Here is a 113647-nt window from a genome sequence, read left to right on the forward strand (position 1 = left end):
TGCCCGGCGGGACGGGCGCGGCCGCGCCGCGGGCCGCGCGCCAGTGGCGGTGCTCGGCCCCGCCCTGCAACAGGCCATAGGCGAGCGACTCGGCAACGAGCGCGTCGGTCGGCGGCAGTGCGGCCACGATCCGCAGCAGCTGGACCAGCACTGCCGCCGCCTGCGGGTTGCGCGTGCAGTTGCGCACGATCAGCGCCGCCTCGGCGTGGTCCGGCACCACGGCGTCGAGCCGGGGCGCCAGCGGATGGTCCGGCGTGCCGAGACCGATCACCGGAAAGGGCGGCAACGCGCACGCGCCGCCATCGCTCCCGGCCGCCTCGCGGGCAAGGTCGATCACAGCCACGGGGAGCGGCGCCTCCGCCCATGGCAGGGCCAGCAGCGCCGCGGCGGGCAGCAGGGGCAGGTCGGGGGCCATCGCGGCCCAGCCTAGCCTCTTGCCGCGCCCGCGCAAACCGCCGGGGCATCGTCGCCGCGTTGTCTCGGCGGGTGCACTTGTCAGGGCGGGACCGCGCCATAAGCTTGCCCGATGTCGACCCCCCTGCCCGCTCTGGTCCGCGCCGCGCTGAATCGTGCGGACGCGCGGCCGGCGCTGTGCTTCGCCGATCGCTGGTATGCCTGGGGCGAACTGCGCGCGCTGGCCGCGGGGGTGGACGCGGCGCTGACCGCGGCGGGGGCCCCAGCGGCGGCGCCGGTCGGGTTCGTGCCGCGCAACCGGCCCGAGGCGGTGGCCGCGCTGCTGGCGCTGCTCGCAGCGGGACGCTCGGTGCGGATGATCTATGCCTTTCAGTCGGCCGACCAGATCGCCGCCAGCCTGCGGCGGCCGGGAATCGCCGCCGTGGTCCTGCACGCTCAGGATGTCGCCCCCGAGATCCTGGCGTCGGCGCGGGCCGAGGGGCTTGGCCTGGTGGTCCTGGCGGAGGATGGCAGCGCTTCGGCTGAGCTGGCCGCCGGCCCGGCCGGTCAGGCCGTCGCGGCGGAGGCAGCGCCCCGGATCGAGATCCTGACCAGCGGCACCACCGGGCCACCCAAGCACTTTCCGGTGCCCTACAGCCTGATCGAGCAGCACTTCCTCTCCACCCCGCTGACCCAGGCGCAGGGCGATGCCCCCGAGGCGGCGGCACCGTTCCTGCTCTACTTCCCGCTCGGCAACATCACCGGGCTCTATTCGACCCTGCCAACCTTGTTACACGGCCAGCGCGCGATCCTGCTCGAGCGCTTCTCGGTGGAAGCGTGGCATGCCTATGTCCGCGCCTGGCGTCCGGTCCATGCCGGGGTCCCGCCCAGCGCGGTTCGCCAGATCCTCGAGGCGGATCTGCCGGTGGCCGACCTGGCCTCGATCGCGCGGATGGGGGTTGGCGCGGCGCCGCTCGACCCCGCGGTCCAGGCGGCCTTCGAGGCGCGCTACGGGATCCCGGTGCTGCTCTCCTATGGCGCGACCGAGTTCGCCGGACCGGTGGCGATGATGACCGCCGAGCTTCACGCGCAATGGGGCGCGTCCAAGCGCGGGTCGGTTGGGCGGGCGCTGCCAGGCGTCCAGCTGCGGGTGGTTGACGATACGACCGGGCGGCGCTGTCCGCCCGGCGAGACCGGCCTACTGCAGGTGATCGCCCCGCGGATCGGACCGGAGTGGATCGCCACCGCCGATCTGGCCTGCCTCGATGCCGATGGCTTCCTGTTCCTCAAGGGCCGCGCCGATGGCGCGATCATGCGCGGCGGGTTCAAGATCCTACCCGAGACGATCGAGGCGGCGCTGCTGCTGCATCCCGCCGTGGCCGAGGCGGCGGTGACCGGAGTCGCCGATTCCCGGGTCGGCGAGGTGCCGGCGGCCGCTGTGCGCCTCGTTCCCGGAGCCGAGGTGCCCGCGACCGACGCGCTCGCCGCGCACGTGCGCCGGCACTGCCTCGCCACCCACGTGCCAGTCCACTGGTGGGTCGGTCCGGAACTGCCCCGCACCCCCTCGCTCAAGGTCGACCGCCAGGCGCTCAAACGATTGTTTTCGGACGCCCTGCCCCAAGGGGAAGGCTAAAAAACCGATAACCTATCATTTTTGTTTGACAGCCCTCCCGATTCCAGTGAACACTCCTGTTCATAAGAGCACGGGAGAGACCAATGAGTGCCACTGAGTCGAACAAGGCGAAAATCGCCCGTCGAGTCGTCGAAGTTCTTGAATTCTTTGACGAAGATCATCCGCACGCGACTGTCATGGATATCGTCCGCCGCTACAACCGGCCGCAGTCCAGCACCTCGGAGCTGCTGTCGAGTCTGGTCGGCCTCGGACTGCTCTACAAGGATCCGGTGACCCGGTCGTTCACCCCCACGCCGCGCGCCGCGCTGCTCGGTTCGTCGGTCCAGTCCGGAGTGGTCCGCGATGGCCGTCTTGCCGGGCTGATTGACCGCCTGTCGGCGCAGACCGGGCTCGGCATCGCCGTTTTCGGGATGGTTGGGACCACCGCCCAGATCTTCAACTGGCGCCCTGGCAAGTGGCAGCTGCGCACCTCGCAGACCGACGGACTGGCTGGTGGCCAGCACGAAGTTCTGACCGAGACCGCTGCAGGCCACCTGCTCCTGTCCACCCTGCCGCAAGCGCGCCGCGATGGCCTGCTGCGCCGGATCAATGCCGAGGCACCCGCCGAGCGCAAGTTCGTGTTCGGCGAGATGGTCGCCCGGATCCAGGCTTGCGCCGACAGCGGCTATGCTGCCGGCGTGGCCGGCTTTGGTTCGATCGCCGACGTCGCGGCGATGCTCCTGCCCGACCAGCCGGCCGGGCGTCCGCTCGCCATCGGCCTGGTCTACGAGCCGTCGGAGCAGATCAACGCCGACATGCTGCGCACCACCTTGGCCGAGGCGATCGCGCGCTGCACCAGCGAGGCCCCGTCGCCGGCGGCCGAGGTTGAGCGCATCGCGGGCGTCGCCTGAACCATAGACACTGCGGCAATCCAGGAGGACACACGTGGCTGAATCCGATCCCGTCGAACTCGCCCAGGCGGCGCGCAAGTACTGGTCAGCCGAAGGATACACCGCCGGCGGTGTGATCCGCGAGGTCGACTATGCCACGCAGTCTGGGGGGCTCGATCCGAGCCTGGCCGGCATCAAGATCGTCGATACCGATACGCACATCACCGAAGCGCCCGACCTGTTCACGTCTCGGGCCCCGGCGGCGCTTAAGGCGAAGATGCCCTACGTCCGCCTTGATGCCGATGGCGTCGAACGCTGGTACATCGGCGATCGCAACTGTGGCACGCTGGGCGGCAACGTCATCCGCGCCGACAACAACAAGCTGCTCGGCCGTCTCGCCTTCCCGACACTCGAGGAGGCTCACCCCGGTGGCCATCTCGTCCCGGAGCGCCTGCGCGCCATGGACGACATGGGGATCTATGCGCAGATCTGCTTCCAGAACTCAGGGATCACCCAGGCAGGGACACTCATGAGCCTTGGCGACCCGGAAGTCGCCCTGACCATCATCAAGGTCTACAACGATGCCTCGGCCGAAATTCAGGCGCAATCGGGGCAGCGCATGTTCAACATGGCTCATCTGCCGTTCTGGAACCAGCGCGAGATGGAGCTGGAAGCCCGGCGCTGCATCGACATGGGCCTCAAGGGCTTTGTGCTGCCCGATACGCCCGAGCGGGTCGGCGTTCCCAGTTTCAACTACGATTATTGGACCGGCTTTCTCGAACTGTGCGATGCGACCGGGACACCCCTCAACTTCCACCTCAATTCGGCGGTGGACCCGAACACCCTGACCTGGGAAGGATTCGGGTTCGAACAGACGCTGTCGGTGGTCGCCACCATGTTCTCGATCGGCAATGCCGCAACCCTGGGCAACTGGATGGTCTCGGGTCGACTCGACCGGCACCCGAACCTCAAGATCGGTCTGATCGAGAGTGGCATGGGCTGGGTCCCATTTGCGGTCGAAGCGCTGGAACACCAGTTCCAGGAGATGCTTCCCAGCAAGCGCGACGTTCTGAAGAAGCAGCCGTGGGACTACTTCCGCGATCACTTCATGTGCACCTTCTGGTTCGAGAAGGTTGCTCCGAAGCTGCTGCTCGAGACGATCGGTGTCGACAACGTCATGTTCGAGACCGACTTCCCGCACCCGACCTCACTTTACCCCGGGGTTCAGGCGCATCTCGTCGACGTGCTCGGTGGCTACGACTACGCCATCAAGAAGAAGGTGCTGCAGGACAACGCCTCGCGGTTCTACAACCTGGGGCTCTGATCGGCCCAACACCCAGCAGACCAGGCCCCGCCGGATTACCCGGCGGGGCCTCGTGCTATCCGGCGCGGACGTGGCGGGGGGCGATCCGTCCCCGGGCTCAGGTTCAGTCTTCGCGGCGAAGGAACCCGTCGGCGGTGAGATGGTCCAGCGGCTGCCGCTCGCCCCGGGTGAAATCGAGCACCTGCCCGATCCGCTGGGCCACGTGCTTGCGTTCCTCCTGGAAGGTGTAGCAATTGGGCGGCATCCGGCTGGCATCGTTCTGGCCCTCGGCTGGCAGGCTGCGCCCATGGCCGAGGATCGTGCCCCACTGCAGCAGCCGTGCCGGCTCCTGCAGCCCGTCCGGCAGCGACTGGATCCACGGACGCAGCTTGAACAGCGAGGCGCCGGCGGCCGCCTCCGGTGCCACCAGCACGTCGTCGCGGTGCGCCAGTGTGAGCAGGGTTGCGCCGTCGCGCGCGATCTCTGCGTGGCACAGCCCGTCGACCGGATCGCTGACCCGGATGTCATAGGTCAGCGCAGCGCGGTCGGCGGCATGGGCCGCGGCGAGGAGCGCCAGGTCGTGGAGATGGGTGCAGTTGGCCTGCTTTGCGCCGCGCTGCACCGCCTCTGCCAGCAGCGTGCCGGTGAAGGTCGCGGCGAGAACCACGGGCGCGCCCGGACAGGTTGACCAAGGCGCCCGCTCCATCGCGCTCTCCACCGCGAGGATCCGCGCACCATCATGGCGCAGCGTCACCGCCATGCAGTGGTAGTCGTCCTCCACCGCTGCGCGGACCCTGCCCGGGCCAGGCTCGACGCGGAACCGCCGGCGAAATCCGGGCGCGCGGTCAATCACGGGTGAGGAGCAGCGCGGCGGCCATCGGCCCGCCGCCCGAGGTGGCCACCGCCACCCGCGGATCGCCCCGGACCTGGCGCGCCCCGCCCTGCCCGCGTAGCTGGACCACGCCTTCGTAAGCGAAGCCGAAGCCGTGCAGGCGGCCCCAGCCGAGCTGGCCGCCGCCCGTGTTCATCGGCAGCTCGCCGTCAAGCGCGATGCGCGTGCCGCCCTCGATGAAGCGATGACCCTCGCCGACCTCGCAGAATCCCAGCCCCTCGAGCCAGGTGATCGGCTGGAAGGCGAAACCGTCATAGAACTGCACCAGATCGACGTCGCCGGCCGTGTAGTCGGTGTTGCGCCACAGGTCCCGGCCAGTCGGATAGGCGCTGGCCCATTCGGCCTGGTCCCACGAATAGCGCTCGACCGAGCCGGCGGTCGCCGCGATCCGCACCGGGATCGAGCCGACCTCGTCGAGCACGTCCGAGGCCGAGACGATCACTACGGTCGAGGCATCGGTGAAGCGGTCGCAGTCGTAGAGGCAGAACGGCGACGAGATCATCCGCGCGGCCATGTAGGTGTCCAGTGACAAGGGCTGCTTGACCAGCGCGCGCGGATTGAGCGCGGCGTTGCGGTGATCGTTGAGCGCGATCTGCGCCAGCTGCTCGCGGGTCATGCCGTAGCGCTTCATGTGCCGCACGGCGAACTGGGCGGTCCAGCAGGCGGCGGAGAAGGCCCCGAACGGCGAGACCCACTGCGAATTGCCGGTCACGTCCTTGCGCCGCTCGAGCGGGGGGAACTCCTCCGGGCGGGCCATCGCCGCGGCCTCGTAGACCGTGCGGAAGCAGATCACGTGGCGCGCCAGCCCGGCCTTCACCGCCGCCGCCGCATCGGCGATGGCGCCGAGCTGGGCAGTGGCCTCGGCCGCGCCGGTGTGCCAGCGCGTGCGCAGCCCGCAGGCCTCGATCACCTCGTCCACGCCGATCGGGGAAAACCCGAGGAAGGTCTGCATCTTGCCCGGATAGGTCGCGACCCCGTCGATCTGCGCCAGGGTCAAACCGGCATCGGCCACGGCCTCGCGGATCGCGTCCATGGTCAGACCCAGCGGCGACCTGGTCAGGCGCACGCCGACCTCCGACATGCCGATTCCGGTGATGTAGGCTTCGCGCGCCATCTCAGCCCACCTTCTCGAACAGGGGATACCAGATGCCGTCCTGTTCCTCGAACACCACCCGGACCGGATCGTCGACATCGACCGCCTCGACCGGGCAGCCGACGATGTTGGTGGTGAGATAGACCCCTGGCGCATCGTCGAGCCGGACGCGCGCGATCACGAAGGGCACCTCCATGTCGGGCGCCCACTTCTGGTAGTTGATGGTGTAGGTATCGACCTGGCCGGTCCCGGCGACGGCGTGCGGCGCCACGTTCTCCGACTGGCAGTGGCGGCACACCTCGCGCGGGGGGTGGTTGAAGCCGCCGCAGTCGCCGCAGCGGTGGATGTAAAGGCGGCCCTCGGCGCCCCCGGTCCAGAATGCGCGGTTGTCCTTGTCGAGCCGGATGCGGGATCTTTGCCAGGTCATGATGCCGACCTTACCCCGGCGCGGGGCAAAGCCAATCGGCCTGTCCCGGCTATCGCCAAGGCGATTAGCGCCGGCCTGTCCCCAATCCGCTATCCCGCTGCGGGCGCGGCTGTGGCAGTCCCGCCGGCACGCACGAATTTGGGGAGCATGGAATGAGCAAGGCTCTGGGTTACAACGGCAAGCGCGTGATCGTGAGCGGCTGCTTTTCCGGCATGGGCGAGGCCACGGCGCGCGCGCTGATCGAACTGGGGGCCGAGGTTCACGGCTTCGACTTCAAGGACAGCAGCCTGCCGCTGGCCTCGTTCAACCGCCTCGACCTGCGCGATCCCGCCTCGATCGAGGCCGCGGTCGCCGCGGTCGGCGGCAAGGTCGATGCCCTGTTCAACTGTGCTGGCCTGCCCGGCGGCGGCGCCTTTCCGGCGCTCGACACCTTCAAGGTCAACTTCGCTGGCACCCGGCACCTGACCGAAAATGTCCTGCCGCTGATGGGTCCGGGCGGGGCGGTGGTGAGCATCGCCTCGACCGGCGGGCTGGGCTGGAGCCGCCGGATCCCGGTCCATATGGAGCTGATGCAGACCAGCGGCTTTGCCGGGGCGACTGCCTGGGCCGAGGCTCACCCCGAGCACGTTGCCGAGGGCTATGCCTTCTCGAAGGAGGCGGTGATCGTCTGGACGCAGTTCCTCTGCGCCCGCCTGATCAAGCAGGGCATCCGCATCAACTGCACCCTGCCCTCGCCCACCCAGACGCCGATGATGGACACCTTCCAGGCCACCTCGGGCAAGGAGGTGGTCGATGCCGCGGCCGAACCGCTCGGCCGCTATTCCACCGCCGAGGAGCAGGCCAACGGACTGCTGCTGATCAACAGCGACCTTGCCGGGATCGTCACCGGTGTGGTCCTGCCGGTGGATGGCGGCTTCATGGGCTCGCTGGCGACCGGCCAGATCGACATCTCGAAGATGATGAAGCGCGGCTGAAGCCGCCGCGCGCGACAGGACACCCCACGCATGAATTTCGAGCTGACCAGCGAACAGGACATGGTGCGCGAGACCTTCGCGCGTTTCCTCGAGGAAACTTGCACGCCCCAGCGGCTGCGTGCGGCCGAGGCCAGCGGCTTCGATGCCGAGCTGTGGCAGGGGCTGGCCGACCTGGGCGCCTTCGGCCTGCGCGTGCCGGAGGCGGCCGGCGGGCTCGGGCTGGGTACGTTCGACGCGCTGGTGGTGATGGACGAGGTCGGGCGCCGGCTCGCTGGCGGCCCGATCGCCGAGGCCATGCTGGCGGCGCGGCTGATCGGCCAGCTGGGCGGCGATCCCGCGGAGATCGTCGGCGGCGCCAAGGTCGCCAGCCTCGCGCTGCACGACATGGCCCTGCGGCCCCGCCAGTTCGTCGCGGGCGGGAGCGTGGCCGAGCTGGTGGTCGCGCGGCGCGGCGCCGACGTGGTGCTGCTCACCGTGCCGCCGAGCGCGCGTCCGGCCGAGCCCAATCTCGCCTCCGATGGGCTGGCCGAGGTCGATCTGGCCGCGGCCGCAGCGACCGTTCTGGCGAGCGGACCGGCGGCGACCGCGCAGTTCGCCGCCGCGCTCGAGGAGTGGAAGCTGCTGCAGGCCGCCGCACTCGCGGGGCTCGGCGCGCAGGCGCTGAAGATGGCTGCGGCCTATGCCGGCGAGCGCAAGCAGTTCGGTCAGTTGATCGGCCAGTTCCAGGCGATCAGCCACCCGCTGGCCGATTGCCTGTGCGACGTCGAGGGCGCGCGGCTGCTGGCATGGAAGGCGGTGCGCGAAATCGCCGATGGCAGCGCCGATGCAGCGGTCAACGTCAGCCTCGCGATCTGGGCTGCGGCCGATGCCGCGGCGAAGGCGGCAAGCCAGGCCATGCAGACCTTCGGCGGCTATGGCCTGACTACCGAATATGATATTTACTTCTACGTCCTGCGCGCCAGGTCCTGGCCGCTGGTCTGGGGCGAGCCGGCGCGCTGGCTCGAGGAGGCCGGCGCGCGTCGCTACGGCGAAGGCGTGGTGGCCCTGCCGGACGTGGGCGATTGCCCGATCGAGTTCGACATCGGCGAGGAAGCCCGCGCGATGATTGCCGAGATCGATGCCTTCATGACCGCCAACGTCACCCCGGAAATGCGCGCGCAGTTCCACTATTCGTGGGAAGGCCACGTGCCCGAGTTGCACAAGAAGATGGCCGAGGCCGGGCTGCTGTTCCTCTCCAGCCCCGAGCTGGGCGGGCGCGGCGTGGGTCCCTATGCCCGCAGCGCGGCGCGCGGCGCGCTCGAACGGCACGGCTACAGCAATCCCGCCGCGGGCGTGGCCGAGATGGTCGGCTTGATGATTGCGCGGACCGGCTCGGACGAGCTCAAGCGGGACGTGCTCAGCCGGATCATCTCGGGCGATGCCCTGGCCAGCCTGGGCTATTCGGAACCGGGCGCCGGGTCGGACGTCTTCGCCGCCCAGACCCGGGCGACGCCCGAGGGCAACGGCTGGCGCATCGATGGGACCAAGATGTTTACGTCGGGCGCTAACCTGGCAGACTATGTGCTGATGCTGACCCGCACCAACCCCGACGTGCCCAAGCACAAGGGACTGACCATGTTCCTGGTGCCGCTGAAGGCGGAGGGGGTGACGGTGCAGCCGGTCCATACCTTCCAGGACGAGCGCACCAACATCACCTTCTACGACAATGTCCATGTGCCCGATTCCTGGCGGCTTGGCGAAGTCGATGGCGGGGTGCGCACGATGTCGGCCGCGCTCGAACTCGAGCATGGAGGAAGCTTTTCCAAGCCGATGTCGCATGCGCTGCACGCCGCCGAGGCGTTGTGCCGCGAACTGACCGACCCGGCCGGCCGGGGCAGGCTGATCGATGACCCGCGCATCCGCGCCCGGCTCGCGCGGGCGCTCGCCAACATCTGGGTGGGCGAACTGTTCGAGAATCGCGCCGCCTGGGCCGCCACCGAGAAGAAGCACAACCCCGGCTACGGGCCGATGGCCAAGATGCACTCGTCCGAAAAGTTCCTCGAGGACGCGCGCGACCTGCTCGACATGACCGCGCCGCTCTCGCTGACCAAGCGCGAGGGGCCGGCGGCCATGCTCAACCAGTGCTACCGCCACGCCCATGGCACGCGGATCTACGGCGGCACGAGCCAGGTGCACCGCTCGATGATCGCCGAGCGCGTGCTTGGCCTGCCCCGCACGCGCGGGTAAGGCGGAGCCGATGACCGACCAGCTCGCCCTGCTCACCGAGGAGACCGCCGAGGGCATCCTCGTCGCCACGCTGAACCGCCCGGACCAGCTCAACGCGCTCGACATGGCGACGATGGACCTGCTGACCGCGGCGGTGCTGCATTTCCGCGACACGCCGGCGCTCAAGGTCATGCTGATCCGCGCCAATGGCCGCTATTTTTGCGCCGGGGCCGATCTCAAGGGCGGGCAACGCAAGGTCTCGCCCACCGGCCAGACCGCCAGCGGCATCCGTGAGAACCACCGCCTCAACCTCAACGGCATGCAGCAGCTGTGGGACGAGATGGAGCACATCGAGAAGCCCTTCGTGGTGGCGCATCACGCGCCGTGCGTCGGCGGCGGGCTCGAGCTTTCACTGTCTTGCGACTTCCGGCTCGCCGCGAAAAGCGCCAGTTATGCCTTTCCCGAAGGCCTGTTCGGCGTGCTCCCGGCGTCGAGCGGGGTGTCGCGGCTGACCCGGCTGTGCGGACCGCACTGGGCGCGCTGGCTGATCATGGCCAACAAGCCCGCCGATGCCGACCTTGCCCTCACCATGGGCCTGGTCCACCAGGTCTATCCGGACGAGACCTTCGCCGAAGAGGTCCTGGCCTTCTGCCGGCACTTGGCAAAGCAGAACACCGAGCAGATGGCCGCCGCCAAGGTGGCGATCGAACTCTGCGCCGAACTGGGCCGCGACAGCGCCCGCCATGTCGAGCGCATGGCCAACAGTGCGCTGATGCTCAACCCGGCCTATCTGGAAACCATGCGCGCCTATGTCGCCAAGCTGGGCGGCAAGGGCAAGTAGCCCCCTGCCCGCGGCCGTCCCGGCTCAGGCCGAGCGGTTGACCTGACGCTGGTCGCGGATCGCCAATTCGAAGATGCGGGCCTCGACCTGGAGGAGGTCGGACACCTGGTTCATCGGCTCGTTGAGCAAACGCGTCATCTTGTCGTCGGTCATCACGGTGGCGACGCGCTCGAGCCCGGTCATCAGCGCCGAGGCCATGCTCGAGGAGACCGTGCCACGCTCCATCGGGCGGCTGTCCATCTGCATCAGCATCAGGCGCATCACCGGGATGGCCGAGCGGACGCGGTGCATCAGCATGCGCTCGTCGCCCCGGTCGGCCATGCTGTTACGCAGGTGGAGCAGCGGCGAATGCCGGGTCCAGAACCCGAAATAGGCGCCGACGAACTCGCGCGCGCGGTCGTGCAGGTCCTCGTCGGGCCAGTACTCGCGCACCAAATGGACATACTCATCCTCGACCGTGGCCATCACTGGCTCGAGCACGGCCAGGACCAGTTCGGTGAGATCGGCGAAGTAGAGATAGAGCGTGCCGATGCGGATCGAGGCGCGCCGCGCCACCTCGGACAGGGTGATCATGCCGTCGTTGTGCAGTTCGGCGATGATGTCCTGCGCGGCGGCGATGATCCGGTCGCGCGTGTCGCGGCCCTTGCGCCCGAGCCGCTGGCCGTTGAGGTTGTGATCGACCGGCGCGTGCCGCGGCGAGGCCGTGAGCGCGCGACGGCTGGCCCCGGCGGCCGCCGTGATCGGGATTACATCAGCAAGTTTGCCGTCTCTTGCCACCAAAGGCCCTACTGCTGCCGCCACGCGAGAAGCTTGGTCTCGAGGAACTCCTCGATTCCCTCAAGCCCCCATTCACGGCCGATGCCGCTAGCCTTGTAGCCCCCGAATGGCAAGTCGCCGGCAATGCACATCCCGCCGTTGATGCTGATCGAACCGCTGCGGATGCGCCGCGCTACGCGCATCGCACGCTCGAGATCGCCCGAGGCCACCCCGCCCGACAGGCCGTACTGGCTGTCATTGGCGATGCGCACGGCATCGTCGTCGTCCTCGAAGGGGATCACCACCAGCACCGGGCCGAAGATCTCCTCCTGGGCGATCCGCATGGCGTTGGTCACGTCAACGAAGCAGGTCGGCTCGATGAAGTAGCCAGCGCCCTTGTCCGGGCGGGTCCGCCCGCCGGCAAGCAGCGTGGCGCCCTCCTTCTGGCCCAGCTCGACATAGGACATGACCCGCTCCATCTGGCGCTGCGACACCACCGGCCCCATGATGTGCGCGGGGTTGTCGAACTCGCCCCAGTTGTCGCCGAAGCCGGCATAGGCCTTGGCCAGCACGGCCTTGGCCTCTTCGTAACGGCTGCGCGGGACCAGCAGGCGCGAATGCACCGCGCAGCCCTGACCGGCGTGGAACACCAGGATCGACTGGGCGCACTCCATCGCGAAGTTGGGCGCATCGTCGAGCACGATCTTGGCCGACTTGCCGCCCAGTTCGAGGAACACGCGCTTGAGCGTGGCGGCACCCTGCTCCATGATCCGCTTGCCCACCCCGGTCGAGCCGGTGAAGCTGACCAGATCGACTCGCGGATCCTGCACCAGCATCTCGCCCGCGAGCGCCGGGTCCGACCCGAACACCACGTTGATTACCCCGGCCGGGAACCCGGCCGCAGCGGCCAGTTCGCCGAAGATCGCACCCATTCCCGGGGTGTTCGGCGCGGGCTTGAGCACCACGGTGCAGCCGGCCAGCAGCGCGGCCACGACCTTGCCAACGTTGACATAAAGCGGCACGTTCCACGGCGTGATCGCTGCGACCACCCCGACCGGCTCGTAGACCGCCTTGCGCACCGTCTCGAAGCCGTAGCCGGTGCGGCTGCCGTAGTCCTTTTCCCACTTCAGCTGCGGGAACACGGTCAGGTAATCGAGCCAGCCGTCCATCGCCATGTCGACATGGGCCCGCCCTACCGCCCCCAAGGCCGCGCCGGCCTCGTGGCGGGCGAGGTCGGACAGGCGGGCGCGGTTGGCGTCGAACAGGTCGTAGAGCTTGCGGACCAGCTCCACCCGCAGCGCCACGTTGGTCGACCAGTCGGTCTGGTCGAAGGCGCGCCGCGCCGCGGCGATTGCGGCATCCACATCGGCGGCCGAAGCGTCGGCGGCCTTGCCGACCGGGGCCGCGGTCCACGGGCTGATGATGTCGAAGGTGCGGCCGCCCTCGGCGTCGCGGCACTGGCCGTCGATGAAGAGCTTGGCGTCGGGGAGCACGGGCATGGCGATTCCTTGCGATAGGTCTATGGGTCGGGCGGCGGCGCGCCCGGGCCGGGCGCCCGCGCCGCCCGTCAGGGCTTGCGGCCGTTGATCGACACGAGGTTGAGATGCATGTCGGCGGGCATGTCGAGGATCGCGCGGAAGGCGTCGGTCACCGAATTGTAGTGCGAGGTGCCCTTTTCGCGCAGGTTGATGCCGACCTGCGCCGCCGCCGCGCCAAACCGCATCGAGACCTCGATCGGCCAGGGTGCACCGGTCTTGGTCTCGTCGAACATCTGCCCGGCGCGCACCACGGTCACCCGCACCCCTTCTGCCTCGAGCTCGCGCGCCCACATGTCTGACATCAGCTCGACCGCGTGCTTGGTCGCGGCATAGAGCCACAGCATGGGGGTCTTGAGCACCGAGCTCTCGCTGGTGACGTTGATCACCAGGCCGCCGCCGCGCAGCAGCGGCAGCGCCTCGCGCGCACAGAAGATCGGGCCCGACAGGTTGATGCCGACGATGTCCTGCACCAGCTGGTCGGTCGCCTCGGGCAAGGTGAAGGGCCAGTAGACGCCGGCGTTGTTGATCAGCACGTCGATCCGCGGATACCGCCGCGCCACCTCGGCAAAGGCGGTCCGCACCGAATCCGGGTTGGCCACGTCGCAGGCGATCGCGACGGCCGGCGCGCCCAGTTCGGCGGCGACGGCCTCGACTTTGGCAAGGGTGCGACCGAGCAGCACGACCGTGTCCCCGTCGCGGGCGAAACGCCGGGCGAGCGCGCGCCCCAGTCCGTCTCCGGCACCGGTGATGACGATGGTCTTGCCCATGGTTCGCCTGTCCTCTCCTGATGGGTCGCCTGGCGATGCGACCGGGCTACCTTACCGTGCCGCCGGGCCACTGGACAGGCGCGGCCGGCGGCAAATCGCGGGCGCGATGAGCCTTTGCGCCGCCGCCGCGGTCACGCTCCAGTGATGCGGAAATCGGGCGGGTAGACCGACAGGTCGCCGGCATAGGCGATGCCGTCGCTCCAGACCTCGGTCCCGCTGATCTTGCGGAAGAAATGGACCGTCCGTGCGAAGGATCCGGCCTTCGAGCGCGGCTCCATCGCATCCCCGCTCGGGCTGACCCCGCGCGCCCGGGCGCTGAAGTCCTTGACCGAGAACAGCAGGTCGTCGGTCTGGTGGGCGCACATCACCAGCTCGCTGCCGGGGCAGTAGCGGCGCGGCTCGATCTGGACTTCGCTGAGCCGCCCGCGCCGCATCGCGACGAAACCCGGCACCCGGCACACCTCGGGAATATGCACCTCGTCGTACCAGCGGTGGTACTCGGCCTCCATCCCGGCCACGAAATTGGCGAGGATCAGGAAAATGCTGGAGATGGGTCGATCCGGCCGGTGGTTCGGGCCCGATCGCCAGTCGGAATACATCCGGTAGCTGTAGATCCGCTCGGTCTCGGTGGCATCGTCGATCATGCCGGCATCGCGGGCGGCAGCCAGCAGCGGGCCGAGCGCGGGCAGGTCGATCGCCGGGTCGGGCAGGTCGAAGTCGTAGACGCTGACATAGCGCCAGGGCTGGGGAATGTCGGGCATCACCTGCTCGGGCGTCACCTCGAACCGGTCGGCGCTGCGAAAGCCGCGCAGACGGGCCAGATCGTCGCGGTGCGCGCCGTCGAACCAGGCGGCATAGTCCGCCTCGCGCCCGGTGGGCACGTTGTGCAGGTGGATGGTGGTGTGAAGGCTCATGCTCGGGTCCTCTCTCCGCCAGGGCCGCGCGGGGTCAGATGCGGAAACCGCGCATCTGGTTGCCGCCGTCGCACAGCAGGATCTGGTTGTTCACGAAGCTGCCCTCGGGCGAGGCGAGGAACACTGCCATGTTGGCGATATCCTCGGCCGTGCCCTGGCGCCGCACCAGCTGCATGCCCTTCAGCCGCTGCCAGTTGTCCTCGGCCACGCCGTCCTTGGCCGCGGGCGTTTCCATCAGCCCCGGGGCGATGCCGACGCAGCGGATCTCGTCGGCGGCGAACTGCATGGCCATGGCGTGGGTGAAGACGTTCAGGCAGGCCTTGGTGATGCCATAGGCGGTGGCGGGCTGGTAACTCGCCATCGAGCTCTTGTTGATGATCAGCCCCTTGGCTGCGGCCAGCGCGGGCCGCAGCGCCTCGGCCAGCAGCACCGGCCCGAGCGTGTTGACTGCCAGGTAGTGCTGCCACTTGGCCTGGCCCAGCCCGAAGAAGCCGCGGGCGATCTCGCCCATGTGCAGCCCGGCATTGTTGATCAGCACGTCAAGCCGGGGGTGCGCCGCAAGCACCGTTTCGGCGAGCGCCGCGATCTCCGCTTCGCTCGCCATGTCGCAGCAATGGGCGCTGGCGCTGCCGCCGGCCGCTTCGACCAGCGCCTTGGTCTCAGCCATGCCCGCTTCGGCGATGTCGGCCAGGATCACGTGGGCGCCGCGCGCGCCGAAGGCCAGGGCATGGGCCCGGCCCAGCCCGGCCGCGCCCCCGGTTACCAGGACCGTGCGGCCGCAGAAGGTGTCGGTCATCGGCTCTGGTCCTATTCGTATCGGGTGAAGCCGACATGGGCGATGCGCCAGCCGTCCGGGGTCCGGACGAAGCGGTCGCTGTAGCGCCCCACAACCTGCATCTGCTCGCCATCGCGGCGCTTCGAGTGCACCGTGATCGTCCAGTCGCCGGTCGCCGTGTCGCCGGCCACCTCGATCCGCGGCGATCCCAGCGCATGGATCATCCATTCCGAGCCGCCGCCGATGGCCGTGGCCATGAAGCCGGCCAGCTTGTCCGGGCTGTCGAACTGGACGAAGCCATAGTCGGCCGTCGCCTCGGGCACGAAGTAGCCGATCAGCTCGGCCACGGCCCCCGTAGGGTCGTGCGCCGACCGGTCGCTGGCCGCGCAGTAGCGGGCCTTGAGGTTGGCAATCTCGACGGCGTCGGTCATGGCGTGCTCTCCCGTTGTTCCTGTTCGAGCCGCTCGGTCGCCAGCTTGCGCAGGTCGGCGGTCTTGATCTTGGCGCTGCCGGTCAGCGCGATGTCGGCGTCGGAGAAGAACAGCACGCGGCGCGGCACCTTGAAGCTGGCCAGCGTCTCGCGGGCCGTGCGCTGGATGGTGGCTTCGTCGAGCGTGGCGCCGGCATGGGGCACCACGCAGGCCACGACCAGTTCGCCCAACGTGTCATGCGGGACGCCGACGGTCTGCACGGCCTTGATCCCGGGGATGGTCTTGAGCACGGCGTCGATCTCGACCGGCGAAACATTGGCGCCGCCGGTCTTGATGATATCGTTGAGCCGGCCGTGCCAGTAGAGCCGCCCGGTGGCGTCGAGATGCCCCGCATCGCCGGTCCGGAAATAGCCCTCGGCATCGAGCGTGTCGGCCAGCGGCACGCCGATATAGCCGAGCATCAGCGTGGGGCCTTTGACCGCGATTTCGCCGCGTTCGCCCAGTGGCACCACCACCCCGCTCAGCGGGTCGACGATCTTGAGGGTGTTGCCGGGACAGGGCAGGCCATGGCTGCCGGCGATGACCTCGTCAGGGGTGTTCGCCGGATAGGCGGTCATCAGTGTGAAGGTCTCGGTGTTGCCGAAGGCCGCTGAAGGCTCGCGCCAGGTGCTCCGCACCGTCGGGTGCTGCGCGATCGGCGAGCGGCAATCGATGTAGGTCAGCGAGGACAGGTCGGCCGACGCCCAGTTGGGGGCGGCGACCAGCTGCTGCCATTGGTGCGGCCAGGCCAGGATCATGGTCGCCCGTTCGTGCTCGACCAGGGCCAGCGCCTCCTCGGCGTTGAAGGTGGACTGCAGCACCAGGCAGCCGCCCGAGGTCAGCCCCCCGCCCAGCGCCATGGCGAAATTGCCCGACCAGAAGAAGCCGTTGGCCGACCACACCCGCACGTCGCCCGGCCCCGCCTGGTACCAGCGCGCCCAGCGCCAGAGCTGCAACGTCACGCCGCGGTGGGCCGACAGGATGCCCTTGGGCCGAGCAGTCGTGCCCGAGGAGAAGAACAGCACGCCAGGATCGGCGGGCAGGACCCCGGCGGCGCGGGCCTCGACCCGGGCCGGCGCGATTCCCTCGCCGCGGGCGAGAAACTGCTCCCAGCCTTCGATCGCACCGTCCGCTTCCGTCGGGCCGACCGCGGCGACATGGGTCAGGAACGGAAACCGGGTGGAGGCGATTGCCCCCGGCGTGCCGTCGGCCAGGGCCGGGTCCAGCTCGCGCAGGGTCCCGGCGAAGTCGCGCTTGAGGATCCGCGCCTCGACCAGCAGCACCGAGACCGCCGAGGCCGCGATCAGGTGATCCAGCTCGGTCGGCGTGGAGAAGGTGCTGAAGGTGGTGACCACTCCGCCAGCCAGCGCGATGCCGAAGGCGGCGGCGAGGAATTCGGGGCGGTTCGTCATCAGGATGCCGACCCGCGTGCCCTTGCCCACCCCGCAGGCGAGCAGCGCGCGGGCCACCCCGTTGGCCTCGGCCCAGAGCCGGTCATAGCTCCACGCGATGCGCGCGCCGGTGCCTAGTCCGCCCGCGTGGTAGACGAGCGCCTCGGCCGCGCCTCCTGCCGTGCAGACGGAGCGGAACCAGCCGGTCAGGGTCAGCTCGCCAAGCCCCTCCTCCTGGTCGAGCGGGAGCCCGGAGACGATCGAGAGCGCCTGGTCCGCCATGGCAATGCCCGCCCCCGGAGGATCAGCGGTTGACGTCGACGATGACCCGGCCGCGGACCTTGCCCGCAAGCAGGTCGGCCGCCACTGCCGGAGCCTCGGCCAGCGCGATCTCCTCGGTAATGACCTCGATCAGCGCGGGGTCGAGATCGCGGGCGAGGCGCTCCCACGCGGCGAGGCGCAGCGGCTTGGGCGCCATCACGCTGTCGACCCCGAGCAGGCGCACCCCGCGCAGGATGAACGGCATGACCGTGGCGGGGAAATCCGCGCCCTGGGCCAGCCCGCAGGCAGCGACCGCGCCGCCGTAGCGGGTCTGGGCGCAGGCATTGGCGAGGGTGTGGCTGCCGACCGCGTCGACCACCCCGGCCCAGCGCTCCTTGGCGAGCGGCCGGCCCGGTGCCGACAGCTCGGCGCGGTCGAGCACCGCATCGGCGCCGAGCCGGGTGAGATAGTCGGCCTCGGCCGCCTTGCCGGTCGAGCCGACCACGGTGAAGCCGGCGGCCTTGAGCAGGGCCACGGCGACGCTGCCGACCCCGCCGGTCGCACCGGTTACCAGCACTTCGCCCTGGTCGGGGGTGACACCGGCCTTGACCAGCGCATCGACGCAGAGCGCGGCGGTGTAGCCCGCCGTGCCGATGCCCATCGCCTGACGCTCAGTGAAGGCCGCAGGCAGCGGCACCAGCCAGTCGCCCTTGAGCCGCGCGACCTGGGCCAGCCCGCCCCAGTGGACCTCGCCCACACCCCAGCCATTGAGCACCACGCGGTCGCCGGCCTTCCAGTCCGGATGCTCCGAGCTGCGCACGGTGCCGGCGAGGTCGATTCCGGGAACCATCGGGAACTTGCGCACGACCGGCGAGCTGCCGGTGATGGCGAGGCCGTCCTTGAAGTTGAGGGTCGAGAAGGCGACGTCGATCGTGACATCGCCCTCGGGCAGCTGGTTCTCGTCAACCTCGGTCAGGCCGACGGTCTGGCCGGCGTCGGTCTTGTCGATCAGGATGGCTTTGAACATGGTCGAACCTTTCAGGCAGTAGGGCGGGAATCCCCGTCGGCGGGGAGTGCGGCGGCGCGCAGCACCGCCGGGGATACCTTGTCGGTGCGGATCGTGCCGCGGAGCGAGAGCCGCAGCATCTCGCGGGCGAAGCGCTCGGCCTGGGCCTCCTGCTCGGTGCCGCAGTCGGAATGGGCGTGGGCCCAGACCGGCCAGAGGAAATGCGCCGCCAGTGTGATGATCGAGAAGACCTCGACGTCGATTCCCGGCTCGGCCAGCTCGGTGGCGGCGAAGCGGGCGATCGAGCCGGCATATTCGCGCCAGAAGATGTCGCTCGAGGGATCGCTCGAGGCGAGGATCTGCAGCAGCCAGACCCGGCAGAGCTCGGGGTTGCGCATCGCGAAGAGCGCGAGGTCGCGGGTCACCGCGAACATGTCGACCTGCTCGACCACCCGGTCGGTGGCGGCCTCGGGATCGCCCAGCACGGCGCGATAGAGCTTGTCGGAGACGTAGGCCACGGTCTCATCGATCAGCCGCTCGCGGGTCTCGAAGTGCTGGTAGGCGGTGCCGCGATTGACCCCGGCCAACAGCGCCACTTCTGACAGGCTGATCCCGTAGGGCCCGTCCTTGGCGAGCAGCTTGCAGGCCGCCTCGAGGATGACGACGCGCGTCGCCTCGGGATCGCGCGGGCGCCGGGCTCTGGCCTGTTTCATCTCACTCCCCCGGTTCTGCGCACTGCACCTGCGATGAAGGTGATAAGAGGCCCCGCCCCCCCGCTGTCAACGTCGCGGCCGATGCAGGTTGGTTTCATCGCCCACGCGTCATCCGCGCCGGGCGCGATCATGGCACGGCGCCGGGAGCTGCGCAGAGGCTCCATCGTCGGAGCGAAGACTGGTCGCGCCTCGGACAGGGCCGGCGATAAACATGTGCGCCGCCGTCGCGGTTGATCTAGCGAGCGGACACTGCCAGCCAGGAACCAGGAAGGACCCGACCGATGCCCCAGCTGCAAGCCAAGTACCCGCTTTACCTGAACGGCAAGCCGATGGTCTCGGGGGCCGAGCTGGCAGTGACCGACAAGTTCACCGGCGAGGTGGCGTTCCGCGTGGCTCTGGCGACCCCCGAGGTGATCGACGCGGCCATCGCCGGGGCCGAGCGCGCGGCCCCGGCGATGGCGGCAATGGCCAGCTACGAGCGGCAGGCGGTGCTCGATCATTGCGTCCGCCGCTTCCGCGAGCGCTTCGACGAACTGGCCTGGGCGCTGTGCATCGAGGCGGGCAAGCCGCTGGCCGATGCCGAGGGCGAAGTGACCCGGCTGATCGACACCTTTCGCATCGCCGCCGAGGAGGCGACCCGCAACTACGGCGAGGTCCAGCCGCTTGACATCTCGCCCCGCGCCAAGGGTTACATGGGGATGTGGAAGCGGGTGCCGATCGGGCCGTGCAGCTTCATCTCGCCGTTCAACTTCCCGCTCAACCTCGCCGCGCACAAGATCGCCCCGGCCATCGCCGCGGGCTGTCCGTTCGTGATGAAGCCGGCCAGCCTGACCCCGCTGGGTGCGATCATCATCGGCGAGGTGCTGGCCGAGACGAACCTGCCCGAGGGCGCCTTCTCGATCCTCCCGGCCAGCCGCGACGGCGCCGACCTGTTCACCACCGACGAACGGCTCAAGCTGCTCTCTTTCACCGGCTCGCCCGAGGTGGGCTGGGCGCTGAAGGCGAAGGCGGGGAAGAAGAAGGTCGTGCTCGAACTGGGGGGCAATGCCGCGGTGGTGATCGACCGCGACGCCGATCTGGATCATGCGCTCGCGCGGGTGGTGTTCGGGGGTTATTACCAGTCGGGCCAGTCGTGCATCCACGTGCAGCGGGTGATCGTCCACGAGGACATCTACGAGACCTTCCGCGACCGGTTGGTCGCCAAGGTCAAGGCGCTGAAGTCGGGCGATCCCAAGAGCCGCGAGACCTTCATCGGCCCGATGATCTCGGTCAAGGAGGCGCAGCGCCTGAAGGGCTGGATTGATCAGGCTGTGGCCGGCGGCGCCACCCTGCTGGCGGGCGGGGGCTGTGAGGGGGCCATGCTCGAGGCGACGCTGGTCGAGAACTGCGGCCGCGACACGGACCTCTACCGCGAGGAGGCGTTCGGGCCGGCGGTCATCCTCTCGCGCTTCAGCACCTGGGACCAGGCCATCGCCGAGGTCAACGACAGCAAGTTCGGGCTGCAGGCCGGCCTGTTCACGCGCGACATTCACAAGGTGCTCGACGCCTGGGACCGGCTCGAGGTGGGCGGGATCGTGGTCAACGACGTCTCGTCCTACCGGGTCGACAACATGCCCTACGGCGGGGTCAAGGACTCTGGCCTCGGCCGCGAGGGCGTGCGCTTCGCGATCGAGGACATGACCGAGATCCGCAACCTGGTGATCCGGCGCGACAGCTGACCGCCACCGCGCCGCCGGCCTACGTCAGCAGATCGCGAGTCTGCGGTTCGAGCGAGCGGGTCATGATCTCGACCGCCTTGCGCCGCGGCATGGCGCGCATCGCCTGAAAGCTGGGCAGATGCTCGGGCGGGACAAGCACTGGCCCCTCACCGAGATTGGCGAGCGCGAAGTCCACGACCGTCTCCGGTTCGGCTGCGGGAACTCCGGTGTTCTCATGCAGTTCGGTCCGTTCCAGCGCCGGTGTGCGGGTGCGGCCGATCATCAGCGCCGCCACGTCGATGCCGTGCGGGCTCAGTTCGGCCCAGAGCCCCTCGGCGAAGGTCTGGGTATAGCTTTTCGCTGCCCCATAAACGGTCAGGTTCTTGCAGCCGGCGATCGCCCCGAGCGAGCCGACCAGCACGATCGCGCCGCGGCCGCGCGCGATCATGCCGCGGGCGTAGTGCTGCGCCAGCAGGGTCTGGACGAAAACGTTGAGGCGGATGTTGGCCAGTGCCGCGGCGGGGTCCTGATCGACCAGCGCCACCGGTCCGCCGGCCGAGCCGGCGTTGCAGACCAGCATGCCGACCGCCAGGCCGGCGGTGGCCGCGATGACGGCGTCCGATGCCTCCGCCGCGGACAGGTCAAGCGCGAGCGTGCGCACCTCGACCCCGTGTGCGGCGCGCAGCGCAGCCGCCGCCGTCTCGAGCCGCGCTGCGGTGCGGGCGACGAGAACCAGGTTGACCCTGGCCCCCGCGAGCCGGTCCGCGAAAACCGCGCCGACCCCTTCAGACCCGCCCGCGATGACCGCCCATGGGCCGCAACGTTCCGCCAGGGTCATGCCGGCAGCCCCCCGATCTGGCGCCAGCGCTCGTCGGTCATCCAGACATATTCGAGATAGTGGCCGAACGCAGGCCGGGCATCGATGTAGAGGAATTTCAGCGCATCCCCCTCGATCGCCCGCTCGATCACGACCGGCAGATCCTGCCGCGCCAGCGCGCTGCGGAACGTGTCCCAGTCATCCACCCGCATGGCGACGTGGTGATGGCGCATCGGTTCGTCTCCGGCCGCGCCATAGAGTCCGGTCTCGTCAAGGATCGGCTGGATCAACTCGAACTGCATGTTGCCCTGCCAGACGAAGGCGAGCTTCGTGACCTGGCGTTTCGGCCCGGTCGGCGTGTCGGGCGACTGGTCGGCTTCGAACGGCCCGACCACGCGGACATCGCCGCGCTTGCGGAACTCGGCCACCGCGGCATCGACGTCGCGGCAGATGTAGCCGTTCTGGAATAGTGTTCCGGTAATCATGTCCGTTCTCCCGGGGCCGAGGCTAACAGCCCTGGCGCGGCCCTGTCTGCCCGGGCGCAGCCAATCATCGCCGACACGATCCACAACGGGCTGGCGCCCCCGCCCTCCGATGGGCCACCATTGGGGCAATCACGAAGGAGGATGACAATGGCGCGGGGACTGTTCGACTGTTCGGGCAAGGTGACGCTGGTGACCGGCGGCAACGGCGGCATCGGGCTGGGCTTCGCGCGCGGCGTGGCCAAGATGGGCGGCGATATCGCGATCTGGGCGCGCAACGCCGAAAAGAACGCCGAAGCCGCGGCCGAGCTCAAGGCGGCCGGGGCAGGCCGGGTGATCGCCTACCAGGTCGATGCCTCCTCCGAGGAGGCGATCGTTGCCGGCTACGAGCAGCTGCTCGCCGATTTCGGCCGGGTTGACTGCGTCTTCGCCAACTCGGGCCGCGCGTCGCGCTCGCGCTCGGTGCTGACCCTTGACGCTGCCGAGTGGCACGACCTGCTGGCGGTCAACCTGCATGGCGCCTTCTTCACCCTGCGCGAAGGGGCCAAGGCGATGGTCGCCCGAGCCGAAGCGGGCGAGCCGGGCGGCAGCCTGGTCTATTGCGGCAGCCTTTCGATGGTCCACGGGATCGCCGGGATCAACAACTACGCCGCCTCCAAGGGCGGCATGGGCGCGGTGATCCGCGGTATGGCGGCCGAGCTCGGCAAGTACCAGATCCGCGCCAACACGATCGCGCCGGGCTACATCAAGACCGGGATCGGTGCCGACCAGGGCATGAGCGAGGAGATGAAGGCGCGAATGGCCCAAGTCGACGCGCATTTCTCGGCCAAGACCCCGATTCACCGCGCCGGCACGATCGCGGATTTCGAGGGCATCGGCGCCTACCTCTGCTCCGATGCCTCGTCGTTCCATTCGGGCGACACGATCTTCATCGACGGGGCCAGCCACATCCACGCGCCCTACGCGTTCAACTGAGGACCGGCCACCATGGGACACCTGCTGACCATCCACGACGTCAACGACGTCCGGCTCGATCCCTATACCCGTCCCCCGGCGGGTCCGGCGGATGTGGTGGTGAAGATGAAGGCCTGCGGGATCTGCGGCAGCGACCTGTCCTACATCAAGCATGGCGGCATTCCCCAACCGGGCACGCTGACCGCATTGGGTCATGAGGGTGCCGGCGAGATCCTTCATGTCGGCGAACAGGTCAGCGGGCTGGCGGTGGGCCAGGCGGTTATCGTCAATCCGATGAACACCCCGAGTTACATCGGCAGCGGTGGCCCGGAAGGAGCCTTCACCGAGGAACTGCTGGTGCGCGAGGCCCGGCTCGGGGATTCGATCCTGCCGATTCCGGAGGGGGTCAGCTATGATGTCGCGGCCATGTGCGAGCCGCTCGCCGTGGCGCTGCACGGGGTCAACCGCGCGGGCGTCGAGGCCGGGGACAAGCTGGTCGTGTTCGGTTGTGGGCCGATCGGGCTGGGCATGGTGCTGTGGGCGATCGATCGTGGCTGTGATGTCCTTGCGCTTGACCTGGCCGAGGACCGGCTCGATCGGGCCCGCGCACTGGGCGCGCGCACCATCAATCCTGGGCGCGAGGATGTCGCTGAGCGGGTCAAGGCCCTGCACGGCACCACCACGTGTTTCGGCCGCGAGAAGGCAGCGACCGACGCCTACATCGATGCTGCCGGCGCCCCGCCGATCCTCGCTCAGGTGGTGGGGTTGGCCAAGCGCCACGCCCGCCACGTCATCACTGCGGCCTATTTGAAGCCGATCGAGTTACCTGCGGGCCCGATGCTGACCACCGAAATGACCATAACCACCGCGGTCGGCTATCCCGATGAGTTCCCCGCAGTCGTCGCCGCGATGTCGCGACTGCAGGACAAGATCGCTACGCTGATCAGCCACCGCCTGCCGTTCGACCGCGTGCTCGAGGGCCTGGCGATTGCGGCCACGCCCGAATCGGCCAAGGTCATGATCACTTTCGAGGAGCAATGACCATGCCAGCCGACACCGCAGGATCCGCGCCGGCCCCCGCTCTTGCCGGTCTGGTCCGTTCCGGCGATGCCCAGGCGGCCGCGATCGCGGTGACCGACTTCGTGTACCAGGTTAACGACATCTCGAACCTTTACCTGGTTACCACCGACGACGGCGACGTGCTGGTCAACACCGGTTTCATGGACAATGCCGAGCGCAACGTCGCGCTGCTGGCGCCGCACCGCACCGGGCCGCTGCGGACGATCGTGCTGACCCAGAGCCATGCCGACCATTTCGGGGGCCTCGACGCCTTTCGCGAAAGCGGCACCGAGGTGATCGGCGGTCCCGGATTTGACGAGGCCTGGGCCGACATGAAGCGGCTCCAGCCCTTTTTCGGCCCGCGCAGCGCCAAGCTGTGGGCCAGCACATTGCGGCGGGGCGGCACCCCCAAGCCGCCGCCCGAGGTCAAGCCCGACCGGCTGGTTGACCGGGTGCACGCCTTCACCATTGGCGGGCGTGCCTTCGAGCTGATCCACGCGCCGGAAGGCGAGACAGTCGACAACCTGATCGTGTGGCTGCCGCATGATCGCATTGCCTTCACCGGCAACCTGGTCGGCCCGGTCTGGCTATCGATGCCGTTCTTTTGCACCCTGCGCGGGGACAAGCCGCGCGCGGTGTGGAATACGCTCAAGTCGCTGCGCAAGCTGCGCGACCTTGCACCCGAGATCGTCATCACCGGCCACGGCGAGCCGATCCGCGGCGCGGACCGGATCGCGGCCGACATCGACCGGATGATCGGGGCGATCGAATGGGTGCGCGACTTCACGCTCGACGGGATGAACGCGGGCAAGACCGTGCACCAGCTGATGGCCGAGGTGGCCCTGCCCGCGCACCTGACCATCGGCGAGTTCCACGGCAAGGTCAGCTGGGCGGTCAAGACGATCTGGGATGAGTATGCCGGCTGGTTCCATTACGAGGACGGCACCACCGCGCTTTACCACGTGCCGCGCTCGGCGGTGCATGGCGATCTGGTCGCTCTGGCCGGGGCCGATGCCCTTGCCGCCCGCGCGCGCGACCATCTCGCCGCGGGCCGTCCGCTCGAGGGCATCCATCTCAGCGATATCGTGCTGGGGGTCGAGCCTGCGCACCGCGGTGCGCTCGAAGCGAAGCGCGATGCCCATCAGGCGCTGCTGGCAGCCGCCACCGCCGGCAACCTGTCGGAGACGATGTGGCTGCGCTCCGAGATCGCCGACGCCGAACGCCGGCTCGAGGCGCTCGGCTGAGCCGCCCGCGGCTTAGCCGGCAATCGCGCGGCGGGTGAACTCCCAGACTTCGGCGGCCAGCCGTTCCCGGTGCGCGCCGCTGGCCGGCGCATCGCCGCGGCCGAGCAGTTCGGCATGCACCGTGGTTGAAACGAGGTTGTAGACCAGTACGGCCAGCTGGCGGGCATCGCCCGCTCGCACCTCGCCCGCGGCCATGCCGCTCGCCAGCTCGCACTCGATCAGACGGACCAGCGGTTCGATCGCGCGCTGCAGTTCCTGCGGACGGGTCTCAGCCAGCCGCAGGTGCTCGCGCGAGAGCGCGGCGGCCCGGCGCCCGGTTCCTGTCTGGCCGGCCTCTCCCACCTGCGGCCGGTCCCGCACGGCATCACCGATCACGATCCCGCACACGATCAGCCGCAGCCGTGCGAGCGGGCTGGCCAGGCCGGCGCCCTGGGCCTTGAACTGGGCGGCGGCCTCGCGCAGCGTCCTTTCGAACACGGCGAGCACGAGATCGTCCTTGCCATGGAAGCGGTCATAGAAGGCCCGCCGTGCCAGCCCGGTGCGGGCGAGCACGGCGCGGATCGTCAGTCCTTCGAGGCCAACCTCCTCGAGCAGCTGCTCGGCCGTCTCCACGATCGCGTCGCCGCGATCGTCGTGCCCTTCCGCCGCTGCTGCCGTGTCTGCCATGCCGCCGTCCCTACCCCTCTTTCCGCTTCCCTTAGGGCGATAACGCGCTATACCGGTCAAGTCGAGAACACTGTTCTCGCAGCATCGGATCGGAGAGAATGCCATGGGCAAGGTGACCTATGTTGGCGTTGACGGGAGCCGCACCACCGTGGAGGTGGCCGAAGGTGAAAACGTCATGCGCGGCGCGTTATACAACGCGATCGACGGGATCATCGGCGAATGCGGCGGCGGGCTCGCCTGTGCGACCTGCCATTGCTACGTCGACGACAGTTGGGCCGACCGGGTCGGCACCCCTGCCAGCCGCGAGGAGGACGAACTGCTCGCGGCGGCCTCGGCCCCGCGCCGGGCGACCAGCCGCCTGTCCTGCCAGATCGTGATGGACCCCGCGATCGACGGCCTGATCGTCCACCTCCCCGAAACCCAGTACTGAGCGGAGCCCAGCACCATGGCGATTGACGTCCTCAACCCCACTCCGCCCGACTTCAAGCGCGTTGCCGGACGCGACCAGGTCCCGCCCCATGTGCCGGAGGAGCTGATCCATTCGGCCGGGATCACGTTCGGGCCCGAGTTTCTCGCCGCCCCCCACGCCTATATGGCGGCGATGCACCAGAAGTTCCCGCCGCTCTACTACGACGTCAGCCCTTTCGGGAACGCCTGGCTCGCGATCAAGCACGAGGATGCGCTGAAGGTCCTGCGCAATCCCGAGGTCTTCTCAAACGAAGGCGCGACGCCCTTCCCGCGCGACCCGGATGATTACTTCTATTTCATCCCGCAGGAAATCGACCCGCCACAGCATCGCAAGTACCGCAACATCGTCGATCCGATGTTCTCGCCGCAGGGCGTGCTCAAGCTCGAGGCGACCATGCGCGAGCTGGCCAACGAGTTGATCGACGAGATCATCGCGAATGGCCAGTGCGAGTTCACCACGGCCTTTGGCCGCCCCTTCCCCGTCACCATCTTCCTGCGCCTGATGGGCCTGCCGGTGGAGATGACCGACACCTTCGTCGATTGGGCGGTCTCGCTGTTGCACAGCAACGACCGCGCGATCATGGCCGAGACGATGACCAAGATCTCGGCCTATCTTAAGGCGGCGATCGAGGAGAAGAAGCGCCAGCCCGACGATGGCGTGGTCAGCCGGATCGTCCATGCCCAGATCGACGGCCGGCCGATGCACGACAAGGAGATCTTCGGCTTCGTCATCTTCCTGTTCATCGGCGGGCTCGACACGGTCTTCGCCACCCTCAACAACATCTGGCTGTGGCTGGCCAACAACCCCGACCGGCGCCGCGAGATGATTGCCGATCCGGGCAACATCAACGCCCAGGTGGAGGAGTTGCTGCGGGTCCATTCGGTCACGTTCTCGGGCCGGACGATCGTCAAGGACCACGAGATGCGCGGCGTGCAGCTGAAGGCCGGCGACAAGATCACCTGCATCCTGCCGGCCTGCAACTTCGATCCCGAGGTGTTCCCGAACCCGACCGTGGTGGATTTCCATCGCCCGCGGCAGATCGTGCTGGCCTTCACCGTGGGCGTGCACAGCTGCATGGGCGCGCATCTGGCGCGGCTCGAGACCAAGGTGGCCATCCAGGAATGGCTCAAGCGCATTCCCGATTTCGCGGTCAAGCCGGGGACGCAGATCGTCTACCGCCCGGGCGGCGTGGTCGGTCCGCACCACCTGCCGCTGGTGTGGTGACGCCACGGCGATGAGTGGCCGGCGCCGATTGCACGGCGCCGGGCCATGCCATAGCCATCCACGTCATGATCGACCCAGAAGCCCTGCTCGCCGCTGCCCGTGAACAGACCGGATTGTCCGATTTCGGCGATCCGTCGTTTCGTGAGGGGCTCGATGTCCTGGTCCGCGCGCTCAATACCGAGGCCGGCCTGAGCGAGGCAGGTGCCGGCCGCGTGGCCGGCTCGATCACCGCTACGCTGGCGCAGCGACTGCGGGTCGAGGACTATCTCAAGACCCATCCGGAGCTGCTCGAAGCGCCGATCGAGCAGCCGACCTTCGTGTTCGGCCTGCCCCGCACGGGCACGACCCTGGCGATCAACCTGCTTGCGGCCGACCCGACCCGGCGCGTGTTCATGCGCTGGGAGGCCTTCAACACCGTGCCGCCCGCGGCGCCGGGCGAGCTGCGCACCGATCCGCGCTGCCTGGCCGAACAGGCGCGGCTCGATGGCAGCAAGCAATACCTCCCGCACATTGCCGCGATGCACTGGGAAAACGCCGACAGCTCGACCGAATGCCAGTTCGCCATGACCCCGAGCTTCTGCTCGCAGGTCTACGAATCGCAGTACCACGTGCCGAGCTACAGCGACTGGTTCCACCGGGCCGACTATGTCCCCGCGTTCCGTTACCACAAGCGGCTGATGCAACTGCTGCAGGGCACCAATGGTGGGCAGTGGACCTTCAAGAACCCTTGGCATCCGCTCTATCTCGACGCGCTGACCACGGTCTATCCCGATGCCCAGTTGATCATGACGCACCGCGACCCGGCTGATGTGGTCGCCTCGGCCTGCAGCCTGATCTTTGCGGTCCGCAAGATGTTCAGTGATAGTGTCGATCCGGTGGCCTGCGGGCGGGCCCAGCTGCGCACCTTCGATCTGATGATCGCGCGGGTGCGCGCGTTCGAGGACAAGCACGGGCGCGACGCGATCCACCACATCGCCTACCAGGGGCTGGTGTCCGACCCGATCGGCGAGATGCGCAAGGCCTATGCCCGCTTCGACAAGCCCTTCACCGAGGAGACCCGGGCGGTGATGCAGGCCGTGCTGGACGAGAACCCGCAGGGCAAGCACGGCAAGCACGAGTACCGGCTCGAGGACTACGGCCTGTCGCGCGCCGAGGTCTACGACCACTTCGCCGACTACATCGCCCGCTACGCGATTCCGACCCGGGCCTGAACGGGCCCCGGACTTGAGCGGGCACGATCAGCGCCGCGCCGGGGCGCCGAGGTTGCGCTTGAAGTGGGCGACGATCGCCGCATAGGCATCACGCGATTCCGGCAGGTCGGGCTGGTACATGTAGCAGTGCCCCATCGCCTCCCCGACGATCAGGGTTGATGCCACCCCGGCGCGGAGCAGGGCCGAATTGGTCACGATCGCCGGGCTCAGGTCCATCGCCCGCGTACCGGTGATCACCAAGGTTGGCGGGAACCGGCCGATGGTCTGCGGATCGAGCGCCGGCGAGATCAGGGGATCGGCATAGTCGGCGCCGTCGAAGTAGCCGCGGGTGAGATCGGCGGCCGGCCCGCCATGGGCCGGCGGGGGCGGGAAGGTGCCGTCGGCATAGCCAGCGATATAGGCTGAATCCCCGGTCTGGAAGCGGATCGCGCCGGCCCCGAAGATCCCGATCGCCCCTGCCTGCGGCAGCCCCTTGGCTGGCAGATAGGCCGCCGCCTGGGCGGCCAGGTTGCCACCCGCCGAACAGCCGAAGAATCCTATGTTGCGCGCCCGGTACTGCCCCAGCAGCGCGCGGTAGACCGCGGCAACATCCTCGATCCCGGCCGGGTGGCGGTGCTCGGGAGCCATGCGGTAATCGACCGCAATCACCTTGTAACCGCCCAGCGCGGCGATCGGGATCGATTCCACCAGTGCGCAGGCGTCCCAGCACAGGCTGAAGGCGCTGCCGTGGAGGTTGATCAGCACCCGTTTCGGATCGTGCGGGCGGCCCTTGGGGGTGATCACCTTGGCGCGCACTCCGCCCAGCACGCTATCCGCGATCTCTACCGGATAGAGCGCCTGCATGCGCGCGATGCGCGGGGCCATCGCCGCATTGAGCTGGGCCCGGCGCACCGCGATGTCGGGTTCGACCGGAGTGGCCAGCGCGACCGGCATGCGCGCCCGCTGGGCCTGCTGGGCCCGGGCCTCGCGGCTCGACAGCTCGGACGGCGGCAGAGCGAAGGCGGGGACGCGCACGGTGCCGTCGGGGGCGAAGCTCGGACCCCGTGGCGCCGTAACCGTAGAGGTATCGGCAGATGGCGTCCCGGCCGGGGCCTGAACCTGGGTTTGCGCCTGAGCCAGAGCTGCAGGCGCGGCAGCGGCGAGTATCGCCGCGATCAGTTCCGCGCACCGGGCGCGCGCCGCGTCACCTGCATCCATGTCCCCGTCTCCCGGCCTGTTTGCCCGCGAGGCTAGCCGCGGGAGGCACGGAGACAAGTGGTTGGCCCATCGCCGGGGCGGTAACCGAGGCGTCGCTCAGGGTGTGGCGACCACCGGCTCGCTGCGCGGGGCGGCAGCGCGGTCCTTGATCGCCACCAGCTCCTCTTCGTACTTCGGGCGCATCGTCCCGCACAGCCGGTCCCAGATCGTGGTGTAGCCGCCGTAGTTCACCCGGAAGTACTTGTGGTGCTGGTCGTGGAAGGTGGCGGTGATGAACCACTTGGTGGCCCAGCTCTTGTTCCACCAGCGCGGCATGAATTCGTAGCCCGAGTGGACGTAGAGCCCCATGATGATGTTGGTGGGGGTGATCAGCGCCATCGCATGCTCGTGCACGGGCGAAACCAGCGCCATGCCGGTGAGAAACAGCGGGACGAAGCCGCCATTGATCAACGATTCGATCGGATTGACCGACAGCGTGGTCAGCAGGTTGGGCGAGGTCGAGAAGTGGTGCAGCTTGTGGACGTAGGTGTAGACCGGCTCTTTGTGCATCCAGCGATGCAGCCAGTAGAACCAGGTGTCGAACAGAAAGAAATACAGCGCGTACTCTATCGCGATCCGCCACGGACTGACCGGACCCTTGTCGACCGTGATCCAGCCATGGGCGAGCAGCCAGCTCATCGGGGCCCCGATCAGGAAGCCCGAAGCGACGAGGTTGATGACCGCGAAGATGCCCTCGTTGCGGAAGGTCTTCCACTTGAAGCCCCGTGGCTGGATCTTGCGCGCCTTGAAGAAGCCCGTCCACAGCCCGGCTACCAGGCCGGCGCCGAGGAACAGGGCGAACCACGTGCGCACCGACTGCTCGGCGCTGAACAGAAACAGGACCTGATCCCACGGATTCATCGCAACTGGTCTCCTGAGGGCCCCGGTTCCGGCAGGGGCCCCTGAAGGATTGGTTCAACCCTTGCTGGGCAGTTCGGCGATCGCCGTTCCGAAGGCCGAGGTCTCGCCGCGGTGGGTCGTGGCAAGCTGCTGGATCTCGACATACTTCTTGCCGTTCTCCTCGAACTTGCGGGTGACGCTGCCGTCAATGAAGATCACGTCGCCGTCCGGGTTGTGGCGGCGGATCTGGCACTTCGACTTGTGCAGGAAGCCATCATCGCCGATCCAGTTGGTGACGTGATGGGTCAGCCACGAATTGCGCTCGGGACCGTAGTCGTAGGCTCCCGGGGCGCCGACCTCGAGCGCGAAGGCTTCGTCCCAGTGCACCCGCTCGGGGCAGTCGGGGACGTTGAAGCGGTTCTTGATGCCAAGACCCGGATGGGCCTGCTGCATCTTCCAAGCCAGCTTGTTGGCGCGGATGTAGAGCCCGCCCCAGCCTTGCGCATAGCAGATGAAGCCGGTCACGGTCATCGGACCCTTCATCATGCGCGGCAGCTCGTCGCCGACATTCACGTCCTCCCAGTAGCGCGGCGTCGCGCCCCGGATTTCCTCGTTGGCGTAGAGCTTGCCCCATTCGGCGAGCTGCTCGTCGGTGAACGGCTCGACCCGACCGCGCGCCTCGGTGTACTTGGTACCGCGCTCGCGGGCCTCGTCACGGTCGGTGCGGAACACCCAGCTGTCGGCCTCGCAGACCAGATCGCCGTGCTGGTTGAAGAAGTCGACGTGGTAGATCTGCTGGAACGACCGCCCGGCGAACTTGGTCTGATGCTCGACCAGGTCCTTCAGGTAAGCCTCGGTGCGGATCGTGTCGTTGCGCAGCACCGGCTTGTGCCAGGTCCAGTCGGCCCCGGCCCACATCGCGTGTACCCCGGACAGGCCGCCGCAGTAGCCCGAGATGATCCGGCTGGTGGTGAAGAGGAAGCTCGGCAGCGCGACGATCGAGCCGTACTTGGTCTTGGCGGCATAGTCCGGGTCGGTCCACAGCGGATTGTCGTCGCCGATGCCGTGGGCGTAGTGACGGATCGCGTCACGGGTGGCCTCATAGTTCCACGGTTCGACCGTGTTCTCGATCTTGATGCCGATGCGGCTGCGCAGGTCGGCGAGACCCTCTTCGGTGATCTTGGGGAATTTGGCGCTCATGGTCTTATGCTCTCCTGAATTCAAGCGGCGGCAGCGGCTGCGGCGGCCTCGCGGTCGCGCAAGATCTTGCGATTGACCTTGCCGGCCGGGTTCTTCGGCAGCTCGTCGACGAATTCGACGATCCGCGGAAATTCGTGCTGCGCGAGCTTTTCGCGGGTGAAGTCCTGCAGCGCGCGGACCAGCGCATCGCTGCCCGGTTCACGCGCGATGACGAAGGCCTTGACCACCTGGCCGCGCTGCTCGTCGGGGACCCCGATAACCGCGCATTCAAGCACGGCGGGATGCTTGAGCATGGTGTTCTCGATCTCGACCGCGGACAGGGTCCAGCCGGCCGAGATGATCACGTCGTCGGCCCGGCCGCAGTGATAGAAATAGCCGTCCTCGTCGATCCGGGCGCGGTCCTTGGTGGTCATCCACGCGCCGCCGCGCCACAGCATCAGCTCACCCACCTCGCCCGGCGCGCAGGCCGTGCCGTCAGGGCGCTGGACCTGAAGCCGCTGGCCCGGAATCGCCTTGCCGAGCGACCCCGGCTTGACCGTGAAATCGTCCGCGCCGGGATAGTTCACCAGCACCACGCCGATCTCGGTGGTGCCGTACATCGAGCAGGCCGGCACCTTGAAATGGGCGTCGATCCATTCGAGCGTGGAAGGGTCGATCGGCTCGCCGGTGTAGGACAGCTTGTCAAACCGGAAAGTGAAATCACCCCCGCGTCCCGAGTTCTTCATCATCCGGTAGTGCGTGGCGGCGGCCGACATGTTGGTGATGCCGAAACTGTCGAGCGCCTGCAGCAGCCGCACCGGATCGAAGCGGCCGGCAAAGGTGCCCGTGGTCACCCCCAGCGCCAGGGGGGCGAGCGTGCCGTGCCACAGCCCGTGGCCCCAGGCCGGGGATGATGGGCAGAAGAACTCGTCTCCGGGACGGATCCCGGTGCCGTAGAGCGCGGCGAACATCAGCGTGACGATCGCGCGGTGGGTGTGGCGCACCGCCTCCGGCAGCTCGCGGGTCGTGCCGCTGGTATACTGGAACACCGCGATGTCGTTGGCCCGTGAGCGTGCGGTGATGCGGTCGGGGAAGCCTGCCAGCGAAGCGAGGAACGCATCGTCGGCGACGACCACGCGCGGCCCGTCGAGCGAACGGGCCAGTTCGGCCTTGTCGGCGTTGGTTACCAGGATCGACGGCCGGCAATCGTCCACCCGGAGGCGCAGTGCGTCGGGCCCGAACAGAGTGAACAGCGGCACCGAGATCGCACCGGTCTGCATGGCGCCGAACAGGCAGACGTAGAAGGGCAGCGACGGCTCAAGCATGAAGGCAATGCGTTCGCCCGGCTGGATGCCCTCGGCGATCAGCCAGTGGGCGAACCGGGCGGCCCCCGCGGCGATCTCGTCGAAGCTCAGGATCTCGTCACGCCCATCGGCATGGGCGATGCGCACGGCCGGGCGGCCGGAGCCATCGGCATGCCGGTTGATGCATTCGTGGGCGATGTTGAGATGCTCACGATCGCCGTCGAAGAGATCCCACAGCGCCGCCCCCGAAGCATGGGCCTGGGCATCGGCATAGCGGGTGAACTGGGTGAGTCTGGGCATGTCCGGCACATGCCACAGGCGCCTTGACGTTGTACATATAGAATATTATTCTGTATATTGAATGAAAAGGCATCACCGGGGCGAATTATGACCAGCGACAGTGCCGCACCGTCGAAGGCCCCGGCCATCGCCCGTGCCGCGGCGATCCTCCGCCTGCTCGGGCGGAGCGAGGCGCCGCTCGGGGTCAATGCCATCGCCCGTGAGCTGGATCTGGTCCCCTCGACCTGCCTCTACCTGCTGCGCGCGCTGGCCGAGGAAGAACTGGTCGGCTTTGATCCGGCGACCAAGCGCTACACGCTTGCGGCCGGGGTGCTCACGCTCGCGCGTGGATGGCTCAAGCGCGATCGGTTCGCCGACCTCGCCCAGCCGCTGCTCGATCGCGTCGCGACCGAGCACGGCCTTACCATGCTGGGGGTGCAGGTGGTCGGACTCCAGCACATGATCGTGGTCGCCAAGGCGCTGGGCACCGGCAACTTCCAGCTCAATGCCGAGGTCGGCAGCCGCTTTCCCGCGCTGATCAGCGCCACGGGCCGCTGCGTGGCGGCCTTCGGCGGGCATGACCCCGAGGTGCTGCGCCGCCGCTTCTCCGGCCTGCGCTGGGAGGCCCCGCCGACCTTCGACCACTGGCGCGACGAAGTCGCCCGGACGCGCCAGACCGGATATGCGGTCGATGAAGGAAACTACATCGCCGGGGTCACCGTCGTGGCCGCCCCGGTGTTCCGCAGCCCGGGACAGCTCAGTCATGCGCTGGCGGCGGTGGGCCTCGGCAGCGCGGTGCGCCGCGGCGGGCTCGAGCAACTGGCCGGCGCCGTCGCAGGCGCCGCACGTTCCCTTAGCGAACGGCTTTCGGGCGCCTAGGCCGACAGGAAATGGGTCCGCCGCGGGCCATCGGGGCGCACCGGTCAGGACAGCCAGCGGACGCAGCAAGTCGAACTTCGCATGCCGCTCGAGCCGACGAGATTATTCAACAGCGGATAAAGTATACTACTTTAGTATCCGCCGATTCCCCAAGAATCCGGGCGCTTTCTCTATTTATTGTGCATGTGCGAATAAATGCGCTCTATCGCGCCAGCGATTATCCCGTTGCGCTCCTCCTTCACGATTGCCGCAGTTCCGGAAGCGGATAGGTATTGCGACAGCACGTTTGAAGCGCCCGGCCGAGCAGCCGCGTCAGCCGATGTTGCACCTGGGGAGGATAACAATGAAGTCGTTCCAAAGCCTGCTACTTGCCACCAGCTGCATCATGCCGATCATGGCTGCGAGTGCCGCCTCGGCGCAGACCGTCCCCACCCCTGCCGACGCGGCGGAGACCCCGACCGAGGAGATCGTGGTCACCGGCACGCTGATCCGCGGCACCCAGGTGACCGGTTCGCAAACCATCAGCGTCGGTCGCGAGGACATCCAGGTCAAGGGTGCCACCACCACCAACGAACTGCTGGGCGTGATCCCGCAGATCGCCAACACCTTCAACGGCCGGTTCGAAGGCGATCCGCGCGGCTTTTCGTCGGGCATCTCGATCACCAAGCCGAACCTGCGCAACGTCCCCTCGTCCAACCAGACCTCTGGCGCCCTGACCCTCGTGCTGATCGACGGCATGCGCGCGACCCCGGTCGGTGTGGGCCAGGCCGCGATCGACGTCGATCTCATTCCCGCCGTGATCATGGCCGGGATCGACGTGGTCACCGATGGCGGTTCGTCGCTCTACGGCGCCGACGCCGTGGCGGGCGTGCTCAACTTCCGCACCCTGCCGAAGTTCGACGGGATCAAGGTCGACGCCAATGCGTCGTTCGGCACCACGATCAAGCGCTACCAGACCTGGAACGGCTCGATCCTGGCCGGCAAGAGCTGGAACAGCGGCAACGCCTACATCGCTTTCAACCGCGACGAGCGCACCGAGGTGGTCAACCGCGACGTGCCCTGGAATGACCCGCGGGTTTACAACGCCGCGGGCGTGGGCAGCTTCACCTTCACCCAGTGCGCCACTCCGGTCGGCACCGAGGCCCGCTGGTTCCGCTTCGGTCCGGGCGCTGCCCAGTTCACCAACAACCCCGCTGCCCCCGGCGCCGGACCCTCGTTCCCGGTGGGTTCGCCCTGCGACGGCGTCTCGGCCTCGACCTACCTGCCCAAGCAGACCCGCACCAACGTCTACGGCAAGCTCACCCAGACGCTGTCCGACAGCCTCGAGCTGCGCGTGACTGCCTACTGGAGCAAGCGCGATACCGAGTTCAGCATCCTGCCGCGCGGTTTCACCGCCGCAGGCAGCCCGCTGACCACCGGCGCGCTGGTCGGCGCGGCCTTCCCGAATGCGGCGGTCGGCAGCATTACTGCGGTCCCTGGCGGCACCAGCTTCTCGTTCGCGCCCAACGCGGCCTACGTCAACGCGCCGAACCGCGTCGGCTTCGAGACCTGGGGCGTCTCGCCCGAGCTGACCTGGGCAGTGACCAGCGACTGGCAGGTGCGCGCCAATGCCCACTTCGGCAAGTCGGTCAACTACCAGGCCTTCCCGAACGTCGATACGGTCAAGGCCCAGTGCTACATTACCGGCTGCACCGGCGTTGCCGCGGGCCAGCTCAACCCGTTCAACGTCGGCGCGGCCAGCGCGGCGGTGATCACCGACATCCTGAACTACGAGAACGCGCAGGACATGACGCAGAAGATGCTGCTCATGCGCGCCGTGGCGGATGGTCCGCTGTTCCCGCTGCCGGGCGGCGATGCCAAGCTCGCGGTCGGCCTCGAATACCAGAAGAACTGGGCCGCCACGCGCCTCACGGCCGGTCCGGTCGGCTCGATCGACGCCCTGCCCTTCCGTGAGACCAACCGGAACGCCAAGTCGTTCTACGGCGAACTCTCGCTGCCAGTGACCAGCTTCGCCACGGTCAACGGCTCGATCCGCCATGATGACTACAGCGATTTCGGGGGGACGACCAATCCGAACATCGGCCTGACGCTCACGCCGGTCGAAGGGCTGAAGATCTTCGCGCACTGGAACAAGTCGTTCAACGCGCCGACCGCGATCGACAACCTGGCGATCGCCACCGGCCGGTTCGCCTGCGGCATCTATGTGCCGGGCGGCACCGCCGCCCAGCGGCCGAACGATCCGCTCGGCCGCGATACCAGCAGGCAGGGCTCCTGCGCCCTCGTGCTGCAGGGTTCGGCTCCCGGCCTGAAGCCGCAGACCGCCAACAGCTGGGCCGTGGGCTTCGAGGCCACCCCGCTCGACGGGCTGCGGTTCGGGGCGAACTTCTACTCGATCGACCTCAAGAACGCGCTGGGCAACCTGAACCCGGCCAACCAGGCGACCTACACCACCAACCCCGATCTCTACACCTACAACCTCACGGCGGCGCAGTACTCGGCGATCCTCGCCGGCCTGACCAACGGCGGGCAGCTGGGCGCGCAGCAGGTCGCCTCGAACATTGCCATCGTGGTCGATACCCGCACTGGCAACCTCAATGCCGCCAAGCTCGAAGGCGTCGATTTCACCGCCGCGATCGACCAGGATACCCGGCTCGGCCGGTTCGGTCTGGGCCTCAACGGGACCCTGGCCACCCGGGCCCGGGTGCTCGCCAATGGCGTGGCGGTGAACCAGCTGAACGTCGGGCAATCGCGCTTTACCGCGACCACTTACCTCGCCTGGAGCAAGGGGCCGCTGTCGAGCCGCATCACCGTCAACTACTCGGGCAAGGCGCGGGACGAAGCCGGCGACAATCTCGGCAACGTCGATCGCAAGCCTTTCACCCTGACCAACGTCAACTTCGGCTATGACTTCAGCAAGACCAGCCCGCTGAGCGGACTGTCGCTGCGGCTGATCGTCGACAACGTGTTCGACGTTGAGCCCGAGCGGGTGCGGCGCCTCAACACCAACAATCCGCCCTACTTCCGCTGGACGCTGGGCCGGGTGATCAAGCTGGGCGCTACCTTCCAGATGTAGGCCGCACGGCTCAGGCCGCAGTCCTTGCGGGGGGGGGATCGGCCCGGGAGCTTGGCTCCCGGGCCGATTGCCTTAAGGGCCCGAGCCGAGCGCTCCATCGCCGGAGGGATAGGCGGTCCCCGCGCATTGTCCACTGCATCCGGTCATGCAACTCTGACGGGGATGGAACACAGGACCGCGATCGTCACGGGGGCCAGCGCCGGGATCGGCCGGGCCGCAGCCGCCCAGTTGCTCGACGCCGGCTGGCGCGTCATCGGCATCGGCCGCGATCCGCTGCGCACCGCCGACACAGCCGCCGCGCTCGCTTCGCCACGGTTCACGATGCTCCGCGCCGACCTGTCCTCGCTGGTTGCTATCGCCGGTCTGGCGGCCGAGCTGCTGCGCCTCGCCCCCCGGATCGATGCCCTGCTCAACGTGGCGGGCGGGGTTCAGGCCGAACGCCGCACCACGGCTGAAGGGTTCGAGGTCACCTTCGCCGCCAATCATCTGGCCCCCTTCATGCTCACCACCCGGCTGCTGCCGGCGCTGCTGCCGGGCGGGCGGGTGATCGCCGTCTCCTCGAGCGGGCACGAGTACTGCCGGGGTCTCAACTGGGACGACCTTGATTTCACCACCGGCTGGCTCAGCGGCGCGGCCTATTGCCAGGCCAAGCTGGCCAACATCCTGTTCACCCGCGAACTGGCGCGCCGCTATGGCCCGGAAGGACTGGTGGCCCACGCCATGCACCCCGGCGTGGTCGACAGCAATTTCGCCAGCCATTGTGACGCCCCGATGAAGGCGCATATGGAGGCGATCCGGCCCGAGGCGGTTGCGCCCGAGGTCCCGGCCCGCACGCTGTGCTGGCTGGCAGGCGATCCGGCCCCGGCCCTGGTGAACGGACGGTACTTTCACGCCATGGCCGAAGCCGCATGCAGCGTAGAGGCGCAGGACGATGCCGCGGCGGCGCGGCTGTGGCAGGTCAGCGCAGAACTCACGGCGGCCTACTGACGCGCGCTGGTCAGGCTGCCCGCCGAGTCAGCCGAGGCCCTCAACCAGCACAACCCGCCAGTCCGCCGCGCCGACCCGGAGCGCCAGCGCCTCGCGGTAGGCGGGGCTGTCGTACCAGGCGCGCGCCTGCTCAAGCGAAGGGAAACGCAAAATGACGACCCCGTCGGGCGCTGTCCCCTCAAGCGCCTCGACCTGGCCATAGACCGCCAGCGGGGCGATGCCGTAGCGCTCCTGCCAGTCAACCGCATTGGCGCGATTGAGCCGCGAGTACTCCGCCATGCCCGCCGCGTCACGGACCGGGGTTTCCCGATAGACCAGGATGTAGGCGGTCATAGCGGGCAGGTCACGACAGCTCGGCCAGCGCCTGGGAGGTGAACGGCAGCAACTCGTCGACCCGGCCTTCGCGCACCTGGCGCACCCAGTGCGGGTTGGTGATCAGGGCGCGTCCGACCGCGATCATGTCGAACTCGTCGCGCTCCATCCGCTGGATCAGATCCCCGATCCCGGCCGTGCTGGCGTGCTGGTCGCTGAAGGTGCGCAGGAAATCGCCGTTCAAACCGACCGAGCCGACGCTGATCGTCCGCGCGCCGGTCAGCTTGCGGGCCCAGCCCGCAAAGTTCAGGCCGTGCTCGCCATCCAGCTCGGGGAACTCGGGCTCCCAGAAGCGGCGCTGCGAGCAGTGCAGCACGTCCACCCCGGCTTCGACCAGTGGCAGGAGCCAGTCGGTCATCTCGGCGGGGGTCGGCGCGAGCTTGGCGCCAAGTGCCTGCTGCTTCCACTGGCTGACCCGCAGGATCAAGGGAAAACCGGGGCCTACCGCCGCCCTGATCTGGCCGACGATCTCGGCCGCGAAGCGCGACCGTTCGCGCAGCGTCGGACCGCCGTAGCGATCGCTACGCAGGTTGGTTGCCGCCCAGAAGAACTGATCGATCAGATAGCCGTGCGCCCCATGCACCTCGACGCAGTCGAAGCCGAGTCGGCGGGCGTCGCCGGCGGCCTTGGCAAAGGCTGCCACGGTGTCGGCCACGGCTTCCTCGGTCATGGCCATGCCGCGCGGCTGATCCGGGCCGAGCAGGCCTGACGGGCTCTCAACCGGAACCTCCGGCTCCCAGTCGGTCGTCGCGCTGCGCACCGCGCCAGTGTGCCAGATCTGCGGGGCGATCCGGCCGCCCACGCCATGCACCGCGCCAACGACCTCGCGCCATCCCTCCAAAGCGTCCCCGAAGAACTGCGGCACGTTGGGTTCGTTGCGCGAGGCCGGCCGGTCGACCACGACCCCCTCGGTGACGATCAGGCCCACTCCGCCCTCAGCGCGGCGACGGTAGTACTCTGCCTGAGCAGACCCGACCCGGCCATCGATCGCGAAACTCCGGGTCATGGGAGCCATGACAATGCGGTTGGGCAGGGTGAGTGTGCCGATCGTGATTGGCTGGAAAAGAACGTCAGCTGAACTGGTCATCTGGGGCATCATCCTGTCTGCGCTGGCGTCGTCCTGGGCGGGATCGTGGTGCCGGCCAAGCCAAACTTGTTCAACCCCTTAAGCATCTCCGCGCCGGGTAGCCACGAAATCCCGGGCGAGCGCCGTGTGCAGTGCCGCCGCGATCCGCTCGAGCGCCATCTGGTCGGCGGTTTCAAGCGCATGGAAGCGCCGGACGAACCGGCCCTGTGTCTCAAGATCGCGGGCGATGGCCGCAACCCGGTCGGCGCCCTCTGCGGTCAGCGTGATCGGGCGGCTGCGCTGATCCAGCGGGTCTGGGGTGCAGATCAGCAGCCCGGCGGAGGCGAGCCGACGCACGCGGCCGCTTAGCGCGGCGTTGGTGACGTTCAGAGCCTGGGCCAGATCGGTCGCTCGCAAGGGTTCGGGCGCCCGCATCATGAGTGCGCCCAGCAGGTGGAAGTCGGCGATGCTCAGACCGTGGCGCCCGCTCACGGCATTGAGGTCCGTCGCCATCAGCTGACCGATCTTGTAGAGATGCCAGATCGCGCCGAAATGGCGGACGTCGAGCCCGGCCTCGGCGAAGAAGGCCTTGCCCGCGGCGAGTTGCTCGGCCGGGACGACGGAACCGGCGGGTCCAGCGGTGCGGGGCATTCAGCCTGCCCCGCCGAGGCCATTCGCGGCGTCCTGAGAGGGTACCGGCCTTGCGGGCCGGATTGGCGGGACGGCAGGGCGCTGGCGGCTGCTGTTCATCGCGTGGACCTCGCTTGATCTGGGCCACTGTTCCCATCGTGAGCGGCCCCGATGGCATATCCGCCCGCTTGGCCGGTGCAACCGCAGCCTTGGCCCATCGCCGCCGCGATGGGCGCCCCGTTGACGCTCCGTCGCAACCTCGGGATCGGCGTCGATCGCGGCGACAACATGGTTGGCAAGACCCGGCTGCCGCCCTAGCGCTGGGGCATTGTCACCCACTCCGGAGACCAGTGTGGAGCCGTTCCTTCTTGTCGAGCGCGAAGGCGCGGTCCTGACCGCGACGATCAACCGTCCCGCCCTGCGCAATGCGATCACCGCCAAGCCGGACATGGAGGCCTTTGTGGCTTTCATCGATTCGGTTACGGCAGACGACACGGTCCGAGCCGTGGTCCTCACGGGAGCTGGGTCGGCGTTCTGCGCGGGCGGCAACGTCAAGGACATGGCCAACCGCGAAGGCATGTTCGCGGGCGAGCCCTATGACCAGCGTAACGGCTACCGCCGCGGCATCCAGAAGGTGGCCCAGGCGCTCTACGAACTGGAGGTTCCGGTGGTGGCTGCGGTCAACGGTCCGGCCATCGGCGCCGGGCTCGACCTTGCCTGCATGTGCGACATCCGCATCGCGTCCGAGACTGCGCTGTTCGCCGAGAGCTTCGTCAAGCTCGGCCTGATCCCGGGCGATGGCGGCGCCTGGTTCCTGCCGCGGTTGATCGGCCTGCCCCGGGCGACGGTGATGTCGCTGACCGGCGATCCGATCGATGCCGCCACGGCGCTGGCCTATGGCCTGGTGCACGAGGTGGTGCCGGGCGACCGCCTGTTGGAAACCGCCAGAGCGATGGCGCAGCGCATCGCGGCAAACCCCGGCCACGCGACGCGGTTGGCCAAGCGCCTGCTGCGCGAGGCGCAGGACATGAAGCTAGCGCCGTTGCTCGAGCTTTCGGCGGCCTATCAGGCGCTGGCGCATCATACGCCCGAGCATCAGGAGGCGGTTGCCGCCTTTGTCGAGAAGCGGCCGCCGCGGTTCAACGGGGGCTGAAACCGGTGGCCCGCCGCGTGAAGGCTTGCGCTCGCTCACCAATTCGGGATTAAGCTGCGACAGGCCCGCGCCGGATCGGCGGGCTGGCCACGGCGGGCCCCGGACAACCCGGGCAGGTTGCGATGAGGAGAGCCGAGGACGTGACCCAGCCGCCCGACGCGTCGCCTCCGGCCGACCGCGCGACCAGCCTGCTCGCCCCGCTGGCCAACCCGACCTACCGCAACATCTGGATGGCGAGTTTCGTCGCCAATTTTGGCCAGCTGATCCAGGGCGTCGGCGCGGCCTGGGAGATGACTCGGCTGACCGGATCGCCCGAGATGGTGGCGCTGGTCCAGACCGCGATGTTCCTGCCCTCGATGCTGCTCTCGCTGGTCTCGGGGGCGATCGCCGACGTGTTTGACCGGCGCAAGGTGGCGCTACTGGGCTATGCCATCGCCATGGCCGCCGCGGCGGCCATGGCCTCGATCAGCTATGCCGGGTGGCTGACCCCCTGGGTGCTGCTGGGCTTCTGCTTCGCGATCGGTTGCGGATCGGCGCTGTTTGCGCCTTCGTGGCAGGCCTCGGTGAGCGAGCAGGTCGAGCCGCGCCATCTGCCCTCGGCCATTGCGCTTGGGACGATCAGCTACAACGCGGCACGCTCGATCGGCCCCGCGCTGGGCGGCGCCGTGGTGGCCGCCTTTGGCGCCATGGCCGCCTTCGTCGCCAATGCCTTGTGCTATCTGCCCTCGATGCTGGCCTTCTACCTGTGGAAGCGGCCACAGGTGCCTTCGCGCTTCGAGCCTGAGCGGATCGACCGCGCCGTGATCGGCGGCGTGCGCTATTCGCTCCACTCGCCGCAGATCCGCATCGTCATCGTGCGAGCCTTCATCGCGGTTCTCGGCAGTTCGGCCGTCACGGCGCTGACCCCGCTGATTGCCAAGGATCTGCTTGGCGGCAATGCCGCGACCTATGGCTTGCTGCTCGGCATCTTCGGCGTGGGGGCGGTCATCGGGGCAAGTTTCGTTGGCCAGATCCGGGCCCGGTTCGACATGGAAACCGCGGTGCGGTTCTGCGCGCTGGCTGCCGGTACCGGGACCGCGATCGCCGGGCTGAGCCGCTCGCTGCCCCTCACCGCACTGGGCCTGCTCCTGGCGGGTGGTCCGTCGATGATCATGCTGGCGCTGTTCAACGTCAACGTCCAGCTATCGGCGCCGCGCTGGGTGACCGGACGGGCCCTGTCGTTCTACAATACCGCGACCACGGCCGGCATTTCGGTGGGTGCCTGGCTGTGGGGCGTGGCCGCGCATGGCCTCGGTACGGGTCCCGCCCTGGTCGTGTCCGGCGCCTGTCTGGCCGCGACCGTGCTGCTTGGGCGCATCATGCCGATCCCGACCGTGGCGGGACCGCTCCTGCCATCGCAGCTGGAACGGGCCGACCCCGAGACCAGCCTGGCGATCACACCGCGCAGCGGGCCGATCGTGATCGAGATCGACTATCTGGTGCGCGAGGAGCACGCCCGCGCCTTCTATGCGGTGATGCAGGAGCTGCGCGGCGCGCGGACCCGCAGCGGGGCCTTCGACTGGTCGCTGGCGCGGGACCTGCAGGATCCCCGGCTATGGACCGAACGCTATCACTGTCCGACCTGGGCCGACTACATGCGCCAGCGCAACCGGCTGAGCGCGGCCGACGAGGAGTTGCAGCACCAGGCAAACAGCTTTTACGATCATCAGCCGGCTGACCGTGTGCGGCGGCGGCTGGAGCGTCCCTATGGGTCGGTGCGCAGCAGTGCCGATGCACCGGATCGCGGCGACAGCTACGGGCCCATCTCGTTCTGAGGAACGACCCGGGCCGCGTCAGGAACGCTGGCTGGCCAGACCCGTCGCGCTGGCGAAGCCAAGCGACCCGACCTCATCGTACAGCCGGCAGTAACCCACGGCTATGCCCTGAGATGAATCGTGGACGCTGGCTTCGAGCCCAGTCCAATGCCCGACCGGCAGGCGATGAAGATTGACCACCACGTCGGCATTGATGAACTTGATGCCGGTGTCCGCCGAGTGGAGCCAGGGGCTCGCGACGTCGGCGATCGCGGCGACCCGGGTGAAGGGCACCAGCGGCTCCCCGGCGACGATCTCGAGTTGTTGCCGCAGCCAGAGCTGGCGCGGACCCTGTGCGCCGATGTGGCCCTTGATCGGGCGCCATTCCGCGCCGCGCCGCGCTTCGCCGGGCAGGGCCGCAAGACTGTCTGGAGACGGCACGGTCCATGGCGCCTGCCCCGGCCAGACCCGTCCGTCAGGGTTTGTCCCCGCGCGCAGCAGCTGGCAGATGGCGCGGGCATACTCATCGCCATCAATCACCATCCGCGCCTCGATCAACCGCAGCCGGCGACCCTCGCGGATGACCTCCGTGCGGATCGCGACCGGGCGGGCGGGAGCCAGCCGGTGCATATCGACATGGAACCGCGCCGGGATCCAGTCGTCGTCACCATGGCGCGACCACACCTCGTGACCCATCAATCCGACGATCGCGCTGCCGTGGATGGTGTCGTCCCGCCAGTACCCCGCGGTCGTGGCAAGCGGCAGGACGGTGTCACCGACCCGCCGGAAATAGGCCTGTTCGCTCATGTGCAGTCCGTCCGCAGCCGCTTTGCCAGCCTAATTGCCGAGGCCATTGGGCTGCGCAAGCGGGCTGCATCAGAAACCGCCCGACCGATGCGAGGCCGGGCGGGTTGCGCGTCCGCTGGGCGGGCGGCCTTCAGTCTTCCGGAGCGATCGTCACCCGCAGGCCGTCAAGCGCGGCGTTGAAGGTGATCTGGCACGACAGCCGCGACTGGGCGGTGCGGTGGTCCGAGCTGTCGAGCAGGTCGTTCTCGTCGGCGGACACCCCGGGCAGCTCTCCGGAGAAGCTGTCATCGACGTAGACATGACAGGTGGCACACGAGCAGCAGCCGCCGCACAGCGCCAGCAATTCGTCGAAGCCGTTGTCGCGAATGATTTCCATCACGGTCAGGCCCTCGCCAGCCTCGATCGACTGTTCCTCGCCCGCCCGATTGATCACCGTCAGCTTTGCCATCGTCCGTCCTTCTCGCTCGTCTGCGGGTGGGCACGGCGGGTTATGCCGTGTCTTCCCGGAGTCGGCCAGCCGTTGCCGCGAAACGGGGCTGCTGGCAAGCGCAGATCCGGCCAAAAACCCCCTGGTTCGGTCTCGTCCTGCTTACCGTTTGCCCGCGCTCCCCACAGCCGGAGCGAAGCGGACCGGTTCAGCAGAGCCGATAACCGATCCCCGGCTCGTTGCGGATCAGTCGCGGTTGGCCAGGGTCGTCCTCGAGCTTCAGCCGCAGCGCCCGGATCACCACGCGCAGGTACTCAACGTCGTCGCGATGGGCCTTGCCCCAGACTGTCTCGAGCAAGGCCGCATGGGTCAGGATGCGCCCGCCGGCCGCCACCAGCACCTCCAGCACCGCGAACTCGCGCGGGGTGAGGGAAACCGGACGATCCGCGATGAAGACTTCGTGCCGGGCGGCATCAAGCCGGATCGGGCCATGGACCAGCACGCCGCCACGTGGGGCGGTGGTTCCGCTGCCGCGCAAGGCCACGCGCAGACGGGCCAGCAACTCGTCGCCGTCGAACGGCTTGGTGACATAGTCGGCTGCGCCGAGATCGAGCGCGGCTACCTTCTCGGTCACTTCACTGCGGGCTGACAGCACGATTACCGGTACGGTGGTCTGCGCGCGGATCATGGTCAGCAGTTCGAGCCCGTCACGGTCGGGCAGGCCCAGATCGAGCAGCACCGCCTCAATCGCGCCCGGACCCGCGCCCAGCGCGGCGAGCGCGTCGCGGGCCGTCCCGGCGGTGACCAACTGGTGGCCGTCGCGGGCCAGCACCACACCCAGCAGCCGCAGGATGGCGGGTTCGTCATCGACGGCAAGGACCCGGCTCATCCCACTGGCTCCGGCACGCCGGGCAGGCCCAGGGCAAAGCGCGCCCCGCCAAGGGGACTCTCGCCGATCGAGACATCTCCGCCCATGGCCTCGGTGAAGCCTTTCACGATGGCCAGTCCGAGCCCGCTACCCGCGGTGCGGTCGCTCCCGGCCAGCCGGCGAAAGCGGTCAAACACCTCGGCCCGATCCGCTGCCGGGATCCCGGACCCATCATCCTCGACCACGATCTCCACGCGTTCGGCAGTCCCTGCAGCGCTGACACGCACCGTGGTGTGGGCGTGGCGCATGGCATTGTCTACCAGGTTGGCCAGGGCGTGGTGCAGCATCACGGGATCTCCGCGGACGAACGGCAAGTCGGTGGGAACCGCGCGCTGCAGCGTGATTCCGGCCGGGAGAGCCACCGCATCGCAGGCCGCGCCGACCGAGTCGATCACATCAAGGCTCTCACTTGCGACCACGAGTGAACCATCCTCGATCCGCGCCAGACCCAGCAGGTCGGCCATGGTCCGCTCCAGCTGCCCCGCAGCGACCAGCGCGTCGGCAGCCGCCGGATCGCGCTGCGCCAGCTGCGCGAGCTGCCCGGTAATCACGGTCAGCGGGGTGCGGAAGTCGTGGGCGAGCGAGGCAAGGAAAGTCCGCCGCAATTGCTCGCTTTGCTCCAGCCGCTCGCGATCACGGCGGACCTGTTCGAGGCTGGCTCGATCGCGGCAGGCACCCAGCAGCAGGGCAAGCTGCTGCAGCTGGTCGAGCTCGGCCGGGCTGCGCGGGTGGCCGTCGCTCGGTCGCGCCAGGGCCAGCACGGCCTGGTCAGAGCGGCTGCGCAGCGCAAGCGGGATGAAGCTCCAGTCGGCCGCGGCCATGGTCTCGGTGCCGTGCCCGGTGCGGTCGCCATTGTGGAGCGCCCAGGCCGCGGCCGACAGGTCGAGCGAGGAGAAACCTGCATCGCTGCCCGCCGGCAGTGCACCGTCGAGCAGGTACACCGGAGCGTAGCGTGCTGCCACGAAGGCCAAGCCCGCGCCCAGCGCCTCGTCCGCCGGCCCGGCGGCGAGCAGGGCCGAGAGCCGGGCCGCCTCCTCGCTCGCCGCGGCGCGGGCATTGGCCTCGGCCTCGCGCGCCATCAGCCGGGTGGCCAGCCGGCTGGTCACCGCGGCCACGACGCCGAGCACGGCCACGCTGACCAGGCTGTCGAGCTGGTGGACGCGGAAGCTGTATCGCGGCTCGAGCAGGAAGAAGTTGTAGGCGCTCGCCCCGGCCAGGGTCGCCACCAGCCCGGGCCAGAGCCCCCCGCGCGCGGCGCCGAGCAGGACCGGCAGCAGGAACAGGAGCGCCGCCGAGGCCAGTCCCAGCACCGGCAGCAGCCCCACGGAGACCGCGGTGACCACGCCAACCGCGCCAAGCGCGAGGAGGGAAGAGCCGAAGGTGCGGGTCATGCGACGGGCTAGAGCTCGATCTGGCTGCCCAGCTCGACCACGCGGTTGGGCGGAATGTTGAAATAGGCGGTCGGGTCGGCCGCGTTGCGGTGCAGGATCATGTAGATCAGGGTCATCCACCGCGGCAACAGCGGACGGCTGGCAAAGCGGATCGCGCTGCGGCCGACGAAGAACGAGGTGCCGCCCGGCCCGTCGAGCAGCCCCGGGCTGCGCGCGAGATCGCTCGGCACGTCGATCGCGTCCATGTAGCCATAGCGCAGGCGCGCGCGCAGGAACCGCTCGTCGAGCGGCTCGAGTTCGAGCCGCTGGCCCGGTTCCACCCACGGCTGGGGCAGGGTTTCGACCTTGAGCAGGACCGAGCGGTCGTGCAGCGCCTTGTTGTGCTTGAGGTTGTGCAGCAGCGCGGCGGGAGCCAGCGCCAGATCCTGGGTGAGGAACACCGCGGTTCCGGCTATCCGTACCGGGGGCCGGGCCGCCAGTGCGGCGGCGAAATCGGCGAGGGCGATGCCCATCTGGCTGGTCCGTGCCACCGCGGCGCGCCGTCCCCTGAGCCAGGCGACGATGACCAGCCCAACCAGCCCGGCGACGGCCAGTGGCACCCATCCGCCCTCGGTCACGCGCAGGATGTTGGCCCCGAAGAAGAACAGGTCAAGCGCGAGGAAGGGCGCGATCGCCACCCCGGCCCAGACCCGGTTCCAGTGCCAGTGGCGCCAGGCGATGAGGAAGGCGAGGCAGGTGGTCACCACCATGGTCCCGGTCACCGCGATGCCATAGGCCGCGGCCATGGCCGAGCTGCTGCGGAAGCCGAAGACCAGCACCACCACGCCCGCCAGCAGCAGCCAGTTGATCGCCGGCAGATAGATCTGCCCGATCTGCTCGGCCGAGGTCTGGCGGGTGGTCAGCCGTGGCAGCAGGCCCAGCGCGATCGCCTGGTGGGTGAGCGAGAAGGCCCCGGTGATCACCGCCTGGCTGGCGATGATCGTGGCCATGGTCGCCAGTCCCACCAGCGGCGCGCGCAGCGCATCGGGCGCCATCAGGAAGAACCAGTCGGCATTGGCAAGCGTCTGCCCGGCGGCCTCGGCGCGATCGAGCGCCTGCAGGGCCAGCGCGCCCTGGCCAAGATAGTTGAGCGTCAGCGCCGGCCAGACCAGGGCGAGCCAGCCGAGCTGGATCGGACGGCGGCCGAAGTGGCCCATGTCAGCGATCAAGGCCTCGGCCCCGGTCACGGTCAGGAACACCGCGCCCAGCACGAACAGCCCGGTCACCCCGTGGCCCTGCAGGAAGCGCACCGCCTCGAGCGGATTGACCGCGGCCAGCACCGCCGGGGCCTGGGCGATCTGCCACAGTCCGAGCGCGGCCAGCGCCGCGAACCAGACCAGGCAGACCGGCCCGAACAACGCCGCGACCCGCGCCGTGCCCTTGGCCTGGACCGCGAAGAGCCCGACCAGGATCCCCAGCGCCAGGCCCAGGATCAGCGGCTCCTGCATGCGCTCGAGCCCCGGGATCGTGCGCAGGCCCTCGACCGCCGAGAGCACCGAGAGCGCCGGGGTGATGATCGCATCGCCGTAGAACAGCGCGGCACCGGTCGCCCCCAAGACGACCACGATCGGCCATTTCGCGCCGGTCGCCCGCTGGGCCAGCGCCATCAGCGAGAGCACCCCGCCCTCGCCCTTGTTGTCCATCCGGGCGAGGAAGGCGACGTACTTGAGCGTGACGACGATGATCAGCGCCCACAGCGCCAGCGACAAGACCCCGAGGATCTCGCCGCGTGAGATGCCGTCAGCCCCCGACTGGGCAAGCGCCTCGCGGAAGGCATACAGCGGGCTGGTCCCGATATCGCCATAGACAACCCCGATCGCGCCGAGGGTGAGCAGGGCAAGCGACGGGCGTGGATGAGCAGGTGAGGCGGACACGGGGGCAGGATCCTTGCAGTCAGGCTGCTCCCCTGCCCCCTTGGGCCGTTAAGACGCCATGCGAATGCGTCCACGCCAGCATAACGGCCGCATAAAAGTCGCGGCCATCAGGCCCGGTCAGTGATTGTCGCGCGGCAGACCCATGGTCTGCGCGATGCGCTGGTACTTCTCGGTCCCTTCGAGGATCGCCCCGCTTGCCAGTTGGCCGATGCGCGAGCGGTGGATGTCCTGCCACGGGGTCTGCGAAGGGGGATAGGGATAGCCGCCAGCCGCCTCGAGCGCGGCCCGGCGCGCGGCCAGCTCCTCGTCCGGGATCAGCACGTTGGCCGTGCCGCGGCGCAGGTCGATGCGCACCCGGTCGCCGGTCTGCAGCAGCGCCAGCCCGCCCATCGCCGCGGCCTCGGGGCTGGCATTGAGGATCGATGGGCTGCCGCTGGTCCCCGACTGGCGCCCGTCGCCGATGCAGGGCAGCGCCGAGACGCCGGCCGTGATCAGGTGGGCGGGCGGACGCATGTTGACCACCTCGGCCGCGCCGGGATAGCCGATCGGGCCTGCCCCACGCATGAACAGCAGCGATTCTGCGGTGATGCCGGTGGCCGGATCGTCGATCCGCGCATGATAGTCCTCTGGTCCGTCGAACACGACCGCGGGGCCTTCGAAGGCGTCTGGATCATCGGGATTCGACAGGTAGCGCTGGCGGAACTCGTCGCTGATCACGCTGGTCTTCATGATCGCCGCGTCGAACAGGTTGCCCGAGAGCACGAGGAACCCGGCATCGGTCTTGAGCGGCCGATCGAACGGACGGATCACCGCCTCGTCCTCGATCGCGACGCCGCGGCAGTTCTCGCCGATGGTCCGGCCATTCACAGTCATGGCCTGCTCGGCAATCAGTCCCTGGTCGATCAACTGGCCGACCACCGCCGGCACACCGCCCGCCCGATAGTAGTCCTCGCCGAGGTATTCGCCGGCCGGCTGAAGGTTGACCAGCAACGGCACCTTGTGGCCAAGCCGCTGCCAGTCGGTGAGCGGCAGGTCGACCCCGATATGGCGGGCGATCGCCGCGAGATGGATCGGCGCATTGGTCGATCCGCCAATCGCGCTGTTGACCACGATGGCATTGTGGAACGCCTCGAGCGTGAGGATGTCCGACGGCTTGAGGTCCTCGCGGACCATGTCGACGATCCGTTTGCCGGTGCGCCAGGCGCATTCCTGGCGATCGCGGTAGGGCGCCGGGATCGCGGCCGAGCCGGGCAGCATCATGCCCAGCGCCTCGGCCAGGCTGTTCATCGTGGTCGCCGTGCCCATGGTGTTGCAATAGCCGGTCGAGGGCGCCGAGCTGGCGACCAGCTTGATGAAGCCCTCCTCGTCGAGCTCGCCCTTGGCCAGCATCTGCCGGCCCTTCCACACGATCGTGCCCGAGCCGGTCCGCTCGCCCTTGAACCAGCCATTGAGCATCGGCCCGACCGACAGCGCGATGGCGGGGATGTTCACGGTCGCCGCCGCCATCAGCAGGGCGGGGGTGGTCTTGTCGCAACCGGTGGTCAGCACCACGCCGTCGATCGGATAGCCGTAGAGCGCCTCGACCAGACCGATGTAGGCCAGGTTGCGGTCGAGGCCGGCGGTCGGCCGCTTGCCCGTTTCCTGGATCGGGTGGACCGGGATCTCCAGCGCGATGCCACCTGCCTCGCGAATTCCTTCGCGCACGCGTTCGGCCAGGACCAGATGATGCCGGTTGCACGGCGAAAGGTCACTGCCGGTCTGCGCGATCCCGATGATCGGCCGCCCCGAGCGGAGCTCCTCGAGGCTCAGCCCGTAGTTGAGGTAGCGCTCGAGATAGAGCGAGGTCATGTCGATGTTGTCGGGATTGTCGAACCAGGCACGCGAGCGCAGTTTGACAGGGGGGCGGGCGGAGGAACGGTCGGTCATGGCGGCTTTCGGCAGATGGAACAGGACTGAGGCTCAACGCGGCCGCGGGGCCGTGCTCATGCGGTAGATCATGACGTGGCGATAGGTCTGACCAGGATCGACCCTGGCCGAGATGAATCCCGGCTGATTGGGCGAATCCGGGAACTTCTGGGGCTCGAGCGCGAGACCGTCGCCCATCCGGTAGAGCCGGCCGGACTTGCCGGGAACCGTGCCGTCGAGGAAGTTCCCGGTGTAGAGCTGTACGCCCGGTTCGGTGCTGAGCACGTCGAGGACGCGGCCCGATTCCGGGTCCTCGAGCCGGGCAACCAGCCCGGGCTGGGCAGTGAGGCCTTTGTCGATCACGAAGTTGTGGTCATATCCGCGGCCGAACAGGATCTGCTGGTCGCTCGCATCGCGGAGGCCATCGGCAATCCGGCGGGGCTCGCGGAAGTCGAAGACCGAACCGGCAACCGGGCGCAGCTCGCCGGTGGGGATAAGCCGGGCGTCGACCGGCGTGTAACGCGCGGCCGGGATAGTCAGCCGATGGCCCATCGCGCCGACTGGCGCGCCGTCACCAGCCAGGTTGAAGAGGGCGTGGTTGGTCAGGTTCACCACGGTGGACTTGTCGGTTGTCGCCTCGAAGGTGATCGTCAAACCACCCTGGTCGTCGAGCGCATAGGTCACCGCGACCCGCAGCGTGCCGGGAAACCCTTCTTCACCGTCGGCGCTGACATAGCTCAGCCTGACGCTGGCGACCGGACCAGACCGTACCGCCACCACTTGCCAGTTGCGCTTGTCGAACCCCTTCACTCCGCCGTGCAGACTGTTGGTCTTGTCGTTGAGCGGCAGCTGGAAGGTTTGCCCATCGAGCGTAAAGCGCCCCCCGGCGATGCGGTTGGCATAGCGCCCGACGGTGACTCCGAAGAAGCTCGGGTGGGCCTCGTAGGCCTGCACGGTATCGTAGCCGAGCAGGACGTCGGCGAGCTTGCCGTCGCGGTCCGGCGCGATCAGCGATTGCAGCGTGGCGCCATAGCTCAGCACCTTGGCCGACACGCCGTTTGCAGCGGTCAACGTGATCACCTGCGCTGTGCTGCCATCGGCGAGCTGGCCGGCGTTGTCCTGCCGGGCCTCGGCGGCCTGCACGGACGCAGGGGCCTGGACCACGCCCGCCAGCAGGGGAAACAAGGCGCCGGCGCGCCGGATCGGCCATCCTGCAAAGCCCATGTTCTGATCCTCTCGTGGCCCGTGGTCGATCGCGGCCGGCCCATTGACGCGGCTCGGACCCGGATATAGTCCGACAAATCGAAAACGCGCAAGCCGGTAAGCTTGCCGCCCGATGCGCAACCAGCGAGAGGAATTCGAGACGATGCCACCACTGGGCTCACCCCAGCCGGGCGCCACGGTTCAGCCGACTTCCGACCCCGAAGCCGGCCCAAGCTACGGTTCGGCGTTGTCGCTGCTCGCCAGCCTGTTTTTCATGTGGGGCTTCATCACGGTGATCAACAACACGTTGCTGCCGCACCTGCGCAGCGTGTTCGACCTCAACTATACACAGACAACACTGATCGAGTCGGTCTGGTTCATTGCCTACTTCGTCGCGTCGATCCCGTCGGCAAAGCTGATCGAGACGATCGGCTACCAGAAGTCGTTGGTGATCGGGCTGCTGGTCATGGCGGCGGGCGCGCTGGGCATGATGCTGGCGGCATCCATCCCCTCCTACGGGGTGACCTTGGCCATGCTGTTTGTCATCGCCAGCGGCATCACGCTGCTGCAGGTGGCGGCCAATCCCTACGTCGCGGTGGTGGGCAGGCCGGAAACCGCCTCATCGCGGCTCAACCTGGTCCAGGCGATGAACTCGGCCGGAACCATGCTGGCGCCGATGTTCGGAGCCTATCTGATCCTCGGGCGCTCGAAGGGCGGTACCGCCACCGCCGACGTGGTCCTGACCCCGGCCGAGCGGCTCGCCGACGCGCAGTCTGTGATCCTGCCCTATGGCCTGGTCGCCGGCGTGCTGGTGATCCTTGCCGTGGTGATCGCACGCTATCCCTTGCCCGCTATGGGCAATGCCACCCGCCGGCTTAGCCCGGAAGCGCGCCGCCACCTGTCCTTGTGGAAACACCGCAACCTGGTCTTCGGGATCCCAGCGATCTTCATTTACCTGATCGCCGAGATCGGGGTGGCGAACCTGTTCGTGAACTTCGTCAGCCAGCCCGACATTGCCAACCTCACCCATGAGCAGGCGGGGCAATACCTGACCTTCCTGTGGGGCGGGATGATGATCGGGCGCTTTGCCGGGTCGGCGATCATGCAGAAGGTCGATGCGGGACTGGTTCTGGCCGTCTTTTCGGTCGGTGCTTTCGTGGTCATGCTGGTGACGGTTTTCACCACCGGTCCCGCGGCGATGTGGGCGCTGATTCTGGTCGGCCTGTTCCACTCGATCATGTTCCCGACGATCTTCACCCTTGGCATCCGTGGGCTGGGCCCGCTGACCGAGGAGGGCTCGGGCCTGCTGATCATGGCGATCGCGGGCGGGGCCCTGGTGGTGGTGCAAGGCTGGCTGGCCGATGCCTATGGCCTGCAAAACTCGTTCCTGCTGACCGCCGCCTGCGAGTTGTATGTGTTGTTCTATGCCTTGTGGGGATCGCGGCCAACCCAACAGGCCGGCTAACTGAAGCACCTGTCCGACCCGATACCTCGCTGGGGCGGTTGCGCTCTGCTGGCTCCAATAATATGTCAGGGTTTATCCAGGAGACCCCCGATGACTGAATTCCGCTCCGTGGTCGCCGCCACGGGTGAGCCAAACGGCCCGGCCCTTGCGGTCCATGGCCCCCCCGACGTTGCCGCCGCCTGCGCAGCTGCTGCCGCGGCGTTCGATACCTACCGGGCGACCTCCCGCGCGGCGCGCGCCGCCTTTCTCGAGGGGATCGCCGCCGAGATTCTGGCGATCGGCGATCCGCTGATCGAGGCCGCCATGCAGGAGAGCGGTCTGCCCCGCGTGCGGCTCGAGGGGGAGCGCGGCCGGACCGTTGGCCAGCTGCGAATGTTCGCCGATGTGGTCCGCGCCGGTGCGTGGCAGCAGTTGCGGATCGATCCCGCGCTGCCCGAGCGCCAGCCCCTGCCCCGTCCCGACCTGCGGCTGCGGATGATCCCGGTTGGCCCGGTCGCGGTTTTCGGCGCATCGAACTTCCCGCTCGCCTTCTCGACCGCTGGCGGTGACACCGCCGCTGCACTTGCCGCCGGCTGCCCGGTGGTGGTCAAGGGCCACCCCGCCCATCCCCGCACCGGCGAACTGGTGGCCGGTGCGATTGCCCGCGCCGTCGCGGCTCATGGTCTGCCGGCCGGGGTGTTCGGCCATCTCGTCGGTCCGTCGAACGAACTCGGCGCGGCGCTGGTGCAAGACCCGCGGATCGCCGCCGTCGGCTTCACCGGCTCGCGCGCAGGCGGGCTTGCGCTGCTCCGCCTCGCCCAGCAGCGCCCGGTGCCGATCCCGGTCTATGCCGAAATGGCCAGCATCAACCCCGTGCTGCTCCTGCCTGCCGCGCTGGCTGCGCGCGGCGCCGCGCTCGGCACGGCCTTCGCTGGCTCGCTGACCATGGGTGCGGGCCAGTTCTGCACCAATCCGGGCCTGGTCCTGGCCATCGACGGAGCGGGGCTCGACGCCTTCCTGGTTGCCGCGAGCGAGGCGGTGCGCAGCGCGCCTGCCCAGACCATGCTGACCGGCGGAATCGCCGACGCCTATGCTCGCGGTGTGGCCACGCTCGAGGCCCTGCCCGGGGTCGAGACCCTGGCCACGGGTGCCCAGGGGGAGGCCAGGCAGGGCCATGCCGCGCTGTTCCGCACCGCCGCCACCACCTTCCTGGCCGAGCAGGCGCTGGGCCATGAGGTGTTCGGCGCGTCCTCGGTGATCGTGGTGTGCGCTGACGAGGCCGAGCTGCGCGCCGTCCTCGATAGCCTCGAAGGCCAGCTCACAGCGACGCTGCATATGGAGGCGTCGGATGAGGCCCTTGCCGTCCGGTTGCTGCCGCTGCTGGAGCGCAAGGCCGGCCGCATTCTTGCCAATGGCTGGCCCACCGGGGTCGAGGTCTGTCACGCGATGGTGCACGGCGGCCCCTTCCCAGCCACCTCCGATCCTCGCACGACCTCGGTAGGCAGTCTGGCGATCGACCGCTTCCTCCGCCCGGTGAGCTACCAGAACCTCAGTGCCGCAGTGCTGCCGCCGGAACTGCGCGACGAGGCGCGCGGTGATGGGGCGCCGCGCCTGATCGACGGCCAGCCGGCCCACTGAGCGGCCAGGAAGGACCAGCATCATGTCGCTCCGCCTATTGCAACGCCGTGCCGGGGACGGGACGCGGTCGGTCGTCCTTGCCGACGGGGAAGCGGCGCATGTCCTGGGCGGGGTTTCCAGCGTGCGCGAGCTGGCAGGCGCGGCCATCGCCGCGGGAACGTCGCTGGCGGCGGCGGCCCGGGCCTGTCCGGCCGGCGCTGCCGTCGATCTGGCCGGGGAACTGGCGGCCGGCCGGCTGCTCGCCCCGATTGACCATGCCGATCCCGCCCATCTGCTGCTGACCGGGACCGGGCTGACCCACCTCGGCTCGGCGGAGGGGCGTGACCAGATGCACCGCGAGGCGGCGGCGGCCGCGCACCAGACCGATTCGATGCGGATGTTCCTGGAGGGACTGGCCGGAGGCAAGCCGGCAGCGGGTGCGGTCGGCCAGCAACCCGAATGGTTCTACAAGGGCGACGGCAGCCAGCTGGTCGCGCCCGGCGAGCCGCTCGAGATGCCGGCCTTCGCCGCGGACGGTGGCGAGGAGCCCGAGCTGGCCGGGATCTACCTGATCGGGCCGGACGGGACCCCGTTCCGCCTCGGCTTCGCTCTGGCCAACGAGTTCTCGGACCACGTGACCGAGCGCCACAACTATCTGTGGCTGGCCCACTCCAAACTGCGTCAGGCCGCGCTCGGCCCGGAACTGCTGATCGACGCGCTGCCCGACGACCTGTGTGGGACCAGCCGGATCCTGCGCGATGGCGCGGTGATCTGGGAGAAACCGTTCCTCACCGGTGAGGCCAACATGAGCCACACGATCGCCAATCTTGAGCACCACCATTTCAAGTACGACCTGTTCCGGCGCCCCGGCGACGTGCATGTCCACTTCTTCGGCACGGCCACCCTGTCGTTCACCGATGGTGTGCGCACCGCGGTCGGCGACGTGTTCGAGCTGACCGTACCGCCTTTTGCCCTGCCCTGCCGCAATCCGCTGCGCCGCGCCGCTGGCGATGCGGCGCGGGCCGTGACGGTCAAGGCGCTCTAGCCGTGGCGACGATCCGTCTCGCGGTGATCGGCCTCGGCAAGATCGCCCGCGACCAGCACCTGCCCGCGATCGCCGGTGACGAGGGCTTTGTCCTGGCCGCGACGGTCAGCCCGGACAATGCCGGCGTGACGGGCGTGCCGCACTTCGCCAGCCTGGACAACCTGTTCGCGGCCGGTCCCGCGATCGACGCGGTGGCGCTCTGCACCCCGCCGCAGGTGCGTTTCGACCTCGCCCGCGCGGCGCTGGATCGCGGCCTCCATGTCCTGCTCGAGAAGCCCCCGGGCGCGACCCTGGGCGAGGTTGCCGCGCTGGTCGCCGCGGCCGAGGCCAGCGGCTCGAGCCTGTTTACGGCCTGGCATTCGCGCTACGCCGCGGGGGTCGAACCGGCCCGGGCGTGGCTGGCCGCACGGCGGATCGACCGGGTCCGCATCGTCTGGCGCGAGGACGTGCGGGTCTGGCACCCCGGGCAGGACTGGATCTGGCAGCCCGGCGGGCTCGGCGTGTTCGATCCGGGGATCAATGCCCTGTCGATTGTCACCCGGATCCTGCCCCGGCCGCTGCTGCTCCAGGACGCCCTGCTCTCGTTCCCCGCCAACCGCGCCGCGCCGATCGCGGCCGAGCTGACCCTGCAGGACACGGCCGGCACACCGGTCGTCATGGACCTCGATTTCCGTCAGACCGGTCCGCAGAGCTGGGACATTGTGGTCGAGACCGACTCCGGCACCCTGACCCTGTCGAGCGGCGGCGCGGTTCTCGCCCTGCCGGGGCAGAGCCGCCACGATGCCGATCGCGAATATCCCGCGCTTTATCGCCATTTCGCCGAGTTGATCGCGGCAGGCCGCAGCGATGTCGACGTGGCGCCGCTGCGGCTGGTTGCCGATGCCTTCCTGTGCGGCCGGCGGGTCGAGGTGGCGCCGTTCGTGGACTGATCTGCGGCCGGGCCCTGGTGAATCACCCCTCGAGCGGGCCGAGCAGGCGGGACCGGAGCCGCCCGAACCTATCCCGCAAGGCCGGGCTGAAGCGGACGGTGGGCACGGCGATGCTGAGCGCGCCGGCCAGCTGGCCATCGATGTGCACCGCGCAGCCAAGGCTCGAGATGCCCGCTAGGCTCTCCTCGTGCGCCTCGGCCAGCCCGCTCGCTCGCACGCGCGCCAGTTCAGTGCGCAGGGCGGCCTCGTCGATCAGGGTCTGCGCGGTCAGGGCGGCGCGCTCGGCCTCGGCAAAGTACCGGATCAGCTGGTCTTCCGCCAGGGCGGCGAGGATGGCCTTGCCTGCGGCCAGCACGTGCAGGGGGCGCCGTTCGCCGATGGCAATCGCGTAGCGCAGCGGGTGATCGCTGGTTTCGGTGACCAGCGCCTCGGCCGACCAGTCGGCCTGGACCATGAACGAGGTGGTCTCGTTGAGCTCGGCGCACATCGCCCGCACCAGCGGGGTGACCCGGTCAGCCAGGGTCAGCGCGCTCGGCGGCAGCCGCAAACGGTCGAGCCCCGGTCCGGGCCGATAGGTCCGGCCTGCGCGGACCAGATAGCCGCGCTCGCACAGGGTGCGGAGCAGGTAGCTCGCGCTGCTTTCCGGCATGCTCAGTGTCGCCGCGATCTCGTGCGCCTGCGCGCCGTCTGCCCGCGCGACGACCAACTCGATGACATCAAGCGTGCGCAGCGCCGACTTTACCGGGGCGGAGGTGGCTCGGTCCATCGGGTCAAGCTCGCGGCGGCGGCAAGCGGCAAGGCCGGAGAATTTGCTCTGGCTTGATCATCTGTCTTCATATAGACGAAGTTTTCATGAGTGTGAATTTTGATTCTCCCTCTCCTCTCCCCCTGGCGATCCTGCCGGGGTTGATCTGCGATGCCCGACTGTTCGCGGACCAGCTCACCGCGTTTCGCGGCGCCATGGTGATCGGCGAGTACTACGCCGGTGCGCGCTCGCTGGAGGCGATGGCCGCCTATGCGCTTGCGCGGCTGCCGGACCGGTTCAGCCTGCTGGGCCATTCGATGGGTGCGCGGGTTGCCCTGGAGGTGCTCAGGATCGCGCCACAGCGCGTCGCGCGGCTAGCTCTCGCCAGCACCGGCGTTCACCCGGTGCGGCCGGGCGAAGCGGAAGCGCGCGGCGCCCTGCTGGGTCTCGGCCGGACCCAGGGCATGGCCGCGCTGGTCGCCGAATGGCTCCCGCCGATGATCGGTCCCGCCGGGGTGAACGACGCGGCCCTGGTCGCCAGGCTGACTGCCATGGCCGAGGAGGCCGGGATTGACACGTTCGAAGCCCAGGTCGAGGCGCTGCTGGCGCGCCGCGAGGTCACCGCGCTTCTGCCAACCATCGCCTGTCCCACCCTGGTGATCACCGGGAACGAGGACCGCTGGTCGCCGCCCGAGCAGCACCGCGCCATCGCCGCAGCCATTCCCGGGGCAAGCCTGACCATCGTCCCCGACGCCGGCCATATGCTGCCCGCCGAGGCCCCCACTGCCTTCAACGCCGCCCTCCAGGCCTGGCTGGACCAGCCTGATGCCCCATTGTGAACCGGAGACCTAGATGACCCAGTCCCTCGCGCAGAAGCTTGCCGCCCTGCCCAACGTCGTCGATTTCCTGCGCAACCAGCAGGTCGGCCCCAATGTCTATCCCGGCGTGCCGGCCGAGTACACCAACTGGCGTGACGAGCAGCGGGCCTGGGCCGAGACGGCGATCCTGTTCAACCAGAGCTTCCACATGGTCGACCTGCTGGTGACCGGCCCGGATGCCTTCGCCATGCTTGCCTGGCTTGCGCCCAACAGCTTCAAGGGCTTTGTTCCCAATCGCGCCAAGCAGTTCGCTCCGGTGACCCCCGAGGGCTATGTGATCGGCGATGTGATCCTGTTCTACCTGGCCGAGAACACCTTCGAACTGGTCGGCCGCGCGCCGGTGATCGAATGGGTCGAGTACTGGGCCTCGACCGGGCGCTGGAACGTCACCGTGGAGCGCGACGAGCGCACCGCCGCGCGCCCGCTCGAGCAGCAGGGGTTCCGCCGCAACTACCGCTTCCAGCTGCAGGGTCCGAATGCGATGGCCGTGCTGGGCCAGGCGATGGGCGAGACCCCGCCCGATCTCAAGTTCTTCCACATGACCACGCTGACCATTGCGGGGGTGGAGGTGCGCGCTTTGCGGCACGGCATGGCCGGGCAGCCCGGCTACGAGCTGTTCGGGCCGTGGCGCGACTATGACGCCGTGCGCAACGCGCTGATTGCGGCCGGGCAGGACTTCGGCCTCAAGCTCAGCGGCGGCCGTACCTACAGCTCGAACACGCTCGAGTCGGGATGGATTCCCTCGCCGCTGCCGGCCGTCTACACCGGCGAGGGCACCCGCGCCTTCCGCGAGTGGCTTCCCGCCAACAGCTACGCCGGGATGTGCTCGGTCGGAGGCAGTTTCGTCTCGGAGCGGATCGAGGACTATTACCTCACCCCCTGGGATCTCGGCTACGGCATCATGGTCAAGTTCGACCATGACTTCGTCGGCCGCGAGGCGCTCGAGGCGATGAAGGATCGGCCCCACCGCCGCAAGGTGACCCTGGCGCTCGACAATGCCGACGTGGTCCGCGTCATGAGCTCGATGCTGCAGAGCGGCGAGAAGGCCAAGTTCCTCGAGTTCCCGAGCTCGGTCTATGCCATGCACCCTTATGACGCGGTGCTGAAGGACGGTACGACGGTCGGGCTTTCCACCTGGATCGGCTATACGGTGAACGCCGGCCGCTTCCTCGCCCTGGCCATGGTCGACGAGGCCGTGGCCACTCCGGGCACCGAGGTCACCCTGCTGTGGGGCGAGCCCGATGGCGGCACCAGCAAGCCCACGGTCGAGCGGCACGTCCAGACCGAGATCAAGGCCGTGGTCTCGCCGGTGCCCTACTCCGAGGTCGCCCGCGACACCTATGCCAGTGGGTGGCGCAACCGCACCGCCTGAGTCGCGGCGGGCAATCCGGAGCGGAAAAGCCGGGGGCACGGGGCTGGCAAGAGCGGGGCAATGGGCTAGACCCGGCGCATGACCCGTCTGCTGTCCTTCGCCCCCACGCTACGCGGCCTCCCCGCCCTGCTCCGCTTCCTTGTGTTGGCCGCAGGCTGGGCTGCCGCGACCGCCGTGGTGGCCAAGGCCGCGCCCGCTCCGGTCCCCGCGATTTCGGCCGAGCGCCTCTCCGCCGACGTCCGCACGCTCGCCTCCGACAGTTTCGGCGGCCGCGCCCCGGGCACTCCGGGCGAGACCGTGACGGTCGACTGGCTGGTCGCCCAACTCAAGGCGATCGGCCTCAAGCCGGGCGGGCCGAATGGAGCCTGGATCCAGCCGGTGCCGCTGGTGCGTACCCAGCTCGGCACGGCCCCGGTGACCCTGCAGGGGGCCGGACAGGCCATCGCGCTGACCCAGGGCACCGACGTCTATCTCACCACGGTCCGCCCGGTCGACCGGATCAGCCTGGCCGGGGCACCGCTGGTCTTCGTCGGCTACGGCATCGACGCGCCCGAGCGCGGATGGGACGATTTCAAGGGCCACGACCTCAAGGGCAAGGTCGCGGTGTTCCTGATCAACGATCCCGATTTCGAGGCGCCGGCCGGCGAACCGGTGGCGGGGACCTTCGGTGGCCGGCGAATGACCTACTATGGCCGCTGGACCTACAAGTTCGAAGAGGCCGCCCGGCGCGGCGCGGTGGCCGCGCTGATCGTCCACGACACCCCTGGCGCCGGCTACGGCTGGTCGACCGTCATCGCCGGTGGGGGCGAGAACTACGACATTGCCGAGGCGCCCTACCGCGTCGCGCTGCAGGGCTGGATCGAGGGCGCCGCGGCGCAGCGGCTGTTCGCTGCGGCCGGGCTTGATCTTGCCGCCCAGCGGATTGCCGCCCGCTCACCCGGGTTTCGCCCGGTCGAACTGGGCCTGACGCTGGCAGCTGACCTGCCGGTGACCCACAGCGCGCTGATGAGTCGCAATGTGCTGGCCAAGCTCGCCGGGACGCGGCGGCCGCGCGAAGTGGTGATCTATGGCGCGCACTGGGACGCCTATGGCCAGGGCAGTCCCGATGCCCAGGGGCGCACGGTGCGGCCCGGGGCCAACGACGATGCGCTGGGCGTGGCCGGCCTGCTCGAACTGGCCCGCGCCTTCCGCCGCGCCCCGGCGCCGCAGCGCAGCCTGGTCTTCGCCTTCTGGACCGGGGAAGAGCGCGGGCTGCTGGGTTCGCAGACCTATGCCGCGCGGCCGCTCTACCGGCCGGCTGACACGGTGGCCAATATCACGCTCGACATTCTCCAGACCGGCGGCCCGGCGCGCGACGTGCTGCTGGTCGGTCAGGGGCAGAACAGCCTCGAGGACGATCTCGTCCGCGCCGCGGCCGAACAGGGCCGCACCGTGACGCCCGAGGCGCTCCCCGAGCGTGGCCTGTTCTACCGGGCCGATCACTTCCCATTGGCCAAGCGCGGCATCCCGACGCTGCTGCTGATGGCGATCAGCGGCGCGCCCGACCTGGTCCGGGGCGGGCGCGAGGCCGGGCAGGCCTGGCTCGACGGCTATATGCGCTGCTACCATCAGACCTGCGATGCGTGGAGCCCCGATCTCGACTTCACCGGGGCTGCGCAGGATGTCGCCCTGGCCTGGCGGGTCGGCCGCGACCTGGCCAATTCCGCGCGCTGGCCGCAGTGGCGCGCCGGCTCGGAGTTCCGCCAGGTCCGCGCCGCCGACGGGCGCTAGCCGCGCGCCGGGCTGTCCAGCCATGTCCCATGGGGGTGATCGATGCGTGCCGTTCCGTTGCTGAAAGGCCCGGCCGTGCTGGCCTGCCTGCTCCTCTCCGCAGCGGGAGCCGGCCATGCCCAGCCCGCCGCATCCGCCACCTCCGGGCCGGTGACCCCCGGGATCGCCGGGGTGGTCAACGCTGGCACCCCGATCGAGGTGTTGGGCGAGGGTTTCGACGGAACCGAGGGGCCGCTCGGCCTGCCCGATGGTGCGGTGCTGTTCACCGAAACCCGCGCCAACCGGATTGTCAGGATCGCCCCCGATGGCAGCCTGTCGGTCTATCTCGAGCAGACCGAGGGCGCCAATGCCCTGGCGTTGGGGGCCAAGGGCGAACTGTTCGCGGTGCTCACCGCGCCGGCCGCGATCGCCCAGCTCCAGCCGGTACGCAAGGTGCTGGCCAGCGGGTTTGCGGGCAAGCCGTTCGGACGGACCAACGACCTCGTCCGCAGCCGCAGCGGGCAGATCTACTTCACCGATCCCGGCGCCACCCCCGTTCCCGGGGCGGCTACCCCTGCCTCGCCGCCGGCCACCGGGCTCTACTGGCTCGACCGGGGCGGCCAGCTCCACCTGGTGGCCAGTGACATCGCCCGCCCGAACGGCGTGGCGCTGAGCCCCGACGAGCGGACCCTCTACGTCGCGAACACCGCTGGCGCGGCGGTGCTGGCCTTTGCGGTCCAGTCCGATGGCCGTCTGACCGGGCGGCGTGATTTCGCCCGGCTGGCCGGCTTCCGTACCGGTCCGACCGGGCCGGGCAGCGGCGCCGACGGGATCGCGGTCGATCGGGCCGGCCGGGTCTTTGTTGCCAGCAATGGCGGGATCGAGGTGTTCTCGGCCAAGGGGGTCGCCCTGGGGGTGATCGCCCTGCCCAAGCAGCCGCAGAACCTCGCCTTCGGCGGCAAGGACCGCGCCCAGCTCTATGTCGTCGGGCGCGGCTCGGCCTATCGCATCGCCACGCTGACCCGCGGCGTCGATCGCCCCGGGAAGTAGGGCGCCCTGCCTCGCCGTCAGGCCGCTCGCGCGCCGCGGTCACACCATCGTGGCGTAGAAGGTCTGTTCCAGCGGGAGCATGGCCGCGCCAATCGCGCAAGCATCGTAGGTGGTTTGCGAGGCGATGATCCGCGGCAGCGGACGCGGCATCTCGCGCCGGGCATCATCGAACAGCTCCAGCGCCGGCAGCAGCTTGTCGGCCAGGGCGCGCGGCAGGCGTCCACCGAAAACGATCGCCTCGGGATCGACCAGCGCAGCGATGGCCGAGGCGATCAGCGAGAACTGGTCGCGGCTCTGGGTGATCCATTCATCGACCCCGGGCCACTCGGGATCGAAGGCGGCGAGCATCGGCGAGACGCCGCCGGTCTCGATTCCCTCCTTGCGGAGGCACTGCACGAGGGTTTCGAGCGTCGGGATCTGGAAGTTGCGCCAGGGCAGCATCCGGCCGATTTCGCCACTGTTGCCGTGCGAGCCGCGCAGCAGGCGGTTGTTGATGATGATTCCCCCGCCCAGCCCCGCAGCCACGTAGATGTAGACGAAGTTGGCATAGACCCGTCCGGCACCGAGAAAGCTCTCGCCCACCGCCGCGGCGTTGCCGTCGCTCTCCACCCAGCAGGGCATGCCAAGTTCGTCGGCGAACAGCTCGTCGATCGGCACCATCGCGAACTCGTCGAGCGCCCGGGGCGGATTGAACCGCGCCTTGCCGTCGAGGCAGGGGCCGAGGATCCCGATCCCCGCGCCAAGCAGGCGGTCGCGCGCCAGCGGGGTTGCCGCGAAGAACCGCTCGCGGATCTCGCGCAGCCGGGCGAACACCGCCTTGCGGCTCATCACCGGCATGGCGAGGTACTCGTGCCCGACCACGTTGCCGGCGAAGTCCATCAGCGCCACCGACAGCGCGTCGGTCATCAGCGCGATGCCCAGCGAATAGGCGAACTGCGGCGCGATCGTGATCTCGATCGTGGGCTGGCCGCGGCGGCCGCTGCTGCGCTTGTTGCCGAGCGCGAGCGCGCCGCGGCCGAGCAGGTCGTTGACCAGCCGGGACACCGTCTGCTGCGACAGCCCGGTCGAACGCACGATCTCGGGCTGCGTGCACTCCCCGGCGCGCAGCACGGTGCTGAGGATGCGGACCTCGCTTTCGGTCGGCGGCGACCGGGTGGCCAAGGGGATTTGCACGGTCGACATCGCGCTGGAATGACCAATTTGGCGATGTGGGGCAAGCGGTTCCGCTCATGGCCCCAGAGTGATCGCGGGGTCGGGCCGCTCGCCCTGGGTGCTAGTAGCCCACCGCGTAGCCCATGCGCCCGGGTTCCCCGCCGGCCATTTCCACGGCACCTTCTCGATCAACAAGGACGAACCCGGAGCCCTCAGGATCGAGGACTGCATGCCGGCCGAGGTCAGCGCAACGCCGACCGCCGCGCTCAGCCGTCGCGCGCGCGGCGGCCCAGTGCGGGATCGTCGGTAAAGAAGGCGTCGAGCCCGGTGGCAAGATAGCGCCGGATCTCCGCAATACTGCCCGCCTCGTTGCGCGCGGCCGGCCCGGCAGAGTCCCGGAAGTCGGCGGCAAGGTAGCGGTTTTCGGGCCGGAAGGTCCAGGTTCCGACCAGCAGGCCGGCAGCGTGCGCCGCCTCGACCAGCCCGCTCGGCTGCGCCAGCCGGTCGTCCGCGCCCAGCGGGATCAGCACGCGGGTCGAGGGAGCGACATAGTCGGCATAGCGCGCGATCGCGGCGAGGCCGGCAGGCGTCAGCATGTCGGCATAGGTCCGCCGTTCGCCTGCCGCGCGCCAGTCCGCCGGGCTATCGGAGGGATCGTCGATCAGCTGCATCAGGCGCATCGTCGGGAAGGACGCCGCATCGCGCCGCAGCGTCTCGAGCGGGGCCACCTCGAACGACTGGACGATCAGCGGCGCCCGGCGCAGGTAGGCGTGCTCTGCCAGCGCGGCCTTCAACCGGGGCACCAGCGGCAGGCCGATCGCGGCGAAATAGGTGGGATGCTTGAGCTCGGGGATCAGGCCGATGGTGCGCCCCCGCGCCGCTGCCTCGGCCGCCACGAAAGCCACGATCTCGGCGAAGGTGCAGAGGGTGAAGCGGTTGTCGAAGCCATGGCTTTCCGGGCGCATCCCGGCCAGCCGTTCGCGCGCGCGCAGCCGGCGCAGCTCGGCCAGGGTGAAGTCCTCGGTGAACCAGCCCTCCTGGGTCACCCCGTCGATCGTCCGGGTGGTCCGCCGGGTGGCGAAGGCGGGATGGTCGGCGACGTCGGTGGTTTCGGCGATGTTGTTCTCGTGCCGGGCGATCAGCACACCGTCGCGGGTCGCGACCAGATCGGGCTCGATAAAGTCGGCGCCGTCGGCGATCGCCCTGGCATAGGCGGCAAGGGTGTGCTCGGGCCGCAGCGCGGAACAGCCGCGATGGGCCAGCAGCAACGGCCGTGCCGGCCGGACCAGTGCCCCGCTGGCGCGGCCCATCGGCACGGCGGTTCCGACCGGGACGGCCCGGCCGCGGCGCGGTTTGCCCGATCCCAGCGGCAGGGCCGCCCCGGCAGCCAGGAGCGAGCGGCGCGAAAGCGCGGTGTCGGACGGGGTGGGCATGGGCAGGACGCCATCCTCGCTGCGCGTGGTCTGAGCCGCCTTCACCTGCGCCATGCCACGCGCCGAGGCAAGCCGCGATTCCGGCACACCACCCGGCTTTACGGCGCTTATCATTTCGACTATCGCCGAATCATGGAAATGAAATCGGCTGTCGCGGCCCTGGCCGCCCTGGCGCACGAGGGCCGGCTCAACGCCTTCCGCCTGCTGGTGCGCGCCGGTCGGCCCGGCCTGCCCGCCGGCGAACTGGCGCGGCGACTGAACGTGCCGCCCAATACGCTGTCGGGCAACCTCACCATTCTCAGCCATGCCGGGCTGGTCGAGGGCCGGCGCGCGGGCAAGTCGGTGATCTATTCGGCGCGCTACGGCGACATGACCCGGCTGCTCCAGTTCCTGATGGAGGACTGCTGCGCGGGCAGCTCGGACATCTGCGCCCCGCTCAGGGACGTCGCCCTGGCCTGCGCCTGCGAGGAGACGGAACCGTCATGATGGAAAACCCCGGCGTGCTGGTGCTCTGCACCGGCAATTCGGCCCGCTCGATCCTGGGCGAAGCCATGCTCGCCCGGCTCGGCGCGGGGCGGCTGCGCGCCTACAGCGCCGGCAGCCAGCCCAAGGGCGTACCCCATCCGGGCGCGCTGCGGCTGCTCGCCCGGCGCGGGATTGCAACCGGGGGCTTCCGCTCCAAGAGCTGGAACGAATTTACCGGGCCGGGCGCACCACGGATCGACATCGCGATCACCGTCTGCGGCAATGCCGCGCAGGAGGCCTGCCCGGTGTTCATGGGGGCGCCGGTCAAGGGCCACTGGGGCCTGCCCGATCCGGCCGACGTGACGGGCGACGAGGCGGCGGTCGACGCCGCCTTCGAGGCCACCTGGCAGGCGCTGTCGCTGCGCGTCCACGCCCTGCTCGCGGTGCCGTTCGAAACCATGCCGACCGGCGAGCTGGTCGATCTGCTGGCCGAGATCGGCCGGATGGACGGCGCCGCGTGAACCGTGACCTCTGGGCCGAGGCAATCGGCAGCTTCTTCCTGTTCTGCACGGTGATCGGCTCGGGAATCATGGCCGAGCAGCTGGCGGGCGGCAATGTTGCCGTCGCCTTGCTCGGCAATACCGCCGCCACCGGGGCCATGCTGTTCGTGCTGATCGCGATGCTCGGGCCGCTGTCGGGTGCCCATTTCAACCCGGCGGTCACGCTGGTTTTCCGCCTCCGCGGTGACCTCTCGACCGGGGCCGCGCTGCGCCTGGTCGCCGGCCAGCTGCTGGGCGGCATCCCCGGAGTCTGGGCGGCGCACCTGATGTTCGCCGAGCCGCTGCTCCAACTGTCGAGCAAGGTCCGCACCGGGCCGGGGCAGTGGGCGGGCGAGTTCATCGCCACCTTCGGACTGGTCTTCGTGATCCTCGGCACGCTGCGCCACCGGCCGCACGCGGTGCCCGCCAGCGTGGCGCTCTATATCGTCGCGGCCTACTGGTTCACGTCCTCGACCAGCTTCGCCAACCCGGCAATCACCCTGGCCCGCGCCCTGTCCGACACGTTCGCCGGGATCGCCCCGGCCGCCGTGCCCGCCTTCATCGCCGCCCAGCTGGCCGGGGCGCTGGCCGCGTTGCTGGCCGGCCAGGCCATCTTCCCTCCCGAGGAGCCCACCGCGTGACCCCCGATATCGTCATCTACCACAACCCCGACTGCGGCACCTCGCGCAATGCCCTGGCGATGATCCGCAATGCCGGGATCGAGCCGCATGTGATCGAATACCTCAAGACCCCGCCGTCGCGCGCCATGCTGGACAGCCTGATCGCGCGCGCCGGCCTGACCCCGCGCGACCTGCTGCGCGAAAAGGGCACGCCTTATGCCGAGCTCGGTCTGGGTGATCCCGCTCTGGATGACGATGCGCTGGTCGCCGCGATGCTGGCCCATCCGATCCTGATCAACCGGCCGCTGGTGGTCTCGCCGCTGGGGGTCCGGCTGTGCCGCCCCTCGGAGGCGGTGCTCGACCTCCTGCCGCGGGCCCAGCAGGGCGCTTTCGCCAAGGAGGACGGCGAACTGGTGGTCGATGCCGCCGGGAACCGTCTCGCGTGAGCCCGCCCGCCGGCACGCGCCTGCGGCATCTGCCCGATCCCGACCATCTGCCGGCGCTGCGCCCGGACTATGCCCATGCCCGGCCCGCGCTCGGCCTCGGCGCGGGCGATCCGCCGCCGCGCATCCTGCTGCTCTACGGCTCGCTGCGTGAACGCTCGTTCTCGCGTCTCGCGGTGGAGGAGGCGGCGCGGCTGCTGCAGTGGTTCGGCTGCGAGACCCGGATCTTCGATCCCGCCGACCTGCCCCTGCCCGATCAGGTGGCGGGCGACGATCATCCCGCCGTCCACGAGCTGCGCGAACACTCGCTGTGGTCCGAGGGACAGGTGTGGTGCAGCCCGGAACGCCACGGCCAGATCACCGGAATCATGAAGACCCAGATCGATCACCTGCCGCTCGCCTTCCGCGGCATGCGCCCTACCCAGGGCCGCACGCTGGCGGTGATGCAGGTCTGCGCCGGATCGCAATCGTTCAACTCGGTCAACACACTGCGTGTCCTGGGCCGCTGGATGCGGATGTTCACGATCCCCAACCAGTCGAGCGTGGCCAAGGCCTACGACGAGTTCGACGCCGCCGGACGGATGAAGCCCTCGGCCTACTACGACCGGATTGTCGACGTGATGGAGGAACTGGTCCGCTTCACCGTGCTGCTGCGCCCGCACGCGGCGCAGCTGGTGGATCGCTATTCCGAACGCGTCGAGGCGGACCGACCTGTTCACGCGGCGGCGCCGATCCTCGATTCGCTCTGATCCGGCAGGCGGGGTCCGGCGCGACTGATCGCGGCCGGCAGCGCAAGCGCCGCGTGGCGCCTGGTCATCTGCCGCACAGGGTCTTCGTGATTCGGCGCATTGCCGGGCGGGATGGCGCCCTGCAGGGCTGGGGCCCGCAAAACCGCCCGGATACCGCCCGACCATGCCCGACCGCCGCGCCATCCTTTCTGCCTCGGCCGCCCTGCTCGCCGCCCCGGGGCTGACCCGCCCGGCGCGCGGTGCGCCCGCGCTGGGCGGCGGCGTGCCCGATGTGGCGGTGATCGGTGCCGGGGTGTTCGGCGCCTTCACCGCGCTGACCCTGCGCGAGCGCGGCCACCGCGTGCTCAGCCTCGATCAGTACGGCCCGGCCTCGCCGCGCGCCTCCTCGGCGGGCGAAACCCGCTCGATCCGCTCGGGCTACGGCGCCCAGGCCTTCTACGCAGCGTGGTCGGCCAGAGCGCTGGCGCTGTGGCGCAAGCGCGAGGCCGAGTTCGGGCGCAGGCTGCTCTATCCCTCGGCGCGGATCGAGCTGACCGACCACTGGACCGAGGGGATGCTTGCCCAGCGACGCATCTTCGATGCGCTCAAGCTGCCCTACGAGATCGCCCCGCGCGACGACCTGCGGCGCCGCTTCCCGCAAATGAACTTCGACGACATCGACTTCGCCTTCGTCGAGACCGGGGCCAGTTCGGTGCTGGTCAAGGCGCGCGACGCGGTGCTGGCGGCGATGGAGCAGTTCACCCGCAAGGGCGGGACGCAGCGACTCGCGCGGGCCGTGCCTGGCGAGCGCCGCGGCCGGCGGCTGCTGACCCTGGCGCTTGACGGCGGCGAGAGCGTGGCGGCCGGCAGCTTCGTCTTCGCGGTCGGTCCCTGGGCGGGCAAGCTGATGCCAGGGCTCGCCCGCCCGCGGATCAACGTCTATCGTAGCGAATACCTCTACTATGGCACCCCGGCCGGGGATCCGCGGTTCGCCTGGCCCAACCAACCGCTGTGGCACGATCATGTCCGCGGCGGCTGGGGGTTCGGCAGCATCGAGCGCGGGCTGAAGTACTCGGTCGCCCCCGGACCCCGCCTGGCGATGGACCCGGACAGCGCCGAGCGCCTCCCGCGCGAAGCGCTGATCCAGGCCAGCCGGGCCTATATCGCCGCGCGGTTTCCTGCGCTGGCGGGTGCCCCGATCCTCGAAAGCCGGGTCTGCCAGGTCGATGATGCGGCGACGACGAACTTCCTGATCGACCGGCATCCCGACTTCGACAACGTCTTCCTCGCCTTCGCCGGCGGCGGGCACGGCTTCAAGCATGGCCCGATGGTCGGTGACTATGTCGCGGATCTGGTTACCGGCCGGTCGCCCGATGCCGAGGCGCAGCGCCTGTTCGCGCTGGCCGCGCATCCTCCCGCCGCCGGATGAGCCGCGGGAGCACCGCGCTGTAGCCCCGTCATCCCGATCCTGCCCATTTAACGCCCCATTTAACGCATTGTCGGGCGGGCCTGCAGCGCCCATACCCGAACCATGCCTGCACCTCATGTGATCGCGGCTGTCCTCTGGGCAGTCATCCTCGGCTTTGCCGGCGGTATCCTGACCGAGATCGGACCCTGGTACCGCAATCTCAAGAAACCCGCCTGGCAGCCGCCGGACTGGCTGTTCGGCCCCGCCTGGACGGTGATCCTCGGGCTGGCGGCCTGGGCGGCGGTGCTCGCCTGGAACGGCGCGACCGACGAGACCGGCCGCATGACCGTGGTGGCGCTGTTCGCCACCAATTTCGTGTTCCACTTCCTCTGGTCGCCCCTGTTCTTCACCCGTCGCCGGCCCGACTGGGCGCTGATCGAGGTGCCTTTCCTGTGGGGCTCGGTCCTGGCTCTGACCATCGGGCTGCGCGACTTCTCGGTCCTCGCCAGCTGGCTGATCGTGCCCTACCTCGCGTGGGTCAGCTTCGCGGCCTGCCTCAACGTCGTGATCGTGCGCCTCAATGCCCCGTTCGGGCGCGAGCTGGCGCCGGCGTGATGGCCGGGACCGGCCGCGCGTGTCATCGCGCGGTCATGGCAGCGCCGCCGCAGTGACCGCGAACCGACGCGGTGCCGTCGCCGTTCCGCAACGTGCCTGCCACTGACGCTGCCTAGACGGGCCCCAACCAAGGGGGCCTGTCATGAACCGAATCGTTTGCCGCACCGTGCTTGCACGGACTTCGCTTGCCCTGGCGCTGTGCCTGGTCGCCCAGGCTCCGGCCCGGGCGGCCGCCACCGACGAGATCACCACCGACGAGACCGCCGCCGACGAGGCCACCGCCGGCGATGCCGCAGCGGCGGGCGAGGGCCTGACCGACATTATCGTCACGGCGCAGAAGCGCGCCGAGAACCTGCAGGACACGCCGATCTCGATTTCGGTGATGACCGCCCAGACCCTGGCGGACCGGCGCGTCATCTCGCTGCTGGACCTCGGTGACGGGGCGATCCCCTCGCTCAAGGTCGCGCCGTTCTTCTCGCGCCCGGGTGCGCTGATCGTGAACGTCCGCGGCGTCGGGGTGCTGTCGGATTCGAACCAGCCAGCGCGCGACCAGGGCGTGGGCATCTACATCGACGGGGTCTACATGGGCCGCGCCCAGGGGCTGGGCACGGCGCTGTTCGATGTCGAGAACATCGAGGTGCTCAAGGGTCCGCAGGGCACCCTGTTCGGCCGCAACACTGAGGGCGGCGCGGTGAACATCGTCACGCGCAAGCCCAGCGGCATCTACAAGCTCAATGCCACCGCGGGGATGGGCAACTATGGCTCCTATCGCGGCGAGATCCATCTCGACCTGCCGGCCTTCGCGAACATCAGCGTCAAGGTCGATGGCGTGCTGGCCAAGCGCGAGGCTTTCGTGAAAAATCCGCTGCCGGGCGCGCTGGGCTTCAACTCCTACGACAAGCGCGGACTTGCCCTGACCGCGCTGTGGGCGCCGAGCGACAGCTTCAGCGCGCAGCTGTCCTATGACACGTCCTACGACGAGACCAGCACGCTCTACATGCAGCAGCTCTCGGCCCCGACCGGTCTGCCCGCGGCACCGAGCGGATCGCCGGCGGTGCTGGCCAATACCCCGGCCGCCCTGTTCAAGATCGAGCCGCGGCGGTCGTCGGTCGCCGCGGTGGGCGTTCCGCAGCTGCCCAGCGTGGGCAAGGCCCATGGCTACCGGCTGGGCATGGAGCTCAAGCTCAACGCCGACCTGCGGCTGCGCTCGATCAGCTCCTATCGCGAACTCACCCAGACCCAGTGGGACAACGGCAATGCCAGTCCCGGCCTCCAGCAGGCCACGATCACCGCCGGGGTGCGACCGAGCTTCCTCAACTTCCAGTTCGCCCGCATGAGCGTTGCCCCCTTCCGGCAGAACCAGTTCAGCCAGGAGCTGCAGGTGATCGGCGAGCTGCCGCGCCTCAAGTACCAGTTCGGCGGTCTCTACTACCTGGAGCATGTCGAGGACGCTGCCCAGGCGTTCAACACCGCGCAGTTCACCGACGCGGCGGGCAGCGCCTACATCATCCGGGCGATCGACTACAACGCCCAGGTCATTCAGCGCGCCAGCTATGTCGAGACCACCAGCGTCGGCCTTTATGGCCAGGCGACCTACAATCCGCCGGTTGCGGGCGATCGCCTGCACCTGACGGTCGGCGCGCGCTATACCAGGGACAAGAAGAACGGCCTCCTGTTCACCGTGAACGGCGCCGCGCCGATCATTCCGATCAACGGGGTCAACGTGCAGGGCTCGATCCCGCTCAACGCCGCGTGGTCGCGCGTCGATCCGATGGTCAACCTCTCGCTCGACGCGACCGACGACGTGATGGTCTACGGCAAGTGGAGCACCGGCTACAAATCGGGCGGGGCCAGCTCGCGCTCGCTGTCGTACCGCCGGTTCGACCCCGAAACCGTCTCGATGTTCGAGATCGGCGCCAAGACCGAGTTCTTCGACAACCACGCCCGCTTCAACATCGCCGCCTACACCGGCACTTACAAAGGCATCCAGCTCGACTTTGCGGGTCTTTATGAAGACGTGATCAACGGCGTCCGCGTGGCCACCACGCGCACGACGCTCGAGGTGGTCAATGCTCCGGGCACGGGCCGGCTGAAGGGTGTCGAGGCGGAACTGACGGTTGCGCCGGTCGAGGGCCTGACCATGACCGCGAGCTATGCCTACAACAGCGTCAAGATCCCGCCCACGCTCAACCCCTTCCCGCAGGCCGGGGGGCAGCTGATCACCGTGCCGCTGCCGATCTACCAGGTCTACACCCCCGCCCACGCGGCGAGTGGCGCGATCGACTACGAGATGCCGGTCGGCCCGGGCGAGGCCAGCCTGCGCTTCCACCTCGATGGCAACTACGACGGCGGCTACTATGGCAGCTACACCGACTCCAACTACGACACCGTGACCCGCGCCGTGCGCTATGCCCAGCCGAGGGGCGATCGGGCGCTGGTGTTCAACGGCCGGATCGCGCTTACCGGTATCGTTCTCGGCACCACGGGCGCCCGCGGCACGGTCAGCCTGTGGGCGCGCAACCTCTTCAACGAGCAGCATGTTTTCTACAAGTCCGGCACGGCCCAGGCCGGTGTCAGCGGGTTCTTCAACGATCCGCGCACCTGGGGCGTCGAACTCAACGTGAAGATGTGAGGACCCGCCACATGACCTCTGTCGCCACCCGTTTCGGCCGCCAAGGCGCCGCCCTGCTTCTGGCCGCCTCGGCCATCGTGGCTCCAGCCCACGCCACCCCGCCGGGTGCGGCCACGGTGGAGCGCCATGCCGACCGGCTGCTGGTCAGCTGGGTATCCGACCGCCCGGTCGACGTGCTCCTCGCCAGCCGGCCCGAGGCACCGCTGGCCGAGGCGCAGCTGGTCTCGGCGGGCGATACCGACGGCCGGGCCGAGGCGCCGGCGGGCGGCACACAGCGCCGCTACGTGCTGCTGCGCAACACCGCCACCGGCGAGGTGACGCGGGCGGCCGAGCGGCTGATCCCGCTCGAGGCCGGCTCCAACTTCCGCGACATCGGGGGCTATCCCGCCGCCGACGGCAAGCGGGTGCGGTGGGGCGCGATCTACCGTTCGGGCGCGACCCCGCTGCTCAGCCCGGCCGACCGGACGCGGATCGCCGCGCTCGGGCTGACCAACCTGGTCGACCTGCGCTCGGACGAGGAGCGCCAGCTCGCGCCGAGCCGGATCGAGGACGTGCCCTACACCGCCGTCGGCTATTCCCTGGGGGCGATGATGGGCTCGGGCGAGGACATGGCGATGGACAAGGTCTACGCCCGCCTGCCCCAGACCATGGCCCCGCAGCTGCGCCAGATCTTCGCCAAGCTGCTCCGCCGCGAGGGCCCGCTGGCCTACAACTGCTCGGCCGGGCAGGACCGCACCGGCTTCGCCACGGCGGTGGTGCTGTCGGCGTTGGGCACGCCCTATCCGGTGATCGTCGAGGACTATCACCTCTCCACCCGCTATCGCCGCCCCGAATTCGAGATGCCCCGGTTCGATCCGGCACAGTTCCCGAACAATGCGGCCGCCCAGCTGTTCGCTCGCTTCCAGGCCGATCCGCGCGCGGCCGCGCCGCAGCCGCTCAAGACCGCCAGCGGCACGGCCTACCTCGATTTCGCCTTCGCCGAGCTGACCCGCCGCTGGGGCGGCGTCGACGGCTATCTGCGGCAGGAGCTGCGCCTGACCGACGCCGATATCGTCCAGCTGCGCCGGGACTACACCGAGTGACCGGCCGGGCGGAGGGGCCGGCGCGGCCATGCTGACCGCCCCGGCCGAGGCGCTGTCCACCCGCGCGGGCGACCGCATCGCCGCGGCGGTCGTCCGCGACAGCGCGCCGGTGACCGAGCGACTGCTTGATCGCCTGTTCGCCCGCCTGTTCCAGGGTCTGGTCTATGCCCAGATCTGGGAAGATCCGGTGGTCGACATGGCGGCGCTGGAGATTGCGCCGGACAGCCGGATCGTGACCATCGCCAGCGGTGGCTGCAATGCCTTGTCCTATCTCACCGCCAACCCGGCCGAGGTGATCGCGGTGGATCTCAACGCCGCCCATGTCGCGCTGGGCCGGCTCAAGCTCGCCGCCTTGCGGCATCTCCCGGGCCACGAGGCCCTACGCAGCCTGTTCGTCGCGGCCGACCGGCCCGACAATGTCGCGCTCTACCGGACCTGGCTGCGTCCGCAGCTCGATGAGGACAGCCGGCGCTACTGGGACGGCCGCGACGGGCTGGGCCGCCAGCGGATTGCCGGCTTCACCCGCGGCATCTACCGACGCGGGCTGCTCGGCCGGTTCATCGCCCTGGCCCATCTGTTGGCGCGCCTGCACGGGATCGACCCGCGCGACATCCTCACCGCCCGCTCGCTGGCCGAGCAGCGCGCGATCTTCTCGGCGCGGTTTGCCCCGCTGTTCGAGCGTGGCCTGATCCGCTGGCTGACCGCCCAGCCGGCCTCGCTGTTCGGGCTGGGCATCCCGCCCGCGCAGTACAGCGCGCTGGCCGGCGGGCAGCCGATGGCCGCGGTGCTGCGCCAGCGGCTCGAGAAGCTGGCCTGCGACTTTCCGGTCGCCGCGAACTACTTCGCCTGGCAGGCCTTCGCGCGCGGCTATGGCCAGGCCCCCGACGCGCCCCTGCCGCCGTGGCTGGAGGCGCGCCAATTCGCCGCGCTGCGCGACCGGATCGACCGCTGCTCGGTGCGGCAGGCCAGCATGACCGAATTCCTCCGCGGCGAGCCCGCGGCGAGCCTTGACCGCTACGTCCTGCTCGATGCGCAGGACTGGATGACCGACCTCCAGTTGACCGCGCTGTGGACCGAGATCACCCGTACCGCCCGGCCCGGAGCGCGGGTGCTGTTCCGCACCGCCGGCGAGGAGACGATCCTGCCCGGGCGGGTGCCGCACAACCTGCTGGGACGCTGGGCCTATTCGGCGGACGAGGCGCGCGACCTGATCCGCCGCGACCGCTCGTCGATCTACGGTGGGCTGCACCTCTACCGGCTGGCGCCATGAACGATGCGACCGGCGGGTCAGAAGCGGCCGGCCATGCCGTCCTGATGGACCGGATCTATCGCCGCCAGCGCCACATCTACGACCTGACCCGCAAGTATTACCTGTTCGGCCGCGACACCATGCTCGACAGTCTCGGCCTGCCCGGAACCGGGGCTGGCAGCGCAGTGCTCGAGATTGGCTGCGGGACGGGACGCAATCTCGCCCGGCTGCGGCGCCGCTGGCCCGGTGCTGCGCTGTTCGGGCTCGACATCTCGGCGGAGATGCTCGCTTCGGCGCGGGACCGGCTGGGTCCCGGCGCGGTGCTCGCCCGGGGCGATGCCGCCGGGTTCGACGCGCAGGGGCTGTTCGGACGCTCCCGCTTCGACCGGATTGTCATGCCCTATTGCCTGTCGATGATCCCGCCCTGGCGCGCAGCCCTGGACCATGCCAGCGGCCTCCTCGCGCGCAACGGCTCGCTCCATATCGTCGACTTCGGCGATCTGGCCGGCCTGCCTGGACCCCTGGCGGTGGGCCTGCGCCGCTGGCTGGGCCGGTTCCACGTCTCCCCGCGGAGCGACCTGATCGCCGAGGCCATGGCCCTGGCCGCGCGGCGCGGGCTGGCCTGCGCGGGCACCATGCACTGGGGCGGCTATTGGCAGGCGGTCACCCTGACCCGCCCGATCTGACCGGCCGGCCTGCCCCCTCCCGGCCCTGCGTGGCCGCGGTCCGGTGCTGTCCCGGCCCGGGGCACCCCGCAGGGCGGCCTTGCCCGCGCCCGGCCGGGCGGGCACCCTGCATCGCGCGCGAGGAGATGGAGCCCAAGCCATGAAGGTCGTGGCCTGTTACAGTTGCAAGGGCGGGGTCGGGAAGAGCACCCTCGCCGCCAACCTCGCCTGGGCGGCCGCGACTATCTCGGCGCGGCGGACCCTTCTGTGGGATCTCGACCCGCAGGGCGGCGGAGGGTTTCTGCTCGGGGTCGACCGCCCGCGCGGAGCCCAGGCCGCGGCCCGGTTCGAACAGACCAGCCTCGCGCGCGACGGGATCGTCCCGACCGCCTGGCCCCATCTCGATGTCCTGCCCGCCGATCCCAGCCTGCGCGGGGTCGACCGCCTGTTCGAGCGCCTGGGCAAGCGCAAGCGCCTGGCCCGGCTGACGGCGTCGCTGGGCGAATGGTACGACCGGGTGATCCTGGATTGCCCCCCGGTGATCAACGCGCTGAGCGAGCAGATCATCCGCGCGGCCGACGTGATCATCGTGCCGCTCACCGCCTCGCCGCTCGCTCGCCGCGCGCTCGACGAGGTGCTCGACGACCTGCGGCGCAACCACGGCCAGCACGCCCCGGTGCTGCCGGTCTTCGCGCTCTACGATGCGCGCCGGCGGCTCCATGTCGAGGCCCGCGCGGCCCATCCCGACTGGCCAGTGGTGCCGATGGCCAGTCTGGTCGAGCAGATGGCGGTACAGCGCAAGCCGATCGGAGCGACCGCGCCGCGCAGCCCCGCGGCCGAGGCGATCCGCAGCCTGTGGACCGGGATCGAACGCCGCCTGACCAGGGCTTGACCCGGCGGGCCGGCCGTGCGCCGTCAGTCGCTCTCGAGCGGGTCAGGCTCGATCGGGTTGGCCCCGCGCCGGTAGACCTCGCGCGTCGGCAACTGATCGTAGGGGGGCTGGCCGCCGAGGCTCTCGTAGAGGTCACGGCGCAGCACGGGTGCGGCGTCGCCGGCCGACCAGCCGACGCGCACGCAGTCCCCCAGCAGACGATCGCGTGTCCTGTACAAACCCCTAATCATCGGGTCCGCCATTAGGCTGGCTGCCGATTCGAATCCAGCGTCATATCAATGACATAATAGGGTCTCTTGGCTGTCGGACGCGATGCGGATGGCCGCTCAGCGCCGCTCCAGCGCGGCCCGTACCTTGCCCCAGGAGACCAGTTTGAAGTTCTGCGCGGCGGGCGCGTTGCTGCCGTCCTGCGCGATGAACAACCCCTGCGGAAAGCGGGACCCGAAGGGCCGAGGATCGAGCGCGATGCCGTCGGTCTCCTCGGTGCTGCCGAACTTGCCGGCGGCGATCCGGAACCGTCCCGCCGGTTCCAGCCCGGGCAGACGGAACAGGGCATAGGCATTGTCGCCCTGGCTCGAGGCGACCAGCCAGCCGCCGCGCGCGCCCACCGGGGCCAGGGCCAGCCCCTCGACATCGGCAACGAGATGGCGTCCGTCGACTGCGGCCACCAGGGTGCCGTTGCGGTCGGTCTCCGCGGTCGAGAAGGCCCAGATGCCGCGGTCCTCCTCGCCGACATAGAGCGTGCCGCTGCGCGGATCGACCACGCAGCCCTCGGTCTGGGTCGGCAGCTGCAGGCTGCGCACGATCGTGCCGCTCACGCCGGTGCCGGCCAGGGTAAGCCGCACCTGATGGATCGCCCCGTGCTTGAGCACCGAGAAGGCATCGATCCCGGCGCCGTGGGCGACCAGGCACACGCCATAGGCCTCCCCTGCGCCGCCCCCGGCCTGGCCCAGCGTGGCCAGCTTGCCGGTTGCGGGATCGAGCCGGTAGACCAGCAGGCGGGCCTGGGTCTCGTCATTGCGGTCACTCGCCACGACGATGATCCCGGCGGGTCCGAGATCGAGCAGGTCGACGTTGTTGACCCGCCCGGCCGCGACGAAATCGCGGACCGTGCCGTCGAGGCCATAGACATAGAGGCCGGCGCGCTTGTCGGTGGCGACGATCAGACTGGCGGCCGGGCGCCGCGGATTGCGCCAGATCGCCGGATCGTCGGCGGCGTCGACCGCCGCGGTGCCGACCGGCCGGGTCTCGGCCGTGGCGGCGACATTCACCGTCTGGCCCGTCCCGCCCGGCGCGGCGGCGAGCGCCGAGGCGGCAAGCAGGCCCGCCACGGCGGCACAGACTGCCCCCCGCCGCATCAGAAGGTGACCCGCACGCCGCCGGTGAAACGCCGGCCGAACCGCTCCCATTCGATTGTCTGGTTGCGGATCATGCCGGTCGGCGTGCCGCGGGCGGTCAGGATGCCCGAGGGATCGGAGAAGCGGCGGCCCGGCTGGTTGAGGAGGTTGGCCGCGTCGAAGTAGATCTCGAAATGCTTGTTGATCGCATAGCGCGCCGAGAAATCCATTTCGTCGTCGGCATCCCAGTAGGTGTCACCGGCATCGGTGTCGTCATCGGCGATCGAGTCGAGCCACAGGCTGCGGCGCTGGTACTGCAGGCGCAGCGACAGGCCGTACTTCTCGTAATAGACCCCCAGGTTGTAGACCGCGTCGGACGTGTTGGGCAGCCGCACCTTGCGTTCGGGCACCGACAGGGTGGCGCCGTTGAAGAACGCGGGCTTGGTCACCTCGCTGTCATTGAGCGTGAGGTTCGCGCTGATCCCGAAGCCGCCCATCCAGCCCGGCAGGCCGATGGCCTCGGTCCAGGGTTCGAGCTGGAGCTGCGCCGCGACCTCGACACCGAACAGCCGCCCGTCGCCGCCGTTGAGGATGCCCGAGTAGAAGTAGGGCGAACGGTCGATGCCGTTCGAGTTGAGCGCATCCGAGCCGAAGGTCCGCCGGGTGGTGTAGATCACGTCCGACACCTTCTTGTAGAAGGCGCCGATCGAGATGTAGCCCTGCGGGCGCACGTACCACTCGAAGTACGCGTCCACGCCCTTGGCCCGCTCCGGCTTGATCGCCGGGTTGCCGCCCGAGATGGTCTGGGCGAGATCGTTGAACGAGATGTTGGGGCGGATCTGGTCGTAATCGGCCCGCGCGGCGCCGGTGTTGAACGACAGGCGCAGCTTCTTGCTGTCATCGACGTTGTAGTTGAGGTGCGCGCTGGGGAACACCAACGTCTGGTCGACATTGCTGGTGATCAGCGTGCTGACCCCGTTGGCGATGCCGTTGGCGATGCCGCGGTTCGCCACCTTCTCGACCCGCACGCCGCCGACCAGCGAGCCCCAGTCATAGCGCAGCGTGCCCATCAGGAAGCCGGCGTAGACCCGCTCGCGCACGTCGTAGTAGTTCGCGGCGACCGGGGCAAAGGCATAGAGCTCGCGCGCCTTGTCGCCCACCGCGGCCATCTTGCGGTTGTCGAAGTAGTTGAAGGTGTAGCCCATCGGCAGCTTGCCCTGGAAAGGCTGGCTGAGCGCGAACTGGGTGTAGTCGGTGGGCAGCCCGATCGCCGCGAGCCGGGCGGTGTCGGTGACCGGGATGGTGAGGTTGCGCTCGTCCACCACCTTGCCGCGCTGGTCGAACTGGAAACCGGCCTTGAACGTCGCCTCGCCGCCCAGCAGCGACAGCGTCTTGGCGATCACCAGGCGCCCGGTGAAGGCATTGGTGGTATCGACCGCATCGAGGAAGGTGATGGCGGTGAGCGGCTTGGTGAAGCTGTCGATCGCGGTCACCTGGGTGCCGGCCTGGAACCGCGTCGGGCTGGCGAGCTGGGTGGTGTTGTACAGCGTCAGCAGCGCGACCCCGGGATTGGTGAAGTCATAGCCCACGGTGGGCCGCAGGGTGCGGGTCGAGGGGCTTTCCCACGAGGCCTCACCGGTCACGGTGCGATCGTCCTTGGACTGGGTGTAGTTGCCCAGCCAGTTGATCGACCAGCCGTCGCCGAAGCTGTGCTTGCCTTCGAGCGTGTTGGTCAGGATCGACTGCTTGAACGCGCGCAGGGTCGAGCGCTGGCGGATGTCGATGCCGTAGATCGTCCCCTGGGTGGGGGTGTTGCCGATGCAGATATCGGCATAGCCGCTGGTCGACGGGGTCGGGTTGACCGTGGTGGTGCAGGCGGCGGTGTTCGGCACCAGATCGCCCTGCCGGTCGTCGAGGTCGAAGCGGTAGTTGTCGCGCGCCTCGTCGTCGGTGAAGATCGTGTAGATCGAGCGCAGCGAGATCTGGTTGTCGTCGTCGGCCTTCCAGTCGAGCCGGCCCGAGAGCGACCAGTTCTTGCGGGTCAGGCGGTAGAGCTTGTTCTCGGTCTCCTGCACCCAGTAACGCGTCGCCGCGCCGGGGCGGGTGTCCTGCGCCACCCGCTCCCAGTCGTGCTCGAAGTTGTCGGTGATCATGTTGCGTTCGTAGTAGCTGCCCGAGACCAGCACCCCGAGCTCGCCCGAGCCCAGCGGCAGGCGCTGCGAGAGCACCAGCGAGCCCTCGTATTCCGGCCGCTTGCCATATTCGGCCTGGCCGTAGCCGGCCTTGGCGGCCAGGTGGAACCCGTCATAGTCGAAGGCCGAGCGGGTCACGACGTTGACATTGCCGGCCACGGTCTCGCCCGGCATGTCCGGGGTCACCGCCTTGCTCACGATCACCTGCTTGGCGATCGCCGAGGGGATCGAATCGAACCGCGCATCGCGGCCTTCCGGGCTGACCACGTTGATCCCGTCGAACGACAGGGTGGTCCAGGTCTTGGGTGCACCGCGCAGCGAGATGTAGCGCGCCTGGCCCTGGTCGCGCTCGACCGCGACGCCCGGCAGGCGGCTGGTCGCCTGGGCGATGTTCTGGTCGGGCAGCCGGCCGATCCCGTCCGAGGCCAGCACGGTAACCAGCGAATCCGAGCGCTTCTGCACCTCGAGCGCGGCCGCTTCGGATTCGGCGATGGGCCGGCTGCCGGTCACGACGATCGTGTCCGCAGCCTCGTCGGCGCCGGCTTCGGCTTCCACCGCCAGGGCGCTCCCGGCATGGAGCAGGCAGCCGGCGGCAGACGCCAGCAACAGGCAACGCGGCGCAAGACCGCGCGAACGATCGACCAGACTCATTGTGATAGCTCCCCTGAACATGTCCGTTCGGCAATGTTGCGGCTGCTAACGGGTCTGTGTTGCGCTCCGGCGTCAGAGGCGCGACAGCCATCTGTCAGCCGTGTCATGCCACGGCCACACACCCTGATCGCGCGGGCGGTCGACTTTCCCCGGGCGCGCCCCTAAGCTCGCGCGATGGGCACGGTGCACAAGTTCAAGCGGCCGCCGAAGAACCAGCGGCAGTTCCAGGGATATCGGCCCGGCGGGCCGGAAGATCCGCGCGGCCGCGGACCGCGGCGGCTGCGTGACTGGCAGAAGAGCCTGCTCGCCTGGACCGGGCTGGTGCTGGTCGCCACCGGGCTGTGGGCGCTGGGGATCACCCTCTAGCCCCCACGACCGGGGTCATGGCGGCAGGCGCGCCGCTCAGGCGGCGACGCGGACGGGCTCTGGGACCGGCGCGGCGGGCGATTCGGTCCCGGCGGCCTCCACCGCCACGGGCAGGGCCACGATGGGCGGCGCGACCGGAGAGTCGGCCAGAGGCGCAGCCTGCAGCCCGACGCTGAAGGCGCCGCTGCGCTGCTGCGCGCCCCAGCGCACGGTGATGCCGTGCAGCGCCGCGGCGACCGCGTGGACCACCACCGCATAGAGCAACTGGCGATAGCCGAACCGCATGGCCAGCAGCCGCAGCACCGGCAAGCGCCCTTCGCGGCCGTCGATCCGGTAGGCCAGCCAGCCGCAGGCGCATTCCACCAGCGCCAGCGCCAGCCACAGGGCGACCATGCGGGTCAGGTCCTGCGCCATCACCCCCCAGCCGTGGTTGAGCGTGCTGACCGCCGCATCGAGCAAGCCGAGCACCAGCGCCAGATCGATCACCGGGGCGAGCAGGCCAAGCGCGATCTGGAACAGCCAGGCCTGCGGCAGCCCGAACCAGGCGAGGCCGCGCGGCTGGCCGCGGGCGATGACTGCGGCGTGCTTCCACAGGCACTGGAGCGTGCCGAAGGCCCAGCGGTAGCGCTGGCGGAACAGCGCCCGCAGCGTTTCCGGTGCCTCGGTCCAGGCGATGGCGGCAGGCTCGCAGGCGACCCGCCAGCCGGCCCGCTGCACCGCGATGGTCAGGTCCTGGTCCTCCGCCAGGGTATCGGCAGGATAGCCGCCCACCGCGTCGAGCGCGGCCCGGCGCCAGGCTCCCACCGCGCCGGGCACCACCGTCACCGCGCCCAGCGCCTCGAGCGCGCGCCGTTCGAGCGCCTGGGCAGTGGTGTATTCGATCGCCTGCCAGCGGGTCAGCCAGTTCACCCGGTTACCGATCTTGGCATTGCCGGCCACGGCGCCGATCGCCGGATCGGCGAACCATTCGGTCAGCTTCATGATGGTGTCAGGTTCGAAGCGCGTATCGGCATCGAGCGCGACGATGACATCGCCCTTGGCGATCGCCAGGCCGTGGTTGAGCGCGCGGGCCTTGCCCCCGTTCTCGAGCGTCAGCAGCGTGACGCGCGGATCGTGCCCGAACGCCTCGCGCACGATCGCGCTGGTCCGGTCGGTCGAGCCGTCGTCGATCACGATGATTTCCACCCGCACCCCCTGCGTGGCGAGCGCGCGGCGGACCGAGGCCTCGATCACCCGGGCCTCGTTGAAGGCCGGGATCAGCACTGAAACGAAGCGCGGGACGAGGTGCGGCGGAGCCGGTGCGCGGTGCCGCCCGCGCGCGACCCGGCGGGTCTGCCACAGGGCCAGCGCGGTGAGCAGCAGCACCCGGCCGAGCCCCAGCGCAATCGCGGCGGTGAACAGCCAGCCCAGCGCCTGGCGGCCGATCCGCAGGCTGTCGAACAACAGGCCATGCCGGTCCGCGCCAGCCTCGGCGGTGGCGGGAAGCAGGGGCATCGCCTGGTCGCGGCTCAGCCCGGCGAGGGTCGAGACCGGCACGAACTGATAGCCGCGCGCGCGCAGTTCGCGGATGATCACCGGCAATGCGGCCAGCGTCGCGCTGCGATCGCCGCCCGCGTCGTGGAGCAGGATGATGCGGCGTGCCTGACCGGGGGTGCCGGATTCGACCTGCGCGATGGTCCGCGCGGCGATGGTCCGGGCGTCGGTCGTTGCCCAGTCAAGCGGATCGACGTTCAGCCCCACGGTCAGATAGCCGAGCCGCGCGGCGATCTGCGCGACCCGCAGCTCGGCGGCGGTGTCGGGATCGGCGTCGCCCAGATAGGGTGCCCGGAACAGGTGCATGGAACGCCCGGTATAGCTTTCGACCAGGCGCTGGGTGGCATTGATCTCGAGTTCCACCGCAGCGTCGGGCAGCCGATCGAGATTGGCATGCGTGGTCGAATGGTTGGCCAGCTCCGAGCCCTGCGCCACGATCCGCCGGACCAGCGCCGGCTGGTCAAGCACGTGGATGCCGGTGACGAAGAAGGTCGCGGGAACCCCGTGCCGGGCCAGCACATCGAGGATTTGCGGGGTCCAGTGCGGATCGGGGCCATCGTCGAAGGTCAGGGCGACCTGGCGCGGAGCATTGCCGCGCCGCTCGACCAGGTGGCCATGGGAGAGGCGATCGTAGCGCGCCGCGCGGATCAGGCCGGCGGCATCGAGCACGACGCTGCGCGTGCCGCTTTCGGGTGGGGCGGTGAGGCGCAGGATCTCGCCCGAGCCGCGCAGCTCGATCCCCGCTTCGGCGGGCAGGCGGCGAAGCGCGGCCAATGGTGCACCGGTGCCGGCGCGGGCCGCGGCCAGCACCGGCCAGAAGCCGGGATCCTCGCTGCCGAGCCGCCACAGGGCCACCCCGGCGGGACGCAGCGCGCGCAAGGCGTGAAGCTGGTTCCACGCGCTCAGCGCATCGAGCAGCCAGATTTCGCGGCGGCGCCCGGCCTCGACATAGGCCAGCCCGGTATTGCCGCTGGCCGGGTCGAACTGTGGCCGGCTGCCGGCCCGGGCGGCACGGGCCCAGGCCTCGGGCACGGTGATCGAATCGGCCAGGGGCTGGCCCTCGGCCCAGTCGAAGGCATAGCTGCCGACCGCGACGATCGCGCGCCCGGCACCGGTGCGCGCCACGGCCTGCGCGACCACCCGGGCATACCACGCCTGCGAGGCGATCGGACCGGGCGCGCCCGACTGCCAGTGCTCGTCATAGGCCATCAGCACCACCCGGTCGGCCGCGCGGGCATAGGCGCCGAGGTCCCAGCTCGGGTCGGCCACAGGGGCGGCGAGCATGACCGGGGTGGGCGCCCCGCCGCGCGCCGCACCGAGCCTGACGCGGGCCTCGCCAAGCAGCGTGCGATAGTGGGCGTGGGCCGATACGGGCAGGTTCTCGAGGTCGAACAGCACGCCCGCGGCGCCATGGCGCTGCATCGCCGCGGCCACCCGGTCGAGCAGCAGGCGGCGGCGCGCGGGGCTGGCGAGCAGACGCGCCATGTTCACGCCGTCCCACCCGGTCTCGCTGTCGTTCTGGATCATCAGCAGCAGCCCGGTCCCCGGGCTGGTCGCCATGATGTCACGCAGGGCCGGATCCTCGGCCTCGATCCAGCGATGCTCGCGCCCGCGGACCGAGACCATGCCCGCGGCCACCCAGCGCAACGCGCCGACATGGGCGCGCAGCGAGCGGCGGCTGGCCTCGTCCCACGGCATGTAGAAACCGAGCGTCTCGGCCGCGGCCAGGGCGGCGGGCGGCGCAGTCGGGCCAGCGGCGGCCGGCAGCCAGGGACCGGCCGATTCCGTCGATGTCGGTCGGACGACGGGCACGGCCCGCGTCTGAACCCCTGCCTGCACCGGCGAAAGCAGCGGCGCGGGACGGGGCTCGAGGGCCGTGATCGTGCGGACAAACAGTCCAAGGGCCCCTACCAGGATGAGCAGCAGCCCGAGCCCGAGCCGGCGGACATGCCGGCCCCGCCGTCCGGTGGGATCGTGAAACACTTGAAACTGCACGTACCTGCCCTGCCGGTTGCGACCCTGTGGGAGACGCATAGCGGCAGGGGGCTGCAGACAGCTTAGGGCCACCTTTGCACAAAGCCCGCCTCCGCCGTAAACGCGCTGTTAAGGGCTTGGCAGAGGAGCACGTCGGGCTCGGGCCGTGGCGATCAGTGTGCGGAAACCTCCGCCTTGCGGGCCTTGATGGCCCGGGCGATCATCTGCCGGGCGCGGACCCCACCCTCGTCGATCCGATAGGCCGACAGCTTGAGATCGGGGTTGGCGCGGATGGCGGCCTGCTGGGCCTCGAGGATCACCTTGTCCTCGGCGAAGACGCCGCCCTGCCCGCGTTTGAACCGCGCGGTGAAGCCCGGATCATCGACATCGAACTTGCGGGCCATGCCCCAGAAGTAGTGATGGCTGGTCTCGGTTTCAGGGGTCATGAAGTCGACCACAATGCCGCGCGCACCCTGGTCATGGTCCTCCAGCGTTGCGCCGGCCCCGACCGGTGCCACGCCGACATCGATCATGACCGCCGCCGGCAGGACAAAGCGGCAGATCTGCCAGCGATCGACCAGTCCGGGGAGCTTCAGGGCATCGCGCCAGAACGGTGGCGCCTCGATGCCGGGCATCCAGCGCGAGACCACCACATCCTCTCCTTCCACCCGCGTCTCGATCGGGGCTTCCATGATTTCAGGCTGCCCGATCGAACCGGCATGGACGTGGGTCTCATGCGTCAGGTCCATCAGGTTGTCGATCATCAGGCGATAGTCGCACTCGACGTGGTAGTAGTCGCCGTCAAAGGTCCAGCCGGGTTTCGAACAGGGCCACAGGTTGGGGATCAGGGCAGGGTCAGCCTTGGCCTTGTCGCCGATCCAGACCCAGACCATGCGATGTCGCTCGTGGGTCACAAAGGTTTCGGCGCAGATCCGCCGGTTCACGGGGTCGGTCCGGATCGGCATCTCCTGGGCGACGCCATCCGGGCCAAGCAGCAGGCCGTGATACTTGCAACGGATGCCGTCACCCTCGCGCAGGCCGATCGAAAGCGGCAGCAAGCGGTGCGGACAGGCATCGCGCATGGCCACGACCGACCGATCGAGCTTGCGGTAGAACATCATCGGCACGCCGCAGATGGTGCGCGACAACGGCTGCGTGTCGACCTCGGCATCCCAACCGGCGACGTACCACGCATCGGTCAGCCAAGTGGTCACAGTCCGCCCCCCATGCCCGAACGGCGCCGTCCTTGCGGCTGGCATACCAAAACGGATCGACTCATCGGCAGGTTCCCTTCCCCGCAGTCGCGGACCGCCCGGGTCCGGGCGGACGGCGCGTTGTTTGATATAAAGAATAGCAAACATATTGCTATTGTAAATAGCGTTTCGCTGGCGATGGGCCATCCTCTGGGGCAATGGATCGACACCCCCGGTGCGAACGGATACAACCCGCGCCGGGGAACAGGACCAGGCCAAGTGGCCGGCCAGCCGAGGGGAGCGCGCAGGTGTTCGAGAAGCATGCGACCAACGCGGTGTCCGCCGATGGGCGGCTCGACTACTGGAACAGCCTGGTGGCCGGCCTGTTTCCGGGCATGACCGTGGACGGCCCCGCCGATATCGAGGCCAGCTGGAGCGCCTGCCGGCTGGGCGCATTCGGCCTGAACCAAGCCTTGTCGCAGCGCGCGACCGTGCGCCGCTGGGCCGGTCATGCGCCCACCCTGTCGGACGGCCGCGGCCTGATCCATTTCCAGTCCAGCGGCTTCAGTGCCACCGCCCAGCGCGGGAACAATGCCGCGTTGTTTGCGGGCGATCTGACCTTCTGCGCCGCCGATGAGCCCTACGAGATCGAAATCTCCCAGCGCAACGCGATGTATGTGCTCGACTTTCCCTGGTCCACGCTGGAACGGCTAGGCGCCCGGCCCGGCCTGGTGCTGCGCCACCAGATCCCCGCCGTGGGCGTGCTGCGCGGCTTCATCGGCGCGATCTTCGCCCAGAAGTGGCAGGGCACCCTGCCGCGGGAGGACAGCGACGCCCTGGGCGAGGCCCTGCTCCACCTCCTCGGCAACGCCCTGCGCGGACAGGCCAGCGCCCCGCTGCAGACAGCGCTGCACGAGCGGCTGCTCGCCTTCGTCGAGGACAACCTGGGCAACGGCGCGCTGCGCACCGGGGCGATCGCCCAGGGCCTGGGCGTGCCGGTCCGCGAGGTGCAGCTGGCCTTTGCCGAGATGGCGACCACGGCGAGCGACTACATCAACGGCCGCCGCCTGGCGCTGGCCTCGCATCGCCTGCGCCATGGACGGGGCGGCGCCTCGCTCAGCGATCTCGCCTATGAGCTGGGCTTCGCCGATGCCGCGCACTTCAGCCGGCGCTTCCGCGAGCGCTTCGGCGAACCCCCCAGCAGCTACGCCCGCCGCTTCCGGCGCTGACGTTCGTTCAAGCCGATCGCGGCCAGGCGTTCAAGACAAGTATTGCTATAGAAAATATCGTTCCTCCCAAGCAGGCGGCCCAGCCGCTGCCAAGGGGAGAGCAACGATCATGAAGCAGCATCTGCTGGCCACCGCCGCGCTTGTCGCCACGCTGGCCGCCACCACCGCCCAGGCCCAATCCGCCCAGACCCAGTCGGCCGCGACCGAAACCGGCGGCGAGGACAGCCCGATTGGCGAGATCGTGGTCACCGCCCAGAAGCGTTCGGAGAACGTGCAGAACGTCCCCATCGCGATCAGCGCCTTCACCGCCACTTCGCTGCGCGAACGCTCGGTCACCTCGGTGTCGTCGCTGTCGGCACTGGCGCCCAACGTCAACCTCGATGGCGGCACGCCGTTCTCGGGTTCCTCGGCCGTGCTTTCGGCCACGATCCGCGGCATCGGCTCGGACGACTTCGCCTTCAACATCGACCCCGGCGTGGGCATCTATCTCGACGGCGTCTACCTGGCCCGGACCGTCGGCGCCAACCAGGACCTGCCCGACGTGGAGCGGGTCGAGGTGCTCAAGGGCCCGCAGGGTACGCTGTTCGGGCGCAACACCATTGGCGGCGCGATCAGCATCGTCACCCATGATCCGGGCAAGGAGTTCAAGGGCAGCTTCGACGTCACCACCGGAAGCTACAATCTGGTCAAGGTGCGCGCGACGGTTGACGTGCCGCTGTCCGACAGCCTGTTCTCGTCGCTCACCGCGGCCAGTCTGAACCGGCAGGGCTTCCTCAAGCGGATCCCCTTCCCCGACCAGCGCGCCGGCAATTCCGATCCGTTCACCCGCTTCGCCAACGCCGGCTACGCCAGCGCCTCGCGCGAGAGCGGGGATGCCAGCGTCAGCCTGCGCGGCAAGCTCAAGTGGGACAATGGCGGGGCGGTCACCGCCACGCTCTCGGCCGACTATACCCACCAGGACAGCTCTGGGCAGGCGACCAAGCTGCTCGGCGTCTACCCCTCGATTCCGGGTCCGTTCGCCGGCACGGCCAACCTCCCCGGCACCGCCTTCGATCCGACCGCGAGCACCGGCTTCCTGTTCGCCGGGCTGTACAACTTCTGCATCGGCAGCACGCCGGCGCAGATCGCGGCGCGCAATGCCCAGGCGCTGTGCGGACCGCGCGGCACGCAGTTCAACCCGCGCTATCAGCTGCCCGGGCTGGCCAGTGTGAACGTCGACGCCAACCCGCTTAACGACCGCCTGCCATGGGATGGGCGCTTCCTGCTGTCCGATCCCGACCTCAGCTATGCCACCGGCCCGAGCTTCAACCAGCTGACCGCCTGGGGCCTGGGCGGGACCGTCCAGGCCGAGGTCAGCCCCGACCTGACCGTCAAGTCGATCACCGCCTACCGCAACACCCGGTGGAAGGCCGGCGTCGATGCCGACGGCTCGCCGTTGTCGTTCCTCGAGCTGACCTTCACGCAGAACCAGTGGCAGTTCAGCCAGGAGCTGCAGCTGCTCGGCAAGGCCTTCGACAGCAAGCTCAACTACGTGCTGGGCGCCTATTACTTCAAGGAAAAGGGGAACCTGCACGACTACGTCAACTTTGCCGAAGGGCTGCTCCAGGTCGACGGACCCAACAGCTTCGACACCGAGAACTGGGCCGCCTTCGGCCAGATCGACTTCCGTCCCAGCGACCTGCTCGGCTTCACCGTGGGCGGGCGCTACACCCGCGAGCGCAAGCTGTTCATCGGTGGTCAGCAGGATCTGAACGGCGGCAACTACAAGCTGTTCGGCTGCGCCGCCGGCGATGGCACGATCGCGCCCTTCGGCAACTTCCCGCTGGCCCCGCCGGTCGGCGCCGGCGGGCCGCCCTGCTTTGCCGCGCTGTCATTCCCCACGGCGGCCAATCCGGTGCAGATCTATGTCCCCGGCGAGAACCGCAAGACCTTCTCCGACTTCTCGCCGAAGGTCGGCATGCAGCTGCATCCGACGCGCGACGTGATGGTCTACGGCTCGTGGTCGCGCGGCTACAAGACCGGCGGCTGGACCACGCGCCTGACCAACCCGCAGGGCCAGGTCGCCCCCGATTTCAACGAGGAGCGGGCCAGCACCTTCGAGGCGGGGATCAAGTCGAGCCTGCTCGACCGGCATCTCCAGCTCAACCTGTCGGCCTTCACCACGGCCTATCAGGGCGTGCAGCTCAACATCCAGATCGGCACCTCGCCGACCATCGCCAATGCCGGCGACGCGCGGATCAAGGGCTTCGAGGTGGAGATGGTCGCCGCGCCGGTCCGCGGGCTGACGATCAACGCCGCGCTCGGCCATATCGACGCGCGCTACACCGCGCTGCAGCCCGCCGCGCTGGTCAACGCCAGCCCGATCCCGGGGATTCAGGCGGGGATCTTCGTCGGCGCGCCACTGCCCAAGACCGCGAACTGGAAGATCAACGTCTCGCCGCGCTACGAATACGGCCTGGGCAACGGCGGGTCGATCGTGCTGATCGGCGACTGGACCCATACCACCGAGGTCTGGAACGATGTCGCCCGGGCCGTGCTGCTGCGCCGTCCGACCAATGACATCGTCAACGCCAGCATCGCCTACAACGCGCCCGACGAGCGCTGGTCGCTGACCGCCGGCGGGACCAACCTGACCGCCACGCGCTTCCTCACCAGCGGCAATCTCAACCTGGCGGACGGTGCGGCCTTCGGCACCTTCAACCGTCCGCGGGAATGGTACCTGCGGTTCGGGATGACCTTCTGATGGGGACGCCGGCCATCGCCGCGGTCAGCCGCACCGCCGGAGCGCCCCCGGTGCTCGAACCGGTCACGGTCGACGATCCGCGGCCCGGCGAGGTGCTGGTCCGCCTGGTCGCCACCGGGATCTGCCATACTGACATGGTGATGCGGGACGGCCACCTGCCCGTGCCCATGCCGGTGGTGCTGGGCCACGAAGGCGCCGGGCACGTGGTCGCCGTCGGCGCCGGGGTCAGCCATGTCGTCCCGGGCGACGCGGTGGTCCTGTCCTTCGCCAGCTGCGGCGCCTGCCCGTCGTGCAGCGCCGCGGCCCCGGCCTACTGCCATGAGTTCGTGCCGCAGAACTTCCTCGCCACCCGGCCCGACGGCTCGACCGGCCTGACCGACAGCGCCGGGCCGGTGCACAGCCACGTCTTCGGCCAGTCCTCGTTCGCCACGCACTGCCTCGCCCTCGCCCGCAACACGGTCAAGGTCGATGCCGATCTGCCGCTTGACCTGATGGGACCGCTCGGCTGCGGCTTCCTGACCGGCGCGGGCGCGGTGTTCCATGCGCTCGACGTGCGGCCGGGCGACAGCCTCGTCGTGCTTGGCACGGGGGCGGTCGGCATGGCGGCGATCATGGCCGCGAAGATCCGCGGCGCCGGCCGGATCGTCGCGGTCGACCGCGCGGCGGCGCGGGTCGAGCTGGCCCGGTCGCTCGGCGCCAGCGAAGGCGTGGTGGCGGACGGGCGCCCCCTTGCCGGGCACGGCCTTGCCGGGATCGATCACGTGCTCGACACCACCGGGCACGTGCCGCTGATCGAGCAGGCGATCCTCACCCTCGCCCCGCGCGGACAGGCCGGGCTGCTTGCGGCCTTCGCGCCGGGCCAGTCGCTGTCCCTGGATCCGGCCTTCATCATGAGCGCCGGACGGGTCGTGCGCGGCATCGTCGAGGGCTCGGCCGATCCCCAGGTGCTGATCCCGCAACTGATCGCCCACTGGCGCGCCGGCCGGTTTCCGATCGAGCGCCTGACCCGGTTCTACCCTTTCGCCGCCATTGCCGAGGCGATCGCCGCGGGCGAGAGCGGCGCAGTGATCAAGCCGATCGTGCGGATGTGACCGTGGACCACCCGCTGCACCTGCTGATCGATGGCCGCCTCGTCGCGGGGGCCGGGCGGCTGCCCGGTCCGGCCTGACCCCGCCGGGCGCCCGCCCGGCCGTTTCGCGCTTGCCAGCGGCGAGTGGCTGGGTCAGTCACCGGGGAACGGCCAGATCACGGAGCGGACCAAGGATGACAGGCTTGAAACCGGGATACCGAGACCTGTGGCGCAGCGCAGCGTTCGGCCTTGCCCTCGCTGCGGCGCTGCCGGCCGGCGCCACGCCGACCCCGGTGCTGGTGCGCGTGATCAGCCAGGACGCCAAGTTCATCGGCGACCACACCGGCGGGGCGGCCGTGGTGCTGCGTGATGCGGAGAGTCAGGCCGTGCTGGCCGAGGGGCGGACGCGCGGCGGTACCGGCGACACCGGCCTGATCATGCAGGCCACGGGCCGCAGTCCGCGCCGCGCGACCCCCGACACGGCCGGCTTCTCGGCCGTGCTCGAGATCGACCGTCCCACCCTTGTCCGGCTCGAGGTCCAGGGGCCGCTTGACCGCCCGGGTTCGGCCGTGCGCATCACCGCCGAGCGCTGGATCATGCCGGGCGAGCCGGTCACCGCCGGCGACGGCTGGGTGGTCGAGCTGCCCGGGCTGGCGGTCACCCCCACGGTCAGCCTGACCGGCGGGATGCTCGCGGTCTCGGCGCAGGTCGAGCCGCTGTGCGGCTGCCCGATCGCTCCGGGCGGACTGTGGCCGGCCGCGGACTACCGGGTCAGCGCCAGCCTGTGGGCCGGCAACCGCCGGCTCGCCGAGGTGCCGCTGGCCTTCACCACCGCGCCCGGCGGCTTCAGCGGCCAGGTTCCCCTGCCCCCGGGTCCGCCCGCGACGCTGATGATCTTTGCCCGCAACCTCGTCACCGGGGCGAGCGGGCTGGGCCGGATCGCGGTGCCTGCCGCGGCGGCGGGAGCGCGCAGCGCCCCCTGATCGGCCGGCGCGTCAGCCCGCGGGCAGAGCCAGCACGACCTTGACCCCGGCCGCGGCCAGGATGTCCGCCAGCTCGGGAGGGACCGCATCGGTGACGAGCACGTCGATCCGCTCGAGCCCGCAGACGATCGTGCCCGACTGGGTGCGGAACTTGCTGCTGTCGACCAGCAGGATCACCTGCTCGGCCCGCTCGATCAGGCGGCGCTCGGCGGCCACCAGCACGACGTCGGCCTGCATGATCCCCTGCGGCCCGACCGCGGCGGCGCCCATGAACAGCTTGGGCGCGTGGAAGCGCGGCATCGATTCCTCGCCCGCGGCGGCGAGGATGATGTTCTGCTCGCGGAACACCGAACCCGAGGGCACGAGCAGGCCGGTCCCCTCCTGCGGCAGCAGCGCCTCGACGATGTGCAGCGAGTTGGTCAGGACCTGGCAGCGCAGTCCGGCCAGGTGCGGGCACATCTGCAGCGTGGTGGTGCCGCCGTCGATCATGATCCCCTCGCCCGGCTCGACCAGCGCGGCGGCGGCCTTGCCGATCGCCTGCTTGGCGGCGGTGTTGAGCTGGATCGACTGGCTGAACGGGGTGCCGACCAGCACCGGGCCGGGATCGCTCCCCTCGGGGCGCTTGGCCCCGCCGTGGACGCGGACGATCCGACCCGCCTCCTCCAGCTTGGCCAGGTCGCGGCGGATCGTGGCCGGCGAGGCCTGCAGCAGCCGCTCGAGTTCGCGATAGGAGACGAAGCCGGTCGGCCCGAGGGCCTCGACGATCAGCCGTTCACGCTCGGCCGCGTGCATGCCCGTCCCCTTGTGTTGCCCCGTGCCTCAGCTTCCCTGCCGCTCGGCAGCGAGTTGTTCAAGCGATTTGCCCTCGTTGCGCGGCGCCCAGATCGTCCCGACCACGCCGCTGATCACGAGGAAGGCGGTGAGGATCCAGGCCAGCTCGGTGAAATTGCTGGCCGCCAGCGAGGGTACGGCCAGGCTCCAGATGCCCAGGCCGATCCGGACGATCGCAAAGGCCAGGCCCTGCGCGGTCGAGCGGATCGCGGTAGGGAACATTTCGGCGCTCCACAGCTGGAAGAAGCTCTGCGCCCCGAACCCGCCAGCCACGCCCATGATCACGATATGGATGATCACCACCTTCAGGGTGAAGCCGAAGATCGCCAGCAGCGCCATGCCGATCACGTGCAGGAGCGCCGACAGCGCGAACAGGCTGCGCTGGTTGACCCGGTCCGAGAGGCGCATGAACACGAACCAGATCGAGAGCATGCCGATAAAGAAGTAGCTCGCGGGGACGACGGTGGCCGCCCATTCCGGCAGGTTGTTCTGCTTGATCAGGTAGGGCGTGAAGAAGCCGTTGTAGCCGGCCCACAGGTTCCACATCCCGTACATCGTCACGAGGTAGAGCACCGCGCCGAGATGGCGAAGGGTCAGCACGTCGCTCCAGCCGGAGGTCTTGCCGCCGGTGCTGGCCTGCAGCTCCTCCCAGCGTTCGCTTTCCTTCATGCGGCTGCGCAGGAAGGTGAGCCCGAGCGCCAGCACGGCGAGGTGGATGAACAGCCACCGCACGCCGGAAATGCCGAAGGGGGTCAGGAAGTAGCCGGCCACCAGCACGGCGACGGGGCCAAGGTACCAGAGGATCTGGGCTACCCCGGAATGGGCGCCGCGGGCATCGTCGGGGGCCTGTTCGGCGATCAGCGACCACGAGGCCGGAATGTCCGCGCCAACCGCGAGGCCGACTAGCAGGAAGCCGGTGATGATCATCCACGGCGCGGCCGCGAAGATCAGGAAGATCATGCCGAAGGCGTAGAACAGCATGTCGTACTGGTAGATGGTCTTGCGCCCGAACAGGTCGCACAGCCGCCCGCCGATCAGCGCGCCAACCCCGGCCGAAATGGCATTGGCCGAGAAGGCGCCGATCAGCCCGATGAAATTGTCGGAGAGATTGTACTGTTCCTTCCACAGCGCCAGCGCGACCGAGCCCGACACGATCGAGCCGGCGTCGATGTAGTTGGCCAGCCCGGCAAGCACAGTGTTGCGCCAGGGCTCGTCTTGCGTCCCTTTGGCATGGGGCACCGTGGTGGTCATCGTCAGGCTCTCCCGGCCAGGATTGTAGGGTCGATTTCGGCGATGCGGGTGGTCCCGGTCAGCGCCATGGCGATGCGCATCTCGGCCTCGATAATGCGCAGCATGTGGCTCACTCCGGCCTCGCCGCCGGCCGCCAGGGCATAGGCCCAGGCGCGGCCGAGCAGCACGCCCTTGGCGCCGAGCGCGAGCAGGCGGACCACGTCCAGCCCCGAGCGCACGCCGCCATCGGCCAGCACGGTCAGGCGATCACCCACCGCCTCGGCGATCGGCGGCAGGGCCCGGGCGCTCGACAGCACGCCATCCAGCTGCCGCCCGCCGTGGTTCGACACGACGATGCCGTCGGCGCCCAGTTCGGCGGCCTCGCGGGCATCGGCGGGGTCCAGGATGCCCTTGATGATCAGCGGCCCCGACCATTCCGAACGGATGAAATCGAGATCGCGCCAGTTGATCGAAGGGTCGAAATTGCCCCGCATCCACGCGAAGAAATCCTCGATTCCGGTGCGCCCCTGCAGCACCGGGGCGACATTGCCGAGCGTGTGCGGGCGGCCGAACAGGCCAACGTCCCAGGCCCAGCGCGGCCGGACCGCGGCCTGGGCGGCACGCCAGGCCGCGCCGCGCAGGCCCGGCGCGCCGGCCAAGCCAGTGTGATAGTCACGGTAGCGGCTGCCCGGCACCGGCATGTCGACCGTGAAGACCAGCGCCGAGCAGCGCGCCGCCACGGCCTGGGCCATCAAGTCGCGCATGAAGCCGCGGTCGCGGATCATGTAGAGCTGGAACCAGAACGGCCGGCTCGCCGCCGCGGCAACCTCGGGCAGGGCGCAGGCGCTGACCGTGGAGAGGGTGAAGGGAATCCCCGCCTGCTCGGCCGCGCGCACCGCCTGGCATTCGCCCCGGCGGGCGTTGAGCCCGGCGAGGCCGATCGGCGCCAGCGCCACCGGCAGCGCCTGTCGCTGCCCGAACAGCTCGGTCGAGAGGTCGAGCGCGGAGACGTCGCGCAGCACCCGCTGGCGCAGCGCCAGGTCGGCCAGGTCGCTGACGTTGCGGCGCAGGGTGGTCTCGGCGTAGGAGCCGCCGTCGATGTACTCGAACAGGAAGCGCGGCAGGCGGCGGCGCGCGGCCTCGCGGAAGTCCGCGATCGAGGCGATGATCATGCAGGGGTCTCCAGCCGGCCCGCCACCGCGGCGCTCCAGGCCGCGCGGTAGGGGGCGAGATCATGGTCGAGCGGCGCCACGCGGACCAGCTCGCCGGCCGGGCACAGCGCCGGATCGATCAGGCGCAACGCGCCGAACGAGACATCGTTGTGGGCATTGGCCGTATAGACCGCGCAGCCGGGGCGCAGCGCCGCCAGGGCGCGGACGAAGACCTCGGCCTCGGCGAAGCGGCCTTCGACCAGGATCCGGTCGCGCGCGCCGATCAGGTCCAGCGCGGCATCGGCCACCAGCGCCGCGTAGAGGCAGGCCGCGGCGCGGCGTTGGTACCAGTCCTCCGGGCGCTGGACGAAGGTGAAGCGCCCCGCCGGGAAGGGTCCGCAGCCCGGCGCCAGCGTGGGCAGGATCATTGCCCCCGCGGCCAGGACGGCCGGCACGGCGGCGAGCAACGCCGGCTGGTCGGGCTTGATATCGACCCGGCGGGTGTCGAGCTCGATCAGCGTCTCGATCTCGCGCCCGCCCATGAACCGCGCCGAGGGGACCGGCCGGCCGAAGGCATCGACATTGACCAGGCAGTCGCGCGCCTCGGGCAGGCCCGCAGTGTCCACCGGCGCGGCCGGCAGGCGCATGGCGATGAACCAGGTCCCGGTCGAAAGCACCGTGGCCTCGTGCCCGGCGATCTCGGCAAAGCCCCGCGCGGCAAGCAGCGCGGCATTCGAATCGTGCAGCCCGGCATGGACCACGACCTCGGCCGACAGCCCGGTGCGCGCTGCCAGTTCGGGCCGCAGCGGTCCGACCACCGCGCCTGCCGGCACGACCGGCGCGAACCGGTCGGCCCAGCCCCGTCGCTGCGCCAGCGGCGAGAAGCGTCCTTCGGCCGGGCACCACAGGTCGGAATGGCAGCCCAGGCTGGTGACTTCGCTCACCGCCCGCCCGGTCAGGAGCCAGGCCCAGTACTGCGCCCAGGGCACCAGCGTGGCGCGGGCCATCGCCGCGGGGTAGAGCTGGTCGAGCCAGAACAGCTGGGTGCCGATGTTCAGCCCGTCGGGCAGGGCGGGCGAGCCGGTGCGGGCGAAGGGATCGCGCTCGGCGCGGTAGGCGGCCAGCACGGCGGGCGGGATCACCTGCTCGTAGTCGAGCGGCGGAAAGGCCGCCGCGCCGTCGACCAGCGCGACCACCCCGGCGCCGTGGCCGACCGGGATGATCCGTTCGACCGGGTGCCCGGCGAAGTCCGCCAGGGTTTCGACCAGCCAGTCGGCAATGCCGCCCAGGTCGAGCCGGCGCACCCCGTCGGTCGCGACGAGCCGGTTCGGCCGGACCTTGCGGTCGACCATCCGGCCCGCTGCGTCCCACAGGCTGACCTTGCTCAGCGTCTTGCCGAGATCGATGACGATGGTGGCGCCCGTGCTCAAGCGCGTCTCTCCCGCAGTCCGTTCCAAGGCCCGTTCAAACGCTCAATAACAATCATTCTTGATCAATTCCACTAAAAAGTCTATCAGTCCCAACCACGGGCGCACTGCCGCCGCTGGCCAGACAAGGGATGCCATGAACGCCGAAACCGCCATTTCCGCCGCTGCCCTGCCCTTTGCCGTGCCGACCAGCCGGTGGGACGACTCGGTAGCCGGAACGCTCTCGCCCGCCGAGCTGCTGCTCTACCGCTCGAACCTGCTCGGCTCGGACCTGACGGTCACCAACTTCGGCGGCGGCAACACCTCGGCCAAGCTGACCGAGACCGATCCCCTCACCGGTGAAGCGGTCGAGGTGCTGTGGGTCAAGGGCTCGGGCGGCGACATCGGCTCGATGAAGCTCGACGGCTTCGCCACGCTTTACCAGCACAAGCTGCTCGGGCTCGAGCAACACTATGGCGGGCCGGACGACGACGACAAGATGGTCGGCTACCTGCCGCACTGCACCTTCAACCTGAACGGCCGCGCCGCCAGCATCGACACTCCGCTGCATTCGCTGCTGCCCTTCGCCCATGTCGACCATGTCCACCCCGATGCGATCATCGCCCTCGCCGCAAGCTCGGGCGGGGAGGCTGCGACGCGCGAGATCTGGGGCGGCAAGATCGGCTGGCTCGGGTGGAAGCGGCCGGGCTACACGCTGGGCGTGATGCTGCGCGACTATGTCGCGGCCCATCCCGGCGTCGAAGGGGTGATGCTCGCCGGTCACGGCATCATCTGCTGGGCCGACAGCGCCAAGGCCTGTTACGAGCATACCGTGCAGTTGATCGCCGATGCGGCCAACTACCTCAACGCGAAACTCGCCGGCGGCCCGGCCTTTGGCGGCCGCGCGGTCGCGCCGCATCCCGACCGGGCGGCGATCGCGGCCGACCTGATGCCGCGCCTGCGCGGCTGCATGACCGGGGTACGGCGCAAGCTGGGGCACTTCTCGGACGATGCCGAGGCGCTCGAGTTCGTCGGCTCGGTCGATTTCGCCCGGCTTGCCGCGCTCGGCACCTCGTGCCCGGACCATTTCCTGCGCACCAAGATCGCGCCGTTGACGCTCGATCCGGCGCGGCTCCAGGACGATGCCTACCTGGCCGAGCAGATCGCGGCCTACCGCGCGATGTACGCGGCCTATTACGAGCGCTGCAAGCGGCCGAATTCGCCCCCGATGCGCGATGCCAATCCGGTGGTCGTGCTGGTCCCCGGGGTCGGCCGGATCACCTTCGCCACCGACAAGACCACCGCGCGGCTGGCGGGTGAATTCTATGGCAACGCGATCAACGTGATGCGTGGCGCCGAGGCGATCGGCGACTACATCGCGCTGGACGAGCAGGAGGCCTTCGACATCGAGTACTGGCTGCTCGAGGAGGCCAAGCTCCAGCGCATGCCCGCGCCCAAGCCGATGGTCGGGCGGATCGCGCTGGTCACCGGCGGTGCCGGCGGGATCGGCGCGGCCACCGCGGCGCGCTTCCTGCGCGAGGGCGCCTGCGTGGTCCTGGCCGACCGCGACGCCGCCGCCGCCGAGGAGGTGCGCGCCGGCTTCGCCCGGCAGTTCGGCGCCGACGTGGTCCGCGCCGTCGCCTGCGACGTGACCGACGAGGCCCAGGTCAAGGCCGCGTTCGATTTCGCCGCGCGCGAGTTCGGCGGGCTCGACGTGCTGGTCGCCAATGCCGGCATCGCCTCGTCCGCGCCGATCGAGCAGACCACGGTCGAACTGTGGGATCGCAACTTCGACGTGCTCGCCCAGGGCTACTTCCTGACCGCCAAGCATGCCTGGCCGCTGCTCAAGCGGATGAAGGACCAGGGCGGCAGCAGCGTGGTCTTCATCGGCTCGAAGAACGCGGTCGCCGCGGCGGCCGGTGCCTCGGCCTATGCCTCGGCCAAGGCGGCGGCCAACCACCTGGCCCGCTGCCTCGCGCTGGAGGGCGCGCCCGAGGGGATCCGGGTCAACGTGGTCAACCCCGACGCGGTGATCCGCGGCAGCAAGATCTGGGACGGCGACTGGCGCAAGGAGCGCGCGGCATCGAACAAGGTCGATGCCGGCGAGGAGCTCGAGGCGCACTACCGCAACCGCTCGATGCTCAAGCGCGATGTCGTGCCCGAGGACATTGCGGAGGCCGCCTACTGGCTGGGGTCGGACTTGTCGGCCAAGTCGACCGGCAACATGATCAACGTGGATGCCGGCAACGTCCAGGCCTTCACGCGCTGAGGCGGCTGCCACCGACTTGCATCACCGACCGTCCTGCTGAACTTGTTTCAGCATCCATGGTGCGGGATGCCACGGGCGGTGCGGCCGGAGAGATGGACCCTGAAACAAGTTCAGGGTGACGAAGAACAAGAGACGAGGTGCCCTGATGATCCTGCCTATCTCGGCCGACCTGATCGCCGAACACAATCACGCCCACGCCGCTGCGCTGGACGAGGACTATGCCGCGCTGGGCCGCAAGCTCGCACGGGTCGGAATCGACATCGAGGCGGTGAAGGACCGCGTCGCCGGCTTCTCGGTGGCGGTGCCCTCGTGGGGGGCGGGCCGCGGCGGCACGCGCTTCGCCAAGTTCCCGATCCCGGGCGAGCCGACCAACATCCATGAAAAGCTGGAAGATTGCGCGGTGATCAACCAGCTCAGCCGGGTCACGCCCCGCGTCTCGCCGCACTTCCCGTGGGACAAGGTCAGCGACTACGGCGCGCTGCGCGAGGAGGCGGCAAGCCTCGGACTCGGCTTCGACGCGGTGAACTCGAACACCTTCCAGGACCAGCCCGGCCAGGCCCACAGCTACAGCACCGGCTCGCTCTCCTCGACCGTGGCGGCAACCCGCCAGCAGGCGGTCGAGCACAACATCGAATGCATCGAGATCGGCCGCCAGCTCGGCTCGACCGACCTGACCGTGTGGGTCGGCGACGGCACCAACTTCCCCGGCCAGCAGGACTTCGCGCGCAGCCTCGACCGCTATCTCGAGGCCGCCGCCCAGGTCTATGCCGCGCTGCCCGATGACTGGCGCATGCTGCTGGAGCACAAGATGTTCGAGCCGGCGTTCTATTCCACCGTGATCAGCGACTGGGGCAGCTCGATCCTGGCCGCGCAGGAACTCGGCCCCAAGGCCAAGTGCCTGGTCGACCTGGGACACCACGCGCCCAACGTGAACATCGAGCAGATCGTCGCCCGGCTGCACCGCTTCGGCAAGCTCGGCGGCTTCCACTTCAACGACAGCAAGTACGGCGATGATGATCTCGATTCGGGCTCGATCAACCCGCACCAGCTGTTCCTGGTGTTCAACGAACTGGCCGAGGCCGAAGCCAATCCGCGGGACGGTTTCCGCCCGAGCTACATGATCGACCAGTCGCACAACGTCACCGACCCGATCGAATCGATGCTCTCGAGCGCCGAGGCGATCGCGCAGTGCTATGCCAAGGCCAACCTGGTCGACCGCGCCGCGCTGCACGCCGCGCAGGAGGCCAACGACACGATGATGGCCTTCCAGGCGCTGCGCCGGGCCTACACGCTCGACGTCTCGCCGATCCTCGCCAAGGCGCGGGTCGAGGCGGGCGGCGCCTATGACGTGCTCGCGGTCTACCGCGACAGCCGCTACCGCGACCGCAAGGCGCAGGAGCGCAGGGCCGTGGGACTCGGCGCCGGGATCGTCTGAAGCCCGACCGGCCGGGAGCCCGCGCGGCGCTCCCGGCCGGGTCGGTCAGCCCGGTGGGTCGATCAGAACTCCGACCATTCGTCGAGCGCGAGGTTGCCGCTGACCGGCGGCGGCTGATGCCGCGGCGCGGCCGGCGGGGTCTCGCGGATCACCCGCGGCGCGGGCTGCGTCATGGCGCGCGGCGCCGCCGCCGCATCGCGGCCGATGCGGAAGCTGGCAAAGGCATTGGCCAGCTGACTGGCCTCGCGCGAGAGGTTGTGCGTCGCCGCGTTGGTTTCCTCGACCATGGCCGCGTTCTGCTGCGTCATCTGGTCCATCGTGCCGATCGCGCCATTGATCTTGCGCAGGGCCTGGCTCTGCTCACCGGCGGTTTCGGCAATGGTCGAGACCGAGGTGCTGACCGTGCCGACGCGGGTGATGATCGCCTCGAGCGCGGACCCGGTGTCGTTGACCAGCGCCACGCCCGACTGGATATGCCGGGTCACCGCCTCGACGCGCTGCTTGATCGCATTGGCGGCCTCGGTGGCGCGCAGCGCCAGCGCGCGCACTTCGGAGGCGACCACCGCGAAGCCCTTGCCCGCCTCGCCGGCGCGCGCTGCCTCGACCCCGGCGTTGAGCGCGAGCAGGTTGGTCTGGAAGGCGATGCCGTCGATCATCGTGGTGATGTCCGAGATCTCGGCGCTGGCGCGGGCGACGTTGTCCATCGCCTCGATCGCCCGGCCGACGATCTGGCCGCCGGCCTCGGCCTCGCCGCGCGCCTCGACCATCGAGCCGCTCACGCTGGCCGCGATCTTGGCATATTCCTCGATCTGGGTGGTGAGGTGATCCATCGCCGACGAGGAGGCCTGCAGGCTCGCCGCCTGCTGCTCGCTGCGGGTGGCGAGGTCGGTGGTCGCCTGCTGGATCTCCGACGAGGTCAGGTTGATCGCGACAATGCTGTCCTTGACCAGCCCCATCGCCTCGCACAGCCGGGTCATCGCCTCGTTGAAGTCGTCGGCCACCGCCTGGAAGGCGGGCGGCACGTCGACGATGCGCACCGACAGGTCGGCATGGGCCACCGCGGCCAGCCGTTCGCCGATCAGCGCCATCGCCCGCTCGCGGTCGGCCACGGCGCTGGCACGCTCGATGGCGGCATCGCGGAACACCAGCACCGCGCGGGCCATGTCGCCCAGTTCATCGACCCGTTCGGTGCCCGGGATCGCCACGTCGTTGCGGCCGTTGGCCAGCGCCGACATGGTCTCGGTCAGCTGACCGATCGGCCGCGCGATGGCGTTCGACAGGCGGCGGGCGAGCAGGAAGGCCAGGCCGATCAGGGCACTGCCGCCCAGGCCCAGAGCCACCCAGGCGAACACGATCGCCCGCTCCTGGCGCTGCGTCTGTTCGGCAATCTCCTTGGCCTTGGCCTCCTTGATCTCGCGCAGCGGCAGCACCGCGGCGCTGATCAGCACCGCCTTGCCAGCCGCGCGGATCGCCTCCTGCGCGGCGTCGCGCTGACCCGCCTTGACCAGCGCGACATACTTGTCGCCCCAGTCGGCGCGCCACTTCAGCGTCTCGGTGCGCGAGACCCGGACCAGCTCCTGCAGCGCCGGCTCGGCCAGCCGGCTCTCGAGCAGCGCCGAGGTCTTGTCGTAATCGTCGCGGCCCTCGTAGTAGGACTTCAGGTAGCTCTGGTCGGCCGTCACCAGGAAGCCGCGCAGCTGGCTGTTCTGGCGCAGCAGCGCGGTCTCGAGGGCCAGCGTGTCCGCCAGAACGTCCTGGCTGGCCGTGTTCCGCGTGGTCACGCTGGATACCATGGCAAGGCTGACGCCGAACACGACCATCATGATCGCTGCCGTGGCGATCAGGCTCACGAAGGACAGGCCGAGACGGCGGGGGATGCTCATACGATCAAACACGGGACCCTGTTTCCTTGGTTTGGGACCGGCACGGCGGATGGCCGATCCGGTCAGAACGAGAAGCGTAGCGAGCCGGTGACAGTTCGCCCGTTCATCACCTGGGCATTGGTCAGCCCGCCGGCGGGAATGGCTGCCGAGGCGAGCTGGACGATTGCCAGCTTGTTGAAGACGTTGAAGGCGTTCAGTGCCAGCTGGACACGCTCGATCGGACGGAACTGGAGGAACGGGCTGACCAGCACGTAGCCGGGCTGCTTGAGGATGTTGCTGTCCTGGGCGAAGCTTTCGGCCGTGCCGTTGACCACGGCGCCGAAGGTCACGCGCGAGAACTCCACCTGCGGCACGGCCTGGAAGGCGAAGGTCGGGATGTGGCGCGGACGGTTGCCCTCCAGCGCCGGATCGGTGCGGTCCTGGTCGATCCTGGCATCGGTCCAGGTCGCTCCGACGGTCAGGGCGAAGGGCCCGCGGCGCACCTCGCCCTCGAACTCGATGCCCTTGGCGGCATAGGTGCGGTTGATCGGGATGACGATGACCTGGCCGGCGTTGTCCGCGCCGATCTGGTAATTGCGCTCGCTGGTCGAGGCCCAGAAGCCCGTGACATAGGCGGTGAGGCCGCCCTGGCGGAACTTGGCGCCGGCCTCGGCCTGCTTGACCGGGCTGAACGCGGTCGACGGATCGATCAGGGCGCCCGAGGCCGGATTGAGCGAGCCGGCCCCAAGGATGCGCTCGGCATTGGCGCGACCACCGCGGCTGTAGCGCGCGAAGACCGAGAAGGTTTCGGCCACCCGGTAGTTCACCCCGGCCGAGTACGACAGATAGTCATAGTCGTAGTTCACCGTGGACGGCTGGCTGAGCGGCAGGATCGCGACCTTGGTCTCGGCCGTCGTGACGACCCCATCGCGGTCGATGTCCAGCGTGGTCCCGCCGGGACCTTGCAGCGAGGCCGAGAAGATGTTGCCCCTGACCTTGCCGGTGTCCCAGCGCAGGCTGCCACCAATCGCCAGCTTGCCGATCTGGTAGTTGGCCGAGGCATAGGGCGCCGCGATTCGGTAGGTCAGGTCGTAATGGGTGTGATAGGCCGACAGCGGCACGGCGAAGCCGAAGCCGTAGGCGAAGACGCCCGCATTGCTCAGCCGGGTCCCGCCAGCGCTGGTCAGATCGAGCGGCATGTTGCGGCCGCCGCCGGCAAAGTCGTTGAGCGTGTTGAGGAAATTCCAATACATGTCGACCGACTGTGACGACAGGTAGACACCGCCGGTGGTGGTCAGCTTGCCCTCGCCTGCCGTCCACACGCGGCTGGCGCGCAGATCGTTGGTCATGTTGTCGATGGCATTGAGGCGCGCGGTGATCTTGATCGACAGCGCGGCCAGCTCGGCGGGATTGAAGGCGCGGCCGGCATTGGGTCCGGCAGCATAGCTGAACGATGCGCCGGGGCCGGCGAGGATGGTGCCGAGAACGGCGGCCGGGGCCTGAACCATCGGGATCGATTCGTTGTACTCGCCGCCGATCGCCGCAAAGCGGAAGCGGTTGCTGACCGTCCAGCCGGCCAGATCGACCTGGGCCTCGAAGCCGATCGCCTTGCTGATGCCGCGCAGGCCGTTGCGGCCGTCGAAGGTCGTCGGGTTGTTCTGGTCATCCAGACCGGCGTTGCGGGCCGTGAACGGGGATTCGTAGACCGCGCCCCGAACGCTGTTGCCCGGCAGGTCATTGACCACGACCTTGTCGTTGGTGCCGGTCAGCAGCACCGGATAGAGCGAATAGTTGGGCTGCCGGTCGTCGAGGTACTTGCCGTAGAAGCGGATGTAGCCGCCGTTGAACTGCTTGGTGACGTTCAGCTTGACCTGCCCGCCGCGGAAGCCGGTGTAGCCGATCGCGCGCGGGCCCTCGCCGTCGCGGTAGAACCCGCCGACATGGAAGCGCCACCCACCGCCCAGCGGGCTGCCATAGGCGAAGTCGGCACGCTTGAGATCGAAACCGAGGCCGCTCGACAGCTGCACCACGCCGCCCTCGGTCTCGCCGGTCTTGGAAATGAAGTTGACCACGCCGCCGGGCGAATTCGACGCGAAGGTCGAGGCCGAGCCACCGCGAATCGCCTGGACCTGCGACAGGGTGAGATCGGCGCGGATGAACTGGTCGGCCGAGGCGAAGTGCAGATCGCCGAATTCGAGCACGGGCAGGCCGTCTTCCTGGATCTGCAGGAACTTCGAGCCGTCGGCCGCCAGCGGCAGGCCGCGGACCGTGATCGCCGAGAACCCGTCGATGTCCGAGGTTTCCGAGCGGATGCCGGGAATGCGCTGCATGATCCCCGCGACCGAGCTGACCGAGAGCTTGGCGAGGTCGGTCTCGTCGATCACACTGGCCGAGATCGCGGTATCGAGCAGGTCGCGGCCCTTGGCCACGCCGGTGCTGAAGGTCTTGGCGGCGGGCGCCTGGGCCTGGGACGTGGCCGCGCGCGGGGCCTCTCCCTCCTGCTTGGCCGCCTCGTCGGCGGCCAGCGCGGGGGACGCGATGGCGCCCGCGAGCAGGGTGGTGGCAAGATAGGGCCAGGAACGCATCGGCAACCTCATGTCATTACGGTTGTCATGCTCCTAACCATGCCGCGTTAAGGGAGCGGCTTTCCGCAATTAGGGGTTATTTCGAGGGCGGAGGAAACCTGAATTGGACGTTAAGGCGAACCCAAAGACAAACGCCTAGCGATCATTGTGCCGATATTGATGGCAAGCCGGCATGAACGCCGCTCTCCCCTTCGTCGGAAAGCCCCCGTCTTGTATTCCTCGTCCATCGTCTCCTCCACCGCGCTCCCTGTGCGGAGTCCTCGGCGCATCGGGATGCAGCTGCTGATCGAAGCCGACAAGGCGCGCGGCTTTGGCCAGATATTCATGGCCGGGGTCTTCGAGAGCCTTGCCCGCGTGCTGCCATTGGCACCCGATCTGCTCCAGATGCTCGAGACCTGGCCGGGCAACCTCGCCGATGCCGGGCTGATCTTCCGGCTCAACGCTGGTCTTCATGCGCTGGCCCGGGGCGATCGGCACCCCGGTCTTGCCGCGATCTACCGCGGCGCGGTGCGGATGACCGAGCCCGATCCGCTGGCGCTGGACCTCGCCCTGACCATCGCGCTGTGCGAGGGCGAGGACACGTTGCGGCACTGGCTGAGCGGGCCGACCCAGACCAACGAGGTCGCGCGGATCGCCGGCCTCGCCGCGCTGCTGCTCGAGCTCGATGCCCGCCGGCCGATGGAGACAGAGCTGCTCGAACTGGGCGCCAGTGCGGGACTCAACCTCAATCTGGCGCGCTACGACATCCGGCTCGGCGGCGGGCGCTGCGGCGAGCCCGGCAGCCCGGTGCAGATCGCCCCGCGCTGGCTCGGCCCCACCCCACCCGCGGCCCGGCTCCGTCTCGGTGCCACCCGCGGGGTCGATCTCAATCCGCTCGATGTCCGCGAGGCGGCCGACAGCGAGCGGCTCCAGGCCTATATCTGGCCGGGCGAGCCGGCTCGTTCGGCGCGGCTGCAGGCGGCCATCACGCTGGCCCACCGCCACCCGCCCCAGGTGGCCCGCGGGCGGGCCGGGAGCTGGCTCGGCGCGGCCCTCGCCGAGCCTCAGGCCGATGGCGTGCGGCGCGTGGTGTTCCACTCGATGGTGCTGCAGTACCTGCCTCCGGCCGAGCGCGAGACCCTGGCCGAGACCCTCGCCGCAGCGGGCGCCGCAGCGACCCCGGCGCGGCCGCTGGTGCGCGTCGGGCTCGAATGGAACGACGATCGCAGCCGGGTCGACGTCACCGCCACGCAGTGGCATGGCGGGTCCGGCTCGGGGCAGCCGGTGATCGTGGCGCACTGCCATCCCTATGCCGAATGGTTCGAGTGGCGGGGTCTGCCGGACTGAGCGCCCGTCACCCACGGGCCCGGCCGCACGGAATCAGGCGGGCGGCGCCGATTGGCGCAGCTCGGCCAGCACGATCCGGAAGGCCGGAGACAGGTTGCGCCGATCCGGATAGTACAGGTGATGCCCGGCAAAGGGCGGACACCAGTCGTCGAGCAGCCGCACCAGCCGGCCTTCGGCCAGATGCGCGCGGATCGCGGCGTCCTCGATTACGCAGGCCACCCCGTGACCGGCCAGGGCGGCGCGCAGGGCCATCGCGGAATCGTTCACGATCAGCGCCCCTTCGACCCGCACGTTGAGGGTCTGGCCACCGCGTTCGAACTCCCAGGCATAGAGGTTGCCGCGGGTCGCCATGCGCAGGTTGATGCAGCGATGGGCGATCAGGTCGCGCGGGCTGGCGGGCGCAGGATGACCGGCGAGATAGGCCGGGGCGGCCAGCACCGCCATGCGCAGGTCGGGGCCGATCCGGACCGCGATCATGTCCTTCTCGAGGCTTTCCCCCAGACGCACCCCGGCATCGAAGCGATCCGTGACGATGTTGGTGAGCGCTCCGTCGACCGACAGTTCGACCGCGATCTCGGGATAGCGTGCCAGCACCCGGTCGATCGCCGGCCACAGCACGGTCTCGGCGGCATGGCGGCTCGTGGTGATCCGCACCAGCCCGGCCGGGCGCTCCTGCAGGGTGGCGATCTCGGCCATGCGCCCGGCGATCTCGGCCAGGGCCGGACGCAGCGTGGCGAGCAGCCGTTCGCCCGTCTCGGTGGGATTGACGCTGCGGGTGGTGCGCGCCAGCAGTGTGGTGCCCAGCCGGGCCTCGATGCGCCGCACCGCCTGGCTCACCGCCGATTGCGAGGTGCCGAGCCTCAGCGCGGCCCGGGTGAAGCTGCGCTCCTCGGCCACGATCAGGAAGGTCGCCAGGTCGGGCAGGTCCTCACGCATGCGACTTATCATCCTGCATAATAGGTTTATGCTGATTTGCCGCTCTAATCGGCCCAATGCAAGTCTGGTACACGGTCACCGGGACAAGCCCCCGCCACCCCGGCGGCGTGGCCAAGGCAAGCGCCTTGCAACCGCCTTGCAGGCGCCTTGCAGGGGCCTTGCCCGGGCGTTGCAGGAGGACGAAGCATGGCACAGCTGAGGGTCAACGGCAGCGAACGGACCGTGACAGCCGCGGACGAGACTCCCCTGCTCTACGTCCTGCGCGGCGAGCTCGGGGTGATGACTCCCAAGTTCGGCTGCGGCCTCGCCCAGTGCGGCGCCTGCTCGGTGCTGGTCGACGGCGAGGAGGTGCGGGCCTGCGTGACCCCGGTCGGCAGCCTTGCCGGCAAGGAGGTGACCACGGTCGACGGCCTGCCCGCGCGCTGGGCCCGGCAGCGCGGGCTGTCGCCGGCGCCCGCCCTGCACCCGGTCCAGCAGGCCTGGATCGACGAGCAGGTGCCGCAGTGCGGGATCTGCCAGTTCGGCATGATGATCAAGGTCACCGAACTGCTCGAGGCCAATCCGCGACCGACCGACGCCGACATCAAGCAGGCCCTGACCACCTCGGGGCCTTCGCCGCACCTGTGCCGCTGCGGCAGCTATGCCGCGATCCTCGAGGGGGCGCACCGCGCCGCGCGGCTGATGGCCGAGGGAGCGGCAGGATGACCGCCGTGGCCCACCAGAGCGACACGATCGCCATCCATGGCGCGCAGCTGTCCGGGTTGAGCCGGCGCGGCTTCCTCGGGGTCGCCGGAACCATGGCGGCGGTTCTGGCGATCAAGGGCGGCCCGGCGGCCGCGGCGGCCGGCAGCGCGGCACCCTCTGCCACGACGGCCGCGGGCTGGATCGAGATCCGCGCCGACAACACCGTGCTGCTGCGCACCGGCAAGTGCGATTTCGGCCAGAGCTCGATCTACACCGCCTACCGCCAGATCGTGGCGGAAGAGCTGTGCGTGCCGCTGGCGGCGATGACCGAGGTGGTCTCGGGCGATACCGACCGCACGCCCGACGGCGGCGGCACCTTCGGCCTGCTGCGCAATGCCCAGAACCTCCGCAAGGTGGCGGCGCTGCTGCGCGAAGCGGCGCTGGAGCTGGCAAGCCGACGGCTTGGCGTGGCGCGCGCCGCTCTCAGCGTGCGGGACGGCATCCTGTCTGGCGGAGGCAAGGCGATCACCTATGGCGAACTGGTGCGCGGCGAGGCCCTGCAGCTGACCATCCCGCTGTCCGGTGACCTGACCATGCCGCTCGGCCTGCGGGTCGAAGCCAATCCGCCGCTCAAGCCGGTCAAGGACTATACGATCATCGGTCAGCCGGTGCCCAATCCCTCGCTCCCGCCGAAGATCGCCGGCGAGACAGTGTGGGTGGGTGACGTCAAGCTGCCGGGCATGCTGCATGCCCGGGTGATCCATCCGGAAACCCTGGGATCGACCCTGATCGAACCGGGCCGGCTGGACCGGGTGGCGTTCCCGGGTGCGCAGCTGGTCCGGCTGGGCCACCTGCTTGCCGTGGCCTCGCCCGATGAATGGGAGGCGGTCCAGGCGGCGCAGGCGGTTGCGGCCGGCACGCGCTGGTCGGACTGGCAGGGCCTGCCGGACCAGGCCGACTTGCCCGACCAGATCCGCCGCAGCGTGGCCGCAGAGGCGGCCCCGCCGCGCGAGGGGCGCGCCAATGCCGGCGATCCGGCCCAGGTGCGCGGCGCGCGCGAACATCGCGCCCGCTATGCCATGCCCTTCCAGAAGCATGCCCCGATCAGCCCGATGGTCTCGCTGGCCGACTATCGTCCCGATGGCTCGGTGACCCTGCATACCCACAGCCAGAACCCGCAGCACCTGCGCCGGATGATCGCGCTGATGCTCGGAACCGGCGAAGACCGCGTGGTGGTGCGGACCTATCCCGGCGCGGGGCACTATGGCCGGTCGAACGGCGGCAGCGCCGGGAGCGAGGACGAAGCGGTGCTGTTGTCGCGCGCGCTCGGCCGGCCGGTCCGGGTACAGTGGATGCGCCACGACGACATGCAATGGTCGACCCAGTCCTCGGCCATGGTCGCGGATATCCGCATCGCGCTGGGCGGGGACGGGCGGATCAGCGCTTATGAAGCGACCCATTCCGGTCCCGGCATGCAGGACGACCGGCTGATCGGCGCGGTCCTCGCCGGATTGCCGACGATCGCGCCGCCTTCCGCCACCACGACCTATGGCTTCCAGAGCAGCCTGCTCGCCATCACCGACACCTGGATCTATGGCACCGGCGCCCCGCTGCGCGAGATCGGCAAGGGATGCCGGCATATCGGCCAGCAGCAATCGCCCCATGGTGCCGGCCTGCGCAACCATTCGATGCGCACCCCACTGCAGTTCCAGCAAAACTGCCCGCGCGAGATCGCGATCACCGAGGCAGCCCTGCTGGCCGGCAAGGACCCGCTGCAGTTCCGTCTCGACCATGTCCCCGATCCGCGCTTCCAGGCGCTGCTCATCCGCCTGCGCGACGAATCCGGCTGGACCTCGCGCCCCTCACCGGCTCCCGGCGCCCGGGCCACCGGCCAGCGCGTGATGCGGGGACAGGGCCTGGCCCTGATGCTGCGCGACAACGGCTATTGGGCCTGCGCAGCCATGGTCGCGGTGACCCCGGCCACCGGCGAGGTCAAGGTCGAGCGGATCACCATCGTGGCCGACGTCGGCATCGTCATCAATCCGCTGCAGCTGCGCCGCCAGATCCAGGCGGGCTGCCTGATGGGGGTCAGCCAGGCCCTGTTCGAGGAGGTGCCGTTCGATCGCGGCAAGGTGACCGCGACCGACTGGGCAAGCTATCCGATCCTGACCATGGCCGACATGCCCGAGCTCAAGGTGGTGATCGCCGACAATCCCGGCGTGACCACTTATGGCCAGGGCTCGGAAAGCGCCAACGCCCTGGCCGCCCCGGCGATCGCCGGGGCCGTGCTGGACGCCACCGGCAAGCCGGTGCGGCGCATTCCGCTCCGGCCCGATCTGGTTCTGGCGGCGCTGCGCGCCTGACCGGTCCAGCGGTCAGTAGCGCACCCGGATCCCGCCGCTCGCCGTGCGCGGAGCGCCGGGCTGCACCCAGAGGCGGGCGAAGCTGTTGGTGTAGTAGGTCGTGTCGAACAGGTTCTGGACCTGGCCGAACACCTCGATCCGCGGGCTGACCTGCCAGTTGGCGAACAGCCGCGCCAGGGTGTAGCCGGGCAGCTCGAAGGTGGTCGCGGTCTCGCCCAGCCGGACGCCGACGTGCTGCACCCCCGCGCCCAGCCGCAGCCGGGTCTCGCCGATCGTGAAGGGCCGCGACGCCTGCAGGTTGAACGAGTGGCGCGGCACGTTGATCAGACGATCACCGGAGCGGATCTGCAGCCCGAAGTTGGGATCGAGCACATCCGCCTCGGCCCGCGCATCGACAAAGGCATAGGACAGCAGCACGTCGATCGCGCCGGGCAGCGTGCCCGAGAGGTCGAACTCGACCCCGCGGCTGCCGGCCCGGCCGATCGGCAGCGAAAAGCCGGGATTGCCCGGATCGGTCGCGAGGACGTTGGACTTGCGCAGATTGAAATAGGCGATCGTACCGTTCACCGCGTTATCGAACAGGGCGAACTTGGCCCCCGCCTCGAACGAGCGGCTGGTCTCCGGATCGAAGATCGCGCCTGCAAAGGTGGCGCCGATGTTGGAGCGGAAGCCCTCCCCATAGGCGGCATAGAGCGACAGGTCCGGGCTGGCCGTCCAGACCAGGCCGACCTGCGGGCTGAACCGTTCGAAGGTACGGCTCTGCTCGGTCCCGGCGGCACGGTTGCGCGAGCGCAGCGAGAACCGGTCGAACCGACCGCCGAAGCGCAACTGGAACTGGTCGGACAGGGTAACCTGATCCTGCAGATAGGCCCCGAACGCCTGCTGCACGTCCAGCCGGTTGGTCTGCGGGCCGGGCACCGGCAACGGGAAGCGGCCATAGACCGGGGCCAGCACGTTGATCACGTTGGCCGCCTGGTCGGTGGGGTTGCCGCTGTTCGCGGCCGGACGGAAGCGGAGGAACAGCTGGCCGTTCTCGAACCGGTCGAAATCGGCGCCGATCAACAGGCGATGGCGCAGTCCGGCGACCGTCACATCGCCGGCCAGCTCGGCGCGGAGCACGGCATGGTCGGCATCGTAGTCCCGGTAGCGACGCTGACGCGACAAGGACTGCCCATCGACGAACAGCTTCTGCCGCGCCCCGGCCAGTTCGGCCTCGGTGGAAAAGCCGGTGAGGCGGGTCTGACGATAGCTCCCGCCGAGCAGCAGGCTCCATGCATCGCTGAAACGGTGCTGCAACTGGAGCTGATGGCCGGTGGCACGGGCGCGGATCGGGCCATCGCCAGGCTCGCCGAGGAAGCGCTCGCGCGGGACCCGGCCAAGCTGACCATTGATCGCCAGCACCCCGCGATCGAACGGCACCTCCTGGCGGGCCAGTTCGAGGTCATAGGTCAGCGTGGTATCGGCGCCCAGCTTGACCCCGATGCTTGGCAGAAAGCCGTAGCGCTCGCTGGTGATGGTCTCGCGGAAGCTGTCGGCCCGTTCGTAGTAGCCGATCAGCCGCACGGCCAGCGCCCCGCCCAGCGCCAGATTGAGATCGCTGTCGCCGCGCACCGTGGCAAAGCTGCCATAGCTGGCCGAGGTGGTTCCGCTGGTGGCCCCGAACTGGGCGCGCTTGGTGACGAGGTTGACCGTGCCGCCCGGCTCGCCGCGCCCGAACAGGGCGGCATTGGGGCCCTTGAGGATCTCGATCCGCTCGATCCCGGCCACGTCCCGCGAACCGCCGAAGCCGCGCCCGCCGTTGAAGCCGTTGACGAGGTAGCCGCTCGGCAGGTTCTCATCGCCGACAAAGCCGCGCACCGCATAGGCATCCCACAATCCGCCGAAGTTGTTCTGGCGGGCCACCCCGGCATTGAGATCGAGAGCGTCGGTCAGGCGCAGGATATTGTTGTCCTGCAGGGTCTTCGTGTCGATCACGATGATCGCCTGCGGAATCTCGCGGGTCTCGAAATCACCGCGATAGGCCTGACGCAGCCCGGTCACGGTGATGGCCGAGGCATCGATGGCCGAGGCATCGGCGGCGTCCTCGGCCACGGCAGGGGCAGCCCAGGCGCCAAGCAGAAGCGCCGCCAGCGGCGCGGAAATCGAACGAGACGTCATGGCGTGCCCCCCAGCAGGTTTAGATCGGCATTGCGATACAATGTATCATCTGCGCCCCGATAGCCGGTCCCCCGGCAGAGTCAACAAAATGATATAACGTCTCATTGACAGGCCGATGTCGAGGCGGAATGAAGCGATGATATGATCAGCGAATCCTCTTCCCCTGCCGTCATCGCCTTGTCCGGGCTGACCTTGCGCCGCGGCACCCGCACGGTTCTGGCCGACCTGACGCTGCAGGTCGCGGCCGGCGAGATCTATGCCCTGCTCGGCGGCAATGGCGCGGGCAAGTCGACCACGCTGTCGGTCCTGCTCGGCTTTCTGCGTCCGGATGGCGGGACCGTGACGGTCGCCGGCACGGATCCGGTCACCGCCCCGGATGCCGCACGCCGCCAGATCGCCTTCCTGCCCGAGAGCGTCGCCCTCTACGACCAGCTCAGCGCTTACGAGAACATCGCATATTTCATGGCGTTGACCGGCCACGAACCGACGCGCGGCGCGATGGACGGCGCGCTGGATGCGGCCGGACTGCAGGCCGAGGCGCGGACCCGGCGGGTCGGGGGCTATTCGAAGGGCATGCGGCAGAAGGTGGCGATCGCCATGGCCGTGCTGCGCGATGTCCCGGTGCTGCTGCTCGACGAGCCGACCAGCGGGCTCGATCCGCGCGCGACAGCCGATTTCAACGCCCTGCTGGGCCGGCTCAAGGCGCGCGGCACGGCCATTCTGATGGTCACCCACGACCTGCTCGGCGCCGCGGACTGCGCCGACAGGATCGGCTTCCTCGCTGAAGGCCGGATCGTCGACGAGGTGCGCCCGGCTGACGGGATCGACGTGCTGGCGCTCCACCATCGCTATGGCGAGGCCGCGGCCGCATGAAGACAGTCCGTTTGCTGGCCGGCAACGACTGGCGGCTGATGGCGCGCAGCCGGGTCGCCCAGCTGGCGCTGCTGATGCTGCTGGCCCTGTCGATCGTCGCAGCCGTGA

General features: G+C 69.4%; 97 protein-coding genes (2 of these 97 cut by a window edge). 51 read left to right on the forward strand and 46 right to left on the reverse strand.

The genetic code is table 11. The annotated features are described in order from the left end of the window. Window positions 1-415 carry the 5' end (the start) of an enoyl-CoA hydratase/isomerase family protein gene (locus H7F53_RS00960; protein WP_185677589.1) on the reverse strand. Its footprint begins 593 nt before the window's first position, so the window shows 415 of its 1008 coding nt (coding positions 1-415); the start codon lies at window positions 413-415; its stop codon lies off the left edge, out of view. Window positions 416-526: 111 nt separating this feature from the next. Here H7F53_RS00960 and H7F53_RS00965 point away from each other — a divergent pair, with 111 nt between their 5' ends. From H7F53_RS00965 to H7F53_RS00975, 3 genes are all read left to right on the forward strand, one after another. Continuing rightward, a complete protein-coding gene (locus tag H7F53_RS00965) occupies window positions 527-2026 on the forward strand; it encodes a class I adenylate-forming enzyme family protein (RefSeq protein WP_185677590.1) in 1500 nt (499 codons plus the stop codon). Between the two features lie 83 nt (window positions 2027-2109). Then, window positions 2110-2916: a helix-turn-helix domain-containing protein gene (locus tag H7F53_RS00970; protein WP_185677591.1), complete on the forward strand. Its 807-nt coding sequence runs from the start codon at window positions 2110-2112 to the stop codon at window positions 2914-2916. 34 nt (window positions 2917-2950) lie between these two features. Further along, window positions 2951-4219: an amidohydrolase family protein gene (locus H7F53_RS00975; RefSeq protein WP_185677592.1), complete on the forward strand. Its 1269-nt coding sequence runs from the start codon at window positions 2951-2953 to the stop codon at window positions 4217-4219. Between the two features lie 103 nt (window positions 4220-4322). On the opposite strand, the gene H7F53_RS00980 is transcribed toward H7F53_RS00975, so the two are convergent. From H7F53_RS00980 to H7F53_RS00990, 3 genes are all read right to left on the reverse strand, one after another. After that, window positions 4323-4979 (reverse strand): hypothetical protein, encoded by a 657-nt coding sequence (locus H7F53_RS00980; protein WP_343061839.1) that lies wholly within the window; start codon window positions 4977-4979, stop codon window positions 4323-4325. A gap of 64 nt (window positions 4980-5043) precedes the next feature. Further along, window positions 5044-6204: a thiolase family protein gene (locus tag H7F53_RS00985; RefSeq protein ID WP_185677594.1), complete on the reverse strand. Its 1161-nt coding sequence runs from the start codon at window positions 6202-6204 to the stop codon at window positions 5044-5046. Between the two features lies 1 nt (window position 6205). Further along, window positions 6206-6610 carry a Zn-ribbon domain-containing OB-fold protein gene (locus H7F53_RS00990; RefSeq protein WP_185677595.1) on the reverse strand — a complete coding sequence of 135 codons (405 nt, stop codon included), beginning with the start codon at window positions 6608-6610 and terminating at the stop codon, window positions 6206-6208. A 152-nt stretch (window positions 6611-6762) separates the two neighbouring features. Here H7F53_RS00990 and H7F53_RS00995 point away from each other — a divergent pair, with 152 nt between their 5' ends. Genes H7F53_RS00995 through H7F53_RS01005 form a run of 3 tightly spaced genes read left to right on the forward strand, consistent with a single transcriptional unit; the run spans window position 6763 to window position 10630 of the window. Further along, a complete protein-coding gene (locus tag H7F53_RS00995; RefSeq protein ID WP_185677596.1) occupies window positions 6763-7584 on the forward strand; it encodes a coniferyl-alcohol dehydrogenase in 822 nt (273 codons plus the stop codon). Window positions 7585-7614: 30 nt separating this feature from the next. Further along, a complete protein-coding gene (locus H7F53_RS01000) occupies window positions 7615-9810 on the forward strand; it encodes an acyl-CoA dehydrogenase family protein (RefSeq protein ID WP_185677597.1) in 2196 nt (731 codons plus the stop codon). 10 nt (window positions 9811-9820) lie between these two features. Continuing rightward, window positions 9821-10630, forward strand: a complete 810-nt coding sequence (locus tag H7F53_RS01005) for an enoyl-CoA hydratase/isomerase family protein (RefSeq protein WP_185677598.1) — start codon at window positions 9821-9823, stop codon at window positions 10628-10630. Window positions 10631-10654: 24 nt separating this feature from the next. Here the strand turns inward: H7F53_RS01005 and H7F53_RS01010 are convergent, their stop codons facing one another. The 9 genes from H7F53_RS01010 to H7F53_RS01050 all read right to left on the reverse strand — a co-directional run bounded on the left by H7F53_RS01010 (window position 10655) and on the right by H7F53_RS01050 (window position 19221). Next, the gene (locus H7F53_RS01010) at window positions 10655-11407 is read right to left on the reverse strand and encodes a TetR/AcrR family transcriptional regulator (RefSeq protein WP_379542762.1); all 753 of its coding nucleotides are present in this window, start codon (window positions 11405-11407) and stop codon (window positions 10655-10657) included. A gap of 8 nt (window positions 11408-11415) precedes the next feature. Continuing rightward, complete coding sequence (locus tag H7F53_RS01015) at window positions 11416-12885, reverse strand: aldehyde dehydrogenase family protein (RefSeq protein WP_185677600.1); 1470 nt, start codon at window positions 12883-12885, stop codon at window positions 11416-11418. Between the two features lie 68 nt (window positions 12886-12953). Next, entirely contained in the window at window positions 12954-13691 is a 738-nt protein-coding gene (locus H7F53_RS01020; protein WP_185677601.1) for an SDR family oxidoreductase, read from the reverse strand. A 131-nt stretch (window positions 13692-13822) separates the two neighbouring features. Continuing rightward, the gene (locus H7F53_RS01025; RefSeq protein WP_185677602.1) at window positions 13823-14605 is read right to left on the reverse strand and encodes a hypothetical protein; all 783 of its coding nucleotides are present in this window, start codon (window positions 14603-14605) and stop codon (window positions 13823-13825) included. A gap of 34 nt (window positions 14606-14639) precedes the next feature. Beyond that, window positions 14640-15401 carry an SDR family NAD(P)-dependent oxidoreductase gene (locus H7F53_RS01030; RefSeq protein ID WP_185677603.1) on the reverse strand — a complete coding sequence of 254 codons (762 nt, stop codon included), beginning with the start codon at window positions 15399-15401 and terminating at the stop codon, window positions 14640-14642. Window positions 15402-15412: 11 nt separating this feature from the next. Continuing rightward, window positions 15413-15811 carry a nuclear transport factor 2 family protein gene (locus H7F53_RS01035; protein WP_185677604.1) on the reverse strand — a complete coding sequence of 133 codons (399 nt, stop codon included), beginning with the start codon at window positions 15809-15811 and terminating at the stop codon, window positions 15413-15415. After that, window positions 15808-17523: a class I adenylate-forming enzyme family protein gene (locus H7F53_RS01040; RefSeq protein WP_185677605.1), complete on the reverse strand. Its 1716-nt coding sequence runs from the start codon at window positions 17521-17523 to the stop codon at window positions 15808-15810. The genes H7F53_RS01035 and H7F53_RS01040 overlap by 4 nt, the downstream gene beginning before the upstream one ends. A 22-nt stretch (window positions 17524-17545) precedes the next feature. Continuing rightward, on the reverse strand, window positions 17546-18529 hold the full coding sequence (acuI, locus tag H7F53_RS01045) for an acrylyl-CoA reductase (NADPH) (protein WP_185677606.1): 984 nt from the start codon (window positions 18527-18529) through the stop codon (window positions 17546-17548). A gap of 11 nt (window positions 18530-18540) precedes the next feature. Beyond that, window positions 18541-19221 carry a TetR/AcrR family transcriptional regulator gene (locus tag H7F53_RS01050; RefSeq protein ID WP_185677607.1) on the reverse strand — a complete coding sequence of 227 codons (681 nt, stop codon included), beginning with the start codon at window positions 19219-19221 and terminating at the stop codon, window positions 18541-18543. A gap of 281 nt (window positions 19222-19502) precedes the next feature. Between H7F53_RS01050 and H7F53_RS01055 the strand changes: the two genes are divergently transcribed. Further along, a complete protein-coding gene (locus H7F53_RS01055) occupies window positions 19503-20939 on the forward strand; it encodes an aldehyde dehydrogenase family protein (RefSeq protein ID WP_185677608.1) in 1437 nt (478 codons plus the stop codon). Between the two features lie 19 nt (window positions 20940-20958). Here the strand turns inward: H7F53_RS01055 and H7F53_RS01060 are convergent, their stop codons facing one another. Next, window positions 20959-21756, reverse strand: coding sequence for an SDR family NAD(P)-dependent oxidoreductase (locus H7F53_RS01060; RefSeq protein ID WP_185677609.1), 798 nt, complete (start codon window positions 21754-21756; stop codon window positions 20959-20961). Beyond that, the gene (locus H7F53_RS01065; protein WP_185677610.1) at window positions 21753-22220 is read right to left on the reverse strand and encodes a VOC family protein; all 468 of its coding nucleotides are present in this window, start codon (window positions 22218-22220) and stop codon (window positions 21753-21755) included. The genes H7F53_RS01060 and H7F53_RS01065 overlap by 4 nt, the downstream gene beginning before the upstream one ends. 147 nt (window positions 22221-22367) lie before the next feature. Between H7F53_RS01065 and H7F53_RS01070 the strand changes: the two genes are divergently transcribed. From H7F53_RS01070 to H7F53_RS01080, 3 genes are read left to right on the forward strand one after another with little or no spacing between them, the layout of a single operon-like run. Next, a complete protein-coding gene (locus tag H7F53_RS01070) occupies window positions 22368-23192 on the forward strand; it encodes an SDR family NAD(P)-dependent oxidoreductase (RefSeq protein WP_185677611.1) in 825 nt (274 codons plus the stop codon). A gap of 12 nt (window positions 23193-23204) precedes the next feature. Beyond that, the gene (locus tag H7F53_RS01075) at window positions 23205-24212 is read left to right on the forward strand and encodes a zinc-dependent alcohol dehydrogenase (protein ID WP_185677612.1); all 1008 of its coding nucleotides are present in this window, start codon (window positions 23205-23207) and stop codon (window positions 24210-24212) included. Window positions 24213-24214: 2 nt separating this feature from the next. Then, window positions 24215-25474: an MBL fold metallo-hydrolase gene (locus tag H7F53_RS01080; protein ID WP_185677613.1), complete on the forward strand. Its 1260-nt coding sequence runs from the start codon at window positions 24215-24217 to the stop codon at window positions 25472-25474. Between the two features lie 12 nt (window positions 25475-25486). On the opposite strand, the gene H7F53_RS01085 is transcribed toward H7F53_RS01080, so the two are convergent. Further along, the gene (locus H7F53_RS01085) at window positions 25487-26140 is read right to left on the reverse strand and encodes a TetR/AcrR family transcriptional regulator (protein ID WP_185677614.1); all 654 of its coding nucleotides are present in this window, start codon (window positions 26138-26140) and stop codon (window positions 25487-25489) included. Between the two features lie 103 nt (window positions 26141-26243). Between H7F53_RS01085 and H7F53_RS01090 the strand changes: the two genes are divergently transcribed. The 3 genes from H7F53_RS01090 (at window position 26244) to H7F53_RS01100 (ending at window position 29044) form a co-directional block, all read left to right on the forward strand. Beyond that, complete coding sequence (locus H7F53_RS01090) at window positions 26244-26570, forward strand: 2Fe-2S iron-sulfur cluster-binding protein (protein WP_185677615.1); 327 nt, start codon at window positions 26244-26246, stop codon at window positions 26568-26570. 15 nt (window positions 26571-26585) lie between these two features. After that, a complete protein-coding gene (locus H7F53_RS01095) occupies window positions 26586-27833 on the forward strand; it encodes a cytochrome P450 (protein ID WP_185677616.1) in 1248 nt (415 codons plus the stop codon). A 65-nt stretch (window positions 27834-27898) separates the two neighbouring features. Next, on the forward strand, window positions 27899-29044 hold the full coding sequence (locus H7F53_RS01100; RefSeq protein ID WP_185677617.1) for a sulfotransferase family protein: 1146 nt from the start codon (window positions 27899-27901) through the stop codon (window positions 29042-29044). 27 nt (window positions 29045-29071) lie between these two features. Here H7F53_RS01100 and H7F53_RS01105 read toward each other — a convergent pair whose 3' ends face one another. From H7F53_RS01105 to H7F53_RS01120, 4 genes are all read right to left on the reverse strand, one after another. Next, window positions 29072-30241 carry an alpha/beta hydrolase fold domain-containing protein gene (locus H7F53_RS01105; RefSeq protein ID WP_185677618.1) on the reverse strand — a complete coding sequence of 390 codons (1170 nt, stop codon included), beginning with the start codon at window positions 30239-30241 and terminating at the stop codon, window positions 29072-29074. Between the two features lie 96 nt (window positions 30242-30337). Next, complete coding sequence (locus tag H7F53_RS01110) at window positions 30338-31141, reverse strand: sterol desaturase family protein (RefSeq protein WP_185677619.1); 804 nt, start codon at window positions 31139-31141, stop codon at window positions 30338-30340. Window positions 31142-31195: 54 nt separating this feature from the next. Continuing rightward, window positions 31196-32320, reverse strand: coding sequence for an FAS1-like dehydratase domain-containing protein (locus tag H7F53_RS01115; RefSeq protein ID WP_185677620.1), 1125 nt, complete (start codon window positions 32318-32320; stop codon window positions 31196-31198). A 20-nt stretch (window positions 32321-32340) separates the two neighbouring features. Then, window positions 32341-33903, reverse strand: coding sequence for an acetate--CoA ligase (locus tag H7F53_RS01120; protein WP_185677621.1), 1563 nt, complete (start codon window positions 33901-33903; stop codon window positions 32341-32343). A gap of 87 nt (window positions 33904-33990) precedes the next feature. On the opposite strand from H7F53_RS01120, the gene H7F53_RS01125 reads away from it, so the two are divergent. The 3 genes from H7F53_RS01125 (at window position 33991) to H7F53_RS01135 (ending at window position 38821) form a co-directional block, all read left to right on the forward strand. Further along, window positions 33991-34761, forward strand: coding sequence for an IclR family transcriptional regulator (locus tag H7F53_RS01125; protein WP_185677622.1), 771 nt, complete (start codon window positions 33991-33993; stop codon window positions 34759-34761). A 343-nt stretch (window positions 34762-35104) separates the two neighbouring features. After that, window positions 35105-37834, forward strand: coding sequence for a TonB-dependent receptor domain-containing protein (locus H7F53_RS01130; RefSeq protein WP_185677623.1), 2730 nt, complete (start codon window positions 35105-35107; stop codon window positions 37832-37834). 162 nt (window positions 37835-37996) lie between these two features. Continuing rightward, window positions 37997-38821, forward strand: a complete 825-nt coding sequence (locus tag H7F53_RS01135; RefSeq protein WP_185677624.1) for an SDR family NAD(P)-dependent oxidoreductase — start codon at window positions 37997-37999, stop codon at window positions 38819-38821. 27 nt (window positions 38822-38848) lie between these two features. On the opposite strand, the gene H7F53_RS01140 is transcribed toward H7F53_RS01135, so the two are convergent. From H7F53_RS01140 to H7F53_RS01150, 3 genes are all read right to left on the reverse strand, one after another. Further along, the gene (locus H7F53_RS01140) at window positions 38849-39154 is read right to left on the reverse strand and encodes a DUF1330 domain-containing protein (protein ID WP_185677625.1); all 306 of its coding nucleotides are present in this window, start codon (window positions 39152-39154) and stop codon (window positions 38849-38851) included. Between the two features lie 10 nt (window positions 39155-39164). Then, window positions 39165-40280 (reverse strand): NADH:flavin oxidoreductase, encoded by a 1116-nt coding sequence (locus tag H7F53_RS01145; RefSeq protein WP_185677626.1) that lies wholly within the window; start codon window positions 40278-40280, stop codon window positions 39165-39167. A 78-nt stretch (window positions 40281-40358) separates the two neighbouring features. After that, on the reverse strand, window positions 40359-40910 hold the full coding sequence (locus H7F53_RS01150; protein ID WP_185677627.1) for a MarR family winged helix-turn-helix transcriptional regulator: 552 nt from the start codon (window positions 40908-40910) through the stop codon (window positions 40359-40361). Between the two features lie 150 nt (window positions 40911-41060). Here H7F53_RS01150 and H7F53_RS01155 point away from each other — a divergent pair, with 150 nt between their 5' ends. The 3 genes from H7F53_RS01155 to H7F53_RS01165 all read left to right on the forward strand — a co-directional run bounded on the left by H7F53_RS01155 (window position 41061) and on the right by H7F53_RS01165 (window position 43856). Continuing rightward, window positions 41061-41207, forward strand: coding sequence for a hypothetical protein (locus H7F53_RS01155; protein ID WP_185677628.1), 147 nt, complete (start codon window positions 41061-41063; stop codon window positions 41205-41207). A gap of 34 nt (window positions 41208-41241) precedes the next feature. Then, on the forward strand, window positions 41242-42042 hold the full coding sequence (locus H7F53_RS01160) for a crotonase/enoyl-CoA hydratase family protein (RefSeq protein WP_185677811.1): 801 nt from the start codon (window positions 41242-41244) through the stop codon (window positions 42040-42042). Between the two features lie 122 nt (window positions 42043-42164). After that, window positions 42165-43856: an MFS transporter gene (locus tag H7F53_RS01165; protein WP_185677629.1), complete on the forward strand. Its 1692-nt coding sequence runs from the start codon at window positions 42165-42167 to the stop codon at window positions 43854-43856. An 18-nt stretch (window positions 43857-43874) separates the two neighbouring features. Here H7F53_RS01165 and H7F53_RS01170 read toward each other — a convergent pair whose 3' ends face one another. The 7 genes from H7F53_RS01170 to H7F53_RS01200 all read right to left on the reverse strand — a co-directional run bounded on the left by H7F53_RS01170 (window position 43875) and on the right by H7F53_RS01200 (window position 52430). After that, window positions 43875-44642 carry an acyl-CoA thioesterase domain-containing protein gene (locus H7F53_RS01170; RefSeq protein WP_185677630.1) on the reverse strand — a complete coding sequence of 256 codons (768 nt, stop codon included), beginning with the start codon at window positions 44640-44642 and terminating at the stop codon, window positions 43875-43877. Between the two features lie 130 nt (window positions 44643-44772). Continuing rightward, window positions 44773-45090 (reverse strand): 2Fe-2S iron-sulfur cluster-binding protein, encoded by a 318-nt coding sequence (locus H7F53_RS01175; protein ID WP_185677631.1) that lies wholly within the window; start codon window positions 45088-45090, stop codon window positions 44773-44775. A gap of 187 nt (window positions 45091-45277) precedes the next feature. Then, window positions 45278-45958, reverse strand: coding sequence for a response regulator transcription factor (locus H7F53_RS01180; protein ID WP_185677632.1), 681 nt, complete (start codon window positions 45956-45958; stop codon window positions 45278-45280). Next, window positions 45955-47388: a sensor histidine kinase gene (locus H7F53_RS01185; RefSeq protein WP_185677633.1), complete on the reverse strand. Its 1434-nt coding sequence runs from the start codon at window positions 47386-47388 to the stop codon at window positions 45955-45957. Before H7F53_RS01185 ends, H7F53_RS01180 begins: the two co-directional genes overlap by 4 nt. Before the next feature lie 8 nt (window positions 47389-47396). Next, window positions 47397-49301, reverse strand: coding sequence for a KUP/HAK/KT family potassium transporter (locus H7F53_RS01190; RefSeq protein WP_185677634.1), 1905 nt, complete (start codon window positions 49299-49301; stop codon window positions 47397-47399). A 117-nt stretch (window positions 49302-49418) separates the two neighbouring features. Beyond that, entirely contained in the window at window positions 49419-51227 is a 1809-nt protein-coding gene (locus tag H7F53_RS01195; RefSeq protein WP_185677635.1) for an IlvD/Edd family dehydratase, read from the reverse strand. Window positions 51228-51260: 33 nt separating this feature from the next. Further along, window positions 51261-52430, reverse strand: coding sequence for an aldose epimerase family protein (locus H7F53_RS01200; protein WP_185677636.1), 1170 nt, complete (start codon window positions 52428-52430; stop codon window positions 51261-51263). A gap of 142 nt (window positions 52431-52572) precedes the next feature. Between H7F53_RS01200 and H7F53_RS01205 the strand changes: the two genes are divergently transcribed. From H7F53_RS01205 to H7F53_RS01220, 4 genes are all read left to right on the forward strand, one after another. After that, window positions 52573-53874: a sugar MFS transporter gene (locus H7F53_RS01205; protein ID WP_185677812.1), complete on the forward strand. Its 1302-nt coding sequence runs from the start codon at window positions 52573-52575 to the stop codon at window positions 53872-53874. Window positions 53875-53964: 90 nt separating this feature from the next. Further along, complete coding sequence (locus tag H7F53_RS01210) at window positions 53965-55491, forward strand: aldehyde dehydrogenase (NADP(+)) (protein WP_185677637.1); 1527 nt, start codon at window positions 53965-53967, stop codon at window positions 55489-55491. A 22-nt stretch (window positions 55492-55513) separates the two neighbouring features. Beyond that, window positions 55514-56515: an AraD1 family protein gene (araD1, locus tag H7F53_RS01215; protein ID WP_185677638.1), complete on the forward strand. Its 1002-nt coding sequence runs from the start codon at window positions 55514-55516 to the stop codon at window positions 56513-56515. Window positions 56516-56517: 2 nt separating this feature from the next. Continuing rightward, window positions 56518-57444 carry a Gfo/Idh/MocA family oxidoreductase gene (locus H7F53_RS01220; RefSeq protein WP_185677639.1) on the forward strand — a complete coding sequence of 309 codons (927 nt, stop codon included), beginning with the start codon at window positions 56518-56520 and terminating at the stop codon, window positions 57442-57444. 22 nt (window positions 57445-57466) lie between these two features. Here the strand turns inward: H7F53_RS01220 and H7F53_RS01225 are convergent, their stop codons facing one another. Beyond that, complete coding sequence (locus H7F53_RS01225) at window positions 57467-58210, reverse strand: IclR family transcriptional regulator (protein ID WP_185677640.1); 744 nt, start codon at window positions 58208-58210, stop codon at window positions 57467-57469. A gap of 86 nt (window positions 58211-58296) precedes the next feature. Between H7F53_RS01225 and H7F53_RS01230 the strand changes: the two genes are divergently transcribed. From H7F53_RS01230 to H7F53_RS01245, 4 genes are all read left to right on the forward strand, one after another. After that, window positions 58297-59028 (forward strand): alpha/beta fold hydrolase, encoded by a 732-nt coding sequence (locus tag H7F53_RS01230; protein ID WP_185677641.1) that lies wholly within the window; start codon window positions 58297-58299, stop codon window positions 59026-59028. A 13-nt stretch (window positions 59029-59041) separates the two neighbouring features. Beyond that, entirely contained in the window at window positions 59042-60439 is a 1398-nt protein-coding gene (gene desA, locus H7F53_RS01235; protein WP_185677642.1) for a syringate O-demethylase, read from the forward strand. Between the two features lie 78 nt (window positions 60440-60517). Then, window positions 60518-62209: a M20/M25/M40 family metallo-hydrolase gene (locus tag H7F53_RS01240; protein WP_185677643.1), complete on the forward strand. Its 1692-nt coding sequence runs from the start codon at window positions 60518-60520 to the stop codon at window positions 62207-62209. Between the two features lie 42 nt (window positions 62210-62251). Next, window positions 62252-63238 (forward strand): SMP-30/gluconolactonase/LRE family protein, encoded by a 987-nt coding sequence (locus H7F53_RS01245; RefSeq protein WP_185677644.1) that lies wholly within the window; start codon window positions 62252-62254, stop codon window positions 63236-63238. A gap of 39 nt (window positions 63239-63277) precedes the next feature. Here H7F53_RS01245 and H7F53_RS01250 read toward each other — a convergent pair whose 3' ends face one another. Beyond that, entirely contained in the window at window positions 63278-64420 is a 1143-nt protein-coding gene (locus H7F53_RS01250) for an ROK family transcriptional regulator (RefSeq protein WP_185677645.1), read from the reverse strand. Window positions 64421-64656: 236 nt separating this feature from the next. Beyond that, window positions 64657-65823, reverse strand: coding sequence for a glycerophosphodiester phosphodiesterase family protein (locus tag H7F53_RS01255; protein ID WP_185677813.1), 1167 nt, complete (start codon window positions 65821-65823; stop codon window positions 64657-64659). 132 nt (window positions 65824-65955) lie between these two features. On the opposite strand from H7F53_RS01255, the gene H7F53_RS01260 reads away from it, so the two are divergent. The 12 genes from H7F53_RS01260 (at window position 65956) to H7F53_RS01315 (ending at window position 77161) form a co-directional block, all read left to right on the forward strand. Further along, window positions 65956-66309, forward strand: a complete 354-nt coding sequence (locus H7F53_RS01260) for an ArsR/SmtB family transcription factor (protein WP_185677646.1) — start codon at window positions 65956-65958, stop codon at window positions 66307-66309. Then, complete coding sequence (locus tag H7F53_RS01265; protein ID WP_185677647.1) at window positions 66306-66809, forward strand: arsenate reductase ArsC; 504 nt, start codon at window positions 66306-66308, stop codon at window positions 66807-66809. The genes H7F53_RS01260 and H7F53_RS01265 overlap by 4 nt, the downstream gene beginning before the upstream one ends. Next, a complete protein-coding gene (locus tag H7F53_RS01270) occupies window positions 66806-67468 on the forward strand; it encodes an aquaporin (protein WP_185677648.1) in 663 nt (220 codons plus the stop codon). Before H7F53_RS01265 ends, H7F53_RS01270 begins: the two co-directional genes overlap by 4 nt. Next, window positions 67465-67893: an arsenate reductase (glutaredoxin) gene (gene arsC, locus H7F53_RS01275; protein WP_185677649.1), complete on the forward strand. Its 429-nt coding sequence runs from the start codon at window positions 67465-67467 to the stop codon at window positions 67891-67893. Before H7F53_RS01270 ends, arsC begins: the two co-directional genes overlap by 4 nt. After that, on the forward strand, window positions 67890-68639 hold the full coding sequence (gene arsH, locus H7F53_RS01280; protein WP_343061842.1) for an arsenical resistance protein ArsH: 750 nt from the start codon (window positions 67890-67892) through the stop codon (window positions 68637-68639). Before arsC ends, arsH begins: the two co-directional genes overlap by 4 nt. A gap of 163 nt (window positions 68640-68802) precedes the next feature. After that, on the forward strand, window positions 68803-70047 hold the full coding sequence (locus H7F53_RS01285; protein ID WP_185677650.1) for an NAD(P)/FAD-dependent oxidoreductase: 1245 nt from the start codon (window positions 68803-68805) through the stop codon (window positions 70045-70047). A 102-nt stretch (window positions 70048-70149) separates the two neighbouring features. After that, a complete protein-coding gene (locus tag H7F53_RS01290; RefSeq protein ID WP_185677651.1) occupies window positions 70150-70641 on the forward strand; it encodes a TspO/MBR family protein in 492 nt (163 codons plus the stop codon). A gap of 142 nt (window positions 70642-70783) precedes the next feature. Next, on the forward strand, window positions 70784-73273 hold the full coding sequence (locus tag H7F53_RS01295; RefSeq protein ID WP_221773503.1) for a TonB-dependent receptor: 2490 nt from the start codon (window positions 70784-70786) through the stop codon (window positions 73271-73273). Between the two features lie 11 nt (window positions 73274-73284). Further along, the gene (locus H7F53_RS01300) at window positions 73285-74355 is read left to right on the forward strand and encodes a tyrosine-protein phosphatase (RefSeq protein WP_185677652.1); all 1071 of its coding nucleotides are present in this window, start codon (window positions 73285-73287) and stop codon (window positions 74353-74355) included. Between the two features lie 28 nt (window positions 74356-74383). Continuing rightward, window positions 74384-75625, forward strand: a complete 1242-nt coding sequence (locus H7F53_RS01305; protein WP_185677653.1) for a BtaA family protein — start codon at window positions 74384-74386, stop codon at window positions 75623-75625. Further along, window positions 75622-76290 (forward strand): class I SAM-dependent methyltransferase, encoded by a 669-nt coding sequence (locus H7F53_RS01310; RefSeq protein ID WP_246438383.1) that lies wholly within the window; start codon window positions 75622-75624, stop codon window positions 76288-76290. The genes H7F53_RS01305 and H7F53_RS01310 overlap by 4 nt, the downstream gene beginning before the upstream one ends. 139 nt (window positions 76291-76429) lie before the next feature. Continuing rightward, window positions 76430-77161, forward strand: a complete 732-nt coding sequence (locus H7F53_RS01315; protein ID WP_185677654.1) for a ParA family protein — start codon at window positions 76430-76432, stop codon at window positions 77159-77161. A gap of 23 nt (window positions 77162-77184) precedes the next feature. Here H7F53_RS01315 and H7F53_RS01320 read toward each other — a convergent pair whose 3' ends face one another. The 3 genes from H7F53_RS01320 to H7F53_RS01330 form a co-directional block, all read right to left on the reverse strand. Then, entirely contained in the window at window positions 77185-77379 is a 195-nt protein-coding gene (locus H7F53_RS01320) for a hypothetical protein (protein ID WP_246438386.1), read from the reverse strand. Between the two features lie 108 nt (window positions 77380-77487). Beyond that, complete coding sequence (locus H7F53_RS01325; RefSeq protein ID WP_185677656.1) at window positions 77488-78519, reverse strand: phytase; 1032 nt, start codon at window positions 78517-78519, stop codon at window positions 77488-77490. Further along, the gene (locus H7F53_RS01330; protein ID WP_185677657.1) at window positions 78519-81341 is read right to left on the reverse strand and encodes a TonB-dependent receptor; all 2823 of its coding nucleotides are present in this window, start codon (window positions 81339-81341) and stop codon (window positions 78519-78521) included. Before H7F53_RS01330 ends, H7F53_RS01325 begins: the two co-directional genes overlap by 1 nt. A 174-nt stretch (window positions 81342-81515) precedes the next feature. Here H7F53_RS01330 and H7F53_RS01335 point away from each other — a divergent pair, with 174 nt between their 5' ends. Further along, the gene (locus tag H7F53_RS01335; protein WP_185677658.1) at window positions 81516-81707 is read left to right on the forward strand and encodes a hypothetical protein; all 192 of its coding nucleotides are present in this window, start codon (window positions 81516-81518) and stop codon (window positions 81705-81707) included. A gap of 36 nt (window positions 81708-81743) precedes the next feature. Here the strand turns inward: H7F53_RS01335 and H7F53_RS01340 are convergent, their stop codons facing one another. Both H7F53_RS01340 and H7F53_RS01345 read right to left on the reverse strand, forming a co-directional pair. Beyond that, complete coding sequence (locus tag H7F53_RS01340; RefSeq protein WP_185677659.1) at window positions 81744-85235, reverse strand: glycosyltransferase; 3492 nt, start codon at window positions 85233-85235, stop codon at window positions 81744-81746. 152 nt (window positions 85236-85387) lie between these two features. Further along, on the reverse strand, window positions 85388-86428 hold the full coding sequence (locus tag H7F53_RS01345) for a Rieske 2Fe-2S domain-containing protein (RefSeq protein WP_343061843.1): 1041 nt from the start codon (window positions 86426-86428) through the stop codon (window positions 85388-85390). Between the two features lie 287 nt (window positions 86429-86715). Between H7F53_RS01345 and H7F53_RS01350 the strand changes: the two genes are divergently transcribed. From H7F53_RS01350 to H7F53_RS01365, 4 genes are all read left to right on the forward strand, one after another. Beyond that, a complete protein-coding gene (locus tag H7F53_RS01350; protein ID WP_185677660.1) occupies window positions 86716-87636 on the forward strand; it encodes a helix-turn-helix domain-containing protein in 921 nt (306 codons plus the stop codon). A 109-nt stretch (window positions 87637-87745) separates the two neighbouring features. After that, window positions 87746-90379, forward strand: a complete 2634-nt coding sequence (locus H7F53_RS01355; protein ID WP_185677661.1) for a TonB-dependent receptor — start codon at window positions 87746-87748, stop codon at window positions 90377-90379. Then, window positions 90379-91470 carry an NAD(P)-dependent alcohol dehydrogenase gene (locus H7F53_RS01360; protein WP_185677662.1) on the forward strand — a complete coding sequence of 364 codons (1092 nt, stop codon included), beginning with the start codon at window positions 90379-90381 and terminating at the stop codon, window positions 91468-91470. The genes H7F53_RS01355 and H7F53_RS01360 overlap by 1 nt, the downstream gene beginning before the upstream one ends. A 181-nt stretch (window positions 91471-91651) precedes the next feature. Further along, window positions 91652-92431: a hypothetical protein gene (locus H7F53_RS01365; RefSeq protein ID WP_185677663.1), complete on the forward strand. Its 780-nt coding sequence runs from the start codon at window positions 91652-91654 to the stop codon at window positions 92429-92431. A gap of 12 nt (window positions 92432-92443) precedes the next feature. Here H7F53_RS01365 and H7F53_RS01370 read toward each other — a convergent pair whose 3' ends face one another. The 4 genes from H7F53_RS01370 to H7F53_RS01385 are packed head-to-tail and all read right to left on the reverse strand — an operon-like array spanning window position 92444 to window position 97073. Then, window positions 92444-93223 (reverse strand): DeoR/GlpR family DNA-binding transcription regulator, encoded by a 780-nt coding sequence (locus H7F53_RS01370; protein WP_185677664.1) that lies wholly within the window; start codon window positions 93221-93223, stop codon window positions 92444-92446. Window positions 93224-93250: 27 nt separating this feature from the next. Then, window positions 93251-94513 (reverse strand): MFS transporter, encoded by a 1263-nt coding sequence (locus H7F53_RS01375; RefSeq protein WP_185677665.1) that lies wholly within the window; start codon window positions 94511-94513, stop codon window positions 93251-93253. A gap of 2 nt (window positions 94514-94515) precedes the next feature. After that, window positions 94516-95664, reverse strand: coding sequence for an FMN-dependent L-lactate dehydrogenase LldD (gene lldD, locus H7F53_RS01380; RefSeq protein ID WP_185677666.1), 1149 nt, complete (start codon window positions 95662-95664; stop codon window positions 94516-94518). Further along, entirely contained in the window at window positions 95661-97073 is a 1413-nt protein-coding gene (locus tag H7F53_RS01385; protein ID WP_246438387.1) for an FGGY-family carbohydrate kinase, read from the reverse strand. Before H7F53_RS01385 ends, lldD begins: the two co-directional genes overlap by 4 nt. A gap of 133 nt (window positions 97074-97206) precedes the next feature. On the opposite strand from H7F53_RS01385, the gene H7F53_RS01390 reads away from it, so the two are divergent. Together H7F53_RS01390 and rhaI are read left to right on the forward strand one after the other, a co-directional pair. Then, entirely contained in the window at window positions 97207-99318 is a 2112-nt protein-coding gene (locus tag H7F53_RS01390; protein WP_185677667.1) for a bifunctional rhamnulose-1-phosphate aldolase/short-chain dehydrogenase, read from the forward strand. A 145-nt stretch (window positions 99319-99463) separates the two neighbouring features. Continuing rightward, window positions 99464-100753, forward strand: a complete 1290-nt coding sequence (gene rhaI / locus H7F53_RS01395) for an L-rhamnose catabolism isomerase (protein WP_185677668.1) — start codon at window positions 99464-99466, stop codon at window positions 100751-100753. A 62-nt stretch (window positions 100754-100815) separates the two neighbouring features. Here rhaI and H7F53_RS01400 read toward each other — a convergent pair whose 3' ends face one another. Both H7F53_RS01400 and H7F53_RS01405 read right to left on the reverse strand, forming a co-directional pair. Then, window positions 100816-102648 (reverse strand): methyl-accepting chemotaxis protein, encoded by a 1833-nt coding sequence (locus H7F53_RS01400; protein WP_185677669.1) that lies wholly within the window; start codon window positions 102646-102648, stop codon window positions 100816-100818. Window positions 102649-102698: 50 nt separating this feature from the next. Next, the gene (locus H7F53_RS01405) at window positions 102699-105200 is read right to left on the reverse strand and encodes a TonB-dependent receptor domain-containing protein (protein WP_185677670.1); all 2502 of its coding nucleotides are present in this window, start codon (window positions 105198-105200) and stop codon (window positions 102699-102701) included. Between the two features lie 273 nt (window positions 105201-105473). Between H7F53_RS01405 and H7F53_RS01410 the strand changes: the two genes are divergently transcribed. Continuing rightward, a complete protein-coding gene (locus H7F53_RS01410; protein ID WP_185677671.1) occupies window positions 105474-106526 on the forward strand; it encodes a DUF2332 domain-containing protein in 1053 nt (350 codons plus the stop codon). Window positions 106527-106559: 33 nt separating this feature from the next. Here H7F53_RS01410 and H7F53_RS01415 read toward each other — a convergent pair whose 3' ends face one another. Beyond that, window positions 106560-107462, reverse strand: coding sequence for a LysR family transcriptional regulator (locus H7F53_RS01415; protein ID WP_185677672.1), 903 nt, complete (start codon window positions 107460-107462; stop codon window positions 106560-106562). A gap of 186 nt (window positions 107463-107648) precedes the next feature. Here H7F53_RS01415 and H7F53_RS01420 point away from each other — a divergent pair, with 186 nt between their 5' ends. After that, the gene (locus H7F53_RS01420) at window positions 107649-108167 is read left to right on the forward strand and encodes a (2Fe-2S)-binding protein (protein WP_185677673.1); all 519 of its coding nucleotides are present in this window, start codon (window positions 107649-107651) and stop codon (window positions 108165-108167) included. Beyond that, complete coding sequence (locus H7F53_RS01425) at window positions 108164-110509, forward strand: xanthine dehydrogenase family protein molybdopterin-binding subunit (RefSeq protein WP_185677674.1); 2346 nt, start codon at window positions 108164-108166, stop codon at window positions 110507-110509. Before H7F53_RS01420 ends, H7F53_RS01425 begins: the two co-directional genes overlap by 4 nt. 12 nt (window positions 110510-110521) lie before the next feature. Here H7F53_RS01425 and H7F53_RS01430 read toward each other — a convergent pair whose 3' ends face one another. Then, entirely contained in the window at window positions 110522-112666 is a 2145-nt protein-coding gene (locus H7F53_RS01430; RefSeq protein ID WP_185677675.1) for a TonB-dependent siderophore receptor, read from the reverse strand. Window positions 112667-112807: 141 nt separating this feature from the next. Here H7F53_RS01430 and H7F53_RS01435 point away from each other — a divergent pair, with 141 nt between their 5' ends. Continuing rightward, the gene (locus H7F53_RS01435) at window positions 112808-113539 is read left to right on the forward strand and encodes an ABC transporter ATP-binding protein (protein WP_185677676.1); all 732 of its coding nucleotides are present in this window, start codon (window positions 112808-112810) and stop codon (window positions 113537-113539) included. Beyond that, window positions 113536-113647: the start of an ABC transporter permease gene (locus H7F53_RS01440; protein WP_185677677.1), read on the forward strand. 1334 nt of this gene lie beyond the right edge of the window; 112 of the gene's 1446 nt are visible here — the first part of the coding sequence; it begins with the start codon at window positions 113536-113538; its stop codon lies off the right edge, out of view. Before H7F53_RS01435 ends, H7F53_RS01440 begins: the two co-directional genes overlap by 4 nt.

It is taken from the genome of Novosphingobium piscinae (assembly GCF_014230355.1).
Lineage (GTDB): Bacteria > Pseudomonadota > Alphaproteobacteria > Sphingomonadales > Sphingomonadaceae > Novosphingobium > Novosphingobium piscinae.

What these genes read in the sequence shown, in the direction of transcription:
- H7F53_RS01405 (WP_185677670.1), bottom strand. Translation starts at nt 105,200, where the DNA reads ATGCGTTCCTGGCCCTATCTTGCCACCACCCTGCTCGCGGGCGCCATC.
- H7F53_RS01070 (WP_185677611.1), top strand. Translation starts at nt 22,368, where the DNA reads ATGGCGCGGGGACTGTTCGACTGTTCGGGCAAGGTGACGCTGGTGACC.
- H7F53_RS01140 (WP_185677625.1), bottom strand. Translation starts at nt 39,154, where the DNA reads ATGACCGCCTACATCCTGGTCTATCGGGAAACCCCGGTCCGTGACGCG.
- H7F53_RS01250 (WP_185677645.1), bottom strand. Translation starts at nt 64,420, where the DNA reads ATGTCGACCGTGCAAATCCCCTTGGCCACCCGGTCGCCGCCGACCGAA.
- H7F53_RS01130 (WP_185677623.1), top strand. Translation starts at nt 35,105, where the DNA reads ATGAAGTCGTTCCAAAGCCTGCTACTTGCCACCAGCTGCATCATGCCG.
- H7F53_RS01155 (WP_185677628.1), top strand. Translation starts at nt 41,061, where the DNA reads ATGGCATATCCGCCCGCTTGGCCGGTGCAACCGCAGCCTTGGCCCATC.
- H7F53_RS00990 (WP_185677595.1), bottom strand. Translation starts at nt 6,610, where the DNA reads ATGACCTGGCAAAGATCCCGCATCCGGCTCGACAAGGACAACCGCGCA.
- H7F53_RS01315 (WP_185677654.1), top strand. Translation starts at nt 76,430, where the DNA reads ATGAAGGTCGTGGCCTGTTACAGTTGCAAGGGCGGGGTCGGGAAGAGC.
- H7F53_RS01205 (WP_185677812.1), top strand. Translation starts at nt 52,573, where the DNA reads ATGCCACCACTGGGCTCACCCCAGCCGGGCGCCACGGTTCAGCCGACT.
- H7F53_RS01415 (WP_185677672.1), bottom strand. Translation starts at nt 107,462, where the DNA reads ATGCGTGAGGACCTGCCCGACCTGGCGACCTTCCTGATCGTGGCCGAG.
- H7F53_RS00965 (WP_185677590.1), top strand. Translation starts at nt 527, where the DNA reads ATGTCGACCCCCCTGCCCGCTCTGGTCCGCGCCGCGCTGAATCGTGCG.
- H7F53_RS01210 (WP_185677637.1), top strand. Translation starts at nt 53,965, where the DNA reads ATGACTGAATTCCGCTCCGTGGTCGCCGCCACGGGTGAGCCAAACGGC.
- H7F53_RS01425 (WP_185677674.1), top strand. Translation starts at nt 108,164, where the DNA reads ATGACCGCCGTGGCCCACCAGAGCGACACGATCGCCATCCATGGCGCG.
- H7F53_RS01295 (WP_221773503.1), top strand. Translation starts at nt 70,784, where the DNA reads ATGAACCGAATCGTTTGCCGCACCGTGCTTGCACGGACTTCGCTTGCC.
- H7F53_RS01110 (WP_185677619.1), bottom strand. Translation starts at nt 31,141, where the DNA reads ATGAATCCGTGGGATCAGGTCCTGTTTCTGTTCAGCGCCGAGCAGTCG.
- H7F53_RS01260 (WP_185677646.1), top strand. Translation starts at nt 65,956, where the DNA reads ATGGAAATGAAATCGGCTGTCGCGGCCCTGGCCGCCCTGGCGCACGAG.
- H7F53_RS00970 (WP_185677591.1), top strand. Translation starts at nt 2,110, where the DNA reads ATGAGTGCCACTGAGTCGAACAAGGCGAAAATCGCCCGTCGAGTCGTC.
- H7F53_RS00985 (WP_185677594.1), bottom strand. Translation starts at nt 6,204, where the DNA reads ATGGCGCGCGAAGCCTACATCACCGGAATCGGCATGTCGGAGGTCGGC.
- H7F53_RS01100 (WP_185677617.1), top strand. Translation starts at nt 27,899, where the DNA reads ATGATCGACCCAGAAGCCCTGCTCGCCGCTGCCCGTGAACAGACCGGA.
- H7F53_RS01245 (WP_185677644.1), top strand. Translation starts at nt 62,252, where the DNA reads ATGCGTGCCGTTCCGTTGCTGAAAGGCCCGGCCGTGCTGGCCTGCCTG.
- H7F53_RS01005 (WP_185677598.1), top strand. Translation starts at nt 9,821, where the DNA reads ATGACCGACCAGCTCGCCCTGCTCACCGAGGAGACCGCCGAGGGCATC.
- H7F53_RS01080 (WP_185677613.1), top strand. Translation starts at nt 24,215, where the DNA reads ATGCCAGCCGACACCGCAGGATCCGCGCCGGCCCCCGCTCTTGCCGGT.
- H7F53_RS01090 (WP_185677615.1), top strand. Translation starts at nt 26,244, where the DNA reads ATGGGCAAGGTGACCTATGTTGGCGTTGACGGGAGCCGCACCACCGTG.
- H7F53_RS01290 (WP_185677651.1), top strand. Translation starts at nt 70,150, where the DNA reads ATGCCTGCACCTCATGTGATCGCGGCTGTCCTCTGGGCAGTCATCCTC.
- H7F53_RS01085 (WP_185677614.1), bottom strand. Translation starts at nt 26,140, where the DNA reads ATGGCAGACACGGCAGCAGCGGCGGAAGGGCACGACGATCGCGGCGAC.
- H7F53_RS01105 (WP_185677618.1), bottom strand. Translation starts at nt 30,241, where the DNA reads ATGGATGCAGGTGACGCGGCGCGCGCCCGGTGCGCGGAACTGATCGCG.
- H7F53_RS01120 (WP_185677621.1), bottom strand. Translation starts at nt 33,903, where the DNA reads ATGCCCAGACTCACCCAGTTCACCCGCTATGCCGATGCCCAGGCCCAT.
- H7F53_RS01030 (WP_185677603.1), bottom strand. Translation starts at nt 15,401, where the DNA reads ATGACCGACACCTTCTGCGGCCGCACGGTCCTGGTAACCGGGGGCGCG.
- H7F53_RS01035 (WP_185677604.1), bottom strand. Translation starts at nt 15,811, where the DNA reads ATGACCGACGCCGTCGAGATTGCCAACCTCAAGGCCCGCTACTGCGCG.
- H7F53_RS01430 (WP_185677675.1), bottom strand. Translation starts at nt 112,666, where the DNA reads ATGACGTCTCGTTCGATTTCCGCGCCGCTGGCGGCGCTTCTGCTTGGC.
- H7F53_RS01200 (WP_185677636.1), bottom strand. Translation starts at nt 52,430, where the DNA reads ATGGGCTTTGCAGGATGGCCGATCCGGCGCGCCGGCGCCTTGTTTCCC.
- H7F53_RS01015 (WP_185677600.1), bottom strand. Translation starts at nt 12,885, where the DNA reads ATGCCCGTGCTCCCCGACGCCAAGCTCTTCATCGACGGCCAGTGCCGC.
- H7F53_RS01410 (WP_185677671.1), top strand. Translation starts at nt 105,474, where the DNA reads ATGCAGCTGCTGATCGAAGCCGACAAGGCGCGCGGCTTTGGCCAGATA.
- H7F53_RS01310 (WP_246438383.1), top strand. Translation starts at nt 75,622, where the DNA reads ATGAACGATGCGACCGGCGGGTCAGAAGCGGCCGGCCATGCCGTCCTG.
- H7F53_RS01375 (WP_185677665.1), bottom strand. Translation starts at nt 94,513, where the DNA reads ATGACCACCACGGTGCCCCATGCCAAAGGGACGCAAGACGAGCCCTGG.
- H7F53_RS01435 (WP_185677676.1), top strand. Translation starts at nt 112,808, where the DNA reads ATGATCAGCGAATCCTCTTCCCCTGCCGTCATCGCCTTGTCCGGGCTG.
- H7F53_RS01115 (WP_185677620.1), bottom strand. Translation starts at nt 32,320, where the DNA reads ATGAGCGCCAAATTCCCCAAGATCACCGAAGAGGGTCTCGCCGACCTG.
- H7F53_RS01060 (WP_185677609.1), bottom strand. Translation starts at nt 21,756, where the DNA reads ATGACCCTGGCGGAACGTTGCGGCCCATGGGCGGTCATCGCGGGCGGG.
- H7F53_RS01360 (WP_185677662.1), top strand. Translation starts at nt 90,379, where the DNA reads ATGGGGACGCCGGCCATCGCCGCGGTCAGCCGCACCGCCGGAGCGCCC.
- H7F53_RS01195 (WP_185677635.1), bottom strand. Translation starts at nt 51,227, where the DNA reads ATGACCGACCGTTCCTCCGCCCGCCCCCCTGTCAAACTGCGCTCGCGT.
- H7F53_RS01370 (WP_185677664.1), bottom strand. Translation starts at nt 93,223, where the DNA reads ATGCACGCGGCCGAGCGTGAACGGCTGATCGTCGAGGCCCTCGGGCCG.
- H7F53_RS01300 (WP_185677652.1), top strand. Translation starts at nt 73,285, where the DNA reads ATGACCTCTGTCGCCACCCGTTTCGGCCGCCAAGGCGCCGCCCTGCTT.
- H7F53_RS01230 (WP_185677641.1), top strand. Translation starts at nt 58,297, where the DNA reads ATGAGTGTGAATTTTGATTCTCCCTCTCCTCTCCCCCTGGCGATCCTG.
- H7F53_RS01175 (WP_185677631.1), bottom strand. Translation starts at nt 45,090, where the DNA reads ATGGCAAAGCTGACGGTGATCAATCGGGCGGGCGAGGAACAGTCGATC.
- H7F53_RS01170 (WP_185677630.1), bottom strand. Translation starts at nt 44,642, where the DNA reads ATGAGCGAACAGGCCTATTTCCGGCGGGTCGGTGACACCGTCCTGCCG.
- H7F53_RS01055 (WP_185677608.1), top strand. Translation starts at nt 19,503, where the DNA reads ATGCCCCAGCTGCAAGCCAAGTACCCGCTTTACCTGAACGGCAAGCCG.
- H7F53_RS01145 (WP_185677626.1), bottom strand. Translation starts at nt 40,280, where the DNA reads ATGACCAGTTCAGCTGACGTTCTTTTCCAGCCAATCACGATCGGCACA.
- H7F53_RS01240 (WP_185677643.1), top strand. Translation starts at nt 60,518, where the DNA reads ATGACCCGTCTGCTGTCCTTCGCCCCCACGCTACGCGGCCTCCCCGCC.
- H7F53_RS01165 (WP_185677629.1), top strand. Translation starts at nt 42,165, where the DNA reads ATGAGGAGAGCCGAGGACGTGACCCAGCCGCCCGACGCGTCGCCTCCG.
- acuI (WP_185677606.1), bottom strand. Translation starts at nt 18,529, where the DNA reads ATGTTCAAAGCCATCCTGATCGACAAGACCGACGCCGGCCAGACCGTC.
- H7F53_RS01075 (WP_185677612.1), top strand. Translation starts at nt 23,205, where the DNA reads ATGGGACACCTGCTGACCATCCACGACGTCAACGACGTCCGGCTCGAT.
- H7F53_RS01040 (WP_185677605.1), bottom strand. Translation starts at nt 17,523, where the DNA reads ATGGCGGACCAGGCGCTCTCGATCGTCTCCGGGCTCCCGCTCGACCAG.
- H7F53_RS01065 (WP_185677610.1), bottom strand. Translation starts at nt 22,220, where the DNA reads ATGATTACCGGAACACTATTCCAGAACGGCTACATCTGCCGCGACGTC.
- H7F53_RS01000 (WP_185677597.1), top strand. Translation starts at nt 7,615, where the DNA reads ATGAATTTCGAGCTGACCAGCGAACAGGACATGGTGCGCGAGACCTTC.
- H7F53_RS01050 (WP_185677607.1), bottom strand. Translation starts at nt 19,221, where the DNA reads ATGAAACAGGCCAGAGCCCGGCGCCCGCGCGATCCCGAGGCGACGCGC.
- H7F53_RS01330 (WP_185677657.1), bottom strand. Translation starts at nt 81,341, where the DNA reads ATGAGTCTGGTCGATCGTTCGCGCGGTCTTGCGCCGCGTTGCCTGTTG.
- H7F53_RS01025 (WP_185677602.1), bottom strand. Translation starts at nt 14,605, where the DNA reads ATGAGCCTTCACACCACCATCCACCTGCACAACGTGCCCACCGGGCGC.
- H7F53_RS00995 (WP_185677596.1), top strand. Translation starts at nt 6,763, where the DNA reads ATGAGCAAGGCTCTGGGTTACAACGGCAAGCGCGTGATCGTGAGCGGC.
- H7F53_RS01390 (WP_185677667.1), top strand. Translation starts at nt 97,207, where the DNA reads ATGAACGCCGAAACCGCCATTTCCGCCGCTGCCCTGCCCTTTGCCGTG.
- H7F53_RS01255 (WP_185677813.1), bottom strand. Translation starts at nt 65,823, where the DNA reads ATGCCCACCCCGTCCGACACCGCGCTTTCGCGCCGCTCGCTCCTGGCT.
- H7F53_RS01095 (WP_185677616.1), top strand. Translation starts at nt 26,586, where the DNA reads ATGGCGATTGACGTCCTCAACCCCACTCCGCCCGACTTCAAGCGCGTT.
- H7F53_RS01150 (WP_185677627.1), bottom strand. Translation starts at nt 40,910, where the DNA reads ATGCCCCGCACCGCTGGACCCGCCGGTTCCGTCGTCCCGGCCGAGCAA.
- H7F53_RS01225 (WP_185677640.1), bottom strand. Translation starts at nt 58,210, where the DNA reads ATGGACCGAGCCACCTCCGCCCCGGTAAAGTCGGCGCTGCGCACGCTT.
- lldD (WP_185677666.1), bottom strand. Translation starts at nt 95,664, where the DNA reads ATGATCATCGCCTCGATCGCGGACTTCCGCGAGGCCGCGCGCCGCCGC.
- H7F53_RS01305 (WP_185677653.1), top strand. Translation starts at nt 74,384, where the DNA reads ATGCTGACCGCCCCGGCCGAGGCGCTGTCCACCCGCGCGGGCGACCGC.
- H7F53_RS01285 (WP_185677650.1), top strand. Translation starts at nt 68,803, where the DNA reads ATGCCCGACCGCCGCGCCATCCTTTCTGCCTCGGCCGCCCTGCTCGCC.
- H7F53_RS01180 (WP_185677632.1), bottom strand. Translation starts at nt 45,958, where the DNA reads ATGAGCCGGGTCCTTGCCGTCGATGACGAACCCGCCATCCTGCGGCTG.
- araD1 (WP_185677638.1), top strand. Translation starts at nt 55,514, where the DNA reads ATGTCGCTCCGCCTATTGCAACGCCGTGCCGGGGACGGGACGCGGTCG.
- H7F53_RS01335 (WP_185677658.1), top strand. Translation starts at nt 81,516, where the DNA reads ATGGGCACGGTGCACAAGTTCAAGCGGCCGCCGAAGAACCAGCGGCAG.
- H7F53_RS01355 (WP_185677661.1), top strand. Translation starts at nt 87,746, where the DNA reads ATGAAGCAGCATCTGCTGGCCACCGCCGCGCTTGTCGCCACGCTGGCC.
- H7F53_RS01325 (WP_185677656.1), bottom strand. Translation starts at nt 78,519, where the DNA reads ATGCGGCGGGGGGCAGTCTGTGCCGCCGTGGCGGGCCTGCTTGCCGCC.
- desA (WP_185677642.1), top strand. Translation starts at nt 59,042, where the DNA reads ATGACCCAGTCCCTCGCGCAGAAGCTTGCCGCCCTGCCCAACGTCGTC.
- H7F53_RS01125 (WP_185677622.1), top strand. Translation starts at nt 33,991, where the DNA reads ATGACCAGCGACAGTGCCGCACCGTCGAAGGCCCCGGCCATCGCCCGT.
- H7F53_RS01265 (WP_185677647.1), top strand. Translation starts at nt 66,306, where the DNA reads ATGATGGAAAACCCCGGCGTGCTGGTGCTCTGCACCGGCAATTCGGCC.
- H7F53_RS01135 (WP_185677624.1), top strand. Translation starts at nt 37,997, where the DNA reads ATGGAACACAGGACCGCGATCGTCACGGGGGCCAGCGCCGGGATCGGC.
- H7F53_RS01185 (WP_185677633.1), bottom strand. Translation starts at nt 47,388, where the DNA reads ATGACCCGCACCTTCGGCTCTTCCCTCCTCGCGCTTGGCGCGGTTGGC.
- H7F53_RS01420 (WP_185677673.1), top strand. Translation starts at nt 107,649, where the DNA reads ATGGCACAGCTGAGGGTCAACGGCAGCGAACGGACCGTGACAGCCGCG.
- rhaI (WP_185677668.1), top strand. Translation starts at nt 99,464, where the DNA reads ATGATCCTGCCTATCTCGGCCGACCTGATCGCCGAACACAATCACGCC.
- H7F53_RS01020 (WP_185677601.1), bottom strand. Translation starts at nt 13,691, where the DNA reads ATGGGCAAGACCATCGTCATCACCGGTGCCGGAGACGGACTGGGGCGC.